This window comes from Roseateles sp. DAIF2 (assembly GCF_015624425.1).
Taxonomy (GTDB): Bacteria; Pseudomonadota; Gammaproteobacteria; order Burkholderiales; family Burkholderiaceae_C; genus Kinneretia.
In genome coordinates this window covers 2072873-2182530 of sequence record NZ_CP049919.1, presented here as the reverse complement: position 1 = coordinate 2182530, position 109658 = coordinate 2072873, and the positions used below count along the sequence as shown (strand labels likewise).

Genomic DNA, 109658 nt, shown 5'->3' with positions numbered 1-109658 from the left:
TCGCGCGCAGGCCCAGCAGCACCGCCAGCACCATCAGCGCGAGCACCAGGACGAAGATGGCGCGCCAGCCCCAGGCGGCGGCCAGCGCGCCGGCCGTGACCGGCCCCAGCACCAGCCCGACGCCGAAGCTGGTGCCCAGCCAGCTGAATGCCCCGGTGCGGGCCTCGCCCTCGAACTCCTGGGCCAGCGCGGCGGCGCCGCCGGCGAAGATCGCCGCGCCCGCCACGCCCTGCAGGCCGCGCAGCAGATTGAAGACCCAAATGCCGGGCGCGAAGGCCAGTGCCAGCGAGGCGGCCAGGAACAGCGCCGCACCGGCAAAGAAGACGCGACGGCGCCCGATGCGATCGGCCAGCGCGCCCGCGGTGAGCAGGCAGCCGCCGAAGGCCAGCATGAAGGCATTGGTCACCCAGGCCAGCGCGGCCGCGGACGCGGACAGTTCGTCCGCGATGCCGCCCAGGGCCACGGCCGGGCCGGTGAAGACCATGGGCATGGCGGCCGAGGCCATGCAGACGCAGAGCAGCACCCGGCCTTGCCGGCGCGGGTCGGGATGAAGATCGGAAGAAGCGGGAGATGGCATGGCAGAAATCGTGAGGACCGGGCCGACGGCCCGCCCAGGTCATGGATGTCCATTGAAGATACGATTTCCACACTCATGCAAATACTGGCCTTGACTCCCTTCAATCCGGAGCAAAACGCTCCAATCAAGCCCACACAATCCCGCCAAGCCCCATGGACGCCCCGCCCCATACCAACCTCTCCGGCCTGCTGGCCTTCGTACGCAGCGCCGACCTGGGCAGCTTCGTCGCCGCCGGGCGGCTGCTGGGGATCTCGGCCTCGGCCGTGGGCAAGGCGGTCACGCGGTTGGAGCAGGAGCTGGGCGTGCGCCTGCTCCAGCGCAGCACGCGCCGCATCGCGCTGACCGAGGAGGGCCGGCAGTTCCATGAGCGCTGCCGCAGCATCCTGGACGAGCTGGACGATGCGCGCGCCCTGCTCTCGCAGGCCGCCGGCCGGCCGCGCGGCCGCCTGCGGATCAGCGTCCCCATCGTCACCTACCACCTGCTGCTGCCGCTGCTGCCCGACTTCCTGGAGCGCCACCCCGAGGTGGAGCTGGACATCGACTTCAACGACCGCCTCGTCGATCTGATCGACGAGGGCATCGACATCGCCATCCGCAGCGGCGACCTGCCGGACTCGCGGCTGGTCAGCCTGCCGCTATGGCCCTACCGCTCCCTGCTCTGCGCCGCACCGGACTACCTGGCGCGCCGCGGCGTCCCCCTGCGCGTCGCGGACCTGGACGGGCATGACGGCATCCGCTTTCGCTTCCCCAACTCCCGGCGCCTGCTCGAATGGCCGCTGGGCATGGGTGCGCAGGACGGCATGGAGGCGCCGCCGTTGCGGCTGCGCCGCAGCCTGGTATTCAACAATATGGAGGCGGTGCGTGGCGCGACGCTCGGCGGCATGGGCATCGGCTGCATGCCGGACTTTCTGGTGCGCGAGCCGTTGAAGAACGGCCAGCTTCGCACCGTCCTGGAACTCGACCCACGCCCCGCCGGCCGCTTCAGCGCGGTCTGGCCCAGCGGCCGCCACCTGTCGCCCAAGGTGCGCGTCTTCATCGACTTCCTGCGCAGCCGGCTGCGGGACGAGGAGCGCCCTCGAAGCAAGGGCGCCAGCCTCTAGCGATGTCGACTCGCCTCTTCGTTTCCGAGGCTTTGACAACATCTTGACGCTGGCGCGGCTTCTCTCGTCACGGGCTTGAGGACCCCGGACCTAGATTTCACCCAGCCCTGGTTGCACCTGGGGCGAGCAAAGGAGCACAAGCCATGACGATCGATCAAAACGCCCGGCCCGCCAATGTCAACGGATCCGACTGGATGGAAGAATGGATCCGCGGTTCGACGCGGAAATAGACCCAGCCCCTTCCGGGCCGGGCCCGCCCGCAAGTTCAATCGCCGACGCGACGGAGCTTGATCACCCGGGACACCTGGCCGATGGTCAGGCCACTGCCAGCGACTTCGAGGAGCGAGGCCGGCCCCGAAGCGGTAGTAGAGTGCTCATCTCGGCCAGGCATGCGGATGCGCGAGCCGCGGCAACCACCGAATCCCATCGAACGCTTCATAGGAAGGAACTCAAGACATGCCAAAAGGCGAACAACGCAACGACAAGGCCAACAAGAAGCCAAAGAAGGACAGCAGCCCCGTCAAGGAGTCGTCCTCCGTCTCCACCCGGCCCGTCGCGCCCATCACGGCCGTGATGCCCAAGGGCAAGCTGAAGAACAAGCCGGCCTGAGTCCCACCGACCGGCCGCTGCGGAAAGCGAAAAGGCCCTCGTCTCGAGGGCCTTTGTTGTTGGTGGCGGGCTCAGGGCTCTCAGGGCCGTCAGGGCTTTTTGCCCGGAAACCCCGGCATGCCCGGGAACATGGCGCCCGCGTTCTTCATCTGTTCCTGCATCTGCTCGAACAGGTTCTTGCTCTGCTCCATATAGCCGCCCATCAGGCCCTGCATCATCGGCGCCTGCCCGGTCATGAACTGGGTCCAGGCCTCGGGGCTGAAGGCCAGGCCCTTGCTCTGCTCGGCGAACTGGGTCTGCAGGTCGGTGAAGGCCTGCATGTTCTTCTCGAGATAGGCCCCCATCACGCCCTGCATCGCATGGCCGTAGAAGCGGATGATCTGCGACAGCGCCCCGGTGCTGAACATCGGCACGCCGCCGGTCTCTTCCTCGAGGATGATCTGCAGCAGGATGGAGCGGGTCAGGTCCTCGCCGGACTTGGCGTCCCGCACCTCGAAGTCCTGCGCGTCCAGCACCATGGCCTTGACGTCGGCCAGGGTGATGTAGCTGCTGGTCTTGGTGTCGTAGAGCCGGCGGTTCGGGTATTTCTTGAGCACGCGCACGCCGGAGGTCTCGCCACCGGGCTCGCCGGCCTTGCTGCTGCTGGACTTGCCGCTGCGGGCAGTGGCCATGGAAACTCCCTTCGAAAGGATCTGAAAACTGGTTTCGATTCTAGAAGCCAGTCCCCACCTTCCCGGAGGGGTTTTCCCCGGCGCCAACATGCTTGTGCGCAGGCAGCGCGGTGCTAGAAAAAAGGCGGCCCGAGGGCCGCCTTCCTTCACATCAGCGAAACAAGCTTGTTGGCTCAGCGCACCACGGCGATCTGCTCGCGGGCACCGGCCTTGTAGGTGAACAAGGTCAGGGCGCCATTCTTGATGTCGCCCTTGTTGTCGAAGGTGATCGTGCCGGTCACGCCCTTGTAGCCTTCGGTCTTGGCCAGCACCGGCAGGTACTTGGCGGGCTCGGACGAGCCGGCCTTGACCATCGCCGCGGCCAGCACATTGACCGCGTCGTAGACATAAGGTGCGTAGATCTGCACGTCGACCTTGTACTTGCTCTTGAACTTGGTCTTGAACTCTTCGAGCGACTTCTTCGACTCGCCCTCGACGCCACCGGCCTCGGCGCAGACGACCTGGCTGTCGGCCATCGTGCCGGCCGAGAGCTTGGGCAGCTCGCCGGTGCAGATGCCGTCGCCGCCCATGAACTTGGCTTCGATGCCCAGCTGCTTCATCTGGCGCAGCATCGGGCCGGCCACCGCGTCCATGCCGCCGAAGAAGACCACGTCGGGCTTCTTGGCCTTCAGGCTGGTCAGGATGGCGGTGAAATCCGTGGCCTTGTCGTTGGTGAACTCGCGGCCGACGACCTTGCCGCCGGAGGCCTTGACGCCCTTCTCGAACTCGTCGGCGACGCCCTGGCCGTAGGCGGTGCGGTCGTCGATCACGGCGATGTTCTTGCCCTTCAGCGTGCTGACGGCGTACTTGCCCAGGGTGCCGCCCAGATGCACGTCATCGGCCACGACGCGGAAGGTGGTCTTGTAGCCGTTGCGGGTGAATTTGGGGTTGGTGGCCGAGGGGCTGATCTGCGGCACGCCGGCGTCGCTGTAGACCTTGGAGGCCGGGATCGAGGTGCCCGAGTTCAGGTGGCCGACCACGCCGTTGACCTTGGAGTCGGTCAGCTTCTGAGCCGCGGCCGTGCCCTGCTTCGGATCGCCGGCATCGTCTTCGGCCAGCAGCTCGAACTTGGCCTTCTTGCCACCGATCGTCACGCCCTTGGCGTTCAGGTCGTCGATGGCCATGCGCGCGCCCAGCTCATTGTCCTTGCCCAGGTGGGCGATTGCACCGCTGGTCGGGCCCACGTGGCCGATCTTCACCACCAGCTCCTGCGCCATCGCCCCGCTGCCAAGGGCCAGCAGCAACAGGGAAACGCTCGTCTTCAATGCAGGTTTCATCATGGAAAGTCGCTCGATACAGAGTTTTGTATGTGCCCGGCCGGCGAGCCGCATGGGGATAGCGGTGGTGGACGCGCGGGCGGTCGTCCCTCGTCGAGCCGAGCGGGAATCCCGCTCGCTCTCTAGAAAAACATCATTCGCCCAGATAGGCAGCCCGCACCTTGGGATCATTGAGCAAGGTCTTGCCCTCCCCCGTCATCGTGATCAGCCCGCTCTCCATCACATAGCCGCGGTTGGCCAGCTGCAGCGCCCGGCTGGCGTTCTGCTCCACCAAGAGCACCGTCACGCCCTGGCCGTGGATGTCGTTGACCACCTCGAAGATCTTGTCCACCATGATCGGGCTCAGGCCCATGCTGGGCTCGTCCAGCAGCAGCACCTTGGGCTGCGTCATCAGCGCGCGGCCCATCGCCAGCATCTGCTGCTCGCCGCCGCTCATCGTGCCCGCCAGCTGGTTCCTGCGCTCCCTGAGTCTGGGGAAGATACCGAAGATGCGCTCGATGTCGGCCTCGATCTGGGCCTTGTCGTTGCGGATGTAGGCGCCCATCTGCAGGTTCTCGGTGATGGTCATGCGGGTGAAGGTGCCGCGCCCCTCGGGCACCATCACCAGCCCCTGCTTGACCAGGTCCCAGGCCCCCTGCCCCTTCAAGGGCTTGCCCATGAAGTGGATCTGCCCCTCGGCCACCGGCTGCAGCCCCGTCACCGCCTTCAGCGTCGTGGTCTTGCCCGCCCCGTTGGCCCCGATCAGACTCACCAGCTCGCCCTGGCGCACCTCGAAGTCCACGCCCTTGACGGCCTGGATGCCGCCATAGGCCACCTTCAGCCCGCTGACCTTGAGCAGGATCTCTTTGTTCTCAGCCATGTTCTTTGCTTCCTGTTCAGTGCGCGGCATGGCCTGCGCCGAGGTAGGCCTCGATCACCTTGGGGTTGCTCTGCACGTCCGCGGGCGTGCCCTCGGCGATCTGCTTGCCGTAGTCCAGCACCGTGACCCGGTCGCACAGGCCCATCACCAGCTTCACGTCATGCTCGATCAAGAGGATGGTGCGGCCGTCCTTGCGGATGCGGTCGATCAGCTCCCGCAGCACGACCTTCTCGGTGGCGTTCATGCCCGCGGCCGGCTCGTCCAGCGCAATCAGCTTGGGGTCGGTGGCCAGGGCCCGCGCGATCTCCAGGCGGCGCTGGTCGCCATAGCTCAGGGTGCGGGCCTTGAAGTCCGCGTACTTGCCGATGCCCACATAGTCCAGCAGCTCCTGGGCGCGCTGGGCGATCTGGCCCTCCTCTCGCTTGAAGCCCGGGGTGCGGAAGACCGCCCCCAGCAGGCCCGAATGGGTGCGCACATGGCGGCCCACCATCACGTTCTCCAGCGCGGTCATCTCGGCGAAGAGCCGGATGTTCTGGAAGGTGCGCGCGATGCCGGCCTTGGCCACCTGGTGCACCGCCTGCGGGGTGTAGGGGCTGCCGCCGAGCTCGAAGCTCCCGCCGTCCGGGGTGTAGAGACCCGTGATAACGTTGAAGAAGGTGGTCTTGCCCGCGCCGTTGGGGCCGATCAGGCCGTAGACCTGGCCGGCCTTGATCTCGATGCCCACGTCCGCGAGGGCCTGCAGGCCGCCGAAGCGCTTGGACACGCCCTTGACGCTCAGCACGGTATCCGTCGTTGTTGTCATTGCTGGTGCTCCTGGTGCTGCTGCTCGTTGCTCGTCATCACTTCTTGCTCGGCGCGCCCTTGCCATGTTCGGGCGAGGGCCACAGGCCGCGCGGACGCAGCAGCATCACGGAGATCATCGCCAGCGCCACCAAGAGCTGGCGCAGGATGGCGGCGTCCAGGCGGCCGTCGGTCATCTGCTGCAGCGGGCCGGCCACATAGCGCAGCACCTCGGGCAGCGCGGCCAAGAGCAGCGCCCCGAGGATCACGCCCGGGATATGGCCGATGCCGCCCAGCACGACCATCGCGACGATCATGATGGATTCCTGCAGGCTGAAGGACTCGGGGCTGACGAAGCCCTGGAAGGCGGCGAACATGCTGCCCGCCACGCCGCCGAAGGTGGCGCCCATGCCGAAGGCCAAGAGCTTCATGTTGCGGGTGTTGATGCCCATGGCCTTGGCGGCGATCTCGTCCTCGCGGATGGCCATCCAGGCGCGGCCGATGCGCGAGGTCTCCAGGCGATAGCAGATCAGCACGGAGCCGACCACCAGGGCCAGGAACAGGTAGTAGTACAGGGTGACCGAGGGGAAGGTGATGCCGAAGAACTCGTGCGTCTTGCCCAGGTCGAACCCCCAGAAGTGGATGGCGTCGATCTGGCCGATGCCGCGCGGGCCGTTGGTGATGTTGACCGGGTGCTCCAGGTTGTTCAGGAACACGCGGATGATCTCGCCGAACCCCAGGGTCACGATGGCCAGGTAGTCGCCGCGCAGCTTCAGGGTGGGTGCGCCCAGCACCATGCCGAAGAAGCCGGCCAGCGCCGCCCCCAGCGGGATCACAATCCACAGCGGCGAGTGCAGCCCGTCGGGGAAGGCGGCCTTGAAGGCCTCGAAGTTCTCGCTCAGGTGCGGGCTGGCCAAGAGGCCGAACATATAGGCCCCCAGCGCGTAGAAGGCCACATAGCCCAGGTCCAACAGGCCCGCATAGCCCACCACGATGTTCAGGCCCAGGGCCAGCAGCACGTACAGCAGGGCCAGGTCGATGATGCGCACCGGGCCGTTGCCGAACTGCTGTGCAAACAGCGGCACCAGCAGCAGGCCGACGGCGGCCAGCACGAAGACGATCAGTTTGTTCTTTTGCATGGAAGACTCCTCAGCGATGGCCTCGCAGCCATTTGCATTCCCAAGCGAACACCGCAGATCCGGCTTTGCCGGGCTGCCGGTGTTGCCCCCTTGAGGGGGCGCGCGCAGCGCGTAGGGGGTGGTTCATATCAGGCGCGGTCGGCCACGCGTTCGCCCAGCAGGCCGGACGGTCGCAGGGTCAGCACCAGGATCAGCGCGATGAAGGCGAAGATGTCGGCGTAATGGCTGCCCAGCACACCGCCGGTCAGCTCACCGAGATAGCCGGCGCCGATGGCTTCGATCAGGCCCAGCAGGATGCCGCCCACCATGGCCCCGGCCAGGTTGCCGATGCCGCCCAGCACCGCCGCGGTGAAGGCCTTCAGCCCCGGCAGGAAGCCCATCGAGTGCTGCACCGTGCCGTAGTTGGCCGCCCACATGATGCCGGCCACCGCGGCCAGCGCCGCGCCGATCACGAAGGTGGCCGAGATCACGAAGTCCGGCTTCACCCCCATCAGCCCCGCCACGCGCGGGTTCTCCGCCGTGGCCCGCATCGCGCGGCCCAGCTTGGTGTGGTTCACCAGATAGATCAGTCCGGCCAGGATCATCACCGTCAGCCCCAGGATCAGGCATTGGGTGACCGTGATCACCGGGCCGCCCAGATCAAACGGCGTGGTCGGCAAGAGCAGCGGGAAGGGCTTGGGGTTGGGCTTCCAGATGATCATCGCCAGGGTCTGCAAGAGCAGGCTCATGCCCATGGCCGTGATCAGCGGGGCCAGGCGCGGCGCGTTGCGCAGCGGCCTATACGCGATCTTCTCCACCGTGAAGTTCAGGACCGTGCACACCACGATCGCGCACACCGCCCCGATCAGCATCAGCGACCAGCCCGGCAGCCCCGAACCCTCCAGCGCCGTGATCACCGTCCACGCCACCAGCGCTCCCACCATCAGGATCTCGCCATGCGCAAAATTGATCAGGTTGATGATCCCGTACACCATCGTGTACCCCAACGCCACCAACGCATACATGCTCCCCAGCACCAGGCCGTTGATGATTTGCTGGAAAAAAATCTCCATGGAACCCCTTCAGATTTGCGACGGACCGGCCGCCTACTGAGGTCCCCTGAATGCAAGCCATATGCCAAAAACAGATTTCCGCGGGTAAGTACCGAGGTTTAGCCCCCGAATGACGCGCGATTCACCAGCCTGACACCGGCATGCCCCAGGAGGGGCCGCACAACAGGGCGGAAATCCACACTCCACCCGAGGCGCCCGGTGCGGTTTTCCGCTTCGGTCAAAAAAGCGCTGTGGCGGGCGCGACAGCACGCGGCACATTGGGCACACTGCGCGGCATTGCATCACCCGCCATGGCTCTCTTTCCCGATCGTTTCTATTTCGCGTCCCTGAGGGACCGGCTGGGCCGGCGCCTGAACCGACCCGGCTTCTTCATCTACGCGACCCTGGGCCTGATGCTGCTGGGCTGGGTCTCGGGCCAGCGCCTGAGCGAGCATGCCGGCCTGGCCCATCTGGAGGCGCTGGCGAACGAGCGGCTGGAGCTCTATGCCTCGAATCTGGAGGCGGAGCTGGGACGGCATGCCTATCTGCCCAGCCTGCTGGCGATCGACGATCAGCTGCTCGCGCTGCTAAAGACGCCGCAGGACACTGCGCTGCGCCGCCAGGCCGCGCAGACCCTGGCGAGGGTCAATGTGCGCGCCGGCACGATGCAGATCCTGGTGACCGACGCGCGGGCCCGCGTGCTGGCCGCCAGCGACGCGAGCCCCGCACCGGACGGGCTGCAGGCCGCGATCGATGCCGATGTGCGGCATTTCTTCGCCAGCGACGCGGCCAGCCGCGGCACCGATTTCTACCTGCTGCAGCCGGTGCGCCAGCAGGAGGCGCTGCTGGGCGTGATCGTCGTGCGCCTGAGCCTGGCGCCGCTGGAGGCCACCTGGGTGGACCTGGGCCTGCGCACCCAGGGCGAGCGCCTGCTGGTCGCGGACGAGCAGGACGTGATCATCATGAGCTCGGTGCCCTACTGGAAATACTTCGTGCTGGGCCAGGCCGACGAGGACCGGCGCCAGGCGCTGCGCGCCAGCGGGCGCTACCCGGCCTCGCCCTTCACCAGCGTCGGCGTCGCGCAGCGCCTGCTGTCGGGCACCAATGCCAGCCTGCTGCGGGTGCCGCCGCTGGAGAACAAGCCGCGCCTGATCGAGGGCCCGCTGCTGCTGGCGCAGGAGCGGCTGATGGTGCCGCTGGGCCTGCGCATGGTGGCGCTGTCGGACCCGACCGAGGTCTGGCGCCAAGCGCGCAACGCCGGCTGGAGCGGCGCGGCCTTCGGCGCCTGCCTGGGCCTGCTGGCGCTCTACCTCGCCTCGCGGCGGCGCGCGCTGCGCCAGCTGTTCCAGGCCAAGGCCGAGCTGCAGCAGGCCCATGGCCAGCTGGAGCGGGTGGTGGACATGCGCACGGCCGAGCTGCGCAGCGCCAATGCGGAGCTGAAGCGCCAGATCGCGCAGCGCATCCAGGCCGAGGACGAACTGGTGCAGGCAGGCAAGCTGGCGGCGCTGGGCCAGATGTCGGCCGGCATCTCGCACGAGGTGAACCAGCCGCTGACCGCGCTGCGCGCGCTGGCGCGCAATTCGCAGCTGCTGCTGGAGGGCGGGCGCCAGCAGGCGGTGGCCGAGAACCTGCGCATCATGGACCAGATGGTGGAGCGCATGGGGCAGATCACGCGCCAGCTGAAGAACTTCGCGCGCCGTGCCGAGCTGCTGGCCGCGCCGATCTCGCTGCTGGACGCGGCGCACAACGCGCTGCTGCTGGTGCAGCACCGCCTGCGCGAGGAGCAGGTGGAGCTACAGCTGGAGGTGCCGCCGGGCCTGCGCGTGCATTGCGAGGGCAACCGGCTCGAGCAGGTGCTGGTGAACCTGCTGGGCAACGCGCTGGATGCAATGAAGGGCGAGCCGGAGCGGCGCCTGCGTGTCGCGGCCGAGCCGCTGGGCAAGGACCGGGTGCTGGTGCGCGTGGCCGACAGCGGCCGCGGGCTGGATGCGGCGCTGCAGCCGCGCCTGTTCGAGCCCTTCTTCACCACCAAGCCCGCCGGCGAGGGCCTGGGCCTGGGCCTGGTGATCTCGTCGAAAATCGTGCATGAGTTCGGCGGCACCCTGCGCGCCGTCCCCCAGCCGCAGGGCATGGCCTTCGAGTTCGATCTGGCCGTCGTCACCTGGGAAGCAGTAGAGGAAGAGTCACAGCATGTTTGAGGGATACAGCGTCGTCTTCGTCGAGGACGATCTGCCGGTCCGGGTCAGCCTGACCCAGACCCTGGAGCTGGCCGGCCTGACGGTCACGCCCTGCCGCTCGGCGGAGGAGGCCCTGCCGCATATCGGCGCCGGCGCGCAGATCATCGTGATCAGCGATGTGCGCCTGCCCGGCATGGACGGGCGCGCGCTGCAGGCCCATGTGCAGTCGGTCGACCCGGGCATCCCGGTGATCCTGATCACCGCGCATGGCGATGTGGCGATGGCGGTGCAGGCGATGCGCGACGGCGCCTACGACTTCATCGAGAAACCCTTCGCGCCCGAGCGCCTGATCGACACCGCGCGGCGCGCGCTGGACACGCGCCTGCTGCGCAGCGCGGCCGAGGACCTGCGCGCCCAGCTGCAGCGCGCCAACGGCATCGAGGCCGCGCTGCTGGGTAATTCGCCGGCGATGCAGCAGCTGCGGCGCCAGATCCTGAACCTGGCCGGCACCTCGGCCGACGTGATGATCCTGGGCGAGACCGGCACCGGCAAGGAGCTGGTGGCGCGCTGCCTGCACGACCAGAGCGCGCGGCGCGACCGCAACTTCGTCGCGATCAACTGCGGCGGCCTGCCCGAAGCCCTGTTCGAGAGCGAACTGTTCGGCCATGAGCCCGGCTCCTTCACCTCGGCCGCGAAGCGCCGCATCGGCAAGATCGAGCATGCCAACGGCGGCACCCTGCTGCTGGACGAGATCGAGACCATGCCGATCGCGCTGCAGATCAAGCTGCTGCGCGTGCTGCAGGAGCGGCGCCTGGAGCGCCTGGGCTCGAACGAGGAGCTGCCGATCAATGTGCGCTTCGTCGCCGCCAGCAAGGCCGATCTGCGCGAGATGGGCGAGCAGGGGCGCTTTCGCAGCGACCTCTACTACCGCCTGAACGTCGCGATGCTGCAGATCCCGCCGCTGCGCGAGCGGCGCGAGGACATCCCGCTCTTGTTCCAGCATTTCGTTGCCCAGGCCTGCGCGCGCTACGAGCGCGCCGCGCCGGAGCTGAGCGCCGAGCGCCTGCGCGAGCTGATGGCGCATGACTGGCCCGGCAATGTGCGCGAGATCCGCAATGCCGCGGACCGCTTCGTGCTGGCGCTGGACAACCTGGACGGCGCCAGCGCGCTGCAGGACATGCCGCCGCTGAACCTGGCGCGCCAGATGGACCTGGTCGAGAAGACCCTGATCGAGCAGGCGCTGCGCCGCACCCAGGGCAAGGTGCCGGCTGCGATGGAGCTGCTCGGGATCGCGAAGAAGACCCTCTACGACAAGCTGCACCGGCTCGGCATCGAGATCGACAGCTTCCGCTGAGGCTCAGCGGTAGAAGGCCGGATCGGGCGTGTCGGTCGGGTTCGCGATCACGCGCTTGAAGGCCTCGCTCATCGGCATCTTCAGGTTCAGGCCCTTGGGCGGGATCGGCGACTCGAACCAGCGCTTGTAGATGGCGAAGATCTCGCCGCTGCGGTACAGGCCGACCAGCACCTCATCGACCAGCTTCTTGAAGTCCGGGTCATCGCGGTTCAGGCCGATGCCATAGGGCTCGACGGTCAGCGCGCGCTCGGAGATCGCATAGTCCTCGGCGCTGGGCAGCTGGGCCAGCAGGCTGCGCAGCAGCACATCGTCCATCATGAAGGCGCGCGCGCGGCCGGTCTGCAGCAGATGAAAGGCCTCGGGATCGTCCAGGCCCGCGATGATGCGAAAGCCCAGGTCCTGCTGCTCGTTGACGCTGTGCAGGTACTGGATGCTGGTGGTGCCGATGGTCGAGGCCACCGGCTTGCCGCGCAGATCGGCCAGGCTCTGGAAACGGTCGCCGCCGCGCGACAGCAGCTTGGTCTCGGCCACGAAGGTGGTGACCGAGAAGGCCTGGGCGCGCGCACGCTCGGCGGTATTGGTCGTGATGCCGCATTCCATGTCCAGGGTGCCGTTGGCCACCAGCGGCATGCGCGTGGCCGAGCCGACCGCGATGCGCTTGGTCTCCAGCTCGGGCAGTTTGAGCCTTACCTTCAGCGCCGCGATCACGCGATCACACAGCTCGATCGAATAGCCGATCGGCTTGAGCCGGGCATCCAGATAGGAAAAGGGCAACGAGGCCGGCCGGTAGCCGATCACGACCACGCCGGTGGCCTTGATGCGCGCCAGCGAGGGGCCGTCGGCCGCCATCACGCTCCCGCAACACAGGGCCAAGGCAGAGGAGAGGACGGCAGCAAGACAGCGCAACAGCAACGACATCGGCAAAACCCGTGGACCAGGAGGCGAGCGAGCGCGCATTGTTCCCGCGAAGCACCGGGCTTCGCATGCGCGTCTTCACCGATGGGCAAACGGGCCCGGAGGGCTTTGGCCGGGTTTCACCGGATGTGGCCGGGCGCGGCCGCGCCCGGCCGCCCGGTCACAGATCCACCGTCGCCGAGACCATCAGGGTGCGCGGCGCGCCCAGCGCCAGGCTGGACAGCAGCGGCATGCCCCAGTAGGCCTTGTTCGTCACATTGGCGATATTGGCGCGCAGGGTCAGCGGCAGGCCGAAGGCGTGGCCGGCATAGCGCGCGCCGAGGTCATAGGTGGTGCGGCCCGGCACCCACAGGGCATTGTCGGCGCTGATGTACTGCTTGGACACCGAGGTCGCATTGGCCGTCAGGGTCAGGCCCGGCAGCGCGGGCAGGTCCCATTCACCGCCCAGCTTGGCCTGCAGCTTGGCGACGCCGGTGGCCTGCCGGCCCTGATTCACGCCGCCGGCGGTCTTGGTCAGCTTGGGGTCGACATAGGCGGCCCCGCCCATCAGGCGCAGGCCGCGCAGGGCCGTGCCGAAGAAGCTCCATTCCAGGCCCCGGTTGCGCTGCTCGCCGCCGAAGGAGAAGACCTTGCTGACCGGATCGGTGTAGCTGCTGGGGCGCTTGATCTGGTACAGGCTGAGCGTGTGCGCAAAGTCGCCCAGATCCAGCTTGAGACCCAGCTCCTGCTGCTTGGTCTTGTAGGGCGCGAACTCCTCGCCCGCATTGGCGGCGTCCATTGGCGCCCTGGCGCCCTGGCTGAAACCCTCGATGTAGTTGGCGTAGATCGAGATGTTGCCGCTCGCCTTCACCAGCAGGGCCACCGCCGGCGTCGTCGCGCCCTGGTCATAGCGCGAGGTCCTGGCCCCGGTCACGATGCTGAAACCGTCGCTGACCACGTCCTGGCGGCGCAGCCCCAGGGTCAGCTGCACCCGGTCCTGCGCGAAGGACAGGGTGTCCGCGACACCGTAGCTGTTCAGGCGCAGCGCCGTCTTGAGGATCTGCGGCGCGACGAAGGGCACGGCCGACCCCCACACCGGCTGGTAGAGGTTGGTGGTCCAGTCGGCCCCGGGCACGGTGCGGCGCCCATAGTCGTCCTGCTGCTGCTCGTAATGGCTGAGGCTCAGGTTCAGGCTGTGGCCGATGTCGCCGGTGCGGAAGCTGCCGCGCAGGCCCAGCTCGGCCGATTTCTTGTCGACCTCGAAGGCCAGTTGGCCGATCGAGGTGCGGTAGTTGCCGGCGGTGTCGAGCAGCTGGGCCAGCATCGTGCCGTTGTACTTGTAGCGGGTCTTGCTGCTGCCGAGGGCCGCGTGGGCCGTGATCCGCTCGCCCAGCTCGAACTCGCCGCGCAGCATCGCGCCCCGGTCCTTGGTCTCGACGAAACCCCAGGCCGGGTTGATCAGGGTGTCGGGCTTGGGCGGCCGGGGCACGCCCAGCCCGGGCGCCAGGTTGATGCCGCGCGCCGGACCATCGATCTGGTCGTCGCTGCTGTACAGGTCCGCGGCCACGCGCACGCGCTCGCCGCGCCAGTCCAGGCCCAGCGAGGCCAGCTGCACCTTCTTCTCCTGCCGCTTGACCGAGGCTTCGCCATCCCGGTAGACGCCGTTGAAGCGCAGACCCCATTGCTTGTGCTCGCCGAAGCGCCGCCCCATGTCGAGATGCAGGCCCAGCTGCGCGTCGGACAGATAGGTCGCCGTGAGGCGGGTCAGCGCCGCATCGCCGGCACGCTTGGGCACCAGATTGATGGCGCCGCCCACCGAGCCGCCGGGCGGCATGCCGTTGAGCAGGGCCGACGGGCCCTTGAGCACCTCGACGCGCTCATACATCTCGGGCGAGGTGCGGTAGTAAGGCGCCATGCCGAACAGGCCGCCGACCGTGATGTCGGCGGTGCCGGCACTGAAGCCGCGGATCGAGTAGTTCTCGCTCCAGGCGCCGGTGACGCCGTTGCTGAACACCGTCGGGTCGGTGCCGGCGATCACCTCGGTGAGGTCCTTGGCCTGCCGGTCGGCAATCAGCTGGCTGGTGTAGCTGATGACGCTGAACGGCGTCTCCATGAAGTCCTTGTCGCCCAGCAGGCCGACACGGCCCTCGGTCGCCACCTGCCCGCCCGGATAGACCTTGGTCGCCGGCCCGGCTTGCGCCTTGACTCGCACCGTCGGCAGCGCGGCCGCAGGCGCATCCGCAGCGCGGTCCTGCTGCGTCGGTTCGGCCGCCTGCGCCATCGCGGCCAGGCTCAGCCCCGCGATGGCGGCGCAGTAGTTGAGGGCGAAGAAAGGGACATGGGAGGATGGGGTCAAGTCGGACTCCTGGATACGGATGAAGAAGAAGAAAAAGAGGGGAAGAGAAATCGGGGTCCGACATCGCAGGATTGAGAATCATTCCCGCATCAAGTCGAACCCGTGGATCGGGTCGGGCTTGGTTTAAGGCCGGTAGCCCTTCAGCACATCGTCGATGACGATCTGCAGCGAGCTGACGCTGGCGGCCGTGATGTACCAGGCATCGGCGTCGACGAAGACCACGCGGCCGTTCTTCCAGGCCTTGGTCTGGCGCAGCAGCGGGTTGCCCATGCGCTCGGCATTCATCACCGCTCGGCGCTCCATCACGGCCGTGCGGTCGACCACGTAGAGGATGTCGGGATCGGCCTGCTGGATGAACTCGCTGGAGATCGGCTGGCCATGCAGGCTGGCCTCGGCGGCGCTGCTGGCCGGCTTGACGCCCAACGCGTCGAACACGAAGCCGTAGCGCGAGCGCACCCCGAAGGAGCTGAAGGCGCCGTTGTTGTGCAGCACGATCAGGGCCTTCTCGGGCCGCCCCTCGGTCACGCCGCGGGCCTGCGCCACCTTGGCGTCGAGCTCGGCGGCCTTGCGCTCGGCCAGCGCCTCCTTGCCGAAGATGCGGCCCAGGGTCAGCAGATGGCTCTTCACCGCGGCGATATGGCCCTGCTGGCTGTTCCTGAAATCCACGTCGAAATGCAGGGTCGGCGCGATCTCGCTCAGCTCCTGGTAATGGCTGGCCTGGATCGGCGTCATCAGCACCAGATCGGGCTTGAGCGCATGCACGCGCTCCACATTCGGCTGGACGATGGCGCCCAGGTCCTGCACCTCGGCGGCTTCCTTGTAGCGGGCCAGGAAATGCGGCACGTAGTCCTTGGCCATGCCGGCGATCGGCACGCCGAGCTGGTCCAGGAAATCGGCCTCGTTCATGTCCAGCACCGCGACCCGCTGCGGGCGCTGCGCGATCACGGTGCGGCCCAGCTGGTGCTCGATGGTGATGGGCGCGGCCAGCGCCGTGGCGGCCTGCCGGGACGACTCGGCCGTCTGCTGGCCGCAGCCTTGCAGCAGCAGCAAGCTCGCCGCCGCACTGGCCAGGAACAGGCTGCAGCGCCTGCGCTTGGGATTCATGAGGTTCATGCTCCTTGAGGGTTGAAGTAGTTGCACAGCCAGGCGCGCTCGCTGCGCAGGATCTCGAAGTCCAGCTCGTACAGATCGGCCAAGCTCGGCTCGGTCAAGACATGCTCGGCCGGGCCGCTGAAGCGCAGCGCCCCGCCCTTCAGTGCGACGATGTGGTCGGAGTAGTTGGCGGCGAAGTTGATGTCGTGGATCACCAGCACCACGGTGCGGCCCTGCTCGTCGCACAGGCGGCGCAGCGCGCGCATGATCTGCACCGCATGCTTCATGTCGAGGTTGTTCAGCGGCTCGTCCAACAGCAGCACCGGGGTCTGCTGCGCGATGGTCATCGCCAGGAAGGCCATCTGGCGCTGGCCGCCGCTGAGCTCGTCGAGATAGGCGCGCCGCAACGGCGCCAGCCCCAGGAAGTCCAGGGCCGCGTCGATCGCTTGATGGTCCTCGGCGCCCAGCCGGCCCCGCCCATGCGGGAAACGGCCGAAGGCGACCAGCTCCTCCACCGTCAGGCGCAGGCTAAAACCCGGCGACTGGCGCAGGGTCGCGACCTGGCGCGCATAGTCGGCCACCGCGATATCCGCGACCGGGCGGCCTTCCAGCAGGATCTCGCCGCTGCTGGGCTGCAGCAGCCGCGCCATCAGCATCAGCAGGGTCGACTTGCCGGCGCCATTGGGCCCGATCAGCGAGCTGACGCGCCCGGCCGGGAACTCGGCGTCGACGCCGGACAGCACCGAGCGGCCTCCATAGCTCTTGCTCAGCTGGCGGACGGTGATCATGCGGCGCTCCCTCGGGCACGGACCGTCAGCGCGAGAAAGTACGCGCCGCACACCAGATTGATCAGGATGCCGACGGTGGTCTTGTAGTTGAAGACATGCTCAACCAGCAGCTGAGCGACGATGAAGATCGCGATCGCGACCGCGCAGGCCAGCGGCAGGGTGACGCGGTGCCGGCTGCTGCCGGCCAGCGCATAGGCGATATGCGCGACGAAGATGCCCATGAAGGCCGTCGGCCCGATCAGGCTGGTGGAGACCGCGACCAGGATCGCGATCAGCGCCAGCAGGAAACGCATCTGCCGGCCATGCTCGACCCCCAGCGACTGCGCCTGTTCGGGCCCCAGCGCCAGCACGTCCAGCACCGGCAGCGTCTTGCGCGCCAGCAGGCACACCGCCGCGAGCGCCAGCGCTGCATAGAGCAGGGTCTCGGGCCGCACCCGGTTGAAGGAGGTGTTGCTCAGATGCTCCAGCACCGCGAACTCGCCGGGGCTGATGCGCAGCTGGATGAACTGCGTGGCGGTGCCGATCATCATCGTCAGCACCAGGCCGAGCAGCAGCAGCCGGTAGACATCGCTCCCGCCATCACCCAGCAGCCAGCGCTGCAAGGCCCACGAATAGCCCAGCATCAGCAGCAGCGCGACCAGGAAGCCGCCGCTCGCGCCCAGCAGGGCCGGCCCATGCGTGCCCAGCAGCAGCAGGAGCAGCGACTGCCACAGCAGGTAGACCGCCTCGTAGCCCATCACCGCCGGCGTCAGGATGCGGTTGTTGACCAGGGTCTGGAACACGATGGCCGACAACGCGACGCAGACGCCGCCGACCCCGATGGCCGCCAGCCGCAGCAGCCGCTTCGGGATCACATAGCCGAAGTCCAGCCCCGAGCCGGCGAACACGAAGACCAGCGCCAGTATCACGAGCACCGGCAGCGCCGCCCGGCGCACGATCGAGCCACGCATCGTCATCATCAACGCAGCCCCCGCAGGATCAGCAGCAGGAACAGCAGGCCCCCGACGCCGCCGGCGGTCAGGCCGATCGGCACCTCGAACGGGTAGATCAGCAGCCGCCCGGCGATGTCGCAGGCCAGCAGCAGGCTGGCCCCGCCCAGCGCGACGATCGGCAGGGTGCGGCTCAGGTTCTCGCCATAGCGCAGCGCGACCAGGTTCGGCACCACCAGCCCGACGAAGGGAATCGCCCCGACCGTGATGACCGTGGCCGCCACCGTCACCGCCACCAGCAGCAGGCCCAGGGCGGCGGTGGCCGCATAGCCCAGCCCCAGGCTGGTGGCCATGTCCTCGCCCATGCCCAGCAGGGTGAAGCGATGCGCATACAGATAGCTCAGCGCCACCACCGGCAGGATCAGGTAGATGATCTCGTAATGGCCCTGCACGACCTTGGAGAAGTCGCCCAGCAGCCAGCCGCGCATGCTCTGCAGGATGTTGTGCTGGTAGGCGTAGAACTCGGCCAGCGCGCTCAGCACGCTGCCATAGGTCAGGCCGATCACCGGCACCAGCACCGTGTTGCGAAAGCGGATGCGGCGGATGATGGCGACGAACAGCAGGCTGGCGGCCAGGCAGAAGGCCAGCGCGAACAGCATCCGCGCCAGCGTGCCCGCGGCCGGCAACCAGGTCAGCGAGACCAGGATGCCGAGCTTGGCCGCATCCAGCCCGCCCGAGGTGCCGGCCTCGACGAAACGGTTGCGCACGATGTGCTGCAGGATCACGCCGCAGACCGCCAGGCCCACGCCGCTCAGCACCAGCGCCGCCAGGCGCGGCAGGCGGCTGGCCGTCAGGGTCAGCCAGGCATCGCCCGACCCGCTGCTCAGCGCCTGCGACCAGGCGATCTGCCGCGCGCCGATCAGCAGCGAGGCGGCGCAGAGCAGCAGGAACAGGCACAGCAGCCGTGCACGCATCAGCGGGACGCCTCGCCGGCATCGCTGGCAATGCGCCAGCCCTTGGCCGCGCGGCGCTGCGCGAGGAAGCGCGCATAGGGCCCCGGCTGCGCGCGCAGCGCGGCGGGCGCACCCCGCTCGACCACCCGGCCGCCCTCCAGCACCACGATCTGGTCGGCCATCGCCACCGTCGAGAGCTGGTGCGCGATCACGATCAGGGTGCGCCGCCCGCGCAGCCGCGCCAGGGTCTCGGCGATGGCCGCCTGGTTCTCGGCATCCAGCGCGGCGGTGGCCTCGTCGACCAGCAGGATCGGCGCATCCTTGATCAGCGCACGGGCGATCGCGATGCGCTGGCGCTCGCCGCCCGACAGCCGCGCACCGCCCTCCCCGACCGGGGTGGCCAGACCCTGCGGCAGGCGCTCGATGATCTCCGTCACACCGGCCTGCCGCGCTGCCTCCAGCAGCTCGGCATCGCTGGCGCCCGGCTTGCCGACGCGGATGTTGTCGGCAATGCTGCCCGCGAACAGATAGCTGTCCTGGAAGATCTGCGCGATCTGGCCGCTCAGCCCCGCCTGGGACAGCTGCCGCACGTCGACGCCGCCGACGCGCACGCGGCCCTGCCCCACATCGAAGAAGCGGGCGATCAACCGCATCAGCGTGGTCTTGCCCGAGCCGGATGCGCCGACCAGCGCGGTCATGCTGCCCGGCTCGACGCGCAGGCTCACGCCGCGCAGCACCGCGGGCTCATCCGGCGCATAGCCGAAATGAACATCGCTCAGCTCGACCGAGGCGTCGCGCGGCGCCTGCGGCACGGCCGGCTCCGGCAGCGGCTCGACGGCCAGCAACTCCTGCACGGCATCGAGCTGGCCGCGCGCGCCGCGCAGCACCTCGCCATAGCCGACCACCTCCAGCAGCGGGTCGACATAGCGACACACCAGCAGCAGCGCGACCAGGCTGCCGACCAGCTCGCCCGCCGCCAGGCCGCCGCCCAGTTGCCGGTTCAGCCCCAGCGCCGCCGCGATCAGCAGGGCCGCGAACATGGCCTGCACGGCCCAGGCATTGAGCACCGCCGACAGGGCCGAGAGCCAGATCAGGCGCGCGCCGGCGCGGCGCTGCCCCTCGATCGCCTGCTCGAGGAAGCGCGTGCCGCCGCCCTCGCCGTTGAAGGCGCGCAGCATGGCCTGGGCCTGGGCGAACTCCAGCATGCGCCGGCTCGCGTTGGCGAAGTTGCGCTGGAAGGCCGCATCGGCGCGCCGCGACAACCCGGCCGAGAGCCGGGAGATGCCGGCCAGCAGCGGCAGCGCCGCCAGCGCGATCAGGCCGAGCCGCCAGTCCAGCAGGCACAGCACCAGGGCCAGGACCAGCGGCGCCACCAGGCCGCCGATGACCGGCGTGAACACATGCGCGGGCAGCTGGGCCAGGCTCATCATGCCCTGCGTGACCACATGGCCCAGCCGCGCGGTATTGGCGGGCGTGAACCAGCCGATCGGCAGGCGCAGGACATGCTCGCCCAGGCGGTGGCGCGCGCCCTGCAGGACCGTGAGCCCGACGCGCACGCCGGCCCGCTCGACCCGATGCCGCCAGGCCCAGCAGGCCAGCACGCCGGCCAGCAGCACGGCCAGCCAGCGCGCGGCGCCGTCGATGTCGCCGGCCAGCAGCCGGCCGAGCACCGGCACCAGGGTGGCGGTCGTCAGCCCGCCCAGCAGGCCCAGCAGCGCGGCCATCGCCACATAGCGGCGCAGGCCGGACGCGTCCTCGCCCAGCAACCGGCCCAGGGTCTTGATCATGGCCATCAGCATGTCGTCGTCTCCGCGCTGGATTCGACATGGCCGCCCAGCGACCACAGGCGCGCGTAGCGGCCGCGCAGCGCCAGCAGCTCCGCATGCCGGCCCTGCTCGACGATCCGGCCCGCCTCGAGCACGAGGATGCGGTCGGCCCGGCGCACCGTGTCGAGCCGGTGCGCGACGACCAGCAGGCTGCGACCGCGCGCAAAGCGCGCCAGCGCCTCCTGGATCGCCAGCTCATTGCCGGCATCGGCGGCGGCGGTCGCCTCGTCCAGCACCAGCACCGGTGGATCCAGCAGCATGGCGCGCGCGATGCTGACCCGCTGCCGCTCGCCGCCGGAGAGCTGCGCGTCCTCGCCGACCACCGAGTCGTAGCCGCGCGGCAGGGCCAGAATGCGTTCATGGATGTTCGCGGCGCGCGCCGCGGCCTCGATCTCCCGCTGGCTGGCCCGGGGCCGGCCCAGCGCGATGTTGTCGCGCAGGCTGGCGTGGATCAGCTGCACCTCCTGCAGCACGAAGCCCACATGCCGGTACAGGGTCGAGCTCTCGAGCCGCCGCAGGTCCACGCCGCCGAGCGTGATGCGGCCCGCGTCGGGATCGAAGAAGCGCAGCAGCAGCCGCGCCAGGGTCGACTTGCCCGCACCCGACGGGCCGACGATCGCGGTGACCGTGCCCGGCTCGAGCGTGAAGCTGATGTCGGACAGCGCCCGCTGCTGCTCCGCGCCATAGGCATAGCTGACGTTCTCGAAGCGCAGCTCCGAGCCCGCGGGCGCCTGCGCCTGGCCGGCGGCCGGCGGCGCCAGCAGCGGCGTTTCCAGCAGCGCCAGCACGCGCTGGGCGGCGCCGGTCGCGCTGCCCAGATCGTGCAGCAGGGTGTGCAGCAGCAGCAGCGGCGCGCAGATGCCCGGCGCCACCAGCGCAAAGGGCAGCACATCGACGGCCGTCATCCAGCCCATGGCCGTGAACCAGGTACCGAACAGCAGCACCAGGCCCAGCACCGTGACCGGCGCGATCATCGCGTGGGCATGGGCCATCGGCCCCACCAGGGAGCGGGTGAAGCCGACGAAGGCGCGGGCGAAGGCATCGACGGCGTCCCGGTAGCCCTCGTGCGAGCGGCCACCGCCGCCGAAGGCCTTCAGCACCGGCAGGCCGTTGACGAACTCGGCGGTCGCGCTATTGATGCGCCCGAGTCCGGCGACCAGCTCGGGCATATTGGCCGCGCCGGCGCGCATGGCGCGGCGCAGGAACAGGAAGAAGCCCGGGAAGGGCAGCAATGCGACAATCGCCAGGCGCCAGTCCAGCGCGAACAGATAGAGCACCGAGATCAGGATGGCCCCGGCGGCCCGCCCCACCGCGGTGTAGAAATGCGCGCTCAGGCCATGCAGGGTCGCGATGTCGTCCTGCAGCGCCTGCTTGACCTCCCCCGAGGTGCGGCCGGTGAACCAGCCCAGCGGTACCTGGGCCAGGCGCCGCGCGGCGCTCAGGCGCAGCTGGTGGGTCAGGTGGTTGTCGGCCAGATGGGCCACCAGTTCGCCGGCCGACACCAGGGCCATGCCGACCAAGACACTCACCACGCTCCAGATGACCGCCCACCAGATCTCGTCGCCCTGCGCCACCGCGGCGATGCCGGCCTCGCCGAGCACGATCTGCGCGATGTACAGGATGCCGGCCAGCGGCAGCAGGGTCAGCATGGTGCCGAGCGCCGCCAGCGCGGCTGCCACGGCCAGCCGCCCGCGTATCGGTTTCAATACCCGGCCGATCGGGCAGGGTCCCTGGGGCTCGGCCGTGGCCGTGTCGCGAGAACTCATGAGAACAAGAAAACCTGCAAGGACGCTGAAGATCGGGGTCGATTCGCCCCTGTCTCGCGAACGGATAGGCCATCGGCATGGGCCGTGGAGCGCTATCGGGAATCGAAACGCGAATTAGTTTCATGACTATAAACTAATTCAGAAAAGCACGACCGCAAGACCGTAGTCAAGGAACGGGAACCAGCCATGCCCTCGTCACCATCCGCACCCGCGGCGCGCGGGCGCCCGCGCAGCATCACGCGCGAGCGCATCGTCGATGCCGGCCTCGCGATCGGCCTGCCGAAGCTCACCTTCGTCGGCGTCGCCGCGGCGCTCGGGGTCAGCCATATGGCGCTGTACAAGCATGTGCCCAGCCTCGAGGCGCTGAAGCGCCTGATCGCCGAGGAGGTGTTCAGCCGCTGGGAGCTGCCGCAGGGCGGTGATGCCGGGCCGCGCGAGCTGGAGCCCTATCTGCATCTGTTCGTCGCCTCGCTGCGGGACATGGTCAAGGCGAATCCAGGGCTGACGCCCTACCTGATCCGCCGTTCGGCGGCGACCCAGCCGATGATCGCCAAGATCGATCACCACCAGAGCCTGATCGCGCAGGCCTACGGCATTTCCAAGGAGCAGGCGCGCTGGCTGCTCGCAACGCTGGCCTTCCATTGCATCGCGGTGGCCGACACGGTGTATTCGGTCTCGGGCCTGGGCTTGGAGCTGGAGTCCGAGCGCGCGGCCGAGGCGGCCGAGATCGAGAGCGAGTTCGCCCAGGGCATGCACATCCTGATCGTCGGCGCGCTGGCCGTGCTGAAGAGCGGCCCCGGTGCGGGGCGCTGAAAGCAAAAAGCCCGGCGGCTCATCGAGCGACCGGGCTTTTGAACTAACTGTCTACCGTATTTGGTAGGCGCGATTGGATTCGAACCAACGACCCCCACCATGTCAAGGTGGTGCTCTAACCAACTGAGCTACGCGCCTGGAATTTTGTGCTGCCAAGCCCCTCGCAAGACCTGTCCATCGCAGCTTTTCTCTTCAGGCCATTTAAAAACCCCAAACAAGCTTGGCTTGCATGGGGCCAGACATCTACCAACAAATTTGGTAGGCGCGATTGGATTCGAACCAACGACCCCCACCATGTCAAGGTGGTGCTCTAACCAACTGAGCTACGCGCCTGAAGAGCTTTGCAGTATAGCGCGAAAATGACAGACTTCAAAACATCTTGCGGGATTTGACGCGCGCTACTTGCGTCGCGCGCCGCGCACGCCGCCGATCTGCGCGACGCTGCGCAGCACCTGGGCCAGCCGCGCCGAGTCGGCCACCTCGACGGTGAAGCTCATCCAGGCGGTATCGCCCTTCACCACCTTGACCGACTGGGTGTTGACCGCGGTGACGTTCATCTTCTCCTTCGCGAACACCTCGAGGATGTCACGCAGCAGGCCCTGGCGATCGTTGCTCTCGACGATCACGTCGACCGGATAGACCGCGCCTTTCTCCGGCGCTTCACCCCAGGCCACCGCGATCACGCGCTCCGGCGCGCTGCGGCTCATCTCGCGGAAGTTGCTGCAGTCGACGCGATGGATCGCCACGCCCTTGCCGCGCGTGACATAGCCGCCGATGCCGTCCGGCGGCGCGGGGCGGCAGCAGCGCGCCAGGCTGGTCAGCAGCGAATCGACGCCGACCACCAGCACGCCACCGCGCGGCGTGCCGCCGCCGGCCGCGGCGCCGCCCTTGGTGCGGCGCTGCGCCAGCAGTTCGTCCTCGTTGATCTCGGGCGGCGGCGGGCGCAGCAGGTTCTCGATATTGCGCAGCGAATACTCGTCCTTGCCGACCACCTCGAACAGCGCGTCCGCATTCTTGAAGCCCAGGCGCGCGGCCAGATCCTCCAGCTTAACGGCGGTCTTGCCCTCGCGCTGCAGCAGCTTCTCGACCAGCTCGCGGCCCTTGGCGATGGTCTGGGCCTGCACCTGGGCGTTGAACCAGGCGCGCACCTTGGCGCGCGCGCGCTGGCTCTGCAGATAGCCGAGCTCGGTGTTGAGCCAGTCCAGCGAGGGCCCGCCCTCCTTCAGCGCCGTGATCTCGACCGTCTGGCCGTTCTGCAGGCGGGTGTTCAGCGGCACCATCTGGCCGTCGACCTTGGCGCCGCGGCAGCGGTGGCCCAGGTCGGTGTGCAGGGTGTAGGCGAAGTCGATCGGCGTCGCATCCTTGCAGAGCTCGACCACCGAAGCCTGCGGCGTGAACACATAGATGCGCTCGTCGAACACCGCGTCGTCGCCCTCGGCGCCGCTCTCGGCGAAGTCGCGCTCCCAGGCCAGCAGCTGGCGCAGCACCGCCTTGCGCGCGGCCGCCACCTGCTCCTCGAAATCACCCGCGGCCACGACGCCGGCATAGCCGCGCGCGCCCGCCTCCTTGTAGGCCCAATGCGCGGCCACACCATGCTCGGCATGCTCGTGCATCGCGCGCGTGCGGATCTGCACCTCCATGGTCCGCTCGTCGGGGCCGATCACCACCGTGTGCAGGCTCTGGTAGCCGTTGGCCTTGGGCCGCGCGATGTAGTCGTCAAACTCGCCGGCCACCGGCGCGTAGAGCTCATGCAGGCGGCTCAAGCAGGCATAGCAGTCGGCCACCTCGGGCACGATCACGCGCAGCGCGCGCAGGTCGAACACCTGCTCCAGCGCCAGCCCCTTGCCCTGCATCTTCTTCCAGATGCTGTAGAGATGCTTGGGCCGGCCCTGCACCTCGGCCTGCAGGCCATGGGCGCGCAGATCGGCCTCCAGGCCGGAGCGCACCGCCTCGACGCGCAGCTCGCGCTCGACGCGCTTCTCGTGCAGCGCGCGCGCCAGCTCCTTGTAGGCCTCGGGCTGCAGGAAGCGGAAGGACAGATCCTCCAGCTCCCACTTGATCTGCCAGATGCCCAGCCGGTTCGCCAGCGGCGCGAACACCTGCTGCGACTCGGCCGCGATCGCGCGCGGGCAGGCGGTCTTGCTGGCGGCGAAGAAGCGCAGGGTCTGCAGCCGCGAGGCCAGGCGCAGCAGCACCACGCGCAGGTCGCTCGAGAAGGCCAGCAGCATCTTGCGCACCCGCTCGGTCTGCTGCTGGCGCAGCTCGGCCGCGGCCTTGCCAGCCAACTCGGTCAGCGCCTGCGCCTCGCGCGCGGCGCGCTGGATCTGCACCAGCTTGCGGGTATGCGACACCAGGCTGGCATAGCTGTCACCGAAGGCCTTGGCGACGATCTCCTCGGGCTTGTTCAGGTAGTCGCCGGCATAGACCAGGTAGGAGGCGGCCTGCATCGCCGGCGCCGCGCCGATGCCGGCCAGGATCGCGGCCACGCCATCGGCATGGGCCAGCGCCTCCTCGCCGGTGTCCAGCGGCTGGCCGGACAGCAGCGGCTCGGCAAAGGCGCGCGCGCGCGCCACCTGCTCCACGCCGCCCTGCAGATCCTTGTCGGCCAGCGCGACGATTGCGGCGGCCTGCTCGCCCGTCAGGGGCAATCCTGTCTTCATCGGAACATCAACAGCAACAACTACTTCAGAAAATGGCGCACGACCTCGACCTGCTCCGGCGCCACCAGGGTCGGCGCATGGCCGACGCCGGCGAACTCGTGCAGCAGGGCGCGCGGGCCGCGCTGCGTCATCGCCTCGGCGGTCGCACGCGACAGCAGGTCGGACTCGGCGCCGCGCAGCAGCAGGGTCGGGCAGTTCAGCGCGTCATAGGCATGCCACAGGGCCGCCTCGCCGGCAGCGGCCAGCTCTGGCGTCAGCGCCGCGAAGGGCGCGGCGATCGCCGGATCGTAGTGCAGGCGCACGCCGCCCTCGGCCGGCACGAACATCGGCCGCGACAGCGCCAGCCAGTCGGCGTCGCTGTGCGGGCCGAAGCCGGCCGAGATCTCGCGCAGATGGGCCGCGCCCTCGGCCATGTCGGCGAACCGCATGCGCCGGCCCAGATAGCTGCCGATGCGCTGCAGCGCCGGGTACTCGATCGCCGGCCCCACATCGTTGAGCACCAGGCGCGCAACCGGGCTGTGCGGCAGCGCCGCCAGGCCCAGACCGATCAGCCCGCCCATCGAGGTGCCGACCCAGTCGACCCGCTCGACATCCAGCCGCGCCAGCAGGGTCACCATGTCCGCCACATAGATCGGCACCTGGTACAGCGCCGGATCGGGCCGCCAGTCGGAGCGGCCACGGCCCATCACGTCCGGGCAGATCACCCGGTAGCGCCCGGCCAGCGCGCGCGCCAGGGCGTCGAAGTCGCGCCCCTGGCGCGACAGGCCATGCACGCAGACCAGCACGCGCGGGTTGGCGCGCTCGCCCCATTCCCAGTAGGCCATGCGGTGCAGGCCGGAGGCGCTCAGGCATTGCACATGATGGAGCCGCGGTTCAGACATTGTTTTTTGTATCCTTCACACCCATCCTAACAACCCTCGGGGGTTCTCATGTTGTTGAAAGGAAAGACGGCCCTGGTGACCGGCTCCACCAGCGGTATCGGTCTGGGCATCGCGCTGTCGCTGGCGCGCCAGGGCGCCGACATCGTGCTGAATGGCTTCGGCGACGCCGAGGGCCCCAAGGCCGAGGTCGCCGCGCTCGGGGTCAAGGTGGGCTATCACGGCGCCGACATGAGCCAGCCGGCCGAGATCGAGGCCATGATGGCCTATGTCGAACAGGACTTCGGTGGCTGCGACATCCTGGTCAACAACGCCGGCATCCAGCATGTGGCGCCGGTCGATGCCTTCCCGGTCGAGCGCTGGGACGCGATCATCGCGATCAACCTCAGCTCGGCCTTCCACACCACCCGCCTGGCCCTGCCGGGCATGAAGAAAAAGGGCTGGGGCCGGGTGCTGAACATCGCCTCGGTGCATGGCCTGGTGGCCTCGGCCGAGAAGTCGGCCTATGTGGCGGCCAAGCATGGCCTGGTCGGCTTCACCAAGACGGTGGCGCTGGAGACCGCCACCACCGGCGTGACGGTCAATGCGATCTGCCCCGGCTGGGTACTGACCCCGCTGGTGCAGAAGCAGGTGGACGCGCGCGCCGCGGCCGGCGGCATCAGCAACGAGGAAGCCAAGAAGCAGCTACTGGCCGAGAAGCAGCCCTCGCTGCAGTTCACGACGCCGGAGCAGCTGGGTGAGCTGAGCGTGTTCCTGTGCTCGGACGCCGCCAGCAATGTGCGCGGCCAGGCCTGGGCCTTAGATGGCGGCTGGACGGCGCAGTAGCGAGCCCCTCGTCCGGCGGGTACGCCGGCCGATCCCCCAAGGGGATGGCGGGCCGGCTTGGGGCGGCCCGGCGCTCGGCCCGCGGCGCCGCCCCGACTCGCCGAAGTGCTTACTTGGTCATCACGACCACGCCATTGACGGTCACGCTGACCGCTTCCTTGCCGGCCTCGACCGGCAGGGCCTCGTCCATAGCCCCCGCGGCCTTCATGCGCATCATCGGCGCGGCCATCGGCACCGGACCGCCGCCCTCGGAGGTGTTCACGCTGACCTCGCCGATCTGGTAGCCGGTGAAGCCGAACTGGCGCGCATAGTCGGCAGCGCGTGCCTTGTAGCGCGCGATCGCCTGCGACACCACCTCGCCCTCGACCTTCTCGCGCGCCTCGCGCGACAGGCTGTAGCCGACGCGGGCGATGCTCAGGGTCTTGATGCGGCCGGTCAGCTGCGCGATCGCGGCCGTGTCCTTGCCTTCCACCACCAGCTCGGCCGTGCCCTGCCAGCCGCTGATCGAACCGCCCTTGGGCGCATAGCGCGGGTAGAGCGAGAAGTTGCCGGTCTGCACCTCGACCTGGCCGGGCTTGGCGATCTTGCGCGCCTCGGCCAGCGCGGCGTCCAGCGCCTGCTTGAGCTGGCTCTGCACGGTGGCGGCATCGCTGCCCTCGCGCGTGGTCGAGAACACCACGCCCAGCGTGTCGCGCGTCACCTCCTGCACGGCGGTGGCGCTGAGGTTCAGCGCATCCTTGCGCGGCGCACCGTTCGCCTGGGCCGCGGCGGCGGCCCCCAGCAAGGCCAAGGCAACAAAAGTCTCGATTCGCTTCATGGTTCTCCCTTCAATCATCAAAGCGGGCCAGAGCTTAATGCCCCATTCCGCCATGCCGTTGACGAGGAAACATCCTTTCACAATCCCACTGACCAAACATGTAACAGCGGCGGAAAGCCCTGCAAAATGCCGTTGTTACATATTCAGGAGTGGCCATGAACAGCACGACCAACACCCGTCCGAACCGCGTCCTGGTGGTGGATGACGACGCCCGCATCCGCGACCTGCTGCGCCGTTATCTGACCCAGGAAGGCTTCGAGGTGCTGCTGGCCGAGGACGGCAAGGCCTTGAACAAGCAGCTGACCCGCGAGACCGTCGACCTGATGGTGCTGGACCTGATGCTGCCCGGCGAGGACGGCCTGTCCATCTGCCGCCGCCTGCGCGCCGCCAACGACAACACGCCGATCATCATGCTGACCGCCAAGGTCGAGGAAGTGGACCGCATCGTCGGCCTGGAGGTCGGCGCCGACGACTACCTGGCCAAGCCCTTCAACCCGCGCGAGCTGCTGGCCCGCATCAATGCGGTGCTGCGCCGCCGCCCGGCGATGGAAGCGCCCGGCGCACCGTCCAAGGAGCCGATGACCGTGACCTTCGGCCCCTTCGAGTTCGACCTGGCGATGCGCCGGCTCTCGAAGAACGGCGAGCAGCTGCCGCTGACCACCGGCGAGTTCTCGATGCTGAAGGCCCTGGTGCGCCATCCGCGCCAGCCGCTCTCCCGCGACAAGCTGGCCCAGCTGGCGCGCGGCCGCGAGTTCGAGCCCTTCGACCGCAGCCTGGACGTGCAGATCTCGCGTCTGCGCAAGCTGCTGGAGGCCGACCCGGCCCAGCCCCGTTTCATCCAGACCGTGTGGGGCGTGGGCTACGTCTTCGTGCCTGACGACGCCGTCTGATGTCGCGCCCGCAGCTGGCGCTGAACCTGTTCTGGCGCACCTTCGCCCTGCTGGCCCTGCTGCTGGTGGGCGCGGTGCTGGCCTGGCAGCAGACCTTCAAGGCGCTGGAGGCCGAACCGCGCGCGATGGAGGCCGCCCAGCAGCTGGCCGGCCTGGTGAACCTGAGCCGCTCCGCGCTGGCCAATGCCGATGCGATCGGCCGCGTCGCGGTGATCAGCTCGCTGTCCAGCAGCGAGACCGTGCAGGTGCGGGTGGCCGAGCTGCACGACCGCTGGCTGGCCTATGAGGACGACCCCTTCTCGCGCCGCCTGGCGGCCGAGCTGCGCGGCCGGCTCGGGCCGGACACGGTGGTGGCGCGGCGGGTGAACGGCGAGTCCGGCCTGTGGGTGCGTTTCGGCATCGAGCGCGACGCCTTCTGGCTGCAGACCAGCCCGGCGCCGCTGACCATTACGACCGCCAGCGCCAACTGGTGGTGGATCGGCATCGCGCTGATCGCCACCGTGCTCGGCTCGGCCACGATCGCGCGCCTGATCAACCAGCCGCTGCGCGAGCTGGCCGATGCGGCCGGCCGCATCCGCGAGGGCGAGTACGACTCGCGACTGGACGAGAGCACGCTGACCAGCGAGATCCGCGAGGTCAATATGGGCTTCAACCGCATGGCGCGCGAGCTGGCCAAGATGGAGGAGGACCGCACCGTGATGCTGGCCGGCATCAGCCACGACCTGCGCACCCCGCTGGCGCGGCTGCGCCTGGAGGTGGAGATGAGCGTCAGCGACGAGCTGGCGCGCCAGTACATGGTGCAGGACATCGACCAGCTCGACGCCATCATCAACAAGTTCATGGACTACGCCCGGCCCAGCGAGCTGCAGCTGCAGCCGCTGCCGCTGGCCGAACTGGTCGAGCGCGAGGCCCAGGCCTTCCGCGACCCGACCCAGCTGCGCATCAGCACCCAGCTCAACAGCCATCTGCGCGTCTGGGCCGACGAGACCGAGCTGGGCCGCGTGCTGCTGAACATCTTCGAGAACGCGCGCCGCTACGGCCATGCGCCGGACGAGGCGGCCTGGGTCGAGGTGACGGCCGAGACGTCCGGCGGCTGGGTGGTGCTGCGCCTGCGCGACCATGGCCCCGGCGTGCCGCCCGACAAGCTGGCGCGCCTGACCACGCCCTTCTTCCGCGGCGACGCGGCGCGCACCGCCGCCACCGGCGCCGGCCTGGGCCTGGCGATCGTCGACAAGTCGATCCAGCGCATCGGTGGCCAGCTGGAGATGGCCAACGCCGAAGGTGGCGGCTTCGTCACCACCATCCGGCTGCAGAAGGCGAGCTGAGCGGGGCTACAGGGCCTCGAGCAGCACCACGGCGCGCGACTCGATCGCGCGCCCCTCGCCCACCGGGCCCATCTTCTCGGCCGTCTTGGCCTTCACATTGATGCGCGCGGCCTCGATGCCCAGCACCTCGGCCAGGCGCGCGCGCATCGCCGGGATATGCGGCGCCATCTTGGGCGCCTGCGCGATGATGGTCGAGTCCAGATTGGCGATCTGCCAGCCGGCCTCGCGCACGCGGCGGTAGGCCTCGGCCAGCAGCACCATCGAATCGGCGCCCTTGAACTCGGCCGCGGTGTCGGGGAAGAGCTTGCCGATATCGCCCAGCGCGGCGGCGCCCAGCAGCGCATCGGTGATCGCATGGGCCAGCGCGTCGGCATCGGAATGGCCCAGCAGGCCATGGCTGTGGGGGATCGTGATACCGCCAAGTATTAAGGGACGGTCGATGACCAGGGCGTGGGTGTCCCAGCCTTCGCCAATGCGTAACATAATGCGGGCCATTTTGGGGCGGCTCATGAAAAAGGGACGGTGAGCTTAGCGCGAGAACGCAGGAGTTGCGCGGCCCTTCGACATCGATCCAGAAGATTTCCACCCCGATGCCCATCCGGCCCCTCATCCGCGGCGCCTTGCTGTCGCTGCTGCTCGTTCTCGTGCCCTCGCTGACCCGCGCGCAGCCGGTGGAGCCGCCGCCCGACCGTCCGAAGATCGGCCTGGTGCTGTCCGGCGGCGGCGCGCGCGGCATTGCCCATATCGGCGTGCTGCGCACCCTGGAGCGGCTCAAGGTGCCGGTCGACATCGTGGTCGGCACCAGCATGGGTGCGCTGGTCGGCGGCGCCTATGCCTCGGGCCGCAGCGTCGAGGAGCTGCAGGCCTTCGTGCATGCGGCGGACTGGGAGTCGATCCTGGCCGACCGGCCGAACCGCCGCAGCCTCAGCTATGCGCGCCGCGAGGAGGACCAGTTGGTGCCCTCGCGCATCGAGATGGGCGTCAACCGGCGCGGCGCCACCCTGCCCCCGGCGGCCGCGGGCAACTCGGCGCTGGAGTACGCGCTGGAGCAGCTGGTCTCGCCGGCCAGCGCGGACCTGCCCAGCAACCGCCTGCCCCTGCCCTTTCGGGCACTGGCGACCGATCTGCTGAGCGGCGATCTGCAGCAGCTGGAGCAGGTGCCGCTGTTCCTAGCACTGCGTGCCTCGATGGCCGTGCCCGGGGTGTTCGCGCCGGTGCGGGTGGACGGCCGGCTGCTGGTGGACGGCGGCCTGGTGCGCAATCTGGGCATCGACGTCGCGCGCCAGCTGGGCGCCGACATCATCATCGCGGTCAATGCCGGCTCGCCGCTGCTGGAGGAGCAGGAGCTCAGCAGCGCGATCGGCGTGACCAACCAGATGCTGCAGATCCTGACCGAGCAGAACGTCGCCCGCTCGCTGCGCGAGCTGCGACCGAGCGATGTGCTGATCGACCCCCAGCTCGACAGCATGAGCTTCCTGGACTTCGGCCGGCGCGAGCAGGCGCTGGAAGTCGGCGAGCGCGCCGCGATGGCGGTGCAGGAGCGCCTGGCCCCGCTGGCCCTGCCGGAGACCCAATACCGCCAGCTCCGCCTGGCGCTGCGGCAGCGGCCGGCCGCCAGCCAGCCGGCCGTGGCGGCGCTACCGCTGGGCGAACTTCGGATCGAAGGCACCAAGCGCAGCAACCCCGAGGCGCTGAAGACCGAGCTGGGCCATCTGCTGGGGCTCAAGCCCGATGCGCCGACCACACAGCCCCAGATCGAGAAGGCCGCGACCGCGCTGCAGGGGCGCGGCGAGTTCGAGCGGGTCGACGTGCAGAGCAGCGAGCGCGCCGACGGCAAGCGCGACGTCACCCTGCGCGTCAGCGAGACCGACTGGGCCTTCAGCCGGCTGCGCATCGGGCTGGAGCTCTACAGCAACTTCGACGACGCGAATCGCTTCTCGCTGGTCGCCACCCACCATGCCAGCTGGCTGAACTCCTGGGGGGCCGAGCTGCGCTCCCTGCTGCGCATCGGCTCCAAGCGCGAACTGGGCGCCGAGCTGCGCCAGCCGCTGGGGCCGGGCTCGCCCTGGTATGCCGCGCTGCGCCTGAGTTCGCAGAGCAGCGACACCGACATCTTCGGCGATCACAATCTGCGCGTGGCCCGTCTGGCCTACAGCAACAGCACCAGCGAGCTGATCCTGGGCCGGCGCCTCGGCAACTGGGGCGATGTGCGCTTCGGCACGGTCGACCGCGAGGACCTGAACCGCCTGCGGGTGCCGCAGGACCCGGAGAACAAGCCGGCGCAGCAGCGCCAGGGCGTGTTCGGCCAGTTCCGCCTGGACAGCCTGGATTCGATGGCCTTCCCCAGCCGCGGCCAGCTGCTGGATGCGCGGGCGGAGATCCTCTACAAGCGCTCGACCGGCGACATCGGCCTGCAGTACGCCTTCGTCGGCATGAGCGCCTTCCAGTGGCGCAGCTGGGCCGGCCATCTCTATGCCGAGTTCGCCCATGCCAGCGACGACGACTCGCCGCGCCTGCTGGGCGGATTCCTGCGCCTGTCCGGCAGCCCGGACAATTCGATGCGCGGCTCCAATCTGGCGCTGGCGCGCCTGGTGATGGCCAAGCGCATCGGCCAGATGCCGCTGGGCCTGGGCCATGCGGTAAGGCTGGGCTTCTCGATCGAGACCGGCAATGTCACGCAGCGCGGCCACCCGATCAAGTCGGCGGAGCTGCGCCTGGCCGGCAGCGGCTTCCTGTCGATCGACACCCGCTTCGGCCCCTTCTACCTGGCCCTGGGCCATACCAAGGACCGCGGCGGCGCGCTCTATCTCTATCTCGGCCCCGTGTTCTGAGTCCCGCTCCGGGGGTCAGGTCGTGCGCCGCATCGCGGTGAAGGCCGCGAACTCCCAGGAGCGCAGGCCCAGCAGCAGGGTATAGCCGTCGCGCAGCTCCGGCGGGCGGCGCTGATCATCCTGGTGCAGGCGCGCCAGCTCGGCGGCCAGCTGCTGGATCTTGTTCACCAGCGCCTGGGCGCTCGGGTCGGTCAGCCGGCCATGCACGCACAGCAGGGTCTCGCCGACGCCGTCGAAGCGGCCGGAGAAATAGTCGTCCACCACATGCTGGCGCATCAGCTGCTGCACCGGCCCGTCGGGCAGCCAGCGGAAGGCCCGCGAGACGCGCATGCGATAGCGGTTCAGCGGCCGCAGCTCGATCAGCGCCAGCCGGTCCAGCTTGACCAGGCAGCCGACGCATTCGGCCTCGCTGATCGCATAGGTCTCGATGATCTGCTCGAAGGTCCAATGTCCCAGGCAGCAGATCGCGACCATCAAGAGCTTCGGGTCGGCCACCAGCGCGCGCTCCTGCGCCAGGGTCAGCTTGTCGGTGCAGGGCGTCGAATCGGCGGCCTGGCGCAGCACCTCCTCCAGCCCGACGCCGATCGCCTTGCAGACATCGGTCAGGCGCGACAGGGTCATGTCGCCCTGCGAGAACATGCGCTTGATGCTGGACTCGCTCAGGCCGATGCGCTCGCCGAGTTCCTTGTAGGTCAGATCCGCCGCTCGCATCTCGCTGCGCAACACGCGAAGCAGCAATTCCGGACTGCTCATTGCCCCTCCCTGATAGGCGCCGGTAGCGCGAATCGCTACACGAAGGTTCGAACTATGCCACCTGCGACGCGGCGCTGGCATTAAGGCAGGGGCCCGCTGACACTGCGCCCCGTCGTCGGCCAAGTCGGGCCGGGATCACCTGAAGTCAAGGAGAGAAGAATCATGTTCGCCAAGCTGTCCATCCATCGAGTTTCCTTCGTCGCACTGGCCGCCCTGCTCGCCGCCGGCACCGCCTCGGCCCAGCCGAAATCGGACCTTCTCAGCAACGTCTACGCCGGCGCCAACCTGGGTCTGTACAACAAGTACGACCTGCGTTGTGACAACGGCGTGAAATGCGACAAGACCGCATCCGCCGGCGGCAAGGTCTATGCCGGCTATATGTTCGACGAGCGCTACGGCGTCGAGGCCGTCGGCTTCGGCATGAAGAGCGGCGTCGGCAGCATCAAGAACAAGGACAACAGCTACAGCCCCGGTTCCGTGAACCTGCGCGGCATCGGCCTGACCGGCGTGCTGGCCTTCGGCGAAGGCCCGTTCACCTTCAAGGGCCGCCTGGGCGCCGCCTACACCAAGGGCAAGTCCTACTCCGCCGCCACCGGCCGCAGCGAGAGCAAGTCCAGCCTGCAGCCGCTGATCGGCGCCGGCGTCAGCTACGCCTTCAGCAAGGAAATCTCGCTGAACGCCGACTGGGACCGCATCTCCGGCAAGTACAACGGCGGCAACGCCAAGACCAACGCCGACATGCTGTCGGTCGGCGTCAGCTACAAGTTCTGAAGACCCCTGTCCTCGGCCCTTCGGGGCCCTTTACACGCCTCGCTCACGCGAGGCGTTTTTTCTTGTGCGGCCGAACGCGGGGCCTCACCCATGCTTCGATTTTCTCGATGCATTGCGGCCAGAAAATCTGTTGGTCGGCATGACCTCCGACACCTAGTCTGGGCATGTGGGCGAGGCAATCCGCCGCGCTCACGCGAGGTCCGGCGCGCTCGCATCGGAGATGGCGCCGGACGCAACCAGGAGGCATGGACATGGCCAAGCTCCTTCTGCCCTACGACGGCTCCGCGCCGGCGCTGCCGGCCCTGCGCGAGGCGATCGCCGAGTTCCGCCGCGACCCGGCACTGCAGATCCATCTGCTGAACGTGCAGCCGCCGTTCTCCGAGCACATCGCGCGCCACCTGAGCCAGGAGGCGCGCCTGGAGTTCCACCGCGAGCATGCCCGGGAGGCGCTGGCACCGGCGCTGCGGCTGCTCGATGCGGCAGACATCCCCTACAGCCTGCACATCGAGGTCGGCGACCGGGTTGAGCGCATCGTCGATCTCGCCCAGCGCCTGCGCTGCGACCGCATCCTGCTGGCGACCTCGCGCAAGAGCCCGCTGCTGCGCGCCCTCGAGAACTCGCTGACGAGCCGGCTGATCGAGCGCGCGCCGGTGCCGGTGGAGGTGGTCGCGGGCGCGCCGGCCAGCGTGCTGGAGCGCGTCGGCGTGCCGGCCGGCGTCTGCGCCGGGCTGACCCTGCTGTGGGTAGCCGGCACATGACGGGCATCGACTCCTTCGCCACCGCCCCGATGTGGGCGGGCTTCATTGCCTTCGTGCTCGCGATGCTCGCGCTGGACCTGTTCGTGCTGGGCGGCAACAAGGCGCATCGCGTCTCGGTCAAGGAGGCGGGTTGCTGGGTCGCCGCCTGGGTGTCGATGGCACTGGCCTTCGCCGGCCTGCTGTGGTGGCATCTGGACGGCAGCGCGGGCCGGGAGCTGGCCGACCGCAAGGCGCTCGAGTTCATCACCGGCTATCTGATCGAGCAGTCGCTGTCGGTCGACAACATGTTCGTCTTCGTGATGATCTTCAAGTACTTCGCGGTGCCGCCGGAGCTGCAGCGGCGCGTGCTGCTGTACGGCGTGCTGGGCGCGATCATCATGCGCGCGGCGATGATCCTGGCCGGCGTCTGGCTGGTGCAGCAGTTCGCCTGGATCCTCTACCTTTTCGGCGCCTTCCTGATGGCGACCGGGATCAAGATGCTGATCTTCGCCGAGCACCAACCCGACCTGGCGCAGAACCCGCTGCTGCGCTGGCTGCGCCGGCATATGCGGATCACGCCGGGCTTCCATGGCGACAAGTTCTCGGTGCGCCTGGATGGCGTGCGCTGGGTCACGCCGATGTTCCTGGTGCTGGTGATGATCGAGGCCAGCGACCTGGTCTTCGCGGTGGACAGCATCCCGGCCATCTTCGCGGTGACGACCGACCCCTTCATCGTCTTCACCTCCAACATCTTCGCGATCATGGGGCTGCGCGCGCTCTACTTCCTGCTCGCCGACATGTCGGAGCGCTTTCACCTGCTCAAGTACGGCTTGGCGCTGGTGCTGGTCTTCATCGGCGCGAAGATGCTGGCCGCGCCCTGGTTCCACCTCACCGTGCAATGGTCGCTCGCCATCGTCGGCGCGGTGATCCTCGCCTCGGTGCTGCTCAGCCTGCGGCGCGGCGGGGCCGCACCGCGTTAATGGCGCGTGACGACGATCGGCGCTCCCTTGGTGACGATCAGGGTGTGCTCGAACTGGGCCGACAGATTGCCCTTGACGCCGGACAGGGTCCAGCCGTCGGCCTGCTCCTCGACCTGCGTGCTCTTGGTCGACAGGAAGGGTTCGATCGTGATCACCATGCCGTCCCTCAGCACGCGGGTGTCGCGCGGGTCGTAGTAGCCGGTGATGTACTCGGGATCCTCGTGCAGCGAGCGGCCGACGCCATGGCTGCACAGGTTCTCGATGATCTTGAAGCGATGCGACCTGGCGACGCGCTCGATCGCATGGCCGATGCGGTTCAGGCGCGCACCGTCGCGCACCTCCAGCAGGGCCTGCTCCAGCGCATAGCGCGCGGCGAACACCAGCTGGGTCTTGGTCGGCGTCGTCGGCGGCACGATGCGGGTGCCGCCGGTATCGGCGTAATAGCCGCCCAGCTCGGCCGACACGTCCACATTGACCACATCGCCCTTGGCGATCACCCGCTCGCCCGGGATGCCATGCGCGGCCTGCTCGTTGATGCTGATGCAGGTGGCACCGGGGAAGTTGTAGCTGGTGGCCGGCGCCGATTTCGCGCCGAGCTCGGCCAGCCAGCGCGCGCCCATCTCGTCGAGCTCGCGCGTCGTCATGCCGGGGCGGATCGCGTCCAGCATGCGGTTCAGCACCGTGGACACGGCCTGGCCGGCGGCCTTCAGGCCGGCGATATCGGCTGCGCTTTCGATCGTCATCTGCTACTCCCTGCGTGATTCATCGGCTCGTCAACAAACGTTCGGCCAGCGCGAAATCCGCCGGCCAGGTCACCTTGAAATTCTCCAGCGGCGCTTCCACCAGCAGCGGCTGATGGCCCAGGGCCTCGACCGCGCTGGCCTCGTCGGTCACGCCTTCGGTGCCGGCCGCCAGCGCCGGTTGCAGCAGGCCGAGGCGGAACATCTGCGGCGTTTGCGCGGCCCATTTGCCGGCGCGGTCCACCGTCGCCATCACCCGGCCATGGCTGCCCTGCTTCAGGGTGTCGGCCACCGGCAGCGCCAGCAGGCCGCCCACCTCGTCCTCGGCGCAGGCCTCGATCAGCCGCGTCACCCATTCGGGCCGCAGCAGGCAGCGCGCCGCATCATGCACCAGTACCCAGTCATGCGGCTGGGCGCCACGCGCCTGCAGCTCGCGCAGGCCCGCGGCCACGCTGTCGGCGCGCGTCGCACCGCCGCTGCGCGCCACCCAGCCGGCATCGAAGCCCGGCACCGCCATCTCGAACTGCTCATCCTCCGGCGACAGCACCACCAGGGTGCCGGCAAGACCTGGCACCGCGGCGAGCGCCTCCAGCGTATGCGCCAGCATCGCCCGGCCGGCCAGCGGCACATACTGCTTGGGAACCGCGGCGCCGGAACGCGCGCCGACGCCGGCGGCCGGCACCAGCGCATAGCAGCGCGGCTCCAGGCCTGTTGCATAACTCGTCATGCGGGCATTCTCGCCTACATCAGGCAATAGTCGACGGGCTTGAGCGGCGCGGGCACGTCCGGGTCGCCCAGCGCCTGGCGCAGGTCGATCTCGATCGTGCGGCAGATCGCGTCCAGCGGCAGGTCGTTGGGCAGCAGGCCGAAGGGCTCCTCGATCTCGTCGCCGACGGCGTCCAGGCCGAAGAAGGTGTAGGCGACGATCGCGACCACGAAGGGCGTCAGATAGCCGATCGAGTCGACCAGGCCGAAGGGCAGCAGGAAGCAGTAGAGATACGCGGTGCGGTGCAGCAGCAGGGTGTAGGGAAAGGGCAAGGGCGAGCTCTTGATGCGTTCGCAGGCCGCGGCGGCCGCGGTCATCGCCGACAGGGTGTTGTCGATCGTCGCGGTCAGCACGCTGTCGATGCGGCCCTCGCGGCGGCACTGCGCCAGATCGGCGCCCATCTGCAGCATCAGCGCCGCCGAGGGGTTGGCCGCCGGGGTCAGGGCTTGCCAGTCGGCCGGGCGCAGCAGCGCGCGCACCTCGCCGGCCGCGTCCGCGGTGCCGCGCAGCTGGTGCTTCAGCGCCTGGCAGAAGGCCACCGCGCGCAGCACCATGCGCACCCGCACGTCGTCCAGCTCGCGCGGGCCGGCCGGCGGCGCGGGCATCTCGATCAGGCTCAGCACCTGGCGCGACAGGCTGCGGCCGCGCAGCAGCAGATCACCCCAGAGCTTGCGCGCCTCCCAGTAGCGGTCATAACAGGCGCTGTTGCGAAAGCCCAGGAAGATCGCCAACGGCAGGCCCATCAGGGTGAAGGGGATGGTCGTGACCGTGATCTTCTGGTGGAACAGCGGCGCGCCATGGGTCCAGGTCACCAGCACCGCCAGCCCGATATTGGCCAGCAGGGTCCAGCGGATCTGCTTCAGGATCGAGCCGCGCAGCAGGAAGAACAGCCGCAGGCCCGAGGGACGCTCGCGCAGGATCACGGCAGCATGCGTCCCTGGCGCAGGTAGCGGCTGTGCCAAGACAGCGCCTCATCCAGCAGATGCGGTGTGTGCTTGCCAGGCGCATCGCGGCAGGCGCGCCCGAAATAGTCGAGCAGCAGCGGCCGGTAGTCCGGATGCGCGCAGCGCTCGATCAGCAACCGCGCGCGCTCCTTCGGCGAGAGGCCGCGCAAATCCGCCAGGCCCTGTTCGGTGACGACGATCTGCACGTCATGCTCGGTATGGTCCACATGCGAGGCCATCGGCACGATGCAGGAGATCCTGCCGTCCTTGGCGGTCGAGGGCGTCATGAATATCGACAGATAGGCATTGCGCGCGAAGTCGCCCGAGCCGCCGATGCCGTTCATGATGCTGGAGCCCATCACATGGGTGGAATTGACGTTGCCGTAGATGTCCACCTCGATCATCGCATTCATCGCGATCAGGCCCAGGCGGCGGATGATCTCCGGATGGTTGCTGATCTCCTGCGGGCGCAGCACGATGCGCTCGCGGAAGAAGTCGATCTCGCGCTCGAAACGCTCCCAGGCCGCCGGGCTCAGCGACAGCGCGGTGGCCGAGGCGCTGGCCAACTTGCCGCTGGCCAGCATGTCCAGCATGCCGTCCTGCAGGACCTCGGTGTAGGCCTGCAGCCGCTCGAAAGGCCCGGCGTTCAGCCCCGCCAGCACCGCATTGGCGATATTGCCAACGCCCGATTGCAGCGGCAGCAGCTCCGGCGTCAGCCGACCGCGCTTCACCTCCTGCTGCAGGAACTCGATGATGTGGCCGGCGATCGCGTTCGAGACCGCGTCCGGCCCGGCGAACTTGGAGTTGCGGTCACCCTGCGCGGTCTCGACCACCGCGATCACCTTGCCCGGGTCGCAATGCAGATAGGGTTCGCCGATGCGCTGCTCGGGCCGGGTCATCGGGATCGGCACGCGCTGCGGTGGCAGCTGGGTGCCGTAGTAGATGTCGTGCATGCCGGCCAGGCCCTCGGGCATGCGGCCGTTGACCTCAAGGATGATCTTGTCGGCCTGGTCCAGCCAGGTCTTGTTGTTGCCGATCGAGGTCGAGGGGATCAGGCGCCCGTCCGGCAGGATGCCGGCCACCTCGATCACCGCCACGTCCAGCTTGCCGAAGAAGCCGAACCAGACATATTGGGCCACATGGCTCAGGTGGATGTCGGTGTACTCCATCTCGCCGGCATTGATGCGGGCGCGGCCGGTCGGGTCCGACTGGTAGGGCATGCGCAGCTCGACGGCGTTGACCTTGGCCAGCGCACCGTCCAGCTCGAGCGCGGTGGAGGCGCCGGTCCACAGCCCGATGCGAAAGGCCTGGCCCTGCTCATGCGCCCGTGCGATGCGTGCGGCCAGCGCCTGTGGCACCGCCTTCGGGTAGCCGGCGCCGGTGAAGCCGCTCATGCCCACATGGGCGCCGGCGGGAATCAGCGCCGCGGCCTCTTCGGCCGACATCAGGCGCCGGCGCAGCCCCTCATGTTGAATACGGGAGGACGCTGCGTTCGACATGGTCGGTGACTCCTGGACAATGGCGTGGCCTGAAAATAGGGCCTGCTAACACCCTGGCAGCAGGTCGCGAAGGCTCGCCCCAAGGGGCCAATCTAGGCGCAGCGCGCCGCCCGCACTCGCGTGCGGGCCAGCGTTGCAACGACGAGTGGCCCCTTGGGGTGGGCCTTCCCGAAGGGTTGTGACCAGAAAGACCGCATGCGGCGTTGCAAATCCTCGCCGGGTGTTCAAACCCGGCTGCGGTTTGCGCCTTGCCTGTGGCCTTTCTGGTCACAACGCGGCCTGCTGCCAGGGTGTTAGCAGGCCCTCTCGCCGGGCAGCATAAATCAAACCTAGGGTTAACACCGATAATTCGGTGCACTGCTCGCCCTTCCCATGCGCATCCACGATCTCCAGCAACGCATCGCCGCCCTCGGCGCCAATCCCGCCCACACGCAGCGCGTGCTGCGCCACTGGGTGCAGGCGATCCCGCTGGACCGTGGCCGGCGCGCGCTCGAGCATTACCTGCCGCTGGCGCTGCGCGAGGCCCTGCCCGCGCTGATGGCCGAGCTGGCGGGCCTGGCGCGGCTGCGCAGCGAGCATCCCGGCGAGGACGGCTCGGCGCGGCTGCTGGTGGACCTGGCCGATGGCCAGATGGTCGAGAGCGTGCTGCTGCCGCGCGACGGTCTGTGCGTCTCCAGCCAGCTCGGCTGCGCGGTCGGCTGCACCTTCTGCATGACCGGGCGCGGCGGCCTGCTGCGCCAGCTGACCAGCGGCGAGATCGTCGCCCAGGTGGCGCTGGCGCGCAGCCTGCGGCCGGTCAAGAAGGTGGTATTTATGGGCATGGGCGAGCCCTCGCACAACCTGGACAACGTGCTGGAGGCGATCGAGCTGCTCGGCACGGTGGGCAATATCGGCCACAAGAACCTGGTGTTCTCCACCGTCGGCGATCCGCGCGCCTTCGAGCGCCTCGGGGCAGGCCCGGTCAAACCGGCCTTGGCGCTGTCGCTGCACACCAGCAAGCCACAGCTGCGCGAGGCCCTGCTGCCGCGCGCGCCGCGGCTGACGCCGGCCGAGATCGTCGAGGCCGGCGAGCGCTATGCGCGCGCCAGCGGCTATCCGATCCAGTACCAATGGACCCTGCTGGACGGCATCAACGACGGCGAGGACGAGCTGGACGGCATCGTCGCGCTGCTCAAGGGCAAGTACGGCGTGCTGAACATGATCCCCTACAACAGCGTGCCGGAGCTGCCCTATGTGCGCCCCAGCTGGGACAAGGCGCGCGAGATCGCGCGCCGCCTGCACCAGCGCGGCGTGCTGACCAAGCTGCGCGATTCGGCCGGCCAGGACGTCGACGGCGGCTGCGGACAGTTGCGCGCGCGCGCCGAAGGGGCGCTCAAGCGCAAGATCCCGCTGCGCCCGGTGGCCGCGGACCGATAAAATCGCCGCCCACTCATCCAGAACAACCACGGCGCCCCGGCGCCGCGACCCGATGTCCCACGCCAACGACGACAGCCTGAACAAGCCCCACAACTTCCTGCGCGCCATCATCGAGCGCGATCTCGAAGGCCAGGGGCAGATGCAGGGCGAGCGCCGCTTCGCGGGCAGCCCCGGCGACGCGGCCCACCATGGCGCCGGCCCGCTGGATCCGGCCAGGATCCGCACCCGCTTCCCGCCCGAGCCGAACGGCTATCTGCACATCGGCCATGCCAAGAGCATCTGCCTGAACTTCGGCCTGGCGCGCGACTACGGCGGCGTCTGCCACCTGCGCTTCGACGACACCAACCCGGAGAAGGAAGAGCAGGAATACGTCGACGCGATCCAGGAGATGGTGGCCTGGCTGGGCTGGAGCTGGGATGCCGAGGCCGCCGGCCAGACCACCTCGCACCTGTTCTTCGCCAGCAACTACTTCGACTTCATGTACCGCGCGGCCGAGCACCTGATCTCGGCCGGCGATGCCTATGTCGACGAGCAGACGCCCGAGGAGATGCGCGCGAATCGCGGCGATTTCACGACGCCCGGCAAGAACAGCCCCTTCCGCGACCGCAGCCCCGAAGAGAACCTGGCGCGTTTCCGCGAGATGCGCGACGGCAAGCATCCGGACGGCGCGATGGTGCTGCGCGCCAAGATCGACATGGCCGCGCCCAACATCAATCTGCGCGACCCGACCCTCTACCGCATCCGCCGCGCCACCCACCACAACACCGGCGACAAATGGTGCATCTACCCGATGTACACCTATGCGCACCCGATCGAGGACGCGCTGGAGCGCATCACCCATTCGATCTGCACCCTGGAGTTCGAAGACCAGCGCCCCTTCTACGACTGGCTGCTGGAGCATCTGGCCGATGGCGGCCTCTTGGCCCGCCCGCTGCCGCATCAGTACGAGTTCGGCCGCCTGAACCTCAGCTATGTGGTCACCAGCAAGCGCAAGCTGCGCCAGCTGGTCGAGGAGCACCATGTCAGTGGCTGGGACGATCCCCGCATGCCCACCCTGGTCGGCATGCGCCGGCGCGGCTACACGCCCGAGAGCATCCGCGCGATGGTCGACGGCTCCGGCACCACCAAGGCCAACACCTGGCTGGACTACTCGGTGCTGGACGGCTGCCTGCGCGCCGACCTGGAGGGCAAGGCCGCCCGCGCCAGCGCGGTGCTGGACCCGCTGAAGCTCAAGCTGACCAACTACGCCGAGGTCTTCGGCAGCCTGGAGCATCGCGAGCCGCTGGGCGCGCCGGCGCACCCGCATGTGCCCGAGCTCGGCCAGCGCAGCTTCAGCTTCGGCCCCGAGCTGTGGGTCGAGCGCGACGACTTCATGGAGGTGCCGAGCAAGGGCTACCACCGCCTGTTCCCCGGCAACAAGACGCGCCTGAAGTACGGCTATGTGGTCGAGTGCACCGGCTGCGAGAAGGACGAGGCCGGCCAGATCACCGCGGTGCTGGCCCAGGTCGTGCCGGACACCAAGAGCGGCACGCCCGGCGCCGACGCGATCAAGGTCAAGGGCGTGATCACCTGGGTCGGCGCGCATGACGCGGTGGCCGCCGAGGTGCGCCTGTACGACCGCCTGTTCACCGTGCCGCAACCCGGCGCCGGCGAGGCCGACTTCCTCACCGAGATCAACCCGAACAGCTGCAAGGTGGTCCAGGCCTGGCTGGAGCCCTCACTGGCGAACCGGGCCGCGGGCACGCATTTCCAGTTCGAGCGCCACGGCTACTTCATCACCGACAACAAGGACCACAGCGCCGCCAAGCCGGTGTTCAACAAGGTCACCGGGCTGAAGGACGGCTGGGGCAAGTAAGAGAGAGCCCGGCGTGAGGAAGGGATGGCCACAGGCCATCCTCAGTCATCGGTCTCGCGCAGCTCCGGCGTCGCGTATTCGCGGCCGACCACCGCGCGCGCGAACAGGTAATTGTCCAGCGCGCGCTCGCTCAGCAGATCCATCTGCACATGGCCCTGCGCATCGCAGGGGAAGGCCAGGGCCTTGCCGGCGTCGAACAGCGACTGGAAGCGCAGCTCGAAGTGGCGGTTGATCGCGGACGACGACAGCAGCGGGGCGGGGATGGTGTTCATGGCGCGGCTCCTGAAAGCTCTGATCCGAGCCTAGGTGCCTGCGCGCGCGGCGCACGTGAATAGTACGCAAACCCGCCGGCACCCTCCCCCTCTTTGGGGAAAGGGGCTGCATTAGTTCACGCCGGCGGGCCGGCTCAGCCCAGCTCGACCAGGTCCGCCATGCGCCGCACCTTGACCTTGCGGCCCTTCAGCTTGCCGTTGGACAGGCGCTTCACCACCTCGCGCGCCAGCTCGCGCTTCACCGCCACATAGCTGTGGAAATCGGTGATGTTGATCTTGCCGATGTCGGCCGACTCGAAGCCGGCCTCGCCGGTCAGCGCGCCCAGGATGTCGCCGGGGCGGATCTTGTCCTTGCGCCCGCCCAGGATCTGCAGGGTGTCCATCGCCGGCTGCAGGGGCGCGCCGCCCTCGGTCGGTGCCAGCTGGTCCAGCGCCTGCCACTGGAACTCGCGGCCCAGCAGCTGCTCGATGCGGCCGACCCGGCCCATCTCGTCCAGGCTGGCCAGGCTCAAGGCCAGGCCTTGCGCGCCGGCGCGGCCGGTGCGGCCGATGCGGTGCACATGGGCCTCGGCATCCTGGCTCATGTCGACATTGATCACGCATTCCAGCTGAGCGATGTCCAGGCCGCGCGCCGCCACATCGGTGGCCACCAGCACCGAGCAGCTGCCGTTGGCGAACTGGATCAGCACCTGGTCGCGCTCGCGCTGCTCCAGGTCGCCATGCAGCGCCAGCGCGACGAAGCCCTGAGCCAGCAGCACATCGACCAGGTCGCGGCATTGCTGCTTGGTGTTGCAGAACGCGATCGTGCGCGCCGGGCGGAAATGCAGCAGCAGGCTCGACACCGCATGCAGGCGCTGCGCTTCCGCGATCTCGAAGGCCAGCTGGCGGATCTGCGCCGGGGCCTGCGCGGCCTGGCCCGATCCGCCGCTGCCGCCGGCCTGCACCTTGACCTCGGCCGGCTCGCGCATGAACTGGCGGGCCAGCTCGGCGATGCCCTCGGGATAGGTGGCCGAGAACAGCAGGGTCTGGCGGTCCTTCGGGCATTGCTTGGCGACCTTGACGATGTCGTCCAGGAAGCCCATGTCCAGCATGCGATCCGCCTCGTCCAGCACCAGGGTGTTCAGCGCGCCCAGCTGCAGGGTGCCGCGGTCCAGATGGTCCATCAGCCGGCCCGGCGTGCCGACCGCGATATGGGCACCATAGGCCAGGCTCTCGGCCTGCGGCCGCATCGGCGAGCCGCCGCACAGCGTCAGCACCTTGATGTTGTCGGCCGCGCGCGCCAGGCGGCGGATCTCCTGCGTCACCTGGTCGGCCAGCTCGCGGGTCGGGCACAGCACCAGGGCCTGCACCTCCATGCGCGTCGCATCCAGCCGGTGCAGCAGCGACAGCGCGAAGGCCGCGGTCTTGCCGCTGCCGGTCTGGGCCTGGGCGATCAGGTCGCGGCCGGCCAGCGCCAGCGGCAGGCTGGCGGCCTGGATCGGCGTCATCTGGGCATAGCCGAGCTGCTCCAGGTTGGCCAACACCGCTGCGCTCAGCGGCAGCTCGGAGAAGGGACGGACGGCAGGGGAGGAATTCTTGTCGGGTACGGCGCTCATCGCCTGATTATCCGCCCCCACCCTGACGGGCCGCGCGTGCACCAGAACAACCCCGCGCCGCCCAGCAGCAGCAGGCCCGTCAGCAAGGCGGCGATATGCTCCAGCAGCCGCGCCGTCGGCAGCCGGTCCGCCACCAGGCCGGTCAGCACGATGGACAGCAGGAAGGCCGAGGCCGTCGCGGTATCCAGCAGCGCCACCATGCGCGCGCAATAGTCCACCGGCACCGTCTGGTACAGGCGCAGCAGGCTCAGCGACAGCACCAGCCCCTCGGCCAGGCCCAGCACCGCGGCGAACAGCAGGGCCCAGGCCATCCGGTCCACCTGGGACAGGCCCCAGACGCAGGCGCACATCAGCACCAGGCTCGCCAGCATCAGCGCGCCGAAGCGCCGGCCGGCGGCAGGCCAGACCGACAGCAGCAGCCCGCCCAGCATGCCCAGACCATAAGCGCCGAACAGCTGCCCCACCTCGGCCGAGGCCCGGCCCAGCACTTGCGACACATAGGACAGGGCCAGGATCTCGAAGCTGCCCAGCGCGCAGGTGACCAGCACGCTGGCCGCCAGCGGCACCGCCAGCCCCGGGCCGAAGCGCTGCAGCGCCTCGCGCAGCTCGGCCCACAGCCCCGGCTGCGGCGCGCCCGGCTCGGCCGGCGCGCCGCCCAGCCCCGGCAGGCGCAGGCAGCAGCCCGCGGCGCACAGCAGCAGCGCGCCGATCGTCGCCACCACCAGATCGTTGCCATCGGCGCCGGCCAGGAGGCCGGCCAGCACCGTGCCGGCGGCCATGCCGCCCATGCGCACGCCCATCACCAGCGCATTGGCGCGCGCGATCGGCGCCTCGCCCAGCAGGCGCGGCAGCAGCGCGCTGGCCGCCGGCACGAAGAAGCGGTTGCAGGCCGCGCCCAGCGCCGCCAGCAGCCACAGCGCATGCAGCTGCCCGCGCACCACCTCCAGCCACAGCAGGCCGGTCAGCAGCACGCGCAGGGCGCAACTCCAGAACAGCACCCGCTTCAGCCGCGCCCGGTCCACCACCGCGCCGGCCCAGGGGCCCAGCAGCAGCATCGGCACCAGCTCGCACAGCACCAGCAGCATGATGTCGAAGGCCGAGCTGGTCAGGCGGAACACCAGGATCTGCAGGAACACCAGCAGCATCCAGTCCGCCACCGAGATCAGGCCCTGCAGCAGCACCAGGACAGCCAGCGGGCCGCGCGGGCCGAGGGTCGCGCTCATGGGGCTTCCGGCGCCGCCGCGGGCGAGGGCTGGCTGTCGGCCAGCACGAAGCGCAGCAACAGCGGGCGCAGCAGCGCGCCCAGCCAGCGCGGCCGGGTCTCGATCCAGCCGTACTGCGGCAGCATCTCGCAGCCGGCGTCCTGCTTGCTCTGCACGTTCGAGATGCCGAAGTTGATGCGCCGCAGCCGCGGGCGGCGCAGCGCGTAGCGCACGATCTCGTAGCCCATCACCCGGTGCACCGGCAGGCGCGCGCAGCGCTCGAGGTCCACGCCGCAATAGGTCGACTCCAGGGTGTCGCCCAGCGCGAAGCACAGGTCGAAGGCGACGATCTCTCCATCCAGATTGCGCAGCAGCAGCCACACCGCATGCGGCAGGCCCGCCATCTGCATGAAGAACTCCTCGCTGAGATAGAGCTGGTCCGGCGAGCGGTGCTTGTCGTAGAGCTGCAGCCACAGCCGGTGCAGATGGCGCGCCTCCTCCGGTGTCGGCCCGACGCCCTCCTCGCGCAGCTCCAGCTCGAAGCCGGCCTTCTCGACCGCGCGCAGGTCGCGCCGCAGCGACTTGCGCCGGGGCCGCGAGGCCAGATAGGCCTCGAAGTCCGGCCAGCGCAGGGTCAGCCAGGCGCAGTCGTACAGGCGCAGCAGGCCGGGCAGGCGGCCGAAGTCCGCGCAGGGCAGGTCCCGGCCGACAAACAGGCGCACGCCCAGCTCGCCGGCGCGGCCGCGCAGCGCCTCCAGCAGCGCGCGCGCCAGGCCCTCGCCGGTCTTGGCCGGCTCCGGCATCAGCGGCAGGCCGATGTTCAGCGGCGAGCCGGTGCTCATCACCCGCAGGCTCAGGCCCAGCGGCAGGCGCACCCGCCAGATCGCCGCCAGCATCAGGCCGACCACCTCGCCGGCCTCGCGCGCCACCGCGTAGACGAAGCGGCAGTCGAGCCGGCTGGCCTCCAGCGCCTGCATATAGTCGTAGCGGAAATACTGCTGCGGCGTGATCCAGGCCTGCCAGACCTGCGGCCCGATGCCGGCCACCGAGTCGTGCAACTCGATGGCCAGCCCCGGCGCCGCCTCGCGCGCGGGCCGCGGCGGCGCGGCGATCAGCTCCAGGCTAGACAAGGACCGGCTCCAGGCTCGAAGCCGACTCCTGGTCCGCGGCCGGGGTCTGCGGCACGTCGCGCAGCTGGCCGCCCAGGCAGGTGGCGAAGCGCTCGATGTCCTGGTCGGTATGGCCGCGATGCATGATCAGGCGCACCAGGGCCTGGTTCGGCTTGACCGCCGGATAGCGGAAGATCGGCACGCAGAAGCCCTCGCTCTCGAGCGCCACCCGCGCCTGCTCGGCACGCGCGTCGTTGCCGATCATCACCGAGGTGATGTAGGAGGGATGCGGGTTCAGGCGCAGGCCCTCCTTCAGCAGACGCTGGCGCAGCTGCTGGCAGCGCAGCAGGTAGTCGTCCATGATGCGCGGCTCGTCGAGCAGGCGCTGGATGATGTCGGCCGCGGCATCGGCTGTCGGCGGCTGGATCGCGGCGGTGAAGATCGAGGTGCCGCTCAGCACCTCGAAGGCATCGATGTAGTCGGCCTTGGCGCTGATCGCGCCGCCCTCCAGACCCACCGCCTTGGACAGCGACACCATGATGAAGTCGGCACGGCGCAGCTGGCTGAACTCGGCATGGAAGGGGCGGTGCTCGGGTCCGTAGACCATGAAGCCGTTGGCATCGTCGATGTAGCTGAGCGCGCCGAAGCGTTCGCAGACATCGAGGATGGGGCCGATCGGCGCGACGCTGCCGTCCGACGAATACAGGCTCTCGAACACCACCACGACCTTCTTGCCGGCCAGGCCGCCCAGCACCCGCTCCAGGTCCGCCACATTGTTGTGCTTGAAGGCCAGCAGCTGCTCGCCGAACTTCAGGTGCGCGGCCGCCTTCCACAGGCTCCAATGGCAATCGCGGTCGAACACCAGCACCGTGTCGCGGTTGTCGATGCCGCTGTTGGGCGAGAAGGCGAAGCGCGCGGTGATCGCGTTGATGAAGCCGATATTGGCCAGCATGCCGGAGGCGAAGCTGAGCGTCTTCTCCTTGCCATGGTGCAGGCTCAGCAGGCGCTCCAGCCGGTCATGCGGCTCGCAGACCCCCTGGGTGGCGCGCGATCCGCCGGTCGACAGGCCATAGGCCCGTACCGAATCGCAGAACGCCTCCAGCACCTGCGGGTCCTGCTGCCAGCCCAGGTAGTTGATGCCGGAGAAGTTGATGTAAGGCTGCCCCTCTCGGCTGATGCGCGGCCCGGACATGCCCTGCATCAGCACCGGCGGACGCAGGAAACCCTCGTTGACCGAGGCCTCGACGAACTGCTTGAAACCCCAACGGTCTTCATGGTTCTGACTTGCGTGACTCATTGATTTACTCCCTGTCTTAGGTCTAGAACGAATAGTTGATGCCGGCCAGCCCGGTCAGGCCGTGACGGCGTTGCACGATCGGGCTGCGGCCCGCATCGCCCACCAGTTGCAGCCCCTGCAGCGAGAGCAGGGCCGACCAGGGCCTGGCGAAGCGGTACTCCCAGCTCAGGCTGTAGCCATAGGCATAGAGGCCGCGCTTCGGGGCGTGCGGAGCGAATCCGCTGGCGGCGCTCTGCGCCGCGCTCACGCCGAAATAGGTCTGGACATAGTCGCGCTCGCCAAAGCGCGCATCCAGCTCGTACCAGAAGTCATGCTCGGCGCTGTTCCACAGCCCGCCCTGCAGGGCCAGCCGCGCGCGGTCGCCGCGCTCGCGCCGGCCCAGCGCCCATTCGCCCTCGGCCAGCACCGACAGCCAGGGCGCGAACTCGTAGCCCAGCTCGGTCGTCAGCACCGCCGTGCCGCGGATGTCACCCATGCCGCGCAGGCGCTCCGAGCCGGGCCGCCAGCTGGTCTTGCGCTGCAGGCGGCCGAGATCGACGAACAGGGCCTGGCCGAAGAACAGGCCCGAGCTGAACTGCCGCCTGTAGCCGAGGCCGCGGGCACTGTCAAGAAACCAAATGCCATGTTGAGCCAGCAGCAGGGGCAAAACCTGACCCCGGGTGTCGTCCGAACCGACGTAACTCGGTGTACTTGCCACGGCCGCGCCGGCCGACAGTTTCAGCCCCGGCACCCCGAGCGCCCCGTCCTGCTGGGCCTGTGCGACACCGCACAGGCCCAGCCACATGGCCGCCATCACGGCGCCCCCTAACTTCACGGCGTTCCAGCGCTTCGATCCCAACTCCGTCCCCTGTTGAATGAAACATCAAGTGCCCGCCTAGGGCCTTTCGGCCCGGCGCGGGCTTGTGATGTAAATTGCCCGCCACTGCGCCCATCAATCAATTCCTATTCACAAGCGCAGTACCGCCATGCTCATGGCGACCCATCAAGCAATCCGCAAGAACTCATCAAGAGTTGATGAAGGCAGGGAGAGGGATGCATCAGGGAAGAATCCTGGTCGTCGAGGACGACCGACCCAGCGCCGAGGTGCTCGAGGCCTATCTGCAGCGCGAGGGTTATGTGACCCAGCAGGCCAGCGATGGCGTCGAGGCGCTGGAGCAGTACGCGCGCTGGCAGCCCGACCTGGTGCTGCTCGATCTGATGCTGCCGGGCCTGCGCGGCAGCGAGGTGATGCGCGCGATCCGGCACCGCGCCAACACGCCGCTGATCATGGTCAGCGCGGTCAATAAGGAGACCGAGCGCATCGACGCCCTGCTCTACGGCGCCGATGACTATGTGGTGAAGCCCTACCACCCCGGCGAGGTGGTGGCGCGCGTGCATGCGGTGCTGCGCCGCAGCCGCGAGCGCGGCCACCAGCAGCAGGCCGCGCGCCTGCGCCACAAGGGCATCGTGCTCGACCAGCAGGCCGCGCAGGCCTATGTCGAGGCGGCCGACGGCCAACTGACCCCGCTGGAGCTGACCCGCACCGAGCACAACCTGCTGAGCCGGCTGCTGCTGGCGCCCGGCAAGGTGTTCGCGCGCGCCGAGCTGCTGGCCGCCTGCCAGCCCGACAGCGACGCGCTGGAGCGCGTGGTCGACGCCCATGTCTACAACCTGCGCCGCAAGCTGGAGCAGGCCGGTGTGGCGGGCGTGCTGGTGACGGTGCGCGGCATCGGCTACCGCCTCGGCAACGCGTCCTGAATATGACGACGGCGACTGCCGGGGGAAGCCGTCGCCATGCGGCGGTCAAGCTGTGGCGCTGGATCAGCCTGCGCATGATCTCGCTGGCGCTCGCCGCGCTGCTGCTGGTCAGCGGCGGCATGTGGTATCGCCATGCCTGGTGGGACGCCAAGCTGCGCGCCGCCATCCCCGAGCCGGTGCGCCTGGAGCTGCAGGCGCTGGAGGAGGATCCGGGCAGCAACCGCCAGCGCCTGCGCCAGATCTATGGCGAGTACCTCTACGGCGAGTACTTCAGCAAGGAGGTGATACGCGCCGACCTGCTGTTCTTCGCCGGCCTGATCCTGGTCGCGCTGCCGATGATCATCGCCGGCGGCCTGTGGGTGTCGCTGCGCCTGTCGCGCCAGCTCGGCGTGGTGGCCGAGGCCGCCGGCGAGATCGCGCGCGGCCGTTTTTCCTCGCGCGCCCAGCTGGTGCCGAACATTCCCAGCGCGCTGCAACACCTGACCCTGGACTTCAACCGCATGGCGGCCCAGCTGGAGCGCTACGAGCGCGAGCTGCAGGAATCCAGCGCCGTGATCGCGCATGAGCTGCGCACGCCGCTGACGGCCGCCAAGGGCCGGCTGCAGGGCCTGATCGACGGCGTGTTCGGCTGCGACGCCGGCAATCTGGCGCTGATCATGCGCCAGCTCGACCAGCTCAACCACCTGGTCGACGATGTCTACCTGCTCTCGATGGCCGGCGCCGGCCAGCTGGCGCTCAAGCCCAGCCGCTTCCCGCTGCGCCTGCTGCTGGAGGAGCGCATCGCCTGGGTGCTGCCGGCGCTGAGGGAGCATGGCATGGAGATCAGCCTGCAGCTCGACGGCGCGCTGCGCATCAGCGCCGACCGCGACCGCCTGGGCCAGGTGATCTCGATCCTGATCGACAACGCGATGCGCTATGCCAGCACCGGCGGCAGCCTGGTGCTGCGCGCCTGGCTGCAGGAGGACGACCTGGTGCTGGTGGCCGACGACCGGGGGCCGGGTTTTGCCCCCGAGCATCTGGACCGCGTCAGCGACCGCTTCTGGCGCGCCGAGCATTCGCGCTCGCGCCATGCCGGCGGCGCCGGCCTGGGCCTGGCGATCGCCGCGGCGATCTGCACCACCCATGGCGGCCAGCTCTCGGCCCACAACCGCAGCGAGGGCGGCGCCCGGCTGCGCATCTGCCTGCCCGGACAGACGCTGTCCGATCCCGAGCTCTTATAGCGTCCGCCGCCCGTCCGGACAGTGTCCGCGGACAGCCTCCGGCCCGGGCGCTGCCGGCCCGCACCCTTGATTTCATTGGGAAATTCCGTGCGACGCGGGCAGGCACGAGGCTTGCAAACAAGCGGGGCATGATCCGCGACACCTCTGCCCAAGACCGCCCCCTGCCGACCCAGCGCCGCCGCCGGATGCTGATGCTGGCGATCCCGGCCGCGCTGCTGCTGGCCGCTGGCGCCACCTGGCCCACCCTGCAGCGCATGGCCACGACCGGCGCCGGCGCCTCGGTCAGCGCCGCGCGGCTGACGATCGCCCAGGTCGAACTGGGCCTGCTGGTGCGCGACATCGCCGGCGAGGGCCGGGTGGTCGCGGCCAACAGCCCGACCCTGTTCGCGCCGCAGGCCGGCGCCCTGACCCTGCAGGTGCGCGCCGGCGATGCGGTCAAGCGAGGCCAGCTGCTGGCCCGCATCGACAGCCCCGAGCTGACGGCGCGGCTGGCCCAGGAGCAGAGCCAGCTCGACGCGCTGCGCACCGAGCTGCTGCGCGCCGAGGTCGATGCGCGCCAGCAGCGCTCGGCCCTGCAGAGCACCTGGGAGAACGCCCGCATCGACCAGCAGACCGCGCAGAACGGCCTGGCGCGCCAGACCAAGGCCTTCGAGGCCGGCGCCACCGCCGGCATGCAGGTCGAGCAGGCGCGCGACGCGCTGGAGAAGGCTCGCATCGCGCTGAGCCATGCCGAGGCCGGCCTGAACCTGAAGGAAGACAGCCTGAAGTTCGACGTGCAGGCCAAGCGCCAGGCGCTGGAGCGCCAGGGCCTGCTGGTCAAGGACCTGCAGCGCCAGCTGGCCGAGCTGGAGGTGCGCTCGCCGGCCGATGGCCAGGTGGGCCAGCTCTTCGTCGCCGAGCGCGCCCAGGTGGCCCGCGATGCGCAGCTGCTGACCGTGATCGACCTCAGCGCGCTGGAGGTGCAGATGCAGGTGGCCGAAGGTTTCGCGCGCGAGCTGGCGGTCGGCATGCCCGGCCAGATCAGCGGCAACGGCCTGAGCTGGCCAGGCCGGGTCAGCTCGATCTCGCCCGAGGTGGTCAATGGCGAGGTCGCCGCGCGTCTGCGTTTCGATGGCGCAGACAAGCAGCCCGAACAACTGCGCCAGAACCAGCGCCTGTCGGTGCGCGTGCTGCTGGACCGGCGCGAGCAGGTGCTGAGCATCGCGCGCGGCCGCTTCGTCGAGGAGAGCGGTGGCGCCTTTGCCTATGTGCTGCGCGAGAACGACACGGTGGCCGAGAAGACGCCGGTGCGCCTGGGCGCGCGCGGCCTCGACAAGGTCGAGATCCTGTCCGGCCTGAAGCCGGGCGAGCGCGTCGTCGTCACCGGCAGCGATGCCTTCCAGGGCGCCGCGCGCGTCACCATTGCCAACTGAGGAGAACCAAGATGCTGAAGATGAGCGGCCTGGCCAAGGTCTACCGCACCGAGATGGTCGAGACCTATGCGCTGCGCGAATTCAACCTGAATGTGCGCGAGGGCGAGTTCGTCGCCGTCACCGGCCCCTCGGGCTCGGGCAAGACCACCTTCCTGACCATCGCCGGCCTGCTGGAATCGGCCAGCAGCGGCCGCTATGAGCTGGACGGCGTCGACGTCAGCCGACTCGGCGACAACGAGCGCTCGCGCCTGCGCAACGAGAAGATCGGCTTCATCTTCCAGGCCTTCAACCTGATCGCCGACCTGAACGTCGCCGACAACATCGAGGTGCCGCTGCGCTACCGCGGCTTCGGCGCCACCGAGCGCAGGAAGCGTGTCGGCGCGGCGCTGGAGCGCGTCGGCCTGGCCGCGCGCGCCGCCCATTACCCGGCCGAGCTGTCGGGCGGCCAGCAGCAGCGCGTCGCGATCGCGCGCGCGCTGGCCGGCGGCCCGCGCCTGCTGCTGGCCGACGAGCCGACCGGCAACCTCGACAGCCAGATGGCGCGCAGCGTGATGGAGCTGCTGGAGGAGCTGCATCGCGAGGGCGCCACCATCGTGATGGTGACCCATGACCCGCAGCTGGCCGCGCGCGCGCAGCGCCATGTGCATGTGATCGACGGCCAGGTCGTCGATGTCGGCGCCGACAACGCCGCCGCCACGCCGGATTCCAATCGCCACCACAAGCACCACGATGCCCAAGTCCCTGCCTGAGCTCCTGCTGGCCCTGGCCTGCACGGCCGGCCTCAGCCTGCCCGCCGTGGCAGACGACCTGTTGCAGGTCTACGAGCAGGCCCGCGCCGGCGACCCGGTGCTGGCCGCGGCCGCGGCCACGCGCGGCGCGGCGCGCGAGGGTGCCGTCGCCGCGCGCGGCGCGCTGCTGCCGCAATGGTCGCTGCAGGCCCAGTACAAGCAGGCGCAGAACGGCCCCGAGGCCCGTTCGCGCGAACTGAGCAGCCGCGTCAGCCAGGTCCTGCTGGATCTGGCGCGCCTGGCCCAATGGCGCTCGGCCGAGGCCCGCTCCGAGGGCCAGGCCGCGCTGCTGCAGGCCGCGCGCCAGGATCTGGTGCTGCGCGTCGCCAGCGCCTACTTCGGCGTGCTGGGCGCCACCGACCAGCTGGCCACCGTGCAGGCCAACGAGGACGCCTTCGCGCGCCAGGTGCGCCAGGCCGAATCGCGCTTCGACGCCGGCCTTGGCGCGCAGGTGGACATCGAGCAGGCCCGCACCTACCACGCGCTGGCCCGCGCCAACACCGCGGCCGCGCGCCGCAGCCTGCTCGGCGCCCGCGAGGCCCTGGCCGAGATCACCGGCGCGATGCCCGGCACGCTGAAGCCGCTGGGCGAGGCCCTGCCGGCCGAGCCGCCCGCGCCGGCGGACCGCCAGGCCTGGGTCGAGACGGCGCTGCGCGACAACCCCGCGCTGCGGGCCGAGCGCCTGGCCCTGGCCGCCAGCGAGCAGAGCCTGGCCGGCGCGCGCGCGGCCCACCTGCCGACCCTGAGCCTCGGCCTGGACAGCGGCCGCCTGACGCAATGGCCGCAGGCCACGGCCGCGGGCAACGGCCGCACCGACACCACGCTCGGCCTGAACCTCACGGTGCCGCTGTTCGCCGGCGGCGCCACCGAGGCGCAGCGCCGCCAGGCCGCCCACCAGCGCGATGGCGCGCGCGAGACGCTGGAGCAGCGCCGCCGCCAGGTGGCACGCGAGACGCTGGAGCAGTTCGACGCGGTCGTCACCGGCCTGGCCCAGATCGAGGCCACCCGCGCCGCGGTGGCGGCCTCGGCCAAGGCCCTGGCCGCCACCCAGACCGGCCAGGAGCTGGGCACCCGCAGCATGACCGATCTGCTGCTGGCGATCCAGAACCAGGCCGCCGCGCAGAGCGCCTATTCCCAGGCGCGCCACCAGTACGTGCTGGCCAGGCTGCAGCTGCAGCAGGCCGCCGGCCATGCCGACGACGAGCAACTCGCCGCGATCAACGCGCTCTTGCGCTAGGAGCCCTTCCCGATGTTTGCCTACTACCTCGATCTCGCGCTGCGCAGCTTCAGGCGCAGCCCTGCCCTGACCCTCCTGATGGTGATCGCGATCGGCCTCGGCGTCGGTGCCTGCATGACCACCCTGACCGTGTTCCGCGTGCTGGCCGGCGACCCGATCCCTGGCAAGAGCCACCGGCTCTTCAATGTGCAGCTGGATGCCGAGGGCCTGCGCAGCCACACGCCCGGCGAGGAGCCCGGGCTGCAGCTGACCCGCTTCGACGCCGAGGCCCTGCTGCGCGAGGCGCGCGGCGTGCGCCAGGTGATGATGAGCGGCGCCGATGTGGCGCTGGACCCGGCCGGTTCGGGCGCGCCCGACATGGCGCCGTTCTTCGCGCGCGGCCGCTGGGCCAGCAGCGAGTTCTTCGCGATGTTCGAGGCGCCCTTCCTGCATGGCCGGGGCTGGAGCGCCGAGGACGATCGCGACCAGGCCCGCGTCGCGGTGATCACGCGCGAGCTCAGCGAGCGGCTGTTCGGCAGCAGCGCGAGCCTCGGCAAGACCCTGCGCGTCGGCAACAAGGACCTGACCATCGTCGGCGTGCTCGCCAGCTGGCGCCCCGCCCCCCATTACTTCGACCTGACCCTGGGCGCCTACAGCAAGCCGGCCGAGGTCTATGCGCCCTTCCAGACCGCGATGGCGCTGCGCCTCCCGGTCTCGGGCAATACCAACTGCTGGGGCAACAACCTCATCAACGACCCGCGCGAGCTGGGCGCCTCCTGCGCCTGGATCCAGTACTGGGTCCAGCTCGACACGCCCGAGCAGCGCAGCGCCTATTTCGCGCATCTGAACCAGTACAGCGAGCAGCAGCGCGGCGCCGGCCGCTTCGAACGGCCCAGCAATGTGCGGCTGCGGCCGGTGATGGACTGGCTGATGGTGCGCAAGGCCGTGCCCAGCGACATCCGGCTGCAGCTCTGGCTGGCCTTCGGCTTCCTGCTGGTCTGCCTCACCAACACGGTGGGCCTGCTGCTGGCCAAATGCCTGCGCCGCTCCGGCGAGATCGGCGTGCGCCGCGCCCTGGGCGCCTCCAAGCGCGCGATCTTCTGCCAGTTCCTGGTCGAGGCCGGCTTGCTTGGCCTGGTCGGCGGCCTGCTGGGCCTGCTGCTGACCTGGGTCGGTCTGGCCGCGGTGCGGCTGGACCCGACGCCCTATGCCCAGCTCGCGCGGCTGGATCCGACGATGCTGGGCGTCACCCTGGCCGTCGCGATCGTCGCCAGCCTGATCGCCGGCCTGCTGCCGGCCTGGCGCGCCTGCCAGATCACCCCCGCAATCCAGCTGAAAGCCCAGTGATGATGGACATCCTGCCTATCCTCTCGACCCTGAAGCGCCACAAGACCGCGGCCGGCCTGATCGTGCTGCAGATCGCGCTGACCTGCGCGATCGTCTGCAACGCCCTGTTCCTGATCAGCGAGCGCCTACACCTGATCGGCGCGCCCACCGGCATGGCCGAGCGCGAGCTGCTGGTGATCGGCATGGCCGGCATCGTGCGCGCCGAGAACGCCGATGCGCAGACCCGCGCCGACCTGCAGGCGCTGCGCGGCCTGCCCGGCGTCAAGAGCGTGGCCCTGGTCAACCAGATTCCCTTCGGCACCAGCTCCCATGGCACCGGCCTGCGCACCAAGCCCGACCCCAACCAGCGCGACATCCGCGTCAGCAGCTACAACGCCGGCGAGGGCTGGCTTGAGACCCTGGGGCTGAAGCTGGTCGAGGGCCGCGACTTCGAGCCGGCCGAGTACGTCGACGCCTCGGTGGTGTTCAGCGACGGCGTCGAGCCCAAGGTGCCGGCCGTCATCATCAACCAGCACCTGGCCAAGCGCCTGGCCCCGGACGGCTCGGCGCTGGGGCGGCTGGTCTACCTCTATGGCCCGGACGCGCCGCAGCGGGTGGTCGGCGTGCTGGAGCGGCTGCCCTCGACCTACCCCCGGGACCGCGACGAATCGGATCTGAACGCGGTGATGCAGCCGATTCGCGGCAGCTACCGCGGCGGCAACTATGTGCTGCGGGTCGAGCCCGCGCAGCGCGATGCGGTGCTGAAGCAGGCCACCGAGACCCTGGTCAAGGGCAGCGTCGGCATCAAGCGGGTGGTGCGCCACCAGCGCAGCCTGGAGGAGATGCGCGATGGCTATTACCGCCAGGACCGCTTCATGGTCGGCCTGCTGCTGGCGGTCTGCCTCGCGATGCTGGTCGTCACCGCCTTCGGCATCGTCGGCCTGGCCAGCTTCTGGGTGCAGCAGCGCAGCCGCATGATCGGCACGCGCCGGGCCCTGGGCGCCACCCGGACCCAGATCCTGCGTTATTTCCAGACCGAGAACCTGCTGCTCTCCAGCATCGGCATCGGCCTGGGCATGCTGCTCGCCTATGCGATCAACGCGGTGCTGATGACGCAGTACGAGCTGCCACGCCTGCCGCTGGCCTATCTGCCGATCGGCGCGCTGGTGCTATGGGCCCTGGGTCAACTGGCGGTGCTGGCGCCGGCGCGCCGCGCCTCGAACCTGCCTCCCATGATGGTGATGCGCGGTCTGGCCTGAACGGCGCCGCCGCTCCAGTACAGTCCGGCCGATGCGCACGGTCCTGATCATCGACGACAACCCCGGGGTGGGTGAGGCCCTCTCCCTGCTGCTTTCGCTGCAGGAGATCCGCCCGCTGGTGGCGCTGGACCCGGCGCAAGGCCTGGCCCTGCTGGCGCGCGAGCCGGTGGACCTGGTGATCCAGGACATGAACTTCAGCGCCGACACCACCTCGGGCGACGAAGGGGTGGCGCTGTTCCGCGCGATCCGCGCGCAGCAGCCGGACCTGCCGGTGATCCTGCTGACCGCCTGGACCCATCTGGAAAGCGCGGTGGCCCTGATCAAGGCCGGCGCCGCCGACTACCTGGCCAAGCCCTGGGACGACGCCAAGCTGCTGGCCACGGTCGAGAACCTGCTGGAGCTGGCCGAGAGCAACCGCGCGCTGCACCAGGGCCGGCGCGAGCGCCGGCGCCGCCAGCAGGCGCTGGCCCAGCAGTACCGGCTCGACGGCCTGGTCCATGCCTCGGACGCGCTGCTGCGCTGCCTGGAGCTGGCCTGTCAGGTCGCGCGCGCCAGCGCGCCGGTGCTGATCACCGGCCCCAACGGCAGCGGCAAGGAGCGCATCGCCGCGATCGTGCATGCGAACTCGGCGGTGCAGCGCGGCCCCTTCATCGCGGTCAACTGCGGCGCCCTGCCCGGCGAGCTGATCGAGGCCGAGCTGTTCGGCAGCGAGAGCGGCGCCTACACCGGTTCCACCCGCGCCCGCGAGGGCCGCTTCGAGGCGGCCGACGGCGGCACCCTGTTCCTCGACGAGATCGGCAACCTGCCGCTGGCCGGCCAGGTCAAGCTGCTGCGCGTGCTGGAGACCGGCCGCTTCGAGCGCCTGGGCTCGAGCCGCACGCGCGAGGTGAAGGTGCGCGTGCTCAGCGCGACCAACGCCGATCTGCGCACGATGGTCCGGGCCGGCACCTTCCGCGAGGATCTCTACTACCGGCTCAATGTGATCGAGGTCGCGCTGCCGGGCCTGGCCGAGCGGCCCGACGACATCCTGCCGCTGGCCGAGCATTTCCTGGCCGGCCGCGCCCCGCTCAGCGAGGGCGCCCGCGCCGCGCTGCTGGCCCATGGCTGGCCGGGCAATGTGCGCGAGCTGAAGAACGCGATCGAACGCGCCGCCCTGCTGTCCGGCGGCGCGCCGATCACCGCCGAGCTGCTGGCGCTGCCGGCGGCCACGCTGGCCGCCGCGGCCCTGCGCAACCTCGACGAGCCGAGCCGCGAGACGGTCGCCGCCGCGCTGGCCGAGGCCGGCGGCGTGGTCAGCCGCGCGGCCCAGGCCCTGGGCCTGTCGCGCCAGGCCCTGTACCGGCGCATCGAACGCTACCGCCTCGACGAGGCCTGAGCGTGGCGCCCCGCCCGGACCGCCGCCCGCTGTCGCATCGGCAAGGCCTGACCCTGGGCCTGGCCGCGATGGGCGCGGCCACCCTGCTGCTGCATGCCGGCGTGACCGTCTGGCCGCTGCCGCGGCTGCTGGCGCTGATGGGCCTGCCGGCGCTCGCGCCCTGGGGCCCGGCCGCGCTGGCGCTGAGCGCGCTGCTGCTGCTGCCGCTGGCCTGGGGGCTGGCCGGGCACCTGAGCGCGCCGCTGACCCGCCTGCTGCGCGCGCTGCAGGGCGCGGTGCTGAGCTACCGCGACGGCGAGTTCGGCAGCTCGATCGCCGCCGATGCGCCCGAGGCCAGCGCCGAGATGCGCGCGCTGATGCGACTGCACAGCGAGCTGGGCCAGGCCCTGCGCGAGCAGCGCCAGCATCTGGCACAGCGCGAGCTGCTGCTGGACACGGTGGTGCAGAACACGCCGGTGGCGCTGGTGCTGACCGATGCCGGCGAGCATGTGGTCTATGCCAATATCGCCGCGCGCCAGCTGCTGGCCGCCGGCCGCAGCCTGCAGGGCGAGGACTTCGCCGCGCTGCTGGCCGCCGCACCGGCGCCGCTGCGCGAGGCGCTGCAGGCCAGCGAGGACGGCCTGTTCAGCCTGGAGCTGGACGGCGCCGAGGAGCGCTTCCATCTCTCGCAGCGCCAGTTCCGCCTGCAGGGCCGGCCGCACCGGCTGCGCCTGCTGCGCCGCATGACGCGCGAGCTGTCGCGCCAGGAGGTGGCGAGCTGGAAGCGCGTGATCCGCGTGATCAGCCATGAGCTGAACAACTCGCTGGCGCCGATCTCCTCGCTGGCGCACAGCGGCGCCGAGCTGGCGCGGCGCGGCGGGGCCGAGCATCTGGAACGCCTGCCGCGGGTGTTCGCCAGCATCGGCGAGCGCGCCGCGCATCTGCATGCCTTCCTGTCGGCCTATGCGCAGTTCGCCAAGCTGCCGGCGCCGCGCCCGGCCGAGGTGGACTGGCCGGCCTTCCTGGAGCGGCTGGGGGCGCATTACGCCTTCACGCTGCAGGGCGAGACGCCGCGCGAGGCCGGCCGCTTCGACGCTGCCCAGATCGAGCAGGCGCTGATCAACCTGCTGAAGAACGCCCATGAGTCCGGCGGCGACCCGGCGGCGATCGAGCTACGCATCCACCAGCAGGGTCAGGACTTGCGCCTGGAGGTGCTGGACCGCGGCCCCGGCATGAGCGAGACCGTGCTGGGCCAGGCCCTCCTGCCCTTTTATTCGACCAAGCGCAGCGGCTCCGGCCTGGGCCTGGCGCTGGCGCGCGAGATCGCCGAGGCCCATGGCGGGCGCATCGCGCTGAGCAACCGCGCCGGCGGCGGCCTCAGCGCCACGCTCAGCCTGCCGCGTCTTGCGGCAGAATCCGCAACGCCGCCGCACTGACCGCCCCGCTCCCGAGGCGGGCCGCGACCGCAGGAGCACGCCGATGGACCCCAGGCTTCCGATCCGCAGTCTCGACGACACGGTCATCCTCGCTCGCCAGCTCCCCGCGATGCACGAGTTCAGCCCGCGCTGGATGCTGGAGATGTACGCCGAGATCGCACCGCCCGCGCAAGACCCGACCCCGGACGCTGCCGGGCCATGAACCGCCCCCAGCTGCATCGGATCGACACCGATCGCCTGGCGCTGGAGCCGCTGCGCGAGGCCCATGCGGCGGAGATGTTCGCCGTGTTGTCCGATCCGGCGATCTACGAGTACGAGAACGCGCCGCCGGCCTCGGTCGAGGCGCTGGCGCAGCGCTACCGGCGCCAGGCGGCGGGCCGCTCGGCGGACCGGCGCGAGCTGTGGTTCAACTGGGTGCTGCGCCTGCACGCCAGCGGCGAGGCGATCGGCTATGTGCAGGCCACGCGGTATCCGGACGGCCATGCCGGCATCGCCTACGAGCTGAGCAGCCGCTTCTGGGGCCGCGGGCTGGCGCAGGAGGCGGTGACCGCGATGCTCGCGGCCTTGCGGGCCGAGCATGGCGTGGCGCGTTTCAGCGCCGTGCTGAAGCAGCGCAACGCGCGCTCGCTGGCCCTGCTGCAGCGCCTGGGTTTCACGCCGGCCGCCGCGGCCGAGGATGCGCTCGAGGCCGACGAACTGCTGATGGAGTTGCAGCGGCCCCCTGAACCCGGCTGAGTGTCAAAACGCAGCTCGATCCCCGCGTCCCGCAGTTCGTCGCGCGTGCATACCCGCGCGGCGCCGCGGGCGCCACACTGGCGCCCATGAATTCCCCCGTCGCCGCCCTGCTGCTCGCCCTCACCGCCACCCTGCCCGTCGCCCATGCCGCCTGCCAGCCCGGCATCTATGGCGCTGACGACAAGACCACGCCCTACCAGCGCGTGGTCGTCACCGGCACCGTCCCGCAGCAGCAGCAACAACGCTATGTCTTCGTCGACGGCCGGCGCGGTGGCGTCGGTGCACCCGAGGCGCTGCTGCGCTGCGTCGACGACCGGATCGAGGTGCGTAGCAGCAGCAATACGGCCGGCCAGGCCGACTGGAGGGTTTGGCCGCGCCTGGCCTACCGCCAGACCCCGGTGCGCTTCAAGAGTCATGGCAGCGAGCTCGCCGGCGAACTGATCGAGCCGCCCGATGCCGCGGCGACGCGGCCGCCGCTGACCATCCTCGTGCACGGTTCGGAGAAGACCGCCGCGCTCGGCTCGGCCTATCCCTATCTGCTGGCCTCGCAGGGCATGTCGGTGTTCGTCTACGACAAGCGCGGCACCGGCGTCTCCGAGGGCCAGTACACGCAGAACTTCGAACTGCTGGCCGACGATGCGGTGGCCGCCTCGGCCGAGGCGCGCCGGTTGGCCGAGGGCCGCCACGGCCGCTTCGGTTTCGCCGGCTTCAGCCAGGGCGGCTGGATCGCGCCGCTGGCGGCGCGGCGCGGCGCGGCCGACTATGTGGTGGTCGGCTTCGGGCTGATGCTGTCGCCGCTGGAGGAGGACCGCGACCAGGTGATGAACGAGCTGCGCGAGGCCGGCCATGGCCCCGCCGTGCTGGCCCAGGCGCGCGAGCTGACCGATGCGACCGGCACGCTGGTGGCCTCGCATTTCGAGCGCGGCTACGAGCGCCTGGCGGCGCTGAAGCGGCGCCATGCGCAGGCTCCCTGGCTGCGGCAGATCAAGGGCGAGTACAGCGGCGTGCTGATCGCCAGCGACGAGGCCACCCTGCGCCGGCTCGGCCGGCCGCTATACGACAACCTGGACCTGATCTGGCATTACGACGCGGTGCGCGAGCTGCAGTCGCTGCGCGTGCCGCTGCTGTGGATCATGGCCGGCGCCGACCGCGAGGCACCCGGCGAGGTGACGCGCGAGCGTCTGAGCCGACTGAAGCGCGCCGGCAAGCCGATCGAGCTGCATCTCTTCCCCGACACCGACCATGGCATGTGGGAGTTCGAACAGGCCGCGGACGGCAGCCGCCGCTACACCCAGGTGACCGAGGGCTACTACCGCCTGCTGGGCGACTGGGTGATGGGGCGCAGTTCGGCGCCTTATGGGCGCGGGCAGCGGTTGTTCTAACCATCGTCATACATAGAGGGCGCCGTGGTCGCCCGGCGTGCCTAGATGGCATCTAAACGGAGCCGGGTTGCGCCGCCAGGTGTTCGCGAAGAAAACTGAGCGCAACGCCAAGCAGCGGTCCTGCGCCCAAATCTCAACGCGCAAAGAGCCACCAGTTTTCGTTGCGAGCCGGCGCCAGGCTAGGCGGACGGCGCACAGGAACCGGAACGTACTTCCACTACGTGAGGATTCCGAGCACCGGCCAACAACGCATGGCGGTGGCGCAGTAGAAAACTCAGCCGCCGGCGCGCTTGACCTTGTGGCCGGCGGCTATCAGCCGCGCCATCACGGTCTCGACATGGTCGCCCTGCACCTCGATCACGCCGTCCTTGACCGTGCCGCCGGAGCCGCAGGCGGCCTTCAGCTGCTTGGCCAGCGCGGTCAGCGCCGCCTCGTCCGGCGCCAGACCCTTGACCAGGGTGACACCCTTGCCCTTGCGGCCCTTGGTCTCGCGCGAGACGCGCACGATGCCGTCGCCGGCCGGCGCTACGGCCTTGGCGAGCTGCTTGCAGGCGCATTGCGCCAGCGGTCGGCGGCAGTCCGGGCAGGTACGGCCCAGATCGGTGGAATAGACAAGTCGGCTGTGAGCATCGGAGGACATGGGCCCTATTTTGAACCCATGTGCCCCCGAGGCGTCAGCGCCGATCAGCGGGCAGCGATGGATGACCGGCGCCGCACCGGCCGCGTTTCACTAGCCGCGCGGTTCGCCCTGGCGGTTGACGGTCACGGTGGCGCCGGGCGGTCGATCCATCTGGACGCGATGCTCCTGGCCGCGGAAGCGATAGCTGACGTCCCAGTACTCGGTACGGGCATGCTCGGGATTGTCCCTGCAGCGCCGCACGCCGGCGCGCTCCCCATCCTCGCGCGGCGCCTCTGAGCGCCCCATCTGGGCGCCGATCAGGCCGCCCGCCACCAGGCCGCCGGCCGTGGCCAGATCGCGGCCGCTGCCGCCACCGACCTGATGGCCCAGAATGCCGCCGATCACGGCCCCGGCAATGGCGGCCGGCACATTGGCCTGCCGGCGCTCGGGCGGCAACTGGTCGGATTCCAGCCAGCAACGCCGCTCGGACGTGGCCACGACCGCGCGCGAGCCGGTGACCTCGGCCTGGTAGAGGCGTTCGTTGTTGCGCCGCCGGGCATCGTAGAGCGGAGCCGGTTCGGGGCGCTGCTCGTCCTCGCGCGCGTAGCGACCGATCGGTCGCAGCGAGGACATGCGCTCGTTCAACCCCACCGCGCTCAGCGACGGATAGCGGCCCTGGCGCAACAGCACGCAGCGGCCGCCGAACCCAGCATGCTCGCAGGCCTCCCAACGGCCGCCAACCACCAGCGCGGACGAGGCGCGGTCATTGAAACCGGCCCTCTGCAGATCCGCGACCGATCGGCTGGTACGCCAACTGCTGCCCTCGAAGCCCTCCCGTTCGTACAGGGTCACCTGAGCGCTGGCAGCCATGGCCAGCATCACGCCGCCCAGGCCCAGCCAGCGGCTTGTGTGAAAGCGTGGCAGTTTCATATGCTTCTCCGGTACGCGTGGATCGTCGGCCTTACAGCCGCCCCAACAGCATCAACACAATCAGCACCAGCAGCAGCAGGCCCAGTCCGCCGCTGGGCCCATAGCCCCAGTTGCGGCTGTAGGCCCAGGTCGGCATGGCGCCAACCAGCAGCAGGATCAGGACGATCAGAAAAATCATGGACAGGCTCATGGCGCTCTCCTCAAGGGGTCAGTGAGTAAATGGAGCTGGCCGGCGCGGACGCCGCCATCGGCACCACCACCACGGTGGTGTCTCCCGGCTTGCCGGCTTCGCCGGGCGGGCCGGCGGGACCGGCCACCACCGGCGGCGCCGGCGCGGCCGGGACCTGGACCACGGTGGCTCGTTCGCAGCCAGGCAGGCTCAAGGCCGCCAGCAGCAGCGCCATCGCGGGCAGGATCGGGTGGATCTGGTTTTTCATGCGGACTCCTGGATGGACGCCGCGGACGGCCGCCCGGTGAGGTTGATCAGGCTCTGGTGCGAGCCCAGGCCCAGCGGTTTGCCGATCACCGCCGATGCGGCCAGGGCCAGCATGCGGCGCACGCGGCTGCCGGGGGCGTCCCAGTACTCGGCGGTGTCGGGCGTGAACTTCAGCAGGGCCAGGTTCAGGCTGCCGGGGCCGTCGGGAAACCAGGGCCGGGCCAGCGGCGACCACAGGCGCTCGATGCGCTCGCGGTCCGTCGCCACCTCGCCACGGCCCGACAACGAGACATAGGTCGCATGTGCGGTGTCGCAAAAGCTCAGGTTCATCGCCTCCAGCCGGGACAGCTTGTCCGAACTCAGGTCGATGAAGAACCACAAGGAGCCCAGCGCATCCATCTCCAGCGGCGTCATCGGCTGGCTCAGCAGCCGCCCCTGCGCATCCACGCTAGCCAGCATGGCCACCGGCATGTCCTGTACTAGCTGAGCCAGCAGGGTCAGGTCTTGGCTGTGTTGAGCTTGGATCTTCATGGATGACTCTTTCTTGAGATCGGGCAGGTTCGCGATTCACAGCGTAGGAAGGCCGGTACGCCGGGTCGGTGCGACAGCGCACCAAGGCCCCGACGCGAAGCCGTGTACCCGCAGCCCTAGCGACGGCGCTGGGCCGGCGGCACGGCCGCCTCGGCCGTTGCCACGCCGGCCTGCTGGACCCGCCGCGCGATCTCGGCCTGGCCATGCGCCAACGCGGCCACCCCGCCCTGGCCCGCCTCCAGCACGAACTCGCTGTAGTTCTTCATCACCCCCTGCATCAACTGGGCGAAGGCCCCCGACTGCAGCAGCTCGGCGGCCGACTGCTGGTTCTGGTGCAGCAGCTCCCTGGCGTCGACCAGCGATTGCGACATCGCCTCGGGCGACATCGCGAACTGGGTCAGCAGCTCCATATTGGCCTGGGTCAGCTTGAGCAGGGGCTGCATGACCTGCTGCAGGGCCGGAGTGTTGGGGTCGTCGGGCATGATGAGTCCTCGGTGGGATCAAGAAGGGAGGGGACAGGCGGTCACGGGCCGCGTGTAGCGAAGGCAGTCTGTCGGCGGCAGACATGCGCGTCTGTACGTCGGCGCACAGGGGCCAGCCCAGCACCGGGGCGGAGCCTGTTAGAGTCAAAACGGTTCGGCCCACAACAGCATCAAAATCCGGAGACAAGTCCATGCAACGTCGCAGCCTGTTGACGATCCTCGGGGCCGCCACGGCCCTGCCCCATGGCCCGCTGTGGGCCCAGGCGCCGGAGAAGCCCAAGCTGACGATCGCGGTGGGCGGCAAGAACCTGCTGTACTACCTGCCGCTGACGATCGCCGAGACCCAGGGCTATTTCAAGGCCGAGGGGCTGGACGTGACGATCGCCGATTTCGCCGGCGGCTCGCGCGCGCTGCAGGCCCTGGTCGGCGGCAGCGCCGACATCGTCTCCGGCGCCTTCGAGCACACGATCAATATGCAGATCAAGGGCCAGCGCCTGCGCGCCTTCGCGCTGCAGGGCCGCGCGCCGCAGATCGTGCTGGGCGTGAACCCCAAGACCATGCCCAACTTCAAGACGGTCGCCGACCTGAAGGGCAAGAAGCTGGGCGTCACGGCGCCGGGCTCCTCCACCAATGTGCTGGCCAACTTCGTGCTGGCCAAGGCCGGGCTGAAGCCGGGCGATGTCTCGATCATCGGCGTCGGGGCCGGCAGCGGCGCGGTGGCGGCGATGCGCGCCGGCCAGATCGACGCGATCAGCAACCTGGATCCGGTGATCACCCTGCTGGCCCGCTCCGGCGACCTGAAGATCGTCTCCGACACCCGGCTCGTCGCCGAAGCCGACAAGGTCTTCGGGGGGCCGATGCCCGCGGGCTGCCTCTACACCGCGCAGAGCTTCATCGACAAGAACCCCGCCACGGTGCAGGCCATCACCAACGCGATCGTGCGCGCCAACAAATGGATCCAGCAGGCGGGCCCCAGCGACATCATCAAGGCCGTGCCCGAGAGCTATCTGCTGGGCGACCGCGCGGTCTATGTCGATGCCTTCCTGGCTGCCAAGGGCGCACTCTCGCCGGACGGCAGCATCCCCGAGGCGGGCGCCGAGACCGCGCGCCGCGCGCTGGCCAGCATCGACAAGGAGATCGCCGCGGCGACCCACATCGACCTGAAGGCCGTCTGGACCAACGATTTCGTGAAGAAGGCAAATGCCAAGTACCGCTGACGCGCAGGCGCCCGCCCTGGCGCTGAGCGGCATCAGCTGCACCTTCGTCGCCAGGGACGACCCGGGCCAGCGCTACACCGCGGTGCGCGACGTCAGCCTGACGGTGGGCGCCGGCGAGTTCGTCTCGGTCGTTGGCCCGACCGGCTGCGGCAAGAGCACCCTGCTGAACATGGCCGCCGGGCTGCTGGAGCCCAGCAGCGGCCGGGTCGAGGTGTTCGGCGCGCCGCTTACGGGCGCCATCAACGCGCGCGCCGGCTATATGTTCCAGGCTGAGAGCCTGATGCCCTGGCGCACCGCGCTGCAGAACGTGATGGCGGGGCTGGAGTTCCGCGGCGCGGCCGATGCGCGCGAGCGGGCCGAGGAATGGCTGAAGCGCGTCGGCCTCGGCGGCTTCGGCGACCGCTACCCGCACCAGCTCTCCGGCGGCATGCGCAAGCGCGTCAGCCTGGCCCAGACCCTGGTGCTGGACCCGGACATCATCCTGATGGACGAACCCTTCTCGGCGCTGGACATCCAGACCCGTCAGCTGATGGAGAACGAGGTGCTGGCCTTGTGGGCGGCCAAGAAGAAGGCTGTGCTCTTCATCACCCATGACCTGGACGAGGCGATCGCGATGAGCGACCGCGTGGTCTGCCTCTCCGCCGGCCCGGCCGCGCGGCCGATCGGCGAATTCCAGATCGACCTGCCGCGCCCGCGCGACGTGGCCGAGGTGCGCAACACACCGCGCTTCGTCGAGCTGCACCAGGCGATCTGGGGCGTACTGCGCGAGGAAGTGCTGAAGGGCTACCGGCAGCAGCTGGCGGCTTGAGGGCAAGGCAGATGTGGAAATTCATCAAACCCCGCCCCGGCAATCTGCGCGTCTGGCAGCTGGGCCTGCTGGCCGCGGTGTTCGGGCTCTGGCATCTGCTGACCAAGCCGGGCCTGATCCCGCCCTTCATGTTCGAGAACGAGCAGCAGGCGGCCTTCTTCTTCGGCGAGCCGGTCAAGATCTTCGGCCGCATCTGGAACTGGTTTGTCGTCAACGCCGACATCTACGAGCATCTCGGTGTCACCCTGCTGGAGACGGTGCTGGCCTTCGCGATCGGCACCTCGCTGGGCCTGGCCGCGGGGCTGTGGCTGGGCCTGTCGCCGATGGCGGCGGCGATCTGCGATCCCTATATCAAGGCGCTGAACTCGATGCCGCGCGTGATCCTGGCGCCGATCTTCGCGGTCTGGTTCGGTCTGGGCATCGCCAGCAAGGTCGCCCTGGGCGTGACCCTGGTGTTCTTCATCGTGTTCTTCAACGTCTACCAGGGCGTCAAGGAGGTCAGCCCGGTGGTGCTGGCCAATGCGCGCATGCTGGGCGCCAGCCAGCGCCAGCTGCTGCGCCATGTCTACCTGCCCAGCGCCACCAGCTGGGTCTTCAGCTCGCTGCACACCAGCGTCGGCCTGGCCTTCGTGGGCGCGGTGGTCGGCGAGTACCTGGGTTCCTCGCGCGGGGTCGGCTACCTGATCCTGCAGGCCGAGGGCGCCTTCGACATCAACACCGTGATGGCCGGCATCCTGGTGCTGACCGCCTTCGCGCTGGCGCTGGACGCCGCGGTGGGCCTGATCGAGCGGCGCCTGATGAAATGGCAGCCACGCCAGGGGCAGACCGAAAAGCTCTGAAGCTGAGCAAGAATGCGGCCTCGATCAAGGAGGCCTCAATCTTGTCCTCGTCACCCGCCGAAATCGTCAACGCCCAGCTGCGCGCCTACAACGCCCGCGACACCGAGGCCTTCATCGCCACCTATGCCGAGGATGCCTGCATCTACAGCATGCCGGGCGAGCGGCTGGAGTTCCGCGGCCACGCCCAGATCGCCGCGCATTACGGCGGCAAGACCTTCCAGAACCCGGCCCTGCAGGCGCAGATCCTGGCCCGGCTGGTGGTCGGCAACAAGGTGATCGACCATGAGCGGGCGACCGGGGTGCGCGAGGAACCGATCGAGGTGCTGGTGATCTATGAGGTGCAGGCCGGGCTGATCCAGAACGTCTGGTTCCACCCGCCGGACCAGGCGGCACCGCCGGCGGCCGACTGATGGAACAGCCATCCTCATCCCCGGCGCCGAGCTTCGGCGCCGCGCTGCGTTTCTGGCTGCGCCTGGGCTGCACCAGCTTCGGCGGGCCGGCCGGGCAGATCGCGCTGATGCATGAGGAGCTGGTGGTGCGCCGGCGCTGGATCAGCGAGCGGCGCTTTCTGCTGCGCTGAACTACTGCATGCTGCTGCCCGGCCCCGAGGCGCAGCAGCTCGCCACCTATATCGGCTGGCTGCTGCACCGCGCGCGCGGCGGCATCGCGGCCGGCGCGCTGTTCGTGCTGCCTTCGCTGCTGCTGCTGATCGCGCTGTCCTGGGTCTAACACCGACCTGGTCGCGGGTCTGTTCTCCGGCATCAAGCCCGCGGTCACCGCGATCGTGCTGCACGCGGCCTGGCGCATCGGCGGCCGGGTGCCGATGCGCAACGCCTGGCTCTGGGCGCTGGCGGCGGCCTTTGTCGCGATCTTCGCGCTGGGCCTGCCCTTCCCGCTGATCGTCGGCGGCGCCGCGCTGCTAGGCTGGCTGGGCCGCGACCGGGCCGGGCGCCGCGGTCAATGACGACCATACGCCGACGCCGCCCCATGCCCGCTTCGCGCCGCGGCGCTTGGCGCTGCGGGCCTCGTTGTCGCCCTGCCCGGGCAGCTCGTAGACGGCGTCATGGAACCACAGACCGGCCTCCAGCGCCGCAGCATCCTCGGCCAGGGCGCGCAGCGGCGCGAAGGCCGCCAGGCATTCCCGCAGATGCTGCAGCGTGTGGTGATGGCGCTGCGGCTCGGCATAGGCGGCCAGCAGGGTCGCATGCTCGGCCGCGCCATCGCCGGCAGCGCCCAGGCCGCGCCACATCGACTGCCAGGACTCCAGCAGCAGCAGGGCCGACAGCGCGGCCAGCAGCAGCCAGGGCTGCTGCACCGCGCCGGCGAACAGCGGCATGACGCCGCAGCGGCAGGCCAGCTTGTAGCGCCGCGGCAGCGCGGCATAGCGGGCCCTCTTGTCCGGCCGGCGCGCGAACTCGCGCCGCTGCAGCCAGGCTGCCCCGAGCAGGATCAGCAGATACAGGCCGGCGAACAGGGCCCAGTCGGCAGCAGCAGCGGCGGCAGGCAGGGATGACACCAGGCCCGCCCGGGGTCAGGTCTTGTCCGCGGCCGGAGCCGGCGCAGGTGCTGTTTCTTCGCGCAGCACCATCCCCGGCGGCCGCCACAGCGGCAGTTGCGCCTCGCGCAGCTCCTGCAGCGCGCGGAACAGCAGCGCGCTGCGCACGCCATAGGCCTGGCGCGGCGAGCCGACGAAGCCGGTGGCGTTGAAGACCATCTGGCCGTCGACGATGCCATCCAGCTGCACGCTGGGCGCCGGCGCGTCCAGCACGTCCTCATGCTCCTCGAAGGCGCGCAGCAGGATCGCGCGCGCCTTGGCCGCGTCGGTGTCCAGCGGCATCGGCAGCTTGATCTGCACCAGGCCGACCGGGTTCTGGTGCGTGACGTTGCGCACGACCTTGGTGATGAACTCGGAGTTCGGCACGATCACGGTCGAGCGGTCGCCCATCTGGATCTCGGTGGCGCGCACATTGATGCGCCGGATGTCGCCCTCGACGCCGGACAGCGAGACCCAGTCGCCCACCTTGACCGGCCGCTCGGCCAGCAGGATCAGGCCGGAGACGAAGTTCGACACCACCGCCTGCAGGCCGAAGCCGATGCCCACCGACAGCGCGCTGGCGATCCAGGCCACCTTCTCCAGCTCCAGGCCCACGGCCGACAGCGCCAGGCCGATCGCCACCACGCTGCCGAGGAAACCCAGCAGGGTGCCGACCGAGCTGCGCATGCCGGCATCCAGCGAGGTGGTGGGCAGGTAGCGCTCGGTCAGCCAGCGTTTCAGCGCGCGCAGCGCCAGCAGCGCCAGCGCGAACACCAGCATCGCCTGCAGCACCGCGGTGGGCCGCAGCTGCAGCTGGCCGACCGCGAAGCCGACGCGCAGCTGGTCGGTACGGCGCAGCAGGTCCTCCGGGTTCTCGCCGAAGGGCGCCAGGATGAGCACCAGGGCCAGCAGCCAGACCGTCAGGCGCAGCACGCCCGAGCCCAGCACCAGCGCCTGATCGCGCAGCAGCAGGCCCTGGCCGCGCGGCGGCGTCTCGTCGCCGTCGCGCGTGCCCAGCCAGGCCATGCAGGCGTCGTCGATCAACAGGCTCAGCAGGTAGGCGCTGAGCGACAGCAGGCCGATCCACACCACCTGGCGCACGACGAAGCTGCCCAGCGCCACATAGCCGATCACGATGCCCAGCAGGCTCAGCAGCAGCATGCCCCAGACCAGCACCAGGGCCAGGCTCAGCCAGCCGGGGCGCGCGCCGGCGGCCTCGCCCTCCTCCGCATGGGCCTGGCGGCGCAGCTGCTCGGCGCGGTGCACGCTGCGCGCCAGCACCAGGCCCAGGGTCAGCGCATAGGCGCCGTTCAGCGCCACCTCCAGCGCCAGGCTCAGCGCCGCCGCGCCGGCCAGGCGCTGCAGGAACCAGCCGGCGAAGGTGATCGCGGCGATCCACATCACATGCCAGCGCAGGCCCTGGGCCACTCGGTCCGGCAGCGGCAGCAGGCGCCAGGAGGGCCGGCGCGGCGCCAGCAGCGCATAGCCCAGGCCGCCGATATAGGCCGCGAAGCAGACCGCGCCGACGCTGCTGGCGAACAGCCCGCGCAGCGGATCGCCGGCGTCCAGGCCCGGCACCAGGCCCAGCATCAGCGCATAGGCGGCCACGCCCGGCACCAGCATCGCCAGCAGGGTCTGGGCCACCGCATGCAGCGAGCGCCGTACCCGGCCGGGCGGCGCGCGGTGCGCGGCCACATCGGTGAGCCGGCGCGTCAGCCACAGGCGCAGCGCCAGCGCGCCAGCCACCAGCAGGGCCAGGCCGGCCCAGCGCAGCGCCGGGGTGCGGGCCGCGGCCTCGGCCAGGCGCCGCTCCAGCAGTTCGACGCGCGCCGCATCGCGGGCGAAGCTGCCGGCCAGTTCGTTCCAGAACGAAGGGGCCAGCACGGAGTCGGTGCGCTCGAACAGCTGCTCGCGAAAGCGCGCGCGGCGCTGGCCGCTGACCTCGTCGGACAGCTGCTCCGCCTCCAGTGCCAGCAGGCGCGCCAGCTTCAGCCGCGCGTCCAGCTGCTCGCTGCTGCGCTTGAGCGTGCGGCGCTGCTGCGCCACGTCCGCCGCCTCCGCCGCACCATCGGCCGGGGCAGCCCCCAGCTCGGACAGGCGCGCCTTCGCGCTGTCGAACTGCGGCGCCTGCTCGACGACGATGGCCTCGGCCTGCTGCTGCAGGCCGAGCAGCTCGCGCCGAAAGCCGGTCAGCTCGCCGTCGCCCGCCTCGCCGTCGGCCAGGCGCTTCTTAATCAGCTCGATGCGCTGGCGCGCCGCGTCGAGCAGGCCGTCGGCCTCGTCCTGCGCCGCGGCCGGCGTGCCGGACAGCAGCAGCATCAGCAACAGGGCGAAGGCCAGCAGCCAGGTCGGCAAGGTCCTCGTTATCGTCACCATCCGCATCACGCCGCTTCCTTGAACTCGGGCACTGACTCCTCCTCTGTGCCGAACAGCGCCAGGCTCAGCGCGGCCGGGTCGTTGATCGTGCGCACGCGTTGATAGGCTTCCTCGGCCTCGGGGTGGCGTCGGCGCAGGTAATGCAGCCATTGCTTCAGCCGCCCGGCCTGGTGGCGCGGCGCGACCTCGGCCTGCACCAGCACCCAGAAGCGGTGCAGCAGCGGCTGCAGCGCCGCCCAGTCCGGTGCCTGCGCGCCGCTGCCGACCAGGGCCAGCGCCAGGCCCGGATCGGCCACCATGCCGCGGCCCAGCATCAGGTCCTCGCAACCCGATTCGGCGCGGCAGCGCCGCGCATCCTCGAGCGTCCAGATCTCGCCGTTGGCGACCACCGGCACGGCCACCGCCTCGCGCACCTTGGCGATGCGGTCCCAGTAGGCCGGCGGCTTGTAGCCGTCGGCCTTGGTGCGGGCATGGATCACCAGCTCGCCGGCGCCGCCGGCCACCATCGCCAGCGCGCAGTCCAGCGTCCTGGCATCGTCCAGATAGCCCAGGCGCATCTTGGCCGAGACCGGCAGATGCGCCGGCACCGCGCGCCGCACCGCGCCGACGATCTGGTGGATCAGCTCCGGCTCGTCCAGCAGCACCGCGCCGCCCCGATGCCGGTTCACGCATTTGGCCGGGCAGCCGAAGTTCAGATCGATCCCCTCGGGGCCCAGCGCGGCCAGCTTGGCGGCGTTCTCGGCCATGCAGCTGGGGTCCGAGCCCAGCAGCTGGGCGCGCACCGGCACGCCCGCCGGCGTGCGGCCGCCGTTCAGCAGCTCGGGCACGATGCGGGTGAAGACACGGTTGGGCATCAACATATCGGTGATGCGGATGAACTCGGACACACAGCGATCGATGCCGCCGACACGGGTCAGCACATCGCGCAGCATGTGGTCCAGCAGGCCCTCCATCGGCGCCAGCAAAATCATGGTGAAGCGAGAATCCGGGTGAACAGGGATAACAACAACAAAGGGCGACAGCATAGCCTGAGCCGTCCACAGCCGCTGTGGACAAGTCCGTGCAAGGCCTGCGAGAAACCATCGCAAGTGCTTGATCCGCTGGCCTTTTGTCTGCCATGCTTAAAAACTGGGCAGCCCTGGAGGATGAGCTCATGCAACTGATCGTCTCGGCCCTGGTGATCGCCGCGCTGGTGCTCTGGGGCCTGCTGGACCCCACCGGCATGAGCGCCTTCTTCGACGGCGCGCTGGCGCAGCTGACCCGCAAGCTGGGCTGGCTCTACCTCTGGGTGGTGCTGGGCCTGGTGCTGACCAGCCTGGCCCTGGCCCTGGCCTTCGGCCGGGTCGGCCGGCTCAAGCTGGGCGGCGAGGACGAGGAGCCCGCCTTCTCGCGCGGCGCCTGGTTCGCGATGCTGTTCGCCGCCGGCATGGGCATCGGCCTGGTGTTCTGGGGCGTGGCCGAGCCGCTGTCGCATTACATCAACCCGCCGCCCGGCCTCGCGCCGCGCACGCCCGAGGCGGCCAACGCGGCGATGCGCTACAGCTTCTTCCACTGGGGCCGGCATCCCTGGGCCGTCTAGGGCCTGGCGATCGGCCTCTTCCAGTTCCGGCGCGGCCGACCGGCGCTGATCAGCTCGGTCACCGCCAGTCGGCGGCATCAAGGCCCTGCAGACCGCCACCATCGTCTTCGCCCTGCCCTTCACCGGCGTGCTGGTGCTGCTGGCCGTCGCGCTCTGGCGCGCCGCGCATCGGGACGAGGCGGCGCTGACGCGCGAGGAGAAACGGCTGCAGGCGAGGATGCGGCGGGTGCTGCCGCCGGAGGAGTGAAGAACGCGGCGGCGCCGATCGTCGTCGGACCTCGTGTCGCCAGCGCAGGCCGCCGGGCAGATTGCGCGGGCTGAACAGGAAATGCAGCACCCGGCGCCGGCTGGCGGAGGCTGCACCGGCCTTGGACGAAGCATGCAACAGCAGCGGCCGCGTCAGCAGCACATCGCCGCGCGCCAGCACGCAGGGCGTCGGCTTTTTTTGCTCACGCCGCGCCGCCACCGCGGCCTGCGGCGCGATCAGCCCCTGGCGATGGGTGCCGGGGATCACCAGCAGCGGCCCATCGTCGGGGCCACAGGGGTCCAGATGCACCCGCACGGCGAGCAGCCGATCGAGCAGATCGACCGGGGCCAGCATGAACAGCAGCCCCTCCTTCTCGGACCAGCAGCGCAGCCGCAGACCGCTCCCGTCCACCCGCGCCGCCACCGGAATGCTGAGGTCCTGATGGATCGGCACCAGCCAGTTGCGCGAGGGCGACTTGGCGAAATAGCTGCACTGCACCGCCACATGCCCGGTCGGCAGCAGCGCGGCCAGACCCGGATGCGCCCGCAGCCGCAGGGCCAGGTCTTGACACCAATCGAGCGACAGCAGGCAGCGGGTGCCGGCCGAGGTCGGCAGCGCCTGCTCGATCGCGGCGGTGAGGTGATCGCACTCGTAGTCGGGCAGTAGCGCCGGTACGGCGAGGTAACCCTGCGAGAACAGAAGCTCGGCACTCATGACGTGGGCGGTGGCCGGCTCACTCGGCCTCCGCCAGGAGGCCCGAGTCCGTCAGGCGCTGCTCGGTTTGCGCCTGTGACCGCGCGCCAAGGATTGCCGGCACCGCCATGAGCATCACACCGAGGATCACCAGGACGAGCAGCGCCAGCGTCATGACTATTGGCTCCGGCGGACCGTAACGTCGGCGATGCGGCCCGCGGCAGATCCGGCGAGCACCAGTTCGCTATGGTGCCAGCCCCATCCATGGCATTGACCGATGCCGTAGATCAGCGCGATGCCTTCGCGACCATCGGGTTCGCCTAGCAGTTGAATGACCTGGCCCGCGGCCTTGCCATTCAACTCACCGCTGTCCATCAGGTCCCTTGCCATCGGCCCAAGCACACAGCCCGGGTCGGCCGTTTCCGCAAGGGCAGGCCTCAGTTCGCGCCAAGCGCTCGACGAGAACGCGGCTCTTTGCGCATCGAAGGCGCTGATGTCGTAGGCGATGACACCCACAACGAGTGCTGCACACAGCGTGACGAGAACAGGGGTCGGGCGCATGAGTGAACGGTATGGGTGGGTTCGACGCTTCAGATGGAAGCAGCGCTTCCGCCTCCGCCAACAGCACCCCCCGATCGGCAGGGATGCAACTCAATGCCGATGGCGGGTTTCTTGTTCGCGTGCCGGCGATTGGAAAGAGGCGCGGCCCATGCGTCAATCATCCCGGAGGGGGTGGTGCCCCACGCCATGCCCGCTGCGGGTTGTGGCGAGCGTTCAGGTCTCGCCAGCTGCCGGAACTTGATCCGCCGGCGCCATCTCCCGCATGGTCAACCACAACCTCAGATCAAACTCCAGCTGCCCGTAGCGCGGCTCCATGTGCTCGCAGAGCTGGTAGAAGGCCTTGTTGTGATCCAGTTCGCGGATATGCGCCAGCTCGTGCACGACGATCATGCGCAGGAAGTCGGCCGGGGCGTCCTTGAACAGGGTGGCGACGCGGATCTCGCGGCGGGTCTTCAGCTTGGCGCCCTGCACGGTCTGGGCCCGGGTATGCGTGCCCAGCGCATGCTGGATCACCTTCAGCTTGGCATCGAAGCAGACCTTGTTCAGCGGCTCGGCATTGCGCATGAAGCGCTGCTTCAGGGCCTGCGTGTAGTCGAACAGGGCCTTGTCGCTGCGCACCGCATGGGGCTCGGGATAACGCTCGGCCAGATAGGTACCGAGCCGGCCGGCATCGATCAGGCCCTGCACCTGGGCCAGCAGCGCGGCCGGGTAGCCGGCCAGGTACTTCAGCAGGGGCGCGGGGGCAGCAGCAGGACTCACGGGCTCGGGTAATGCTCGGCCACCCAGGCCTCGAAGCGCCGGCACATCGCCTCCTCGCCCTCGCCGCTGTCGGCCAGCAGCTCCGCGCCATGCACGATGCGGATCGTCGCGTCCAGCGCCGGCAACTCTTCGCCGGGCGCGCGCGCCGCGGCCGCGGCGATCGCGGCCTGGGCGCGTTCCCAGGCCTCGTCCACCGATTCGTTGCAGGCCTCGGCCAGGTAGCGCGCCGAGAAGCCCTCGCCGGTCAGTCGGCGCAGGGTGGCGTCATGGTCGATGCTGTTGCCCGGGCCCCAGTAATGCTCGGCCAGCGCCGGGCCGATCGCCGGGTTGTCGGCCAGGTAGCCCTGCTCGCGCAGGAAGAAGGCGCGGGTCTGGTAGACCGCCATATGGGCCAGCAGATAGCCCTGGTAGGACGCGGCCGATTCCTGGTTCAGCAGATGCGGGATCGCCAGCAGCGGCCGCGGGCCGCCGGCCTCCATGCCCTGGATGCGGCGCTCGGTCGCGCGCGCCAGCGCCAGCACCGCCTCGGGCGTCAGCTCGGCCTCGTCCATCGCATACAGCGCGGCCTCGAAGTAAGGCACCACCGCGATCGCGCGCTCGTCGAAGGCGCGCATCGGCTGCACGCTGCCGATGCGCTCGCGGATCAGCGCGTCGGGGATCGGCTCGCCGGCGGCATTGCGGGCATAGCGCTTGAGCCAGTCGGCATCGTTCAGCAGGCTGTCGCAGAACATCGACTGGGTCTCGGCATAGGCCATCGAGGTCGGCGCGAACTCCTGCGAGAAGCAGGGCGAGTTCTGCGTCACATTGGCGAAATGCGCGGCATGGCCGCCCTCGTGGAACAGGGTGTTGATCGCGCGCAGCCCGCTGCCCACCTGGTCGGGCTTGGCCTCGGCGGTGAAGTTGATGCGGCCCGGCACCCAGCGCCCGGCGGCGTCGTAGAAGGCCGGCATCGGACCGTGGCAGAAGCCGTTCTGGTACTTGCCGGCGCGCTCCAGCAGGTCCAGCTGCAGGGTCGCGCCGCGGTAGCTGATCCCCAAGCGCCGGAAGCTCTCGACCCAGCGACGCAGCGCCGGGCCGAAGGGCATGTACTCATCCATGCGCCGCACCACATCGCCGCCGCTGAAGAAGCGCAGATTCCAGGGCTGCAGCGCGGCGCTGCCATGGCGCGACTTCAGCTCGCGCAGCGCGCGCGCCTGCGCGGCCTCGGTGCGCTCGATGAAGTCGTCCAGCACCGCGAACAGCTGGGCCGGCGTCATGCGCTCGTTCTTGCGCAGCTTGTAGTCGAAGTAGTTCTCGAAGCCCTGCAGCCGCGCCAGCCGGTTGCGCAGCCGCACCAGGTCCAGGAAGCCGTTCTCCAGCACCCAGCGCTCCACCTCGCCATAGGCCTCGTGGGAGCTGCGCCGCGCCGCCTCGCTCGGGTTGGTGGCCATATTGGTGGCCAGCATCGACAGCGAGGCCACCTCGCGCTCACCGCGCTCGTTGAAATGCGTTGGCGCCAGGTTCTTCTTCTTCGCGAACAGCGCCGCCTCGGCGGCGATCAGCTCGCGCATCAGCGCGCGCGCCTCGGGCTGGTCGACGATATGGGCCTCGAACAGCGCCTGCCAGCCGCGCAGGCCATGGCGCAGCGCGGCGGCCGCGTCGCCATCCGCCGCTTCGATCGCGGCCAGATGCGCGCGGGTGGCCTCCAGCCGGGCCGGGTCGGAGATGAAATCCTTGTACTGCGCCTCGGCGGCCGCGAAGCCTTCATGGTCCTCGCTGGTGCCCATATAGGTAGACCAGAACAGCTCTTCCTTGGCCTGGTGGACCTGCAGGTAGTCGCGGTTCAGCGCGTCGAAGAAGCGCTGGGCATCGGCGATCGTCATCGTCGTCATGGCGGGCTCGGCTCTCGTGGAGACTTGGGCCCGGCAGTATCTCCCAGAAGCGCTTGCGCCTTGTTTCAGGGTTTGGCCGCGCGCCCCAGCACCTCGGGCGTGGTGACGCCCATCGAGACATAAAGGCTGGTCAGCCCCTCGACGCCCATCTCGGCCGGCCGGACCCAATGGGTCGGCAGGTACAGCAGCCCGCCGCCGACCGGCACCGGCGCGGTGGGCACGATCACCGCGACATAGTCGACCCCGTCGATGCTGACCGGCTCGGGGCTGGACAACAGGCCCAGCACCAGCGCCCCGCCCTCCGGCTTGACGCCGCCGAAATGGCACCAGACCGGCGCCATCGCGCGCACGCCGGCCTCGTCGCGCTTGGACAGCATCTCGACCATGCGGCGCAGCAGGTCGTAGATCGTGCCGACCACCGGGATGCGCGAAATCAGGCCCTCCAGCCAGCCGCGCAGCCGCGTCTGCAGCTGCGCCTCGACCAGCAGGCCCAGGAAGTAGACGCCCGTCAGCATCAGGGCCAGGCCCAGCAGATAGGCCATGGGCTCGGAGCTGGTCAGGGTCAGACCCAGCCAGCCCAACTGCCGGCCCAGCCAGCTGCCGGGGCCGACGAACTGCAGCAGCAGCGAGACCACCCAGCTCAGCAGCGCCAGGGTGACCACCAGGGGCAGCACGGCCAGGAAGCCGGTGATGAAGGTGCGCAGCAGGTGGCGGCGTGCCGAGGCGGCGATCGGGGCGACGGGAGTCATGGCAGGCGGCGTACGGGAAGAAGACAGACAAGGAAAGCGGGCATCATGCCAGCATGAACCGACCCGAGGATGATGCCGGCCCGGCCCTTTTCAAGGTGGAGATCGCGCCGCAGGGCTGGCAGTTCGACTGCGCGCCCGACCAGACCCTGCTGCTGGCCGCGCTGGAATGGGGCTTTCGCATGCCGCATTCCTGCCGCAACGGCAGCTGCCGCGCCTGCATCGCGCGCCTGCTGGCCGGCCGTATCGAGCACCGCATCGAATGGCCCGGCCTGTCGGCCGAGGAAAAGGCCGAGGGCTGGATCCTGCCCTGCGTGGCCTGCCCGCGCGAGCCGCTGCGCGTCGAGGCGCCGGCCACGGTCAGCCTGTTCGACGCGCCCTGACGGCGCGCCCTGCACCCGCTTTTCGCAGACTTCCGGGACTATGCCCGGATTCCGGCGTTTTTCGCACAAATGTGCGACATCAACATCGGGCAGCATCGCAGGTCCCCAGCCTCACAGCCACAGGAAGTACCCCCGATGTCCGTTCTGCAACTCAACAACTGGCGCCTGCGCACCCGTGTGCTGGCCGGCTTCGCCCTGGTGATCCTGCTGATGATGGTCGCCTCGGCCGTCGGCATCGTGCGGGTGTCGATGCTGAACCAGCGCATCGAGCGCCTCGTCGAGGTGGACATGCGCGCGCTCGAGCTGTCGCGCCAATGGGCCGGCATGAGCGAGGGCAGCATCCAGCGCCGCATCGTCTCGATGGCGGTGGACGACGAGGTCTTCGTCAAGGCCTTCACGCGCCGCTCCAAGGAGATCTCGGAGCGCATCGACAAGGTGCAGGCCGAGCTCGACAAGATCAGCAAGTCGCCCGAGGCGGACCGACTGAACGACGTGATCGGCGAGGCGCGCAAGAAATACCAGGCCTCGCGCGATGACCTGATGCAGCGCAAGAAGGCCGGCGAGAACATCCAGAGCCGCGTCGCCGAGGAGCTGATCCCGGCGATGGAGGCCTATCTGCAGACCATCGACCGCTACGCCGACCACACCCGCGAGGTGCTGCAGGTGGCGCGCCGCGAGGCCGAGGGCGAGGCCCAGACCACGCGCAGCCTGGTGCTGGGCCTGATGCTGCTGGCGATGCTGGCGGGCATCGGCATCGCGCTGGCGATCACCCGCTCGGTGACCGCGCCGCTGGTGCGCGCCCAGGCCCTGACCCAGGCGATCGCCGGCGGCGACCTCAGCACCCGCGCCGTGGTCGAAGGCCAGGACGAGCTGGCCGCGCTGAACCGTTCGCTGCAGCAGATGCAGACCCAGCTGTCCGGCACCATCACCGGCGTGCGTCGCGCGGCCGAGCAGGTGCGCCTGGCCTCGGCCGAGATCGCCACCGGCAATATGGACCTCTCGAACCGCACCGAGCAGGCCGCCAGCAGCCTGGAGCAGACGGGCGCCGCGATGGCCCAGTTGGGCGATGGCGTCAAGTTGAATGCCGACGCGGCCCGCGAGGCCGACCAGCTGGCGCAGAGCGCCTCCAGCGTGGCCGGCCGCGGCGGCGCGATGGTCGAGCAGGTGGTCAGCACGATGAGCGAGATCCAGCAATCGTCCAACAAGATCGCCGACATCATCGGCGTGATCGACGGCATCGCCTTCCAGACCAATATCCTGGCGCTGAACGCCGCGGTGGAAGCCGCGCGCGCCGGCGAACAGGGCCGCGGCTTCGCGGTGGTGGCCGGCGAGGTGCGCGCGCTGGCGCAGCGCAGCGCCCAGGCCGCGCGGGAGATCAAGGCGTTGATCTCGGCCTCGGTCGAGCGCGTCGAGGGCGGCAGCCGCCTGGTCGCCGAGACCGGCAGCACGATGCGCGAGGTGGTGGACAGCGTGCAACGCGTCACCCGCATCATCGGCGAGATCTCCGGCTCCACCGCCAGCCAGGCCCTGACCCTGGGCGAGATCGGCCAGGCGGTGCAGCAGCTGGACCAGATGACGCAGCAGAATGCCGCCCTGGTCGAGGAATCCGCGGCGGCCGCCGCCAGCCTGAAGGAGCAGGCGGCGCAGTTGGTGGAAGCGGTGGCGGGCTTCAGGCTGGCGCGGGACTGACGCGCGGCTCCGGCCGCCGATCTATCCCCGCCGGCTGTGGACAAGTCCGTGCACAGCCTGCTGATGCCGGCGCCAAGTGATTGATTTCGCTGCTTTTGATCTGGTCTGCCCGAAAAATGGGCAGGGCTTTGGGACAATCGGGGCCTCCCCGCTGCGCCGGCCGCTCGATGGCCGGCGCGCTCCCCTGGTCCCTTCGTCCCCTCGATGCACCGCACGATCTTCACGACGCCCGTCGTCAACACCCTGCTGCGCGCCTTCTCGCGCGGCTTCCTGAAACTCACCGGCTGGAAGCTGGACGGCGCGTTGCCGCCCGACCAGACCAAATGCGTGCTGATCGCCGCGCCGCACACCAGCAACTGGGACCTGCCCTATACCCTGATGGTGGCCTTCGCGCTGCGCCTGAACATCTACTGGATGGGCAAGCGCCAGATCTTCGCCTGGCCCTTCGGGCCGGTGATGCGCTGGCTGGGCGGCATCCCGGTGCACCGCGAGCAATCGAACAATCTGGTGGCGGCCTCGGCCGCGGCCCTGGTCGCGGCCGATGGGCCGGTGCAGCTGATCGTGCCGCCCGAGGGCACGCGCGCCAAGACCCGCTACTGGAAGACCGGCTTTTACTGGATCGCCCATACCGCCCGGGTGCCGATCGTGCTGGCTTATATGGACTACGAGCGCAAGCTCAGCGGCCTGGGCCCGGTGTTCACGCCGACCGGCAATGTCGAGGCCGACATGGCCGAGATCAAGAAGTTCTACGCCCCCTTCAAGGGCAAGAACTGGCGCCAGTTCGACCATGAGTGAAGAAGCCGCAGGCAACAAGCCCAAGGACCCGCTGCAGGGCAAGACCCTGGAGATGATCGTCACCGAGCTGGCCGCCTACTTCGGCTGGCAGGAGCTGGGGCAGCGCATCCCGATCCGCTGCTTCCAGAGTGATCCCAGCGTGGCCTCCAGTCTGAAGTTCCTGCGCAAGACACCCTGGGCGCGCGCCAAGGTGGAGAGCCTGTATCTCTTCATGCTGCGCGAGCAGGCGCGCAACGCCCGACCCTAGATCAGATCCGCGCCGCGTTCGGCCAGCAGGGCGCGCAGCACCGAGCGGTGGCAGCGCGCCTCGTCCTCGCAGTAGCAGCCCAGCGCCATCGGCGTGCCATGCGACAGCGCGGCCAGCAGGTCCAGCAGGCGCGGCGTCTCGCCCTCGCCCAGTTCGGCGCGGAACTTCTTGACGAACTGGCCCCAGGCCTTGTCCTCACCGCTGGCCTGCGCGGCCTGCGCGAACTTCATCAGCTCGAGCGAGGGCGCCAGCTGCGGCAACCATTGGTCGTAGAAGTCGCGCGTGGCGAATTCGGCCTTGGGCACGCCGCGCGGCGGGCGCCGCACCGTGCCCAGCCGCAGGCCCTCGCCCGCGGCGCGCGGGCTGCCGAGACGGACGATGCGGATGGCCATGGGCTCAGACCTTGCTGGGCTCCGGGAGCTCGATCTTGACTTCCAGCACCTCGAGGTTGCCCTCGCGCTCCATATGCACCTTGATGTCGTCCGGATTGATCGACACGTATTTGGAGATCACCGCGACCAGTTCGCGCTGCAGCTGCGGCAGGTAGTCGGGGCTGCTGCTGCGGCCGTTGCGCTCATGCGCCAGGATCAGCTGCAGGCGCTCCTTGGCCACCGTGGCGGTGTTCTTTTTCTCGCCGAGGAAGAAGGACAGGAATCCCATCTGGTTCACTCCCTCACTTGCCGCCGAACAGGCGCTTGAAGAAACCGGGCTTGACCGCCTCGATGAAGCGCATCGGCTTGTCCTCGCCCAGGAAGCGGCCCACCACGTCGGCATAGGCCTCGGCCACGTCGCTGCCCTTCATGTGGATCGCCGGCAGGCCCTGGTTGGAGGCCTGCAGCACCACCTCGGACTCCGGGATCACGCCGATCAGCGGCGTGCGCAGGATCTCGTGGATGTCCTCCAGCGACAGCATCTGGCCGCCCTCGACCCGGTTCGGGTTGTAGCGGGTGATCAAGAGATGCTCCTTGACCGGCTCCTTGCCCTCGATCGCGCGCTTGGTCTTGCTGTTCAGCATGCCCAGGATGCGGTCCGAGTCGCGCACCGAGGAGACCTCGGGATTGGTCACGACCAGGGCCTCGTCGGCGTAGTGCATCGCCATCAGCGCGCCGGTCTCGATGCCGGCCGGCGAGTCGCAGACGATGTAGTCGAACTCCATCGCCTTCAGCTCCTCCAGCACGCGCTCGACGCCCTCCTGCTTCAGCGCATCCTTGTCGCGCGTCTGCGAGGCGGCCAGGATGTAGAGCTTCTCCAGCTGCTTGTCCTTGATCAGGGCCTGGCTCAGCTTGATCTCGTCGTTGACCACGTTGATCAGGTCGTAGACCACGCGCCGCTCGCAGCCCATGATCAGGTCCAGGTTGCGCAGGCCGACGTCGAAGTCGATCACCACGGTCTTGTAGCCGCGCATCGCGAGGCCTGTTGCAAAGCTGGCGCTGGTGGTGGTCTTGCCCACCCCGCCCTTGCCGGAAGTCACGACAACGATCTTGCTCATCGATTCAGGTCCTCAAAAAAACTGTGTACTGCAAAAGGTGTTCGTTGGGGTCAGGTCTTGAGCGGTTCCATCACCAGCTTCTCGCCCTCCAGCCGCACCTGGGCCGGCTTGCCCAGCACGGCGTCGGGCAGCGGGTTCTCGGTGGTGCGGTAAATGCCGGCGATCGCGATCAGTTCCGCCTCCAGGCTGGCGGCGAAGATGCGCGCCTCGGTATTGCCGCGCGCGCCGGCGATGGCCTTGCCGCGCAGCGGTGCGTAGACATGGATATGGCCGTCGGCGATCACCTCGGCGCCATGGCTCACCAGCGCCAGCACCACCAGGTCGCAGCCCTTGGCATAGACCTGCTGGCCACTGCGCAATGGCTTGTCGATCACCAGGGTGCGCGGTGCCTCGGCCGGCGCCACGGGCACCTCGACCGCGCGCTCGACGATCACCTCCTTGATGACCTCGCGCACCACCTCCTGCACGCGCGGTTCGGCGCGCGCCACGGGCTGCGGATCCACATCGGGCGCCTCGGCCAGGCCCAGGGCCTGGGCCCGCGCCAGCAGGGCCGGGCCGGCGCCGGCCACGGCCACCGGCTGCATGCGGTACTGGCGCAGCAGGGCCAGCAGCGCGACCAGATCGATCTCGGGTTCGGCACCCAGGCTCAACTCGCCCTGCGCGGTGGCTTCGTCGCCCGCGGGCTGCGGCAGCTGTGTGAAGTCGATCAGCAGCGGCTCGCGGTCGAACACATCCGGAGTGTCACCCAGGCGCTGGCGCAACTCGGCGGCGAGCGCCTCCAGGTCAGCGGTCTTCAATTCCAGGACCAGCAGGCCGAGCGTCGCGCTCTTCAGCTCGAAATGCTCCTGTGCCCGGGCTGCTGCCCGGCTCGACTGCCTTCCCTCTTGTACCTGCGTCATCGCCCGCCGTTGTCTTGCAAAGTGCGCGATTTTAGCGGCCTCGCCGCCACGACCCGCTAGGCGTTGGCCCCAGGCGTCGGGCCCCGATGCAGCTGCTCAAAAAACAGGCACACCAACAACAATCATTACAAATCAAAGACTTGAAAGTGCTATCGAAAGCCCGTTCACAAACTTGTCCACATCAGCCGTGGACAGTTCAACGGGCCTCCCTAAGGGTGTGATTTTTGCCAGACGGGACTTGACTTATCCCCATTTCCGGCGCAGCGAAGGCGATGCCGAGCCGGCACACCGGGCTTGCTGCATCGCATCTCAAGGTTTCCCCGGCACAGCGCTAAGTGATTGATTCATATAGAGCTTCGCACCATGCTTAAAAAAACGGCAACAAAAGGCGCAGCCCGTCGCCACAAGGGTTTGGAGGCGTCGCCCGGCGCTTCTCCACAAAGTTATCCACAGCATCGGTGGATAGCTGAACGAGGCTTTACAAATCAAGAGCTTAAGCAACATCCTTGAACTGGACTCGAACTTCCGGCGCTAACTGCAAGGGTTGTGAAAGCCCAAGTCAACGCCCAGGAGTTACAGTGGACCCAGGGCTCGCATGTCGCGAGCCAGTAAAGGAGTCCCGACTTGGCAACCCCGAACTACTCCTACGAGAAGCGTCAGCGCGAACTGGCCAAGAAGCGCAAGAACGAGGAAAAACGCCAGCGCAAGCTGAACCGGCCCAACGAGGAGGCCACCGCTGAAGGCGAGGCCGCCGCACCCGAGGGCGCGGAAGGCAGCAGCGGCGAGGCCCCGGCCGAACCGGATCCGCGCTGAGCCCGCCTAAAATCGCTCCCTCCCGCGCATGGCCGATACCGCCATGCCGCCGTTCCCGTCTCCCACCGCCATGACACGCAAGCTCTTCGTCACCACCGCCCTGCCCTATGCGAACGCCAATTTCCATATTGGCCACATCATGGAATACACCCAGGCCGATATCTGGGTGCGCTTCCAGCGCATGACGGGCCAGCAGGTGCATTTCGTCTGCGCCGATGACGCGCATGGCGCGCCGATCATGATCGCGGCGGAAAAGGCGGGCAAGACGCCGCAGCAGTTCGTGGCCGACATCGCGGCCGGCCGCAAGGACTATCTGAACGGCTTCCACATCAGCTTCGACAACTGGCACTCGACCGACGGCGCCGAGAACCACGAGCTGTCCAAGGAGGTCTACAAGGCCCTGCGCAAGAGCGAGCTGATCGAGGTCAAGACCATCGAGCAGTTCTTCGACCCGCAGAAGGCGATGTTCCTGCCGGACCGCTTCATCAAGGGCGAATGCCCGAAATGCGGCGCGAAGGATCAGTACGGCGACAGCTGCGAGGTCTGCGGCGCGGTCTACACGCCGACCGAGCTGAAGAACCCCTTCTCGGTGCTGACCGGCGCGACGCCGGTGATGAAGAGTTCGGAGCATTACTTCTTCAAGCTCAGCGACCCGCGCTGCATCGCCTTCCTCGAGCAATGGACCCAGACCCCGGGCCGGCTGCAGAGTGAGGTGCTGAACAAGATCAAGGAATGGTTCACCAAGGACGAGGAAGGCAAGGGCGGCCTGGGTGACTGGGACATCAGCCGCGATGCGCCCTACTTCGGCATCGAGATCCCCGATGCGCCGGGCAAGTATTTCTACGTCTGGCTGGACGCGCCGATCGGCTACCTGGCCTCGCTGAAGAACTACTTCGGCAAGAAGGGCTGGGACTACGAGGCCTTCATGGCCGACGAGTCGGTCGAGCAGGTCCATTTCATCGGCAAGGACATCACCTACTTCCACACGCTGTTCTGGCCGGCGATGCTGCATTTCAGCGGCCGCAAGACGCCCAACCATGTGTTCGTGCACGGCTTCCTGACCGTCAACGGCGGCGAGAAGATGAGCAAGAGCCGCGGCACCGGCCTGGACCCGCTGAAGTACCTGAAGCTGGGCATGAACGCCGAATGGCTGCGCTACTACCTGGCCGCCAAGCTCAACAGCAAGGTCGAGGACCTGGACTTCAACCCCGAGGACTTCGTCGCCCGTGTCAACTCCGACCTGGTCGGCAAGTACATCAACATCGCCTCGCGCGCCGCCGGCTTCCTGGCCAAGCGCTTCGACGGCCGCCTGTCGGCCGATGTCGGCGTCGAGGGTCAGACCTTGCTGGACGGCCTGCGCGCCCAAGGGCCGGCGATCGCCGAGCTCTACGAGACCCGCGAGTTCGGCAAGGCGCTGCGCGAGATCATGCTGCTGGCCGACCGCGTCAACGAGTACGTCGACCAGAACAAGCCTTGGGAGCTGGCCAAGCAGGAAGGCAAGGATCAGGTGCTGCAGGATGTCTGCAGCGTCTGCATCGAGGCCTTCCGCGTGCTGTCGATCTACCTGAAGCCGGTGCTGCCGGCCCTGGTGGCCAAGGTCGAGGCCTTCCTGAAGGTCGAGCCCTTCACCTTCGCCGATGCGCAGACCGCGCTCGGCGCCCACCAGATCGGCGCCTACGAGCACCTGATGCAGCGCGTCGACCCGAAGCTGCTGGAGGCCTTGTTCGAGCCGCCCGCCGCTCCGAAGGTGATCCCCGGCGGCGAAGAGTTGGCGCCCGAGATCAAGATTGACGACTTCACCAAGGTCGACCTGCGCATCGCCAAGATCGTCAAGGCCGAGCATGTCGAGGGCTCGGACAAGCTGCTGCGTCTGACCCTGGACGTCGGCGAGGGCCGGCTGCGCAATGTCTTCTCCGGCATCAAGGGCAGCTACCAGCCCGAGCAGCTGGAAGGCAAGCTGACCGTGATGGTCGCCAATCTGGCGCCGCGCAAGATGAAGTTCGGCGTCAGCGAGGGCATGGTGCTGGCCGCCAGCCATGCCGACGAGAAGGCGAACCCAGGCGTCTTCGTGCTGGAGCCCCTCCCCGGCGCCCAGCCGGGCATGCGGGTGCGCTGAGCCGGCCACGCGGGGGCTTGCTGCACATGCGACCTGCCGCCCCCGACAGCCGCACCCTGCTGCTGAGCCGGCGCCGTCGCTTCATCGCGCGGCGCCACCACTGCGGTCCGCCGCGGACCACTCTCCCCTCTCGCTGCCCGTCATCGAACCGGAGAGTCGTCCACCATGGACCTGCCCCCACTGCACCGCTTCCATCCGCGCCTGCTTGACAGCCTGCGCGGCTACACGCGCCAGCGTTTCCTCGCCGATCTCGGCGCCGGCCTGACGGTCGGCGTGGTCGCGCTGCCGCTGGCGCTGGCCTTCGCGATCGCCTCCGGCGTCAAGCCCGAGCAGGGCCTGGCCACCGCGATCATCGCCGGCTTCCTGATCTCGCTGCTGGGCGGCTCCAGCGTGCAGATCGGCGGCCCGGCCGGCGCCTTCATCGTGATCGTCTACGGCATCGTGCAGCGCTACGGCCTGGCCAATCTACTGGTGGCCACGATGCTGGCCGGCGTGCTGCTGCTGGCGATGGGCGCGCTGCGCCTGGGCGTGCTGGTGCGCTACGTCCCGGTCTCGATCGTGATCGGCTTCACCAACGGCATCGCGGTGCTGATCGCACTATCCCAGCTGAAGGACCTGCTGGGGCTGCACATCGACCAGATGCCGGCCGACTTCTTCGGCCAGCTCGGCACGCTGTACGCGCATCTGCACGACTTCAACCCGGCAGCGCTGGCGCTGGGCCTGGCCTGCATGGCCCTGGTGTTGCTGTGGCCGCGCCTGCCGCGGCGCTTCGCCGTGCTGCCACCGACCCTGGTCGCGCTGGTGCTGGCGGGCCTGGCGACCTGGGCCTTGCGGCTGCCGCTGGACACCATCGGCAGCCGCTTCGGCGGCATCCCGCCGGGCCTGCCGGATTTCGCCTGGCCGGCGCTGGAATGGGCCAGCCTGCAGCAGCTCTTCATCCCGACCCTCACGATCGCGCTGCTGGGCGCGGTCGAGTCGCTGCTGTGCGCGCGGGTGGCCGACCAGATGAGCGAGGGCCGGCTGCCACGCCACGACCCGAACCAGGAGCTGATGGCTCAAGGGCTGGCCAACATCGCCGCGCCGCTGTTCGGCGGCCTGCCGGCCACCGGCACGATCGCGCGCACCGTCACCAATCTGCGCGCCGGCGCCACCAGCCCGGTGGCGGGCATGGTGCATGCGGCCGCGCTGCTGCTGATCGTGCTGGTCGCCGCGCCGCTGGCCAGCGCGGTGCCACTGGCCGCGCTTGCGGGCATCCTGCTGGTGGTGGCGCTGCGCATGGGCGAGTGGCACGAGTTCACACGGCTGCGCCGCTTCAACCTGCCCTACCGCACCATCCTGCTGGGCACCTTCGCGCTGACCGTGGTGTTCGACCTGACGGTCGCGGTACAGGTCGGCCTGGTGCTGGCCTGCCTGTTCTTCATCTACCGCATGAGCACGCTGTTCCGCGCCGAGCCGCTGCCGGACTTCCCCGACGCACCGCCCGGCGTGGTGCTGATGCGGCTCTATGGTTCGCTGTTCTTCGGCGCGGTCGGCAAGGTCGAGGGCCTGGCCGAGCGGCTGCCGGCCGATTGCCGCGAGCTGGTGCTGGACATGCACCAGCTGGTCTCGATGGACAGTTCGGGGCTGGACGCGCTGGTGCAGTTGCAGCGCGGCCTGGCGCAGCAGGGGCGGCGGCTGAGCCTGTGCGGCCTGAACGAACAGCCGGCCAGCCTGATCGAGCGCGGCGGCCTGGCGCTGGGCGAAGGCGGCATCCATCACGACCTGGCGGCATGGCGCCGTGCCCGCGGCTTGTAAAATCGCCGGATTCGAGCCTCAAGCCATTCACGCCATGCCTTTGTTCTGGAAGCCCTACAAGTCCGACGTCACCAACTTCATCGATGAGTTGAAGGCCAAGAAGCCGACCCTGGAAGCCGAGCAGCGCGCCGGCCGCGCCCTGCTGTGGGACAAGGCGGTGGATCGCCAGGCCCAGTCCGACTACCGCAGCGCCCGGGTCGACCAGCAGGCCTACGTCTACCAGACCAAGAGCGAGTGAACGAAGCCGAGGCCCTGTCCGCCGCACCAGCCGCTTCCGAGGCGGCGAGCGACGGCCTGCCGCAGACGGTGGACGGCGTCGCCGTCGCCCGCCTCTACGGCGAGCCGCTGTTCACGCTGCCACAGGACCTCTACATCCCGCCGGAGGCGCTGGAGGTCTTCCTCGAGGCCTTCGAGGGCCCGCTGGACCTGCTGCTCTACCTGATCCGGCGCCAGAACTTCAACATCCTCGACATCCCGCTGGCCGACGTGACGCGGCAGTACCTCAGCTATGTCGACGAGATCCGCAAGACCAATCTCGAGCTGGCCAGTGAGTACCTGCTGATGGCCGCGATGCTGATCGAGATCAAGTCGCGCATGCTGCTGCCGCCGAAGAAGACCGAGGACGGCGGCGAGCCCGAGGATCCGCGCGCTGAGCTGGTGCGGCGCCTGCTGGAATACGAGCAGATCAAGCTGGCCGCCCTGAAGCTGGACGCGCTGCCGGTGCTGGGACGCGACTTCCTGCGCGCGCAGATTTACATCGAGCAATCGCTGACGCCACGCTTCCCCGATGTCGAGGCGGTCGACCTGCGCGATGCCTGGCTGGAAATCCTGAAGCGCGCCAAGCTGGTGCAGCACCACAAGATCACCCGCGAGGAACTGTCGGTGCGCGAGCACATGAGCATCGTGCTGCGCCGGCTGCAGGGCCAGCGCTTCGCGCTGTTCGAGGATCTATTCGAGATCGACCGCGGCCCGCAGGTGCTGGTCGTCACCTTCATCGCGATGCTGGAGCTGGCGCGCGAGCGCCTGCTCGAGATCACCCAGGCCGAGGCCTTCGCGCCGGTCTACGTGCGCCTGGCCTACACGCCCACCTGAGTGCGCGGGCGCCCGCTCAGACCGGGGCGCGCCAGGTCGAGAATTGCGCGTCCGGCTGGCGCTGGATCATCTGGCCGACCGCCAGCACCGCCTGGGTGCGCGAGCTGACGCCCAGCGCCTTCAGCACCGCGGCCACATGGTCCTTGATCGTCTCGACCGAGACGCCCAACTCGCGGGCGATGATCTTGTTCGGCTTGCCCTGCAGCAGCAGCGCCAGCACATCGGTCTGGCGCGGCGTCAACGACAGGCCGTCCAGGCTGCCGACGGTCTGGAAACCCGGCGAGCTGGCGGCCTGCTGGATCTGGTGCAGGCGCGGATTGACCGGCTGCGGCGCGACCTCGGCCGCCACCTCGTTGCCCAGGCTCATCGGCGGCACATAGATGCCGCCCGACATCACCAGCTTGAGCGCCTGCGACAGCATCTCGGTGCTGCTGCGCTTGGGCACGAAGCCCATCGCGCCCTGGTCGATCGAACGGATCACGTCGCTGGCGCGGTCGGAGGCCGAGATCACCACCACCGGCAAAGCCGGATAGGCGGCGCGGAACTCCTCCAGCACGTCAAAGCCGCTGGCATCGCCCAGCTGCAGGTCCAGCAGCACCAGATCGAAATCGTCGTGCAGCTTCAAGGTTTTGCGCGCGGCGGCGGCGCAATCGGCGCCCACCACCTCCACATCGTCGCCCAAACCCTCGATGACGGTCTGCAGGGCCGACAGGATCAGCGGGTGATCATCAATGAGCAGTACTTTCATGCTCGGCCCCTTCTTCCTCAAACGTGGCGAAATGCTCAGTTTTCTGCATGCTTACGGGGGCGGATCATAGAAGAGCCCTACAGGGCTGGGCACACCCCTCATGGGTGATACCAGGATGATTTTGTTCGAATTGCAAACTCAAACGTAGCGGCGGGTGATCGATTCGGCGACACAGACCGGCTTGGCCCCGCCCTCGCGCTCCACCGTCACCTCCACCTGCAGCTGCGCCCCGCCCTCGATCGGCTCGAAGGCCAGCAGCCGAAAGCGCGCCCGCAGGCGGCTGCCGGCCGGCACCGGGGAGGGAAAGCGCACCCTGTCGAGCCCGTAGTTCAGGCCCATATGGCTGTCGCCGATCGAAAAGCCGGTCTCGAAGAAGCGCGGCAGCAGGCTGAGGGTCAGGAAGCCATGGGCGATCGTGCCGCCGAAGGGCCCGGCCGCGGCGCGCACCGGGTCGGTATGGATCCACTGCCCGTCCTCGGTCGCCTCGGCGAAGCGCTCGATGCGTGCCTGGTCCACCAGCAGCCAGTCGCTGAGACCGATCTCCTGCCCCACGCAGGCGCCCAGGTCGGCCAGTCTTTCGAAATGTCGCATCGACGCTACTTGTCCAGCCAGCCCCCCAAGGCCTGCCATTGGGCGAGGTCGCGTTCGACCCGGCCGGGGGCGACGTCCCACAGGGTCAGACCGCGGGCCGCCAGTTGCACATAGTTCTGGGTGTCGCGCAGCATGCCCAGCACCGGCACGTCCAGGCCCTGCACAAACTGCTGCAGATGCTGGGACGACAGGGTGCCATCCTTGGTGCGCATGCCCACCAATGCCAGCTGCGGGCCGCGGCCCGTCTGGCGCCGCAGATCTTGCAGGGTTTGCAGGAAGCCGTATGTCGCCTGGATGTCAAACAGGCTGGCCTGCAGCGGGATCAGCAGCTTGTCGGCCAGGCCGTGGGCCGACTCCAGCCGCTTGCCGTGCAGGCCGGCCGGCGTGTCCAGCACCACATGGCTGACGCCCTTGGGCGGCCGGGCCAGGGTCTTGCCCTCGATCTCCCAGCTGCGGATCGCCGGCAGCTGCGGCGGGCGCAGCGCCAGCCATTGGCGCGAGGACTGCTGGACATCGATGTCCCCCAGCATCACCGCATGGCCCTGCCGGGCGTAATAGCCGGCGATATTGCCGGCCAACGTCGATTTGCCAACCCCGCCCTTGGGATTGGCGACCAGGATCACGGGCATGGTGGGAGCCTCCTCGGGTCGTCGCTAGGGTGCCGGGGATGGTAGCCGACCTGTCGCCAGCGGTTACCCTTGTCGCCATGGCCGACATCCTCCTCCTCGCCGCCCATCCCGACCTGGCGCATTCCCATATTTCGCAGCAGCTGCTGCAGGCCGCCGGCGCGGCCTCCCATGGCCCCGGCCACCTGCAGACGCGCGACCTCTACGCCCTCTATCCCGACTACGCGATCGACGTCGCCGCCGAGCAGCGCGCGCTGGAGCAGGCGCGGCTGGTGATCTGGCTGCATCCGCTGCATTGGTACGGCATGCCGGCGCTGCTGAAGCTGTGGATCGACGAGGTGTTCGCCTTCGGCTGGGCCTATGGCCCCGGCGGCCAGGCCCTGCAGGGCAAGGACCTCTGGCTGCTCAGCTCCACCGGCAGCGCGGCCGAAGCCTATGGCCCGGCCGGCCACAACGGCCACGCGCTGGACGAGTTCCTGCTGCCGCAGGCCCAGACAGCCCGGCTGTGCGGCATGCGCTGGCTGCCGCCGCTGGTGCTGCATGGCGCGCACCGGGTCGGCGATGCCGAGGTGCAGCAGCATGTGCGCGGCTTCATCGAGCGCCTGCGCAGCTATCCGTCCTGGTGCCCGCGCGGGCCGGAGCCGGCCCTGCCCGAGGTGCCGCTGGATGCCCGCCCGGCCCTGTTCAGCAGCATGGAGGGCCTGTGATGGAGGTGCATGGCAATCCGCTGCAGCTGCCGCTGGTGTTCCTGGCGGCCGCGGTGCTGGCCGTGCCGCTGGCGCGGGCGCTGCGCCTGGGCGCGATCCTCGGCTACCTGGTCGCCGGCGTGATCATCGGGCCCGGCGTGCTGGGCCTGGTCAACAAGCCCGGCACGATCCTGGAGCTGGCCGAGTTCGGCGTGGTGCTGATGATGTTCCTGGTCGGGTTGGAGCTGGAGCCACGGCGCCTGTGGGCGATGCGGCGCGCGGTATTCGGCTGGGGCTCGCTGCAGCTGCTCGGCTCCGCGGCCCTGCTGATGGGCCTGGCGCTGGCCTTCGGCCAGCCCTGGCGGCTGGCCCTGGTGGTCAGCCTGGGTCTGGCGATGTCCTCCACCGCGGTGGCGCTGGCGGTGCTGGCCGAGCGAAACCTGGGCTCGACGACCTCCGGTCAGAGCGTGTTGAGCGTGGCCCTGCTGCAGGACATCGCGGCGATCCCGGTGCTGTCCCTGGTGCCGATCATCGCGCTCAGCGGCGACGCGGCCAGCCATGGCGGTGGCGACTGGCAGGTAGCGGCGCTGAAGGCGGTCGGCGCGATGCTGGTGATCGTGCTGGGCGGGCGCCTGGCGCTGCGCCCGCTGCTGCGCTGGATCGCGCGCAGCCGCACGCCGGAGATCTTCACCGCCGCGGCCCTGCTGCTGGTGCTGGGCACCGCCAGCCTGATGCATGCGGTGGGCCTGTCGGCCGCGCTGGGCGCCTTCCTGGCCGGCGTGCTGCTGGCCGAGAGCGAATACCGGCGCGAGCTGGAGACCGATCTGGAGCCCTTCAAGGGCCTGCTGCTGGGTCTGTTCTTCATGGCCGTCGGCATGGGGCTGGACCTGACCGTGGTGCTGCAGCGGCCGCTGCTGGTGCTGGGCCTGCTGGCCGCGCTGCTGCTGACCAAGGCCGCGCTCTTGACGCTGATGGCGCGCTGGATGGGCATCCCGGGGCCGGAGCGCTCGGTCTTCGTGCTGCTGCTGGCGCAGGGCGGCGAGTTCGGCTTCGTGGTGTTTCAGCTGGCCCAGCAGGCCGGGCTGATCGACGCGGCGCAGAACTCCGCCCTGGTCGCCGCGGTGGCGCTGTCGCTGGCCTGCACGCCGGCCCTGCTGCTGGCCAGCGACCGGCTGCTGTCCTCTCAGCTCAAGCGCCAGGCCGCACCGCAGGATGCGCTGCTGCAGTCGCCTCAGCAGGCGCCGATCATCATCGCGGGCTTCGGCCGCTACGGCCAGATCGTCGGCCGCATGCTGTATGCCAACGGCTTCGAGGCCACGGTGCTGGACCATGACGCCGAATCGGTCGCGCTCTTGCGCCGCTTCGGCTGGCGTGTCTATTTCGGCGACGCGACGCGGCTGGACCTGCTGCGCACCGCCGGCGCCGAGCAGGCGCGGGTGCTGGTGATCGCGGTCGACGATGTGGCCCAGAGCCTGGAGATCGCGGCGCTGGCCCGCGAGCATTGGCCGCAGCTGCAGGTGGTCGCGCGGGCGCGCAATCTGCAGCATTACTTCCGGCTGCGCGACCTGGGCGTGACCCTGATCGAGCGCGAGACGCTGGACTCGGCCCTGATGAGCGCGCGCAGCGTGCTGGAGCTGCTGGGCCTGCAGCCCCATGCGGCGCGCAAGCTGGCCTGGCGCTTTCGCCAGCACACGCTGGAGCAGCTGGACGTGCTGTTCCCGCTCTACAAGGACGAGGCCGCGTTGACCGCCGCGACCCGGCGCGGCCGCCAGCAGCTGGAGTCCCTGTTCGCCCAGGAGCGTGAGCAGGCGGCGGCACGCAAGCGCCAGCGTCCGGGCTGGAGCCAACCACCCGGTTAGGCTTCGGCCGGCGGGAGGCGGGCGGACCTGGGACAATCGGGCCCATCATGTTCGCCCCCTCCCAAATCGAGGTGCGCCGCTTCTTCTGCGCCACCTACCGCAAGCTGCGCGAAGGCGCCCCGCTGATCCCGATGGAGGCCCTCGCGGCCCGCTGGATCGACGAGCACCCGGAATACCACGCCGAACTGGCCGACGAGGAGGCCGCGGTCAACGCGGTCTACACGGTCGAGGAAGGCCGCACCAACCCGTTTCTGCATCTGTCGATGCACCTGACGATCAGCGAGCAGCATTCGATCGACCAGCCCACCGGCATCCGCCAGGCGCTGGACCTGCTGGCCGCCAAGCGCAACTCGCTGCACGAGGCCCAGCATGCCGCGATGGACTGCCTGGGCGAGATGATCTGGGCCTCGCAGCGCAGCGGCCTGCCGCCGGACGGCCATGGCTATCTGGACTGCGTGCGTAAAAAAGCCACCCGCTAGGGTGGCTTGATGATGGGGCGGGACCGGGCTCAGGCCTGGTAGGAACCGCCGCCCAGGGTCTTGCGCTCGCTCTTGCCCAGCGCGGAATACAGGCCGGTGGCCTCGCCGGGCATCAGCACGTCGATCGCGCGGTCCAGCGCCGCGGTGGCGCGGGCCAGCGATTCGCGCTGCGCGGCCACGCGGCCGCCCGCCTGCACCAGGCGGTTGCGCAGGCCCTGCGGCACCTGGCCGGCGCGGGCGGCTTCGCTGAACATCGCGATCGCTTCGGCCAGCGCCTGATGCAGCGCGCTGGCATGCAGCTCGATCGCCTGGCTGTCGCGGCGCAGCAGCGCCTCGCCCAGCAGGTTCAGGCAGCTCTCCACCGCCAGCAGCGGTTGTTCCAGGGCCTGACCCAGGGCCGGGTCGGGGTTCGATTCGATGGGGGGCAAGGCGTGCATAACGGTATCCGCCGCAGGCGTTGATCTCGTACGACTCAATGAATGGGGTGCCGGCCGGAGCCGGCGGCCAAATACGCTCAATGCGTGGCGGTCCGGGTCAGCATTTCCTGGGCGTTGGCGATCAGCTTGTCGGCGATCGCGTCGGCATTGATGCTGAACCGGCCTTCGGAGATCGCCTGCGAGATGCGGCCGACCTTCTCGGCGTCGAAGCTACCCTCTTCCGACACGCCCGACAGCAGCTTGCTGGCGGTGCTGGACAGATTGATCTGGGCGCTCGCCTCCGGGCCCTTGCCGCCAGAGACGTTGTTCGCCGCCGGCTTGCTGCCGCGGGCGGCGTCGGCGACGTTGTTCGTCCCGACCGGCGTCGAGGCCAATTTTTCGGGGCTGTTACCGATTTTCATGCTGATCTCCAAAGCTCGGGAGCGGTCGCAAAACCGTCCAGGTTGCTCGGTGTATCGACCCGTTCCGGCGGGACTTTAGGATTTTCCATGCGAATGAGGGGGCTCATAACAGCACCTCCACCCGGCGTTCGCCGACGGCCCGCCCCGTGACGGTGCGTCCGTTCTCAAAGCGAACACGAACCTCTTGACCTTCGAGGCCCGGCTCCAGGGCCTGGCCCTCACTGGCAATCGCGTAGCCGGTGCCGCTGGCCAGCACCTGCACCCGCTCGCCGACGGCGAACCAGCGACGGGCCTTCAGATCACTGCTGCGCACCGCCTCGCCGGGTACCAGCGGACGTTGCAGGCTGCGGCCGTCAAGCTGGCCCGCGTCGGTGAAAACCTGGCCGGCCTCGGCCGCTATATCCACTTCGGCGCTCTGCAGCAGCTCTTGAGTCAAGAGGGTGCCGGCCGCCAGGGCCTGGCTGGCCACGACCGCGCGGGCATAGACCTGCACCGTCACCGGCAGGCTGACATTCCAGCGCGCGCCGCCCTGGGCGCCGTCCAGGCAGCGCAGGCCGATGCGGCTCTTGCCCCACATCTTCTGGCCCTGCGGCAGATAGGGCTGGACCTGGCGGCAAGGCGCCAGGCGCAGCCGGGCGTCGAGCTGGCCCAGCTGGATATCCACCCGCGCCTGCTCGGGCGCGCCGGCGCGGGCGCCGGCCAGCGCCAGGCGCTGCACATAGTTCAGCAACTCGGGCGTCAGCGGGTTGCTGGCCTGGGCCCAGGCGCCCAGGGCGCTGCCGGCCAGCAGCACCAGCGCCGCCAGGGCGCGGATGCGGCTCGCGAGAGCGGCGCAGGGAACATGGGCGTTTTGATCCATGGCAGCCACTGTAGGGCCGGGGCCCTGTTTTCTTAGCGCCGAAATGCGCGCCAAAGCCCGCTCTTTTCCCGCTCATGTTTTCCGACCCGCCCAACACAATCCCGTCCAATCGCCCAAGCTGCCACCCGAGGGCCCGCATCATGATCAACCGACTGACCGACGCGCTGAACTTCCAGACCCAGGCCCTGGCCCTGCGGTCGGAGCGCCAGCGCCAGCTCGCCAGCAATATCGCCAACGCCGACACGCCGGGCTACCAGGCCCGCGACATGGACTTTGCGCGGGCGCTGCGCGAGGCCACCGGCATGACGGGCATCCCCGGCGCCCTCAACACCACCAGCGCCGGCCACATGGCCCCGCTGGCCGGCGCCCGCGCCGACCACGAGAAGCTCTATTCCACCGCCGCCCAGACCAATCTGGACAGCAACTCGGTGGACATGGACCGGGAGCGCGCCAACTTCGCCGACAACGCGGTGAAGTACGAGGCCACCCTGCGCTTCATCAATGGCAGCGTGCGCACCACGCTGGACGCGATGAAGTCGCACAACGCCGCCTGATCGGAGGGCTGAACCATGTCGATGTTCCAGATCTTCAGCGTCTCCGGCAGCGCGGTCAGCGCGCAGAGCCAGCGCCTCAATGTGGTGGCCAGCAATCTGGCCAATGCGGACACCGTGGCCGGCCCGGATGGCCAGGCCTACAAGGCGCGCCAGGCGATCTTCCAGACCGCCCTGGTCGGCGCCGGCAACAACCTCGGCGCGGCCGGGGTGCGCGTGGCCCAGATCACCGAGGACCAAAGCCCCGGCCGCCGCGTGCACGACCCCAAGCATCCGCAGGCCGATGCCGAGGGCTATGTGACCTACAGCAATGTCAACAGCGTCGAGGAGATGGTCAACATGATTTCCGCCTCGCGCTCCTATCAAAACAACATCGAGGTGATGAGCACGGCCAAGAACCTGCTGCTCAAGACCCTGCAGATGGGCCAGTCCTGAGGACTGAAACGGAGTCGCCGCCATGGATGTCGCAGCCCTCAACAACACCCTCAGTGGCGGCAAGTCCGCCGCGACCAGCAAAAACGCGGTCGACACGCAGGACCGCTTCCTGAAGCTGCTGGTCGCACAGATGCAGAACCAGGATCCGATGAATCCGCTGGACAACGCCCAGGTGACCAGCCAGATGGCGCAGATCCAGACCGTCACCGGCATCAGCGGCCTGTCCAAGACGATCGAGAACCTGACCGCCCAGTTCACCCAGATGCAGGCGCTGCAAAGCGTCTCGCTGGTCGGCCGCGACGTCACCGTCTCCGGCAACAACCTGGTGGTCAAGGAGGTCGACGGCAAGAAGATCGGCAAGGGCGCCTATGACCTGGCCGGCGCGGCCGACAAGGTCAAGCTGGAGATCCTGAGCGCCTCCGGCACCGTGATCGACACCCGCGAGCTGGGCGGCCAGAAGGCCGGCCTGCAGCATTTCGAATGGCCCGCCGACAAGGCCGTCGGCTACGAGAACATGAAGTTCCGCATCACCGCCTCGCGCAGCGGCAAGGACGTCGCCGCCACCACCTACGGCACCGACAAGGTGGTCGCGATCAATACCAATGGCGCCAAGTTCCAGGTCAAGCTCGAGGGCCTGGGCATGGTCGACTACAGCGTCATCAAGCTCGTCGACTGACGCAGCCGCCTCTCTTTTGCCCAAGGAAACACCATGAGCTTCCAACAAGGTCTCTCCGGTCTGAACGCCTCCAGCAAGAACCTGGAAGTCATCGGCCACAACGTCGCCAACGCCAACACCTTCGGCATGAAGGCCTCGCGCGCCGAGTTCGCCGACATGTACGCCTCGGCCCTGAACGGCGCCGGCGCCAACCTGGTCGGCATCGGCACTACCCTGCAGGCGGTGGCCCAGCAGTTCACCCAGGGCAATATCACGACGACCGAGAACCCGATGGACATGGCCATCAACGGGGCCGGCTTCTTCCAGCTCAGCGACGGCAAGAGCCCGACCATGTACTCGCGCAACGGCCAGTTCAAGGTCGACCGCGAGGGCTTCATCGTCAACAACGACGAGCTGAAGCTGCTCGGCTACCCGGCCGACGGCACCGGCGTGATCCAGCCGGGCCTGGCCCAGCCGCTGCAGTTGCCCACCAAGGGCATCGACCCCCAGATCACCTCCAACATCAAGATGGAGTTCAACCTGGACTCGCGCGCCAAGCCCACCGCGCCCAAGGACTCCAGCGGCACCGAGGTCACCGGCATCACGCTGAACACCCCGTCCACCTACAACAACGCGACCTCGCTGACCGTCTATGACGCCAAGGGCCAGCCGGTCTCGCTGACCCTGTACTTCCAGCGCGCCGCAACGCCGGACGCCAGCGGCAACACGGTCTACAACGTCTATGCCACCGCCAACGGCAAGTCGCTGGCCGTCGATGCCACCGGCACCGGCATCCCGGTGGACGCCAACGGCAACCCGCAGGCCCCCTATACCCAGATGACCTTCCTGCCGCAGGGCGGCAAGCCGGTCACCCCGGCCGGCAAGCTGGACCTGAAGATCCCGCCGGGCACCAATGCCGCCGGTGCGCCGACCCTGGGCATCCCGACCGACCAGACCGACCCCAGCCTGCCGGGCATCTCCTTCGACATCCTGGGCGCCTCCGAGAACGGCTCCAGCTTCGCGGTCACCGACCTGACCCAGGACGGCTATGCCCCGGGCCAGCTGGCCGGCATCGTGGTCGAGGGCAACGGCGTGGTCACCGCGCGCTATTCCAACGGCGAGTCCAAGCCCGCCGGCCAGATCGAGTTCGCCACCTTCCGCAACCCGCAGGGCCTGCAGCCGCTGGGCGGCAATGTCTGGGCGCGCACCTTCACCTCCGGCGATCCGGTGGTCGGCACCCCCGGCGACGGCAATATGGGCAAGCTGCAGGCCGGCGCGCTGGAGGAATCCAATATCGACCTGACGGCCGAGCTGGTGAACATGGTGACCGCGCAGCGCGTCTACCAGGCCAATGCCCAGACCATCAAGACCCAGGACCAGGTGATGCAGACCCTGGTGAACCTGCGCTGATCCAGCCAGCGACTGACGGAGGCCCGCGATGGACCGCATGATCTACCTGTCGATGGCCGGCGCGAAGGCGGCGATGCAGCGCCAGGACGTGCTATCCCACAACCTGGCCAACGTCTCGACCAATGGCTTTCGCGCCGAGCTGCAGGCCTTCCGGGCCGTGCCGGTGCGCGGCGATGGCGCCACCACCCGCGCCTACGCGCTGGAAACCACGATCGGCTACAACGACGCGCCCGGCGTGATCAACGCCACCGGCCGCAACCTGGATGTCGCGATGCAGGGCAACTCCTGGCTCGCGGTCCAGGCCCTGGACGGCACCGAGGCCTACACCCGCGCCGGCGCGCTCGACGTCAACAACGAGGGCCTGCTGGTGCTGCGCAACGGCCTGCAGGTGCTGGGCGACGGCGGCCCGATCACGGTGCCGCCCGACAGCGCGCTGCAGATCGGCGCCGATGGCACCCTGACCGCCAAGCTGCCGACCGGCAACCCGATCAATATCGGCCGCTTGAAGCTGGTGACGCCCGAGGCCAAGATGACGCGCGGCGAGGACGGCCTGTTCCGCGCCGCCGATGCCGACCTGCCCGCCGACCCGGCCGCGCGGCTGCAGGACGGCGCGCTGGAGGGCAGCAATGTCAGCGCGGTCGAGACCATGGTCAGCATGATCGCCGCGGCGCGCCAGTTCGAGCAGCAGATGAAGCTCCTGCAGATCGCCCAGACCCAGGGCCAGCAGTCAGCAAAACTGCTCGGCACGACCTAAGGAACCCCGCCATGATTCGCTCGCTCTGGATCGCCAAGACCGGCATGGAAGCCCAGCAGACCCAGCTGGACACCATCTCGCACAACCTCTCGAACGTCGCCACCAATGGCTACAAGCGCTCGCATGCGGTGTTCGAGGACCTGATCTATCAGAACCTGCGCCAGACCGGCGCCAACACCACCGAGCAGACCCAGCTGCCCACCGGCCTGCAGGTCGGCCTGGGCGTACGCCCGGTGGCCACCTCGCGCATCTTCAGCCAGGGCAATCTGCAGCAGACCAGCAACAACCTGGACCTGGCGATCAAGGGCAACGGCTTCTTCCAGATCCAGATGCCCGACGGCACCACCGCCTACACCCGCGACGGCGGCTTCCAGCTGGACGCCAACGGCCAGATGGTGACCAACACCGGCTACAGCCTGCTGCCCGGCATCACCGTGCCGCCCAATGCCCAGACCCTGACGGTCGGCGCCGACGGCACCGTCACCGTGACCGTGCCCGGCAACACCCAGCCGCAGAACCTGGGGCAGATCCAGCTGGCCAACTTCGTCAATCCAGCCGGCCTGGAGCCGCGCGGCCAGAACCTGTTCACCGAAACCGCCTCCTCCGGCACGCCCAATGCCGGCGCCGCCAATGCCAACGGCCTGGGCGCACTGCAGCAGGGTTTCGTCGAGACCTCCAACGTCAATGTGGTGGAGGAGCTGGTGCAGATGATCCAGACCCAGCGCGCCTACGAGCTGAACTCCAAGGCGGTGCAGACCTCGGATCAGATGCTGCAAAAGCTCAGCCAGATCTGAGCAGCGGGAGCCCGGCCATGAAACTCGCCCTGTCCCTGACCCTGCTGGCAGCCGCCCTGGGCGGCTGCGCCGCGGTGCAGCCGCCGCCACGCGTCGAGCTGCAGAACACCCCGGTCGTGCAGCTGCCGCTGCAGCCCGCCGCCGTGCCGGTGAACGGCGCGATCTACCAGTCGGTCAGCTACCGCCCGCTGTTCGAGGACCACCGCGCCCGCCTGGTCGGCGACACGGTGACGATCCAGATCGTCGAGCGCATCACGGCCACCCAGAGCTCCAGCAGCGCGCTGGACAAGAAGGGCCAGCTCAGCGGCAGCATCTCCGCCCTGCCCGGCATCGCCCCCAATTCCTTCGGCCGCGCCTCTGCGGCGGCCACCTCGGCCACCACCGCGGCCGGCAAGGGCAGCAACCAGAACACCAACGAGTTCAGCGGCAGCATCACCGCCGTCGTCACCGCGGTGCTGCCCAACGGCCATTTGATGCTGACCGGCGAGAAGCAGATCGGCGTCAACAGCAATGTCGACGTGCTGCGTTTCTCCGGCCAGGTCGACCCGCGCCTGATCCAGCAGGGCAATACCGTCTCCTCGGCGCAGGTCGCCAATGTCCGCGTGGAACAGCGCGGCCGCGGCGCGCTGGAGCAAACCCATGAAATAGGCTGGTTGTCCCGCTTCTTTTTGAGTCTTTCGCCGACTTAAGTTTGCCCAGAATCGGTTGCACGAGTCTCACCGTGCAACCGCCATGTCCCGCCTCCTCCCCTCCCTGCTGAAGTTAAGCATCGGGTTTTCCCTGATGATCGCGCTGGCCGTCCCGGCCGCCGCCGCGCGCATCAAGGAAGTCGCGTCGGTGGCCGGCGTGCGCAACAACCCCCTGACCGGCTACGGCCTCGTCGTCGGCCTGGACGGCACCGGTGACCAGACCACCCAGGCCCCCTTCACCGGCCAGAGCCTGGCCGCGATGCTGCAGCAGTTCGGCGTCGTGCTGCCACCGGGCATCACGATGCAGCCGCGCAATATCGCCGCGGTGATGGTCACCACCCAGCTCCCCCCGTTCGCCCAGCCCGGCCAGCCGCTGGACATCGTCGTGTCCTCGATGGGCAATGCCAAGAGCCTGCGCGGCGGCACCCTGATCGCGACGCCGCTGCGCGGCGCCGACGGCCAGGTCTATGCAATCGCCCAGGGCAATCTGGTGGTCGGCGGCGCCGGCGCCTCGGCCGGCGGCTCCAAGGTGCAGATCAACCACCTCAGCGCCGGCCGCATCCCCGGCGGCGCCCTGGTCGAACGCAGCGTGCCGACCGCGCTGCAGATGGGCGACAGCATCCAGCTGGACCTGAACTCGGCCGATTTCGCCACCGCCCGCGCCGTGGCCTCCGCGATCAACCGCGCCAAGGGCGCCGGCACCGCCCAGGCGCTGGACGGCCGCGTCGTGCGCGTACGCGCCCCCAGCAACCCGGACGAGCGCGTCAGCTTCCTGGCCGACATGGAGAACCTGTCGCTGGACCTGGCGACGCCGGCCGCCCGCATCGTGATCAACGCCCGCACCGGCTCGGTGGTGATGAACCAGGCCGTGACCCTGGCGCCCTGCGCGGTCGCGCACGGCAATCTGTCGGTGACGATCAGCTCCACCCCGGTGGTCAGCCAGCCCGGCGCGCTGTCCGGCGGCCAGACCGTCGTCACCGAGAAGACCGACATCGCGCTCAAGCAGGAGCCCGGCGCGCTGATCAACATGCCGGCCGGCACCAAGCTGGCCGACGTCGTCAAGGCCCTCAACGCGATGGGCGCCACGCCGCAAGACCTGCTGGCCATCCTGCAGGCGATGAAGAGCGCGGGCGCCATCATGGCCGAGCTGGAGGTGATCTGATGAACCTCAAGTCGCCCTTCAGCCTGGGCGCCAGCAGCGCCGGCACCAACCCGCAATCGATCGAGGCGCTGCGCGCCGCCGCGGCGCGCGACCCCAAGGCCAGCATCAAGGAGACGGCGCGCCAGTTCGAATCCCTCTTCATGCAGGAGGTGATGAAGAGCATGCGCGCCTCCACCCTGTCTTCCGGCATGCTGGAGAACTCGGCCACCCAGCTCGGCACCGAGATGCTGGACACCCAGTTCGCCGGCAAGCTGACCGGCCTGCCCGGCGGCCTCTCGGACGCGATCGCGCGCCAGCTGCAGCGCCAGATGGGCATGGCCGACAAGACCGACAAGGCCGAGGCCGCCAAGACCCTGCAGCCGCTGCCGGCGCTGGCCAAGAAGAACATCGCGCCGCATGTGCAGAGCTTCATCCAGAAGCATGACAGCGCCGCCAAGGCCGCCGAGGTGCAGACCGGCATCCCGGCCAGCTTCATGATCGCCCAGGCCGCGCATGAGTCCGGCTGGGGCCGGCGCGAGATCACCGCGAAGGACGGCAGCCCCTCCTTCAACGTGTTCGGCATCAAGGCCACCTCGAACTGGACCGGCAAGGTGGCCGAGGTGACGACCACCGAATACGTCGACGGCAAGCCGCAGAAGGTGGTGGCCAAGTTCCGCGCCTACGGCAGCTACGAAGAGGCTTTCAAAGACTATGCCCGCCTGATCGGCACCAACGACCGCTACCGCGACGTCGTGGCCAAGGCGGACACGGCCGAGGGATTCGCGCGCGGCCTGCAGAAGGCCGGCTACGCGACCGACCCCGAATACGCCAGCAAACTGGCCAAGGTCATCAACACCACGGTGCGCGTGCAGCGCGCCATGGCCTGAGGCCGGACGCTAACAGGAGGAAGGATCGATCATGGGAACCTCGGCACTGCTATCGCTGGGCATGAAGGCCATGTTCGCCAACCAGGCGGCGCTGCAGACCATCGGCCAGAACATTGCCAACGCCAACACGCCAGGCTACTCGCGCCAGCTGGTCAACCTGACCACGCCGGAGGGCCAGTTCACCGGCGCCGGCTACTTCGGCAAGGGCGTCACCGTGCAGACGGTGACCCGCGCTCACAACGAGTTCCTGACCAAGGAGGCGGCCAGCTCCAAGTCCCTGGCCTTCATGGACTCGACCAAGTTCGCGCTGCTGCAGCAGCTCGAGAAGATCTTCCCGACCGGCAACGCCGGCCTGGGTCAGGCCGCCAACCAGTTCCTCAACTCGATGGTGGACGTGGCCAGCCGGCCCGCCGACCCCTCGGCGCGCCAGGTCGCGCTGGGCCGGGCACAGGAGCTGGCGGCGCGCTTCTCCGATGCCGGCGCCCAGCTGGCCGATCTGCAGGCCGGCGTGGTCAGCGACCTGAAGGCCGATCTCGGCGTGGTCAACCAGCTGGCCAAGCAGATCGCCGCGGCCAACGACCAGATCGCGCGCGCCAACGGCACCGGCCATACCCCCAACGACCTGCTGGACCAGCGCGAGCAGCTGATCTCGCAGCTGAGCCAGTATGTGCAGGTCACCACCCTGCCGGCCGACGACGGCACGGTCGGCGTCTTCATCGGCGGCGGCCAGCGCCTGGTGCTGGGCGACCAGGCCCAGACCCTGTCGGTCACGCCCGACCCCTATGACAGCTCGCGCGCCCAGGTCAGCATCTCCGAGGCCAACGGCGCCCGTGCGCTGGACGAGAGCGTGCTGACCGGCGGTTCGATCAGCGCGCTGCTGGCCTACCAGAACAAGGACCTGCAGGACGCCCGCAACCTGCTGGGCCAGATGGCGATGTCGCTGTCGATGAAGGTCAACGGCCAGCAGGCCCTGGGCCTGGACCTGTCCAACCCGCCAGGCGTCGGCGCGCCGATCTTCGGCGTCGGCGACCCGCGCGCCCTGCCCAACTCGAGCAATGTGCGCAACCCCGACGGCAGCTACGCCACCACGATGGCGGTGCAGATCGTCGACCCGAGCCGGGTGCCGGCCAACAGCTTCGTGCTGCGCACCGACCCGAGCGGCACGCCCGGCCAGTATGAGCTGACCGCGCGCCCCGATGGCAAGCCCGAGGTGCTGAGCGCCGCCCAGATCGAGCAGCGCTACGGCCTGCGCCTGACCGAGGGCGGGTCGCCGATGACGCCCAGCGACAGCTTTGCGCTGGAGCCGGTGGCGATGGCCGCGATCGGCATGAAGCGCATCCTGGACAACACCAACGGCCTGGCCGCGGCCTCGCCGATCACCGGCGTGACCAACATCAACAACACGGGCACGATGACGGTCGACTCGCTGTATGCGGTCAACAGCAATCTGGACATGAGCAAGGTGCCGATGAGCATCCAGTTCGGTGCGGTCAACCCGGCCGACAACAGCGTGGCCTACAGCATCACGATGTCCGACGGCAGCGTCGTCAACGGCAACTGGAAGGCCGGCTCGGTGATCGGCAACGAGCCGCTGGCCGGCATCGACCTGGGCTTCGAGCTGCGCCTGAACGGTGTGCCCAAGCCGGGCGACACGCTGGACATCAACGCCACCCAGTTCCCCGCCGCCAACAATTCCAACGCCAAGGCCTTCCTGAACCTGCAGACCGAGAGCTTCGTCGGCCGCGTGCTGCAGGCCGACGGCAGCCTCAGCAAGGGCGCGACGATCACCGATGCCTATGCCTCGGCGATGAGCGAGATCGGCGCGCGCGTGCAGGGTGCCAAGTACCTGGCCGGCGTCTCCACCAGCGTCGCCAGCGACGCCGAGAAAGTGCGCTCGGGCCAGGCCGGCGTGAACCTGGACGAGGAAGCGGCCCGGCTGATGCAGTACCAGCAGGGCTACCAGGCCGCGGCCAAGGTGCTGCAGGCCGGCCAGAAGATCTTCGATGAGCTGCTGCAGCTCGCACAGAGGTAAACATCATGCGCATCGCCACGGCGAACATGTTCGACGCCAGCATCGCGACCCTGCAGCGGCGCCAGGAGCAGATGCAGGACAGCCAGCAGCGCCTGACCTCGGGCAAGCGCATCCAGAACGCCAGCGACGACCCCACCGGCGCCTCGCGCGCCGAGCGGGCGCTGTCCTCGATCGGCCGCATCGACGCCAACCAGCGCGCACTGGAAGCCAGCCGCAACAGCATGACCCTGACCGAGGGGGCGCTGGGCGACGCCAACGAAATCCTGCAGCAGATCCGCGACACCATGGTATCGGCCGGCAATGCCAGCTTCAGCGACACCGAGCGCAAGGGCCTGGCCGACAAGATCGTCGGCCTGCGCGACCAGTTGCTGGCGATCGCCAACCGCCCCGACGGCGGCGGCGGCTTCCTGTTCGGCGGCCAGGGCTCGGCCAACCCGCCCTTCCTGGACCAGCCCGGCGGCGTTGGCTACACCGGCATCCCCGGCCAGATCCAGACCGGCAATATCGACGACTTCCCGCTCAGCATGGACGGGCGCGCCGCCTGGGAGCAGGCGCGCAGCGGCAACGGCACCTTCGTCACCGAGCCGATGCCCAACAGCATCACCGGCGCGCCGGCCAAGAGCTGGATCGATGCCGGCCGCATCACCAACCCCAGCCTGCTGACCGGCAACAACTACCAGGTGCAGGTCAGCGGCAGCGGCGCCGGCGCCACCTATACCGTCACCAACACCACCACCGGCGCAGTGGTCGCCAGCGCCCCCTTCGCCTCGGGCAAGGCGATCGAATTCGACGGCATCGCGGTCACCCTGGCCGGCAATGCCGAGGACGGTGACCAGTTCTCGGTCGCGGCTTCGCAGGCCGGGCTGAAGGTGTTCGACGTGCTGGACCGCGCGGCGGCCGAGCTGCGCACGCCGCTGCGCAGCAATATCCAGATCGCGCAGGGCAACTCCGGCCGCATCCGCGACCTGGACTCGGTGATCGGCAATATGCAGAACATGCGCAGCCAGGTCGGCGAGCAGATGAACAACCTGGACGGTACCGAGTCGCGCATGGCCGACCTGAAGCTGTACAACCAAAGCGAGCAATCTGCCGCAGAGGATCTGGACATGGTGCAGGGCATCTCCGACTTCCAGAACCAGCAATCCGGCTACGATGCAGCACTGAAGACCTACGCCATGGTGCAGCGCATGTCGCTGTTCCAGTACATCAATACATGACCGCCAGCACGCACCCCATCCTCGGAAGCCTCGCCCTGGGCTACGCGCCCATGATCGATCCCCAGCACCAGGTCGTCGCGACCCGGCTGACCGTGATGCCGCTGCGCCCCGACGCCCGGCTGGACGCCGGCGAGCTGGCCGCCGCGGTGGCCGAGGTCTGGCCGGCCGGCGGCCGGGCCGCGGTGCTGAACGTGCTCAACGAGGGCCTGCTGGAAGGCCTGCTGGCCGCCCCGCCCAGCCCCAACCTGATGCTCGAGCTGCCCGCCTTCATGGCCGCCAGCCATGCCGAGGGCGTGCTGGCGCTGAAGAAGAACGGCAATGCGCTGCTGCTCAAGGGCCGCCCGCTGCAGCCCCTGCCCACCGAGCTGCAGGCCTGCTTCAAGTACCAGGTGCAGGACCTCGACGAGGACCGCAACCAGCCCCTGCCGGCCGGCCCGGCCAAGCTGCTGAGCAATCTGCGCGGCGCGCCCGCGGTGCAGGAGGCCTTCCAGCGCGGCGCGGCCGCGGTGCTGGCCTGGCCGCTGGAGGACGGCGGCTTCGAGGCCCCCGCCGGCGGCGGCAAGAGCGAGATCCAGGCCGACCTGCAGGTGATCGTGCAGCTGATGAGCCAGGTCGACCAGGGCGAGGACATCGACAAGCTCGAGGCCACGCTCAAGCGCGACCCCAGCCTGGCCTTCAAGCTGCTGCGCTACATGAACTCGGCCGCCTTCGGCCTGTCGGTCGAGGTCTCCTCCTTCCGCCACGCCATCATGCTGCTGGGCATGGCGCGCCTGAAGCGCTGGCTGGCCCTGCTGCTGACCACCGCCAGCAAGGACCACAGCCTGCGCCCGGTGATGTACGGCGCGCTGCGCCGCGGCCTGTTGATGGAGGAGCTGGCGCGCAGCATGGACGACCGCGAGATGCGCGACGAGATGTTCATCTGCGGCCTGTTCTCGCTGCTGGACCATATGCTGAAGCAGCCCTTCGCCAAGCTGCTGCAGTCGATTCCCGTGCCCGAGCGGGTGCGCCAGGCCCTGGTCGACGGCACCGGCCCCTACCTGCCCTACCTGACGCTGGTGCGTGCGATCGAGGCGGAATCCGGCTTCGACTACCGCCATGCCGCCGAACAGCTGATGCTGGGCGCCGAGGAAGTCAACCATGCCGTGCTGCGCGCGCTGGCCAAGGCCGGCCAGCTCGAGTGAGGCTCTGATTACACTGCGGGCGTAATGCCCAAGACACCCGCCCAGCTGCCGCTGCTTTCGTCCGATCTGAGCGCCCTGCACGGCCTGCTGGCCCTGCTGGGCGAGCCGGTCCTGCTGCTCGACGAAGGCCTGCAGGTGCTGGAGGCCAACCCCCCTGCCAAGGCCCTGCTGCAGGCCGCCGCGGGTCAGGTCTTGCCCCAGGCCGCGCTGCGCGACTGGCTGCGCCTGGCCTGCGCCGCGCTGCTGGAGGAACGTCGCCCGCCCGCCGCGCCGCCGCTGCCGCTGGCCGATGGCAGCCGCGCCCAATTGCACCTGCTGCCGCTGGACCGGAGCGCCAGCGGCGACGGCGCGCGCTGGCTGCTGCACGCGCGTGCGCAGAACGGACGCGCTGACAACGTTTTCGCCGGCGCACCGGCGCAGGGCGAATGGCTGCAGCTGTTCGCCGCCTCGGCCCTGCCGGCCTGCGTGCTGGACGGCCAACTGCGCCTGCAGGGCGCCAACCCCGCCTTCGCCGAACTCTGCGGCCGCGACGCCGCCGCGCTGCGCGACCTGTCGCTGGCCGAGCTGGTGGCGAGCGACGAGCGCGCGGCGCTGCGCGGCGCGCGCCCGACCCGCGCGCTGGCC

The 109658-nt window shown here is 69.3% G+C and carries 110 protein-coding genes, 2 tRNA genes and 2 pseudogenes (2 of these 114 running past the window's edge); 58 read left to right on the top strand and 56 right to left on the bottom strand.

From position 1 onward, the window contains the following. A protein-coding gene (locus G8A07_RS10120; RefSeq protein WP_195796881.1) for an MFS transporter crosses the window boundary here: on the bottom strand, nt 1-577 show its beginning. Its footprint begins 977 nt before the window's first position; the window shows 577 of its 1554 coding nt (coding positions 1-577); it begins with the start codon at nt 575-577; its stop codon lies beyond the left edge, outside the window. 152 nt (nt 578-729) lie between these two features. On the opposite strand from G8A07_RS10120, the gene G8A07_RS10115 reads away from it, so the two are divergent. Continuing rightward, nucleotides 730-1677 carry a LysR family transcriptional regulator gene (locus G8A07_RS10115; RefSeq protein WP_195796880.1) on the top strand — a complete coding sequence of 316 codons (948 nt, stop codon included), beginning with the start codon at nt 730-732 and terminating at the stop codon, nt 1675-1677. 456 nt (nt 1678-2133) lie between these two features. Continuing rightward, the gene (locus G8A07_RS10110) at nt 2134-2286 is read left to right on the top strand and encodes a hypothetical protein (protein WP_195796879.1); all 153 of its coding nucleotides are present in this window, start codon (nt 2134-2136) and stop codon (nt 2284-2286) included. An 89-nt stretch (nt 2287-2375) separates the two neighbouring features. Here G8A07_RS10110 and phaR read toward each other — a convergent pair whose 3' ends face one another. From phaR to G8A07_RS10080, 6 genes are all read right to left on the bottom strand, one after another. Then, nucleotides 2376-2957, bottom strand: coding sequence for a polyhydroxyalkanoate synthesis repressor PhaR (phaR, locus tag G8A07_RS10105; protein WP_195796878.1), 582 nt, complete (start codon nt 2955-2957; stop codon nt 2376-2378). A gap of 173 nt (nt 2958-3130) precedes the next feature. Continuing rightward, nucleotides 3131-4213 (bottom strand): branched-chain amino acid ABC transporter substrate-binding protein, encoded by a 1083-nt coding sequence (locus G8A07_RS10100; protein ID WP_249937353.1) that lies wholly within the window; start codon nt 4211-4213, stop codon nt 3131-3133. A 193-nt stretch (nt 4214-4406) separates the two neighbouring features. Further along, entirely contained in the window at nt 4407-5132 is a 726-nt protein-coding gene (locus G8A07_RS10095) for an ABC transporter ATP-binding protein (RefSeq protein ID WP_195796877.1), read from the bottom strand. 16 nt (nt 5133-5148) lie between these two features. Then, nucleotides 5149-5934: an ABC transporter ATP-binding protein gene (locus G8A07_RS10090; RefSeq protein WP_195796876.1), complete on the bottom strand. Its 786-nt coding sequence runs from the start codon at nt 5932-5934 to the stop codon at nt 5149-5151. 37 nt (nt 5935-5971) lie between these two features. After that, nucleotides 5972-7051, bottom strand: coding sequence for an ABC transporter ATP-binding protein (locus G8A07_RS10085; protein ID WP_195796875.1), 1080 nt, complete (start codon nt 7049-7051; stop codon nt 5972-5974). A 128-nt stretch (nt 7052-7179) separates the two neighbouring features. Continuing rightward, entirely contained in the window at nt 7180-8103 is a 924-nt protein-coding gene (locus G8A07_RS10080; RefSeq protein WP_195796874.1) for a branched-chain amino acid ABC transporter permease, read from the bottom strand. Between the two features lie 290 nt (nt 8104-8393). Here G8A07_RS10080 and G8A07_RS10075 point away from each other — a divergent pair, with 290 nt between their 5' ends. After that, nucleotides 8394-10280: an ATP-binding protein gene (locus G8A07_RS10075; RefSeq protein ID WP_195796873.1), complete on the top strand. Its 1887-nt coding sequence runs from the start codon at nt 8394-8396 to the stop codon at nt 10278-10280. Then, nucleotides 10273-11613 (top strand): sigma-54 dependent transcriptional regulator, encoded by a 1341-nt coding sequence (locus G8A07_RS10070; RefSeq protein WP_195796872.1) that lies wholly within the window; start codon nt 10273-10275, stop codon nt 11611-11613. The genes G8A07_RS10075 and G8A07_RS10070 overlap by 8 nt, the downstream gene beginning before the upstream one ends. Before the next feature lie 3 nt (nt 11614-11616). On the opposite strand, the gene G8A07_RS10065 is transcribed toward G8A07_RS10070, so the two are convergent. The 8 genes from G8A07_RS10065 to G8A07_RS10030 form a co-directional block, all read right to left on the bottom strand. Further along, nucleotides 11617-12462 carry an amino acid ABC transporter substrate-binding protein gene (locus G8A07_RS10065; RefSeq protein ID WP_195796871.1) on the bottom strand — a complete coding sequence of 282 codons (846 nt, stop codon included), beginning with the start codon at nt 12460-12462 and terminating at the stop codon, nt 11617-11619. 226 nt (nt 12463-12688) lie between these two features. Continuing rightward, complete coding sequence (locus tag G8A07_RS10060) at nt 12689-14788, bottom strand: TonB-dependent siderophore receptor (RefSeq protein WP_195797697.1); 2100 nt, start codon at nt 14786-14788, stop codon at nt 12689-12691. A 198-nt stretch (nt 14789-14986) separates the two neighbouring features. Next, entirely contained in the window at nt 14987-15967 is a 981-nt protein-coding gene (locus G8A07_RS10055; RefSeq protein ID WP_195796870.1) for a siderophore ABC transporter substrate-binding protein, read from the bottom strand. 5 nt (nt 15968-15972) lie between these two features. Beyond that, nucleotides 15973-16743, bottom strand: a complete 771-nt coding sequence (locus G8A07_RS10050; RefSeq protein WP_195796869.1) for an ABC transporter ATP-binding protein — start codon at nt 16741-16743, stop codon at nt 15973-15975. After that, entirely contained in the window at nt 16740-17693 is a 954-nt protein-coding gene (locus tag G8A07_RS10045) for an iron chelate uptake ABC transporter family permease subunit (RefSeq protein ID WP_195797696.1), read from the bottom strand. Before G8A07_RS10045 ends, G8A07_RS10050 begins: the two co-directional genes overlap by 4 nt. Nucleotides 17694-17701: 8 nt before the next feature. Further along, nucleotides 17702-18646, bottom strand: a complete 945-nt coding sequence (locus G8A07_RS10040) for an ABC transporter permease (protein WP_195796868.1) — start codon at nt 18644-18646, stop codon at nt 17702-17704. Beyond that, the gene (locus G8A07_RS10035; protein WP_195797695.1) at nt 18646-20412 is read right to left on the bottom strand and encodes an ABC transporter ATP-binding protein; all 1767 of its coding nucleotides are present in this window, start codon (nt 20410-20412) and stop codon (nt 18646-18648) included. Before G8A07_RS10035 ends, G8A07_RS10040 begins: the two co-directional genes overlap by 1 nt. Nucleotides 20413-20417: 5 nt before the next feature. After that, nucleotides 20418-22217, bottom strand: coding sequence for an ABC transporter ATP-binding protein (locus G8A07_RS10030; RefSeq protein WP_195796867.1), 1800 nt, complete (start codon nt 22215-22217; stop codon nt 20418-20420). Nucleotides 22218-22403: 186 nt separating this feature from the next. Here G8A07_RS10030 and G8A07_RS10025 point away from each other — a divergent pair, with 186 nt between their 5' ends. Next, nucleotides 22404-23030, top strand: coding sequence for a TetR/AcrR family transcriptional regulator (locus G8A07_RS10025; RefSeq protein ID WP_195796866.1), 627 nt, complete (start codon nt 22404-22406; stop codon nt 23028-23030). 61 nt (nt 23031-23091) lie between these two features. On the opposite strand, the gene G8A07_RS10020 is transcribed toward G8A07_RS10025, so the two are convergent. The 4 genes from G8A07_RS10020 to G8A07_RS10005 all read right to left on the bottom strand — a co-directional run bounded on the left by G8A07_RS10020 (nt 23092) and on the right by G8A07_RS10005 (nt 26571). Next, nucleotides 23092-23168: transfer RNA gene (locus G8A07_RS10020), tRNA-Val, on the bottom strand. Nucleotides 23169-23286: 118 nt separating this feature from the next. Then, nucleotides 23287-23363: transfer RNA gene (locus G8A07_RS10015), tRNA-Val, on the bottom strand. A 65-nt stretch (nt 23364-23428) separates the two neighbouring features. Further along, on the bottom strand, nt 23429-25690 hold the full coding sequence (locus G8A07_RS10010; RefSeq protein ID WP_195796865.1) for a bifunctional (p)ppGpp synthetase/guanosine-3',5'-bis(diphosphate) 3'-pyrophosphohydrolase: 2262 nt from the start codon (nt 25688-25690) through the stop codon (nt 23429-23431). Nucleotides 25691-25710: 20 nt separating this feature from the next. Continuing rightward, entirely contained in the window at nt 25711-26571 is an 861-nt protein-coding gene (locus tag G8A07_RS10005) for an alpha/beta fold hydrolase (protein ID WP_195796864.1), read from the bottom strand. Nucleotides 26572-26619: 48 nt separating this feature from the next. On the opposite strand from G8A07_RS10005, the gene G8A07_RS10000 reads away from it, so the two are divergent. Continuing rightward, entirely contained in the window at nt 26620-27393 is a 774-nt protein-coding gene (locus G8A07_RS10000) for a 3-hydroxybutyrate dehydrogenase (RefSeq protein WP_195796863.1), read from the top strand. Between the two features lie 109 nt (nt 27394-27502). On the opposite strand, the gene G8A07_RS09995 is transcribed toward G8A07_RS10000, so the two are convergent. Further along, the gene (locus tag G8A07_RS09995; protein WP_195796862.1) at nt 27503-28210 is read right to left on the bottom strand and encodes an SIMPL domain-containing protein; all 708 of its coding nucleotides are present in this window, start codon (nt 28208-28210) and stop codon (nt 27503-27505) included. Nucleotides 28211-28365: 155 nt separating this feature from the next. Here G8A07_RS09995 and ompR point away from each other — a divergent pair, with 155 nt between their 5' ends. Together ompR and G8A07_RS09985 are read left to right on the top strand one after the other, a co-directional pair. Further along, nucleotides 28366-29100, top strand: coding sequence for a two-component system response regulator OmpR (gene ompR, locus G8A07_RS09990; RefSeq protein ID WP_195796861.1), 735 nt, complete (start codon nt 28366-28368; stop codon nt 29098-29100). Then, entirely contained in the window at nt 29100-30425 is a 1326-nt protein-coding gene (locus G8A07_RS09985) for an ATP-binding protein (protein WP_195796860.1), read from the top strand. Before ompR ends, G8A07_RS09985 begins: the two co-directional genes overlap by 1 nt. 6 nt (nt 30426-30431) lie before the next feature. Here G8A07_RS09985 and ispF read toward each other — a convergent pair whose 3' ends face one another. Then, the gene (gene ispF / locus G8A07_RS09980) at nt 30432-30908 is read right to left on the bottom strand and encodes a 2-C-methyl-D-erythritol 2,4-cyclodiphosphate synthase (RefSeq protein WP_195796859.1); all 477 of its coding nucleotides are present in this window, start codon (nt 30906-30908) and stop codon (nt 30432-30434) included. 107 nt (nt 30909-31015) lie between these two features. Here ispF and G8A07_RS09975 point away from each other — a divergent pair, with 107 nt between their 5' ends. Then, complete coding sequence (locus tag G8A07_RS09975) at nt 31016-33256, top strand: patatin-like phospholipase family protein (protein WP_195796858.1); 2241 nt, start codon at nt 31016-31018, stop codon at nt 33254-33256. A 15-nt stretch (nt 33257-33271) separates the two neighbouring features. Here G8A07_RS09975 and G8A07_RS09970 read toward each other — a convergent pair whose 3' ends face one another. Further along, a complete protein-coding gene (locus G8A07_RS09970) occupies nt 33272-34009 on the bottom strand; it encodes a helix-turn-helix transcriptional regulator (protein WP_195796857.1) in 738 nt (245 codons plus the stop codon). Between the two features lie 162 nt (nt 34010-34171). Between G8A07_RS09970 and G8A07_RS09965 the strand changes: the two genes are divergently transcribed. The 3 genes from G8A07_RS09965 to G8A07_RS09955 all read left to right on the top strand — a co-directional run bounded on the left by G8A07_RS09965 (nt 34172) and on the right by G8A07_RS09955 (nt 36497). Further along, entirely contained in the window at nt 34172-34780 is a 609-nt protein-coding gene (locus G8A07_RS09965; RefSeq protein ID WP_195796856.1) for an outer membrane beta-barrel protein, read from the top strand. 251 nt (nt 34781-35031) lie between these two features. After that, nucleotides 35032-35538 (top strand): universal stress protein, encoded by a 507-nt coding sequence (locus tag G8A07_RS09960; RefSeq protein ID WP_195796855.1) that lies wholly within the window; start codon nt 35032-35034, stop codon nt 35536-35538. After that, the gene (locus G8A07_RS09955; protein WP_195796854.1) at nt 35535-36497 is read left to right on the top strand and encodes a TerC family protein; all 963 of its coding nucleotides are present in this window, start codon (nt 35535-35537) and stop codon (nt 36495-36497) included. Before G8A07_RS09960 ends, G8A07_RS09955 begins: the two co-directional genes overlap by 4 nt. Here the strand turns inward: G8A07_RS09955 and map are convergent. Genes map through G8A07_RS09935 form a run of 4 tightly spaced genes read right to left on the bottom strand, consistent with a single transcriptional unit; the run spans nt 36494 to nt 40446 of the window. Further along, entirely contained in the window at nt 36494-37240 is a 747-nt protein-coding gene (gene map / locus G8A07_RS09950; RefSeq protein ID WP_195796853.1) for a type I methionyl aminopeptidase, read from the bottom strand. The genes G8A07_RS09955 and map overlap by 4 nt on opposite strands. A 19-nt stretch (nt 37241-37259) precedes the next feature. Further along, complete coding sequence (gene ispD, locus G8A07_RS09945) at nt 37260-37964, bottom strand: 2-C-methyl-D-erythritol 4-phosphate cytidylyltransferase (protein ID WP_195796852.1); 705 nt, start codon at nt 37962-37964, stop codon at nt 37260-37262. A gap of 14 nt (nt 37965-37978) precedes the next feature. Next, on the bottom strand, nt 37979-38926 hold the full coding sequence (locus tag G8A07_RS09940; RefSeq protein ID WP_195796851.1) for a bestrophin family protein: 948 nt from the start codon (nt 38924-38926) through the stop codon (nt 37979-37981). Further along, a complete protein-coding gene (locus G8A07_RS09935) occupies nt 38923-40446 on the bottom strand; it encodes an acetyl-CoA hydrolase/transferase family protein (RefSeq protein ID WP_195796850.1) in 1524 nt (507 codons plus the stop codon). The genes G8A07_RS09940 and G8A07_RS09935 overlap by 4 nt, the downstream gene beginning before the upstream one ends. 372 nt (nt 40447-40818) lie before the next feature. Here G8A07_RS09935 and G8A07_RS09930 point away from each other — a divergent pair, with 372 nt between their 5' ends. Continuing rightward, nucleotides 40819-41862 (top strand): RNA methyltransferase, encoded by a 1044-nt coding sequence (locus G8A07_RS09930; protein WP_195796849.1) that lies wholly within the window; start codon nt 40819-40821, stop codon nt 41860-41862. Between the two features lie 52 nt (nt 41863-41914). After that, entirely contained in the window at nt 41915-43717 is a 1803-nt protein-coding gene (locus G8A07_RS09925; protein WP_195796848.1) for a glutamine--tRNA ligase/YqeY domain fusion protein, read from the top strand. A 41-nt stretch (nt 43718-43758) separates the two neighbouring features. Here the strand turns inward: G8A07_RS09925 and G8A07_RS09920 are convergent, their stop codons facing one another. The 6 genes from G8A07_RS09920 to G8A07_RS09895 all read right to left on the bottom strand — a co-directional run bounded on the left by G8A07_RS09920 (nt 43759) and on the right by G8A07_RS09895 (nt 49985). Beyond that, nucleotides 43759-43989 (bottom strand): hypothetical protein, encoded by a 231-nt coding sequence (locus G8A07_RS09920; protein WP_195796847.1) that lies wholly within the window; start codon nt 43987-43989, stop codon nt 43759-43761. Between the two features lie 134 nt (nt 43990-44123). Continuing rightward, a complete protein-coding gene (gene dbpA / locus G8A07_RS09915; RefSeq protein WP_195796846.1) occupies nt 44124-45584 on the bottom strand; it encodes an ATP-dependent RNA helicase DbpA in 1461 nt (486 codons plus the stop codon). Continuing rightward, on the bottom strand, nt 45581-46807 hold the full coding sequence (locus G8A07_RS09910; RefSeq protein ID WP_195796845.1) for an MFS transporter: 1227 nt from the start codon (nt 46805-46807) through the stop codon (nt 45581-45583). The genes dbpA and G8A07_RS09910 overlap by 4 nt, the downstream gene beginning before the upstream one ends. Further along, entirely contained in the window at nt 46804-47916 is a 1113-nt protein-coding gene (locus G8A07_RS09905; protein ID WP_195796844.1) for a GNAT family N-acetyltransferase, read from the bottom strand. The genes G8A07_RS09910 and G8A07_RS09905 overlap by 4 nt, the downstream gene beginning before the upstream one ends. Further along, entirely contained in the window at nt 47909-49192 is a 1284-nt protein-coding gene (locus tag G8A07_RS09900; protein WP_195796843.1) for a pyridoxal phosphate-dependent aminotransferase family protein, read from the bottom strand. Before G8A07_RS09900 ends, G8A07_RS09905 begins: the two co-directional genes overlap by 8 nt. A 22-nt stretch (nt 49193-49214) precedes the next feature. After that, on the bottom strand, nt 49215-49985 hold the full coding sequence (locus tag G8A07_RS09895; protein ID WP_195796842.1) for a MipA/OmpV family protein: 771 nt from the start codon (nt 49983-49985) through the stop codon (nt 49215-49217). 239 nt (nt 49986-50224) lie between these two features. Between G8A07_RS09895 and G8A07_RS09890 the strand changes: the two genes are divergently transcribed. The 12 genes from G8A07_RS09890 to G8A07_RS09835 all read left to right on the top strand — a co-directional run bounded on the left by G8A07_RS09890 (nt 50225) and on the right by G8A07_RS09835 (nt 63057). Further along, complete coding sequence (locus tag G8A07_RS09890) at nt 50225-50929, top strand: response regulator transcription factor (protein WP_195796841.1); 705 nt, start codon at nt 50225-50227, stop codon at nt 50927-50929. A 2-nt stretch (nt 50930-50931) separates the two neighbouring features. Then, nucleotides 50932-52149: a cell wall metabolism sensor histidine kinase WalK gene (locus G8A07_RS09885; protein WP_195796840.1), complete on the top strand. Its 1218-nt coding sequence runs from the start codon at nt 50932-50934 to the stop codon at nt 52147-52149. 128 nt (nt 52150-52277) lie between these two features. After that, on the top strand, nt 52278-53561 hold the full coding sequence (locus tag G8A07_RS09880) for an efflux RND transporter periplasmic adaptor subunit (RefSeq protein WP_195796839.1): 1284 nt from the start codon (nt 52278-52280) through the stop codon (nt 53559-53561). An 11-nt stretch (nt 53562-53572) separates the two neighbouring features. Beyond that, nucleotides 53573-54310 carry an ABC transporter ATP-binding protein gene (locus G8A07_RS09875; RefSeq protein ID WP_195796838.1) on the top strand — a complete coding sequence of 246 codons (738 nt, stop codon included), beginning with the start codon at nt 53573-53575 and terminating at the stop codon, nt 54308-54310. Beyond that, nucleotides 54291-55586, top strand: coding sequence for a TolC family outer membrane protein (locus tag G8A07_RS09870; protein WP_195796837.1), 1296 nt, complete (start codon nt 54291-54293; stop codon nt 55584-55586). Before G8A07_RS09875 ends, G8A07_RS09870 begins: the two co-directional genes overlap by 20 nt. A gap of 12 nt (nt 55587-55598) precedes the next feature. Beyond that, complete coding sequence (locus G8A07_RS09865) at nt 55599-56912, top strand: ABC transporter permease (protein WP_195796836.1); 1314 nt, start codon at nt 55599-55601, stop codon at nt 56910-56912. Further along, entirely contained in the window at nt 56912-58150 is a 1239-nt protein-coding gene (locus G8A07_RS09860; protein WP_213086261.1) for an ABC transporter permease, read from the top strand. The genes G8A07_RS09865 and G8A07_RS09860 overlap by 1 nt, the downstream gene beginning before the upstream one ends. Nucleotides 58151-58181: 31 nt before the next feature. Beyond that, complete coding sequence (locus G8A07_RS09855) at nt 58182-59525, top strand: sigma-54 dependent transcriptional regulator (RefSeq protein ID WP_195796835.1); 1344 nt, start codon at nt 58182-58184, stop codon at nt 59523-59525. Nucleotides 59526-59527: 2 nt separating this feature from the next. After that, entirely contained in the window at nt 59528-60940 is a 1413-nt protein-coding gene (locus tag G8A07_RS09850) for a PAS domain-containing sensor histidine kinase (protein ID WP_249937286.1), read from the top strand. 43 nt (nt 60941-60983) lie between these two features. Further along, a complete protein-coding gene (locus G8A07_RS09845) occupies nt 60984-61142 on the top strand; it encodes a hypothetical protein (RefSeq protein ID WP_195796834.1) in 159 nt (52 codons plus the stop codon). Then, nucleotides 61139-61675 carry a GNAT family N-acetyltransferase gene (locus G8A07_RS09840; RefSeq protein WP_195796833.1) on the top strand — a complete coding sequence of 179 codons (537 nt, stop codon included), beginning with the start codon at nt 61139-61141 and terminating at the stop codon, nt 61673-61675. Before G8A07_RS09845 ends, G8A07_RS09840 begins: the two co-directional genes overlap by 4 nt. A gap of 86 nt (nt 61676-61761) precedes the next feature. Further along, complete coding sequence (locus G8A07_RS09835) at nt 61762-63057, top strand: S9 family peptidase (protein ID WP_195796832.1); 1296 nt, start codon at nt 61762-61764, stop codon at nt 63055-63057. 274 nt (nt 63058-63331) lie between these two features. Here the strand turns inward: G8A07_RS09835 and G8A07_RS09830 are convergent, their stop codons facing one another. From G8A07_RS09830 to G8A07_RS09805, 6 genes are all read right to left on the bottom strand, one after another. After that, nucleotides 63332-63697, bottom strand: coding sequence for a translation initiation factor Sui1 (locus G8A07_RS09830; RefSeq protein WP_195796831.1), 366 nt, complete (start codon nt 63695-63697; stop codon nt 63332-63334). 90 nt (nt 63698-63787) lie between these two features. After that, nucleotides 63788-64606, bottom strand: coding sequence for a beta/gamma crystallin-related protein (locus G8A07_RS28165; protein ID WP_305798648.1), 819 nt, complete (start codon nt 64604-64606; stop codon nt 63788-63790). Between the two features lie 31 nt (nt 64607-64637). Then, nucleotides 64638-64796 (bottom strand): DUF3309 family protein, encoded by a 159-nt coding sequence (locus G8A07_RS09820; RefSeq protein ID WP_195796830.1) that lies wholly within the window; start codon nt 64794-64796, stop codon nt 64638-64640. Nucleotides 64797-64806: 10 nt separating this feature from the next. After that, on the bottom strand, nt 64807-65043 hold the full coding sequence (locus tag G8A07_RS09815; protein ID WP_249937285.1) for a hypothetical protein: 237 nt from the start codon (nt 65041-65043) through the stop codon (nt 64807-64809). Further along, on the bottom strand, nt 65040-65573 hold the full coding sequence (locus G8A07_RS09810; protein ID WP_195796829.1) for a pyridoxamine 5'-phosphate oxidase family protein: 534 nt from the start codon (nt 65571-65573) through the stop codon (nt 65040-65042). The genes G8A07_RS09815 and G8A07_RS09810 overlap by 4 nt, the downstream gene beginning before the upstream one ends. A 116-nt stretch (nt 65574-65689) precedes the next feature. Next, nucleotides 65690-66055, bottom strand: coding sequence for a hypothetical protein (locus G8A07_RS09805; protein ID WP_195796828.1), 366 nt, complete (start codon nt 66053-66055; stop codon nt 65690-65692). A 191-nt stretch (nt 66056-66246) separates the two neighbouring features. Between G8A07_RS09805 and G8A07_RS09800 the strand changes: the two genes are divergently transcribed. The 6 genes and pseudogenes from G8A07_RS09800 (at nt 66247) to G8A07_RS09775 (ending at nt 70432) form a co-directional block, all read left to right on the top strand. Beyond that, on the top strand, nt 66247-67272 hold the full coding sequence (locus G8A07_RS09800; RefSeq protein ID WP_195796827.1) for an ABC transporter substrate-binding protein: 1026 nt from the start codon (nt 66247-66249) through the stop codon (nt 67270-67272). Next, nucleotides 67256-68080: an ABC transporter ATP-binding protein gene (locus G8A07_RS09795; RefSeq protein ID WP_195796826.1), complete on the top strand. Its 825-nt coding sequence runs from the start codon at nt 67256-67258 to the stop codon at nt 68078-68080. Before G8A07_RS09800 ends, G8A07_RS09795 begins: the two co-directional genes overlap by 17 nt. 11 nt (nt 68081-68091) lie before the next feature. Continuing rightward, on the top strand, nt 68092-68919 hold the full coding sequence (locus tag G8A07_RS09790) for an ABC transporter permease (protein WP_195796825.1): 828 nt from the start codon (nt 68092-68094) through the stop codon (nt 68917-68919). 41 nt (nt 68920-68960) lie between these two features. Then, the gene (locus tag G8A07_RS09785) at nt 68961-69329 is read left to right on the top strand and encodes a nuclear transport factor 2 family protein (RefSeq protein ID WP_213086260.1); all 369 of its coding nucleotides are present in this window, start codon (nt 68961-68963) and stop codon (nt 69327-69329) included. Next, nucleotides 69329-69932, top strand: a pseudogene (locus tag G8A07_RS09780) (chromate transporter); the annotation flags it as partial. The gene G8A07_RS09785 and the pseudogene G8A07_RS09780, both read left to right, overlap by 1 nt. 50 nt (nt 69933-69982) lie before the next feature. Beyond that, nucleotides 69983-70432 (top strand): hypothetical protein, encoded by a 450-nt coding sequence (locus G8A07_RS09775; RefSeq protein ID WP_195796823.1) that lies wholly within the window; start codon nt 69983-69985, stop codon nt 70430-70432. A gap of 18 nt (nt 70433-70450) precedes the next feature. On the opposite strand, the gene G8A07_RS09770 is transcribed toward G8A07_RS09775, so the two are convergent. Then, on the bottom strand, nt 70451-72808 hold the full coding sequence (locus G8A07_RS09770) for a DUF3772 domain-containing protein (protein ID WP_249937284.1): 2358 nt from the start codon (nt 72806-72808) through the stop codon (nt 70451-70453). A 26-nt stretch (nt 72809-72834) separates the two neighbouring features. Continuing rightward, entirely contained in the window at nt 72835-73800 is a 966-nt protein-coding gene (locus G8A07_RS09765) for a tRNA-dihydrouridine synthase (protein WP_249937283.1), read from the bottom strand. Nucleotides 73801-73982: 182 nt separating this feature from the next. Between G8A07_RS09765 and G8A07_RS09760 the strand changes: the two are divergent. Continuing rightward, nucleotides 73983-74471: pseudogene (locus G8A07_RS09760) on the top strand (BCCT family transporter); the annotation flags it as partial. Here G8A07_RS09760 and G8A07_RS09755 read toward each other — a convergent pair. The 6 genes from G8A07_RS09755 to G8A07_RS09735 form a co-directional block, all read right to left on the bottom strand. Beyond that, the gene (locus tag G8A07_RS09755) at nt 74467-75369 is read right to left on the bottom strand and encodes a phytanoyl-CoA dioxygenase family protein (protein WP_195796820.1); all 903 of its coding nucleotides are present in this window, start codon (nt 75367-75369) and stop codon (nt 74467-74469) included. The pseudogene G8A07_RS09760 and the gene G8A07_RS09755 overlap by 5 nt on opposite strands. A 19-nt stretch (nt 75370-75388) precedes the next feature. Beyond that, entirely contained in the window at nt 75389-75523 is a 135-nt protein-coding gene (locus tag G8A07_RS28080) for a hypothetical protein (protein ID WP_256441104.1), read from the bottom strand. Nucleotides 75524-75525: 2 nt separating this feature from the next. Further along, nucleotides 75526-75909, bottom strand: coding sequence for a hypothetical protein (locus tag G8A07_RS09750; protein ID WP_195796819.1), 384 nt, complete (start codon nt 75907-75909; stop codon nt 75526-75528). A 213-nt stretch (nt 75910-76122) separates the two neighbouring features. Beyond that, nucleotides 76123-76668 carry a M48 family metallopeptidase gene (locus tag G8A07_RS09745; RefSeq protein ID WP_249937282.1) on the bottom strand — a complete coding sequence of 182 codons (546 nt, stop codon included), beginning with the start codon at nt 76666-76668 and terminating at the stop codon, nt 76123-76125. Further along, a complete protein-coding gene (locus tag G8A07_RS09740; RefSeq protein WP_213086259.1) occupies nt 76665-78539 on the bottom strand; it encodes a M3 family metallopeptidase in 1875 nt (624 codons plus the stop codon). Before G8A07_RS09740 ends, G8A07_RS09745 begins: the two co-directional genes overlap by 4 nt. Nucleotides 78540-78604: 65 nt before the next feature. Beyond that, nucleotides 78605-79288, bottom strand: a complete 684-nt coding sequence (locus G8A07_RS09735) for a DUF502 domain-containing protein (RefSeq protein WP_195796818.1) — start codon at nt 79286-79288, stop codon at nt 78605-78607. 53 nt (nt 79289-79341) lie between these two features. Between G8A07_RS09735 and G8A07_RS09730 the strand changes: the two genes are divergently transcribed. From G8A07_RS09730 to G8A07_RS09715, 4 genes are all read left to right on the top strand, one after another. Continuing rightward, the gene (locus G8A07_RS09730; protein ID WP_195796817.1) at nt 79342-79668 is read left to right on the top strand and encodes a 2Fe-2S iron-sulfur cluster-binding protein; all 327 of its coding nucleotides are present in this window, start codon (nt 79342-79344) and stop codon (nt 79666-79668) included. 135 nt (nt 79669-79803) lie between these two features. Then, nucleotides 79804-81357, top strand: a complete 1554-nt coding sequence (locus G8A07_RS28160) for a methyl-accepting chemotaxis protein (RefSeq protein WP_195796816.1) — start codon at nt 79804-79806, stop codon at nt 81355-81357. 204 nt (nt 81358-81561) lie between these two features. Next, a complete protein-coding gene (locus tag G8A07_RS09720) occupies nt 81562-82152 on the top strand; it encodes a 1-acyl-sn-glycerol-3-phosphate acyltransferase (RefSeq protein ID WP_195796815.1) in 591 nt (196 codons plus the stop codon). Further along, nucleotides 82145-82399, top strand: coding sequence for a VF530 family DNA-binding protein (locus G8A07_RS09715; protein WP_195796814.1), 255 nt, complete (start codon nt 82145-82147; stop codon nt 82397-82399). Before G8A07_RS09720 ends, G8A07_RS09715 begins: the two co-directional genes overlap by 8 nt. Here the strand turns inward: G8A07_RS09715 and G8A07_RS09710 are convergent. From G8A07_RS09710 to minC, 4 genes are read right to left on the bottom strand one after another with little or no spacing between them, the layout of a single operon-like run. After that, the gene (locus G8A07_RS09710; RefSeq protein WP_195796813.1) at nt 82396-82791 is read right to left on the bottom strand and encodes a DUF488 domain-containing protein; all 396 of its coding nucleotides are present in this window, start codon (nt 82789-82791) and stop codon (nt 82396-82398) included. The genes G8A07_RS09715 and G8A07_RS09710 overlap by 4 nt on opposite strands. 4 nt (nt 82792-82795) lie before the next feature. Beyond that, nucleotides 82796-83059: a cell division topological specificity factor MinE gene (gene minE, locus G8A07_RS09705; protein WP_195796812.1), complete on the bottom strand. Its 264-nt coding sequence runs from the start codon at nt 83057-83059 to the stop codon at nt 82796-82798. A gap of 13 nt (nt 83060-83072) precedes the next feature. Next, entirely contained in the window at nt 83073-83888 is an 816-nt protein-coding gene (gene minD, locus G8A07_RS09700) for a septum site-determining protein MinD (protein ID WP_195796811.1), read from the bottom strand. 50 nt (nt 83889-83938) lie between these two features. Then, on the bottom strand, nt 83939-84787 hold the full coding sequence (gene minC, locus G8A07_RS09695) for a septum site-determining protein MinC (protein WP_195796810.1): 849 nt from the start codon (nt 84785-84787) through the stop codon (nt 83939-83941). Between the two features lie 624 nt (nt 84788-85411). Here minC and G8A07_RS09690 point away from each other — a divergent pair. The 5 genes from G8A07_RS09690 to G8A07_RS09670 all read left to right on the top strand — a co-directional run bounded on the left by G8A07_RS09690 (nt 85412) and on the right by G8A07_RS09670 (nt 90602). Further along, nucleotides 85412-85600, top strand: coding sequence for a hypothetical protein (locus tag G8A07_RS09690; RefSeq protein ID WP_195796809.1), 189 nt, complete (start codon nt 85412-85414; stop codon nt 85598-85600). Between the two features lie 70 nt (nt 85601-85670). Then, nucleotides 85671-87716 (top strand): methionine--tRNA ligase, encoded by a 2046-nt coding sequence (metG, locus tag G8A07_RS09685; RefSeq protein ID WP_195796808.1) that lies wholly within the window; start codon nt 85671-85673, stop codon nt 87714-87716. Nucleotides 87717-87881: 165 nt separating this feature from the next. Further along, nucleotides 87882-89510 (top strand): SulP family inorganic anion transporter, encoded by a 1629-nt coding sequence (locus tag G8A07_RS09680; RefSeq protein ID WP_195796807.1) that lies wholly within the window; start codon nt 87882-87884, stop codon nt 89508-89510. Between the two features lie 34 nt (nt 89511-89544). After that, complete coding sequence (locus G8A07_RS09675; RefSeq protein WP_195796806.1) at nt 89545-89748, top strand: DUF3460 family protein; 204 nt, start codon at nt 89545-89547, stop codon at nt 89746-89748. Beyond that, nucleotides 89745-90602 (top strand): ScpA family protein, encoded by an 858-nt coding sequence (locus tag G8A07_RS09670; protein WP_195796805.1) that lies wholly within the window; start codon nt 89745-89747, stop codon nt 90600-90602. Before G8A07_RS09675 ends, G8A07_RS09670 begins: the two co-directional genes overlap by 4 nt. Before the next feature lie 16 nt (nt 90603-90618). Here G8A07_RS09670 and G8A07_RS09665 read toward each other — a convergent pair whose 3' ends face one another. From G8A07_RS09665 to G8A07_RS09655, 3 genes are all read right to left on the bottom strand, one after another. After that, on the bottom strand, nt 90619-91350 hold the full coding sequence (locus G8A07_RS09665; protein ID WP_195796804.1) for a response regulator transcription factor: 732 nt from the start codon (nt 91348-91350) through the stop codon (nt 90619-90621). Between the two features lie 138 nt (nt 91351-91488). Beyond that, nucleotides 91489-91941: a MaoC family dehydratase gene (locus G8A07_RS09660; protein WP_195796803.1), complete on the bottom strand. Its 453-nt coding sequence runs from the start codon at nt 91939-91941 to the stop codon at nt 91489-91491. Nucleotides 91942-91946: 5 nt separating this feature from the next. Beyond that, entirely contained in the window at nt 91947-92570 is a 624-nt protein-coding gene (locus tag G8A07_RS09655) for a ParA family protein (protein WP_195796802.1), read from the bottom strand. A 77-nt stretch (nt 92571-92647) separates the two neighbouring features. Here G8A07_RS09655 and G8A07_RS09650 point away from each other — a divergent pair, with 77 nt between their 5' ends. The 3 genes from G8A07_RS09650 to G8A07_RS09640 are packed head-to-tail and all read left to right on the top strand — an operon-like array spanning nt 92648 to nt 95591. Beyond that, nucleotides 92648-93274 (top strand): NAD(P)H-dependent oxidoreductase, encoded by a 627-nt coding sequence (locus G8A07_RS09650; protein ID WP_195796801.1) that lies wholly within the window; start codon nt 92648-92650, stop codon nt 93272-93274. Then, nucleotides 93274-95112 (top strand): glutathione-regulated potassium-efflux system protein KefC, encoded by a 1839-nt coding sequence (kefC, locus tag G8A07_RS09645; RefSeq protein ID WP_195796800.1) that lies wholly within the window; start codon nt 93274-93276, stop codon nt 95110-95112. Before G8A07_RS09650 ends, kefC begins: the two co-directional genes overlap by 1 nt. Nucleotides 95113-95159: 47 nt before the next feature. Further along, a complete protein-coding gene (locus G8A07_RS09640; RefSeq protein WP_195796799.1) occupies nt 95160-95591 on the top strand; it encodes a DUF1841 family protein in 432 nt (143 codons plus the stop codon). 29 nt (nt 95592-95620) lie between these two features. On the opposite strand, the gene G8A07_RS09635 is transcribed toward G8A07_RS09640, so the two are convergent. The 3 genes from G8A07_RS09635 to flgA all read right to left on the bottom strand — a co-directional run bounded on the left by G8A07_RS09635 (nt 95621) and on the right by flgA (nt 97288). Further along, nucleotides 95621-96028 carry a hypothetical protein gene (locus G8A07_RS09635; RefSeq protein WP_195796798.1) on the bottom strand — a complete coding sequence of 136 codons (408 nt, stop codon included), beginning with the start codon at nt 96026-96028 and terminating at the stop codon, nt 95621-95623. A gap of 77 nt (nt 96029-96105) precedes the next feature. Continuing rightward, the gene (flgM, locus tag G8A07_RS09630) at nt 96106-96441 is read right to left on the bottom strand and encodes a flagellar biosynthesis anti-sigma factor FlgM (RefSeq protein ID WP_195796797.1); all 336 of its coding nucleotides are present in this window, start codon (nt 96439-96441) and stop codon (nt 96106-96108) included. 91 nt (nt 96442-96532) lie between these two features. Further along, nucleotides 96533-97288 carry a flagellar basal body P-ring formation chaperone FlgA gene (flgA, locus tag G8A07_RS09625; protein ID WP_195796796.1) on the bottom strand — a complete coding sequence of 252 codons (756 nt, stop codon included), beginning with the start codon at nt 97286-97288 and terminating at the stop codon, nt 96533-96535. Between the two features lie 140 nt (nt 97289-97428). Between flgA and flgB the strand changes: the two genes are divergently transcribed. The 13 genes in view from flgB to G8A07_RS09560 are tightly spaced (at most 50 nt apart) and all read left to right on the top strand, a layout consistent with a single transcriptional unit that may run on beyond the window. Next, complete coding sequence (gene flgB / locus G8A07_RS09620) at nt 97429-97842, top strand: flagellar basal body rod protein FlgB (protein WP_195796795.1); 414 nt, start codon at nt 97429-97431, stop codon at nt 97840-97842. Between the two features lie 15 nt (nt 97843-97857). Beyond that, nucleotides 97858-98274 carry a flagellar basal body rod protein FlgC gene (gene flgC / locus G8A07_RS09615; protein ID WP_195796794.1) on the top strand — a complete coding sequence of 139 codons (417 nt, stop codon included), beginning with the start codon at nt 97858-97860 and terminating at the stop codon, nt 98272-98274. Between the two features lie 22 nt (nt 98275-98296). Beyond that, on the top strand, nt 98297-98950 hold the full coding sequence (locus tag G8A07_RS09610; RefSeq protein WP_195796793.1) for a flagellar hook assembly protein FlgD: 654 nt from the start codon (nt 98297-98299) through the stop codon (nt 98948-98950). A 33-nt stretch (nt 98951-98983) separates the two neighbouring features. Further along, nucleotides 98984-100339, top strand: coding sequence for a flagellar hook protein FlgE (gene flgE, locus G8A07_RS09605; RefSeq protein WP_195796792.1), 1356 nt, complete (start codon nt 98984-98986; stop codon nt 100337-100339). A gap of 28 nt (nt 100340-100367) precedes the next feature. Continuing rightward, a complete protein-coding gene (gene flgF, locus G8A07_RS09600) occupies nt 100368-101093 on the top strand; it encodes a flagellar basal-body rod protein FlgF (protein ID WP_195796791.1) in 726 nt (241 codons plus the stop codon). An 11-nt stretch (nt 101094-101104) separates the two neighbouring features. Further along, nucleotides 101105-101887, top strand: a complete 783-nt coding sequence (flgG, locus tag G8A07_RS09595) for a flagellar basal-body rod protein FlgG (RefSeq protein ID WP_195796790.1) — start codon at nt 101105-101107, stop codon at nt 101885-101887. Nucleotides 101888-101904: 17 nt separating this feature from the next. Next, nucleotides 101905-102576, top strand: coding sequence for a flagellar basal body L-ring protein FlgH (locus tag G8A07_RS09590; RefSeq protein ID WP_195796789.1), 672 nt, complete (start codon nt 101905-101907; stop codon nt 102574-102576). Between the two features lie 43 nt (nt 102577-102619). Then, nucleotides 102620-103738 carry a flagellar basal body P-ring protein FlgI gene (locus G8A07_RS09585; RefSeq protein WP_195796788.1) on the top strand — a complete coding sequence of 373 codons (1119 nt, stop codon included), beginning with the start codon at nt 102620-102622 and terminating at the stop codon, nt 103736-103738. After that, nucleotides 103738-104604, top strand: a complete 867-nt coding sequence (gene flgJ / locus G8A07_RS09580; protein ID WP_195796787.1) for a flagellar assembly peptidoglycan hydrolase FlgJ — start codon at nt 103738-103740, stop codon at nt 104602-104604. Before G8A07_RS09585 ends, flgJ begins: the two co-directional genes overlap by 1 nt. Before the next feature lie 31 nt (nt 104605-104635). Next, nucleotides 104636-106636 carry a flagellar hook-associated protein FlgK gene (gene flgK, locus G8A07_RS09575; RefSeq protein WP_195796786.1) on the top strand — a complete coding sequence of 667 codons (2001 nt, stop codon included), beginning with the start codon at nt 104636-104638 and terminating at the stop codon, nt 106634-106636. A 5-nt stretch (nt 106637-106641) separates the two neighbouring features. Further along, a complete protein-coding gene (gene flgL / locus G8A07_RS09570; protein ID WP_195796785.1) occupies nt 106642-107853 on the top strand; it encodes a flagellar hook-associated protein FlgL in 1212 nt (403 codons plus the stop codon). 50 nt (nt 107854-107903) lie between these two features. Continuing rightward, on the top strand, nt 107904-109034 hold the full coding sequence (locus G8A07_RS09565) for an EAL and HDOD domain-containing protein (protein ID WP_249937281.1): 1131 nt from the start codon (nt 107904-107906) through the stop codon (nt 109032-109034). Nucleotides 109035-109058: 24 nt separating this feature from the next. Then, nucleotides 109059-109658 carry the 5' end (the start) of a PAS domain S-box protein gene (locus tag G8A07_RS09560; RefSeq protein WP_195796783.1) on the top strand. It continues 3057 nt past the right edge of the window, so the window shows 600 of its 3657 coding nt (coding positions 1-600); it begins with the start codon at nt 109059-109061; its stop codon lies off the right edge, out of view.

What these genes read in the sequence shown, in the direction of transcription:
- phaR (WP_195796878.1), bottom strand. Translation starts at nt 2,957, where the DNA reads ATGGCCACTGCCCGCAGCGGCAAGTCCAGCAGCAGCAAGGCCGGCGAG.
- G8A07_RS09965 (WP_195796856.1), top strand. Translation starts at nt 34,172, where the DNA reads ATGTTCGCCAAGCTGTCCATCCATCGAGTTTCCTTCGTCGCACTGGCC.
- G8A07_RS09815 (WP_249937285.1), bottom strand. Translation starts at nt 65,043, where the DNA reads ATGAAAAACCAGATCCACCCGATCCTGCCCGCGATGGCGCTGCTGCTG.
- G8A07_RS10080 (WP_195796874.1), bottom strand. Translation starts at nt 8,103, where the DNA reads ATGGAGATTTTTTTCCAGCAAATCATCAACGGCCTGGTGCTGGGGAGC.
- G8A07_RS09795 (WP_195796826.1), top strand. Translation starts at nt 67,256, where the DNA reads ATGCCAAGTACCGCTGACGCGCAGGCGCCCGCCCTGGCGCTGAGCGGC.
- G8A07_RS09810 (WP_195796829.1), bottom strand. Translation starts at nt 65,573, where the DNA reads ATGAAGATCCAAGCTCAACACAGCCAAGACCTGACCCTGCTGGCTCAG.
- flgL (WP_195796785.1), top strand. Translation starts at nt 106,642, where the DNA reads ATGCGCATCGCCACGGCGAACATGTTCGACGCCAGCATCGCGACCCTG.
- G8A07_RS10025 (WP_195796866.1), top strand. Translation starts at nt 22,404, where the DNA reads ATGCCCTCGTCACCATCCGCACCCGCGGCGCGCGGGCGCCCGCGCAGC.
- G8A07_RS09710 (WP_195796813.1), bottom strand. Translation starts at nt 82,791, where the DNA reads ATGGCCATCCGCATCGTCCGTCTCGGCAGCCCGCGCGCCGCGGGCGAG.
- G8A07_RS09800 (WP_195796827.1), top strand. Translation starts at nt 66,247, where the DNA reads ATGCAACGTCGCAGCCTGTTGACGATCCTCGGGGCCGCCACGGCCCTG.
- G8A07_RS10010 (WP_195796865.1), bottom strand. Translation starts at nt 25,690, where the DNA reads ATGAAGACAGGATTGCCCCTGACGGGCGAGCAGGCCGCCGCAATCGTC.
- map (WP_195796853.1), bottom strand. Translation starts at nt 37,240, where the DNA reads ATGACGATCGAAAGCGCAGCCGATATCGCCGGCCTGAAGGCCGCCGGC.
- G8A07_RS09655 (WP_195796802.1), bottom strand. Translation starts at nt 92,570, where the DNA reads ATGCCCGTGATCCTGGTCGCCAATCCCAAGGGCGGGGTTGGCAAATCG.
- flgK (WP_195796786.1), top strand. Translation starts at nt 104,636, where the DNA reads ATGGGAACCTCGGCACTGCTATCGCTGGGCATGAAGGCCATGTTCGCC.
- G8A07_RS09675 (WP_195796806.1), top strand. Translation starts at nt 89,545, where the DNA reads ATGCCTTTGTTCTGGAAGCCCTACAAGTCCGACGTCACCAACTTCATC.
- G8A07_RS09680 (WP_195796807.1), top strand. Translation starts at nt 87,882, where the DNA reads ATGGACCTGCCCCCACTGCACCGCTTCCATCCGCGCCTGCTTGACAGC.
- G8A07_RS09650 (WP_195796801.1), top strand. Translation starts at nt 92,648, where the DNA reads ATGGCCGACATCCTCCTCCTCGCCGCCCATCCCGACCTGGCGCATTCC.
- flgE (WP_195796792.1), top strand. Translation starts at nt 98,984, where the DNA reads ATGAGCTTCCAACAAGGTCTCTCCGGTCTGAACGCCTCCAGCAAGAAC.
- G8A07_RS09960 (WP_195796855.1), top strand. Translation starts at nt 35,032, where the DNA reads ATGGCCAAGCTCCTTCTGCCCTACGACGGCTCCGCGCCGGCGCTGCCG.
- G8A07_RS10055 (WP_195796870.1), bottom strand. Translation starts at nt 15,967, where the DNA reads ATGAATCCCAAGCGCAGGCGCTGCAGCCTGTTCCTGGCCAGTGCGGCG.
- G8A07_RS10075 (WP_195796873.1), top strand. Translation starts at nt 8,394, where the DNA reads ATGGCTCTCTTTCCCGATCGTTTCTATTTCGCGTCCCTGAGGGACCGG.
- G8A07_RS09790 (WP_195796825.1), top strand. Translation starts at nt 68,092, where the DNA reads ATGTGGAAATTCATCAAACCCCGCCCCGGCAATCTGCGCGTCTGGCAG.
- flgB (WP_195796795.1), top strand. Translation starts at nt 97,429, where the DNA reads ATGATCAACCGACTGACCGACGCGCTGAACTTCCAGACCCAGGCCCTG.
- G8A07_RS09775 (WP_195796823.1), top strand. Translation starts at nt 69,983, where the DNA reads ATGGAACCACAGACCGGCCTCCAGCGCCGCAGCATCCTCGGCCAGGGC.
- G8A07_RS09565 (WP_249937281.1), top strand. Translation starts at nt 107,904, where the DNA reads ATGATCGATCCCCAGCACCAGGTCGTCGCGACCCGGCTGACCGTGATG.
- flgG (WP_195796790.1), top strand. Translation starts at nt 101,105, where the DNA reads ATGATTCGCTCGCTCTGGATCGCCAAGACCGGCATGGAAGCCCAGCAG.
- G8A07_RS09720 (WP_195796815.1), top strand. Translation starts at nt 81,562, where the DNA reads ATGCACCGCACGATCTTCACGACGCCCGTCGTCAACACCCTGCTGCGC.
- G8A07_RS09985 (WP_195796860.1), top strand. Translation starts at nt 29,100, where the DNA reads ATGTCGCGCCCGCAGCTGGCGCTGAACCTGTTCTGGCGCACCTTCGCC.
- G8A07_RS10090 (WP_195796876.1), bottom strand. Translation starts at nt 5,934, where the DNA reads ATGACAACAACGACGGATACCGTGCTGAGCGTCAAGGGCGTGTCCAAG.
- G8A07_RS09845 (WP_195796834.1), top strand. Translation starts at nt 60,984, where the DNA reads ATGGACCCCAGGCTTCCGATCCGCAGTCTCGACGACACGGTCATCCTC.
- minD (WP_195796811.1), bottom strand. Translation starts at nt 83,888, where the DNA reads ATGAGCAAGATCGTTGTCGTGACTTCCGGCAAGGGCGGGGTGGGCAAG.
- G8A07_RS09835 (WP_195796832.1), top strand. Translation starts at nt 61,762, where the DNA reads ATGAATTCCCCCGTCGCCGCCCTGCTGCTCGCCCTCACCGCCACCCTG.
- G8A07_RS09585 (WP_195796788.1), top strand. Translation starts at nt 102,620, where the DNA reads ATGTCCCGCCTCCTCCCCTCCCTGCTGAAGTTAAGCATCGGGTTTTCC.
- G8A07_RS09875 (WP_195796838.1), top strand. Translation starts at nt 53,573, where the DNA reads ATGCTGAAGATGAGCGGCCTGGCCAAGGTCTACCGCACCGAGATGGTC.
- G8A07_RS09830 (WP_195796831.1), bottom strand. Translation starts at nt 63,697, where the DNA reads ATGTCCTCCGATGCTCACAGCCGACTTGTCTATTCCACCGATCTGGGC.
- G8A07_RS09880 (WP_195796839.1), top strand. Translation starts at nt 52,278, where the DNA reads ATGATCCGCGACACCTCTGCCCAAGACCGCCCCCTGCCGACCCAGCGC.
- G8A07_RS09715 (WP_195796814.1), top strand. Translation starts at nt 82,145, where the DNA reads ATGAGTGAAGAAGCCGCAGGCAACAAGCCCAAGGACCCGCTGCAGGGC.
- G8A07_RS10085 (WP_195796875.1), bottom strand. Translation starts at nt 7,051, where the DNA reads ATGCAAAAGAACAAACTGATCGTCTTCGTGCTGGCCGCCGTCGGCCTG.
- G8A07_RS09925 (WP_195796848.1), top strand. Translation starts at nt 41,915, where the DNA reads ATGTCCCACGCCAACGACGACAGCCTGAACAAGCCCCACAACTTCCTG.
- G8A07_RS09610 (WP_195796793.1), top strand. Translation starts at nt 98,297, where the DNA reads ATGGATGTCGCAGCCCTCAACAACACCCTCAGTGGCGGCAAGTCCGCC.
- ispF (WP_195796859.1), bottom strand. Translation starts at nt 30,908, where the DNA reads ATGTTACGCATTGGCGAAGGCTGGGACACCCACGCCCTGGTCATCGAC.
- G8A07_RS10065 (WP_195796871.1), bottom strand. Translation starts at nt 12,462, where the DNA reads ATGGCGGCCGACGGCCCCTCGCTGGCGCGCATCAAGGCCACCGGCGTG.
- G8A07_RS09730 (WP_195796817.1), top strand. Translation starts at nt 79,342, where the DNA reads ATGAACCGACCCGAGGATGATGCCGGCCCGGCCCTTTTCAAGGTGGAG.
- G8A07_RS09995 (WP_195796862.1), bottom strand. Translation starts at nt 28,210, where the DNA reads ATGAAGCGAATCGAGACTTTTGTTGCCTTGGCCTTGCTGGGGGCCGCC.
- G8A07_RS09840 (WP_195796833.1), top strand. Translation starts at nt 61,139, where the DNA reads ATGAACCGCCCCCAGCTGCATCGGATCGACACCGATCGCCTGGCGCTG.
- G8A07_RS09935 (WP_195796850.1), bottom strand. Translation starts at nt 40,446, where the DNA reads ATGTCGAACGCAGCGTCCTCCCGTATTCAACATGAGGGGCTGCGCCGG.
- G8A07_RS09855 (WP_195796835.1), top strand. Translation starts at nt 58,182, where the DNA reads ATGCGCACGGTCCTGATCATCGACGACAACCCCGGGGTGGGTGAGGCC.
- G8A07_RS10110 (WP_195796879.1), top strand. Translation starts at nt 2,134, where the DNA reads ATGCCAAAAGGCGAACAACGCAACGACAAGGCCAACAAGAAGCCAAAG.
- G8A07_RS09805 (WP_195796828.1), bottom strand. Translation starts at nt 66,055, where the DNA reads ATGCCCGACGACCCCAACACTCCGGCCCTGCAGCAGGTCATGCAGCCC.
- G8A07_RS10040 (WP_195796868.1), bottom strand. Translation starts at nt 18,646, where the DNA reads ATGCGTGCACGGCTGCTGTGCCTGTTCCTGCTGCTCTGCGCCGCCTCG.
- G8A07_RS09740 (WP_213086259.1), bottom strand. Translation starts at nt 78,539, where the DNA reads ATGACGACGATGACGATCGCCGATGCCCAGCGCTTCTTCGACGCGCTG.
- ompR (WP_195796861.1), top strand. Translation starts at nt 28,366, where the DNA reads ATGAACAGCACGACCAACACCCGTCCGAACCGCGTCCTGGTGGTGGAT.
- G8A07_RS09755 (WP_195796820.1), bottom strand. Translation starts at nt 75,369, where the DNA reads ATGAGTGCCGAGCTTCTGTTCTCGCAGGGTTACCTCGCCGTACCGGCG.
- flgA (WP_195796796.1), bottom strand. Translation starts at nt 97,288, where the DNA reads ATGGATCAAAACGCCCATGTTCCCTGCGCCGCTCTCGCGAGCCGCATC.
- minC (WP_195796810.1), bottom strand. Translation starts at nt 84,787, where the DNA reads ATGACGCAGGTACAAGAGGGAAGGCAGTCGAGCCGGGCAGCAGCCCGG.
- G8A07_RS09665 (WP_195796804.1), bottom strand. Translation starts at nt 91,350, where the DNA reads ATGAAAGTACTGCTCATTGATGATCACCCGCTGATCCTGTCGGCCCTG.
- G8A07_RS10070 (WP_195796872.1), top strand. Translation starts at nt 10,273, where the DNA reads ATGTTTGAGGGATACAGCGTCGTCTTCGTCGAGGACGATCTGCCGGTC.
- G8A07_RS10005 (WP_195796864.1), bottom strand. Translation starts at nt 26,571, where the DNA reads ATGTCTGAACCGCGGCTCCATCATGTGCAATGCCTGAGCGCCTCCGGC.
- G8A07_RS09820 (WP_195796830.1), bottom strand. Translation starts at nt 64,796, where the DNA reads ATGAGCCTGTCCATGATTTTTCTGATCGTCCTGATCCTGCTGCTGGTT.
- G8A07_RS09910 (WP_195796845.1), bottom strand. Translation starts at nt 46,807, where the DNA reads ATGAGCGCGACCCTCGGCCCGCGCGGCCCGCTGGCTGTCCTGGTGCTG.
- metG (WP_195796808.1), top strand. Translation starts at nt 85,671, where the DNA reads ATGACACGCAAGCTCTTCGTCACCACCGCCCTGCCCTATGCGAACGCC.
- G8A07_RS09885 (WP_195796840.1), top strand. Translation starts at nt 50,932, where the DNA reads ATGACGACGGCGACTGCCGGGGGAAGCCGTCGCCATGCGGCGGTCAAG.
- G8A07_RS10050 (WP_195796869.1), bottom strand. Translation starts at nt 16,743, where the DNA reads ATGATCACCGTCCGCCAGCTGAGCAAGAGCTATGGAGGCCGCTCGGTG.
- G8A07_RS09970 (WP_195796857.1), bottom strand. Translation starts at nt 34,009, where the DNA reads ATGAGCAGTCCGGAATTGCTGCTTCGCGTGTTGCGCAGCGAGATGCGA.
- G8A07_RS09955 (WP_195796854.1), top strand. Translation starts at nt 35,535, where the DNA reads ATGACGGGCATCGACTCCTTCGCCACCGCCCCGATGTGGGCGGGCTTC.
- G8A07_RS10030 (WP_195796867.1), bottom strand. Translation starts at nt 22,217, where the DNA reads ATGAGTTCTCGCGACACGGCCACGGCCGAGCCCCAGGGACCCTGCCCG.
- G8A07_RS10000 (WP_195796863.1), top strand. Translation starts at nt 26,620, where the DNA reads ATGTTGTTGAAAGGAAAGACGGCCCTGGTGACCGGCTCCACCAGCGGT.
- G8A07_RS10115 (WP_195796880.1), top strand. Translation starts at nt 730, where the DNA reads ATGGACGCCCCGCCCCATACCAACCTCTCCGGCCTGCTGGCCTTCGTA.
- minE (WP_195796812.1), bottom strand. Translation starts at nt 83,059, where the DNA reads ATGGGATTCCTGTCCTTCTTCCTCGGCGAGAAAAAGAACACCGCCACG.
- G8A07_RS09920 (WP_195796847.1), bottom strand. Translation starts at nt 43,989, where the DNA reads ATGAACACCATCCCCGCCCCGCTGCTGTCGTCGTCCGCGATCAACCGC.
- G8A07_RS10035 (WP_195797695.1), bottom strand. Translation starts at nt 20,412, where the DNA reads ATGATCAAGACCCTGGGCCGGTTGCTGGGCGAGGACGCGTCCGGCCTG.
- G8A07_RS09930 (WP_195796849.1), top strand. Translation starts at nt 40,819, where the DNA reads ATGCGCATCCACGATCTCCAGCAACGCATCGCCGCCCTCGGCGCCAAT.
- G8A07_RS28165 (WP_305798648.1), bottom strand. Translation starts at nt 64,606, where the DNA reads ATGAAACTGCCACGCTTTCACACAAGCCGCTGGCTGGGCCTGGGCGGC.
- flgF (WP_195796791.1), top strand. Translation starts at nt 100,368, where the DNA reads ATGGACCGCATGATCTACCTGTCGATGGCCGGCGCGAAGGCGGCGATG.
- G8A07_RS09900 (WP_195796843.1), bottom strand. Translation starts at nt 49,192, where the DNA reads ATGAGTCACGCAAGTCAGAACCATGAAGACCGTTGGGGTTTCAAGCAG.
- flgJ (WP_195796787.1), top strand. Translation starts at nt 103,738, where the DNA reads ATGAACCTCAAGTCGCCCTTCAGCCTGGGCGCCAGCAGCGCCGGCACC.
- G8A07_RS09975 (WP_195796858.1), top strand. Translation starts at nt 31,016, where the DNA reads ATGCCCATCCGGCCCCTCATCCGCGGCGCCTTGCTGTCGCTGCTGCTC.
- G8A07_RS28160 (WP_195796816.1), top strand. Translation starts at nt 79,804, where the DNA reads ATGTCCGTTCTGCAACTCAACAACTGGCGCCTGCGCACCCGTGTGCTG.
- G8A07_RS09640 (WP_195796799.1), top strand. Translation starts at nt 95,160, where the DNA reads ATGTTCGCCCCCTCCCAAATCGAGGTGCGCCGCTTCTTCTGCGCCACC.
- kefC (WP_195796800.1), top strand. Translation starts at nt 93,274, where the DNA reads ATGGAGGTGCATGGCAATCCGCTGCAGCTGCCGCTGGTGTTCCTGGCG.
- G8A07_RS09735 (WP_195796818.1), bottom strand. Translation starts at nt 79,288, where the DNA reads ATGACTCCCGTCGCCCCGATCGCCGCCTCGGCACGCCGCCACCTGCTG.
- G8A07_RS10060 (WP_195797697.1), bottom strand. Translation starts at nt 14,788, where the DNA reads ATGGCGCAGGCGGCCGAACCGACGCAGCAGGACCGCGCTGCGGATGCG.
- G8A07_RS09870 (WP_195796837.1), top strand. Translation starts at nt 54,291, where the DNA reads ATGCCCAAGTCCCTGCCTGAGCTCCTGCTGGCCCTGGCCTGCACGGCC.
- G8A07_RS10045 (WP_195797696.1), bottom strand. Translation starts at nt 17,693, where the DNA reads ATGCGTGGCTCGATCGTGCGCCGGGCGGCGCTGCCGGTGCTCGTGATA.
- G8A07_RS09765 (WP_249937283.1), bottom strand. Translation starts at nt 73,800, where the DNA reads ATGATTTTGCTGGCGCCGATGGAGGGCCTGCTGGACCACATGCTGCGC.
- G8A07_RS09660 (WP_195796803.1), bottom strand. Translation starts at nt 91,941, where the DNA reads ATGCGACATTTCGAAAGACTGGCCGACCTGGGCGCCTGCGTGGGGCAG.
- G8A07_RS09865 (WP_195796836.1), top strand. Translation starts at nt 55,599, where the DNA reads ATGTTTGCCTACTACCTCGATCTCGCGCTGCGCAGCTTCAGGCGCAGC.
- G8A07_RS10095 (WP_195796877.1), bottom strand. Translation starts at nt 5,132, where the DNA reads ATGGCTGAGAACAAAGAGATCCTGCTCAAGGTCAGCGGGCTGAAGGTG.
- G8A07_RS09635 (WP_195796798.1), bottom strand. Translation starts at nt 96,028, where the DNA reads ATGCACGCCTTGCCCCCCATCGAATCGAACCCCGACCCGGCCCTGGGT.
- G8A07_RS10100 (WP_249937353.1), bottom strand. Translation starts at nt 4,213, where the DNA reads ATGGCGCAGGAGCTGGTGGTGAAGATCGGCCACGTGGGCCCGACCAGC.
- G8A07_RS09890 (WP_195796841.1), top strand. Translation starts at nt 50,225, where the DNA reads ATGCATCAGGGAAGAATCCTGGTCGTCGAGGACGACCGACCCAGCGCC.
- G8A07_RS09590 (WP_195796789.1), top strand. Translation starts at nt 101,905, where the DNA reads ATGAAACTCGCCCTGTCCCTGACCCTGCTGGCAGCCGCCCTGGGCGGC.
- flgC (WP_195796794.1), top strand. Translation starts at nt 97,858, where the DNA reads ATGTCGATGTTCCAGATCTTCAGCGTCTCCGGCAGCGCGGTCAGCGCG.
- dbpA (WP_195796846.1), bottom strand. Translation starts at nt 45,584, where the DNA reads ATGAGCGCCGTACCCGACAAGAATTCCTCCCCTGCCGTCCGTCCCTTC.
- G8A07_RS09860 (WP_213086261.1), top strand. Translation starts at nt 56,912, where the DNA reads ATGATGGACATCCTGCCTATCCTCTCGACCCTGAAGCGCCACAAGACC.
- G8A07_RS09895 (WP_195796842.1), bottom strand. Translation starts at nt 49,985, where the DNA reads ATGGCGGCCATGTGGCTGGGCCTGTGCGGTGTCGCACAGGCCCAGCAG.
- G8A07_RS28080 (WP_256441104.1), bottom strand. Translation starts at nt 75,523, where the DNA reads ATGACGCTGGCGCTGCTCGTCCTGGTGATCCTCGGTGTGATGCTCATG.
- G8A07_RS09750 (WP_195796819.1), bottom strand. Translation starts at nt 75,909, where the DNA reads ATGCGCCCGACCCCTGTTCTCGTCACGCTGTGTGCAGCACTCGTTGTG.
- ispD (WP_195796852.1), bottom strand. Translation starts at nt 37,964, where the DNA reads ATGACGAGTTATGCAACAGGCCTGGAGCCGCGCTGCTATGCGCTGGTG.